General features: G+C 72.4%; 90 protein-coding genes and 1 tRNA gene (1 of these 91 running past the window's edge). 33 read left to right on the forward strand and 58 right to left on the reverse strand.

Translation table 11 applies throughout. From position 1 onward, the window contains the following. A partial coding sequence (locus tag K329_RS29665; protein WP_157571745.1) for a cupin domain-containing protein occupies positions 1-378 on the forward strand: 378 nt, incomplete at its 5' end. 24 nt (positions 379-402) lie between these two features. Here the strand turns inward: K329_RS29665 and K329_RS0114545 are convergent. Next, positions 403-1,893 carry an MFS transporter gene (locus K329_RS0114545; protein WP_028473622.1) on the reverse strand — a complete coding sequence of 497 codons (1,491 nt, stop codon included), beginning with the start codon at positions 1,891-1,893 and terminating at the stop codon, positions 403-405. Positions 1,894-2,041: 148 nt separating this feature from the next. On the opposite strand from K329_RS0114545, the gene K329_RS26990 reads away from it, so the two are divergent. Next, entirely contained in the window at positions 2,042-2,704 is a 663-nt protein-coding gene (locus tag K329_RS26990; protein WP_052336926.1) for a TetR/AcrR family transcriptional regulator, read from the forward strand. On the opposite strand, the gene K329_RS0114555 is transcribed toward K329_RS26990, so the two are convergent. The 14 genes from K329_RS0114555 to K329_RS0114610 all read right to left on the reverse strand — a co-directional run bounded on the left by K329_RS0114555 (position 2,698) and on the right by K329_RS0114610 (position 18,813). Next, on the reverse strand, positions 2,698-3,168 hold the full coding sequence (locus K329_RS0114555) for a hypothetical protein (protein WP_028473623.1): 471 nt from the start codon (positions 3,166-3,168) through the stop codon (positions 2,698-2,700). The genes K329_RS26990 and K329_RS0114555 overlap by 7 nt on opposite strands. Before the next feature lie 91 nt (positions 3,169-3,259). Then, positions 3,260-3,544, reverse strand: coding sequence for a DUF2218 domain-containing protein (locus K329_RS0114560; RefSeq protein ID WP_028473624.1), 285 nt, complete (start codon positions 3,542-3,544; stop codon positions 3,260-3,262). A gap of 60 nt (positions 3,545-3,604) precedes the next feature. Next, positions 3,605-4,777: an alpha/beta hydrolase family protein gene (locus K329_RS0114565; protein ID WP_028473625.1), complete on the reverse strand. Its 1,173-nt coding sequence runs from the start codon at positions 4,775-4,777 to the stop codon at positions 3,605-3,607. A gap of 2,131 nt (positions 4,778-6,908) precedes the next feature. Next, entirely contained in the window at positions 6,909-8,078 is a 1,170-nt protein-coding gene (locus K329_RS32105) for an N-6 DNA methylase (protein ID WP_084541312.1), read from the reverse strand. A gap of 936 nt (positions 8,079-9,014) precedes the next feature. Further along, entirely contained in the window at positions 9,015-10,901 is a 1,887-nt protein-coding gene (locus K329_RS30950; protein WP_157571746.1) for an ORC-CDC6 family AAA ATPase, read from the reverse strand. Beyond that, positions 10,898-11,788 (reverse strand): phosphoribosyltransferase-like protein, encoded by an 891-nt coding sequence (locus K329_RS30955; RefSeq protein WP_157571747.1) that lies wholly within the window; start codon positions 11,786-11,788, stop codon positions 10,898-10,900. Before K329_RS30955 ends, K329_RS30950 begins: the two co-directional genes overlap by 4 nt. A 263-nt stretch (positions 11,789-12,051) precedes the next feature. After that, positions 12,052-12,957, reverse strand: a complete 906-nt coding sequence (locus tag K329_RS26995) for a fumarylacetoacetate hydrolase family protein (protein WP_043643741.1) — start codon at positions 12,955-12,957, stop codon at positions 12,052-12,054. Beyond that, positions 12,954-13,751, reverse strand: coding sequence for an SDR family NAD(P)-dependent oxidoreductase (locus K329_RS0114580; protein WP_043643742.1), 798 nt, complete (start codon positions 13,749-13,751; stop codon positions 12,954-12,956). The genes K329_RS26995 and K329_RS0114580 overlap by 4 nt, the downstream gene beginning before the upstream one ends. Positions 13,752-13,839: 88 nt before the next feature. Then, positions 13,840-14,784 carry a VOC family protein gene (locus tag K329_RS0114585; RefSeq protein WP_043643744.1) on the reverse strand — a complete coding sequence of 315 codons (945 nt, stop codon included), beginning with the start codon at positions 14,782-14,784 and terminating at the stop codon, positions 13,840-13,842. A gap of 86 nt (positions 14,785-14,870) precedes the next feature. Then, positions 14,871-15,644, reverse strand: a complete 774-nt coding sequence (locus tag K329_RS0114590) for an SDR family NAD(P)-dependent oxidoreductase (protein ID WP_028473628.1) — start codon at positions 15,642-15,644, stop codon at positions 14,871-14,873. Beyond that, positions 15,641-16,129 (reverse strand): VOC family protein, encoded by a 489-nt coding sequence (locus K329_RS27000; protein ID WP_245596566.1) that lies wholly within the window; start codon positions 16,127-16,129, stop codon positions 15,641-15,643. Before K329_RS27000 ends, K329_RS0114590 begins: the two co-directional genes overlap by 4 nt. Beyond that, positions 16,126-17,508, reverse strand: a complete 1,383-nt coding sequence (locus tag K329_RS0114600) for an NAD-dependent succinate-semialdehyde dehydrogenase (protein WP_028473629.1) — start codon at positions 17,506-17,508, stop codon at positions 16,126-16,128. Before K329_RS0114600 ends, K329_RS27000 begins: the two co-directional genes overlap by 4 nt. After that, entirely contained in the window at positions 17,509-18,516 is a 1,008-nt protein-coding gene (locus tag K329_RS0114605) for a fumarylacetoacetate hydrolase family protein (protein ID WP_245596567.1), read from the reverse strand. Between the two features lie 6 nt (positions 18,517-18,522). Then, a complete protein-coding gene (locus K329_RS0114610) occupies positions 18,523-18,813 on the reverse strand; it encodes a putative quinol monooxygenase (protein WP_028473631.1) in 291 nt (96 codons plus the stop codon). A gap of 212 nt (positions 18,814-19,025) precedes the next feature. Between K329_RS0114610 and K329_RS0114615 the strand changes: the two genes are divergently transcribed. Both K329_RS0114615 and K329_RS0114620 read left to right on the forward strand, forming a co-directional pair. Further along, positions 19,026-20,180, forward strand: a complete 1,155-nt coding sequence (locus K329_RS0114615) for an FAD-dependent monooxygenase (protein ID WP_028473632.1) — start codon at positions 19,026-19,028, stop codon at positions 20,178-20,180. After that, positions 20,177-21,535, forward strand: a complete 1,359-nt coding sequence (locus tag K329_RS0114620) for an FAD-binding oxidoreductase (RefSeq protein WP_028473633.1) — start codon at positions 20,177-20,179, stop codon at positions 21,533-21,535. The genes K329_RS0114615 and K329_RS0114620 overlap by 4 nt, the downstream gene beginning before the upstream one ends. A gap of 101 nt (positions 21,536-21,636) precedes the next feature. On the opposite strand, the gene K329_RS27005 is transcribed toward K329_RS0114620, so the two are convergent. After that, entirely contained in the window at positions 21,637-22,578 is a 942-nt protein-coding gene (locus tag K329_RS27005; RefSeq protein ID WP_052336927.1) for a LysR family transcriptional regulator, read from the reverse strand. A gap of 100 nt (positions 22,579-22,678) precedes the next feature. On the opposite strand from K329_RS27005, the gene K329_RS27010 reads away from it, so the two are divergent. Next, positions 22,679-23,614 (forward strand): LysR family transcriptional regulator, encoded by a 936-nt coding sequence (locus tag K329_RS27010; RefSeq protein ID WP_052336928.1) that lies wholly within the window; start codon positions 22,679-22,681, stop codon positions 23,612-23,614. Here the strand turns inward: K329_RS27010 and K329_RS27015 are convergent. From K329_RS27015 to K329_RS0114645, 3 genes are read right to left on the reverse strand one after another with little or no spacing between them, the layout of a single operon-like run. Further along, positions 23,611-24,705 carry an ABC transporter permease gene (locus K329_RS27015; RefSeq protein WP_052336929.1) on the reverse strand — a complete coding sequence of 365 codons (1,095 nt, stop codon included), beginning with the start codon at positions 24,703-24,705 and terminating at the stop codon, positions 23,611-23,613. The two genes, K329_RS27010 and K329_RS27015, sit on opposite strands and share 4 nt — an antisense overlap. After that, a complete protein-coding gene (locus tag K329_RS0114640) occupies positions 24,702-26,270 on the reverse strand; it encodes a sugar ABC transporter ATP-binding protein (protein ID WP_028473634.1) in 1,569 nt (522 codons plus the stop codon). The genes K329_RS27015 and K329_RS0114640 overlap by 4 nt, the downstream gene beginning before the upstream one ends. A 1-nt stretch (position 26,271) precedes the next feature. After that, a complete protein-coding gene (locus K329_RS0114645) occupies positions 26,272-27,429 on the reverse strand; it encodes a sugar ABC transporter substrate-binding protein (RefSeq protein WP_028473635.1) in 1,158 nt (385 codons plus the stop codon). Positions 27,430-27,664: 235 nt separating this feature from the next. Between K329_RS0114645 and K329_RS0114650 the strand changes: the two genes are divergently transcribed. Continuing rightward, positions 27,665-28,591 (forward strand): MBL fold metallo-hydrolase, encoded by a 927-nt coding sequence (locus K329_RS0114650; RefSeq protein WP_028473636.1) that lies wholly within the window; start codon positions 27,665-27,667, stop codon positions 28,589-28,591. Between the two features lie 21 nt (positions 28,592-28,612). On the opposite strand, the gene K329_RS0114655 is transcribed toward K329_RS0114650, so the two are convergent. The 3 genes from K329_RS0114655 to K329_RS0114665 form a co-directional block, all read right to left on the reverse strand. Next, positions 28,613-29,725 carry a catalase family protein gene (locus K329_RS0114655; RefSeq protein ID WP_028473637.1) on the reverse strand — a complete coding sequence of 371 codons (1,113 nt, stop codon included), beginning with the start codon at positions 29,723-29,725 and terminating at the stop codon, positions 28,613-28,615. Between the two features lie 11 nt (positions 29,726-29,736). Beyond that, entirely contained in the window at positions 29,737-30,804 is a 1,068-nt protein-coding gene (locus K329_RS0114660; RefSeq protein ID WP_028473638.1) for an NAD(P)-dependent alcohol dehydrogenase, read from the reverse strand. Positions 30,805-30,870: 66 nt separating this feature from the next. Further along, the gene (locus K329_RS0114665; RefSeq protein WP_052336931.1) at positions 30,871-31,308 is read right to left on the reverse strand and encodes a VOC family protein; all 438 of its coding nucleotides are present in this window, start codon (positions 31,306-31,308) and stop codon (positions 30,871-30,873) included. 157 nt (positions 31,309-31,465) lie between these two features. Here K329_RS0114665 and K329_RS27020 point away from each other — a divergent pair, with 157 nt between their 5' ends. After that, a complete protein-coding gene (locus tag K329_RS27020; RefSeq protein WP_043643747.1) occupies positions 31,466-32,455 on the forward strand; it encodes a GlxA family transcriptional regulator in 990 nt (329 codons plus the stop codon). Between the two features lie 57 nt (positions 32,456-32,512). Here the strand turns inward: K329_RS27020 and K329_RS0114675 are convergent, their stop codons facing one another. Both K329_RS0114675 and K329_RS0114680 read right to left on the reverse strand, forming a co-directional pair. After that, positions 32,513-32,785 (reverse strand): hypothetical protein, encoded by a 273-nt coding sequence (locus K329_RS0114675; protein ID WP_028473640.1) that lies wholly within the window; start codon positions 32,783-32,785, stop codon positions 32,513-32,515. Between the two features lie 279 nt (positions 32,786-33,064). Further along, complete coding sequence (locus K329_RS0114680) at positions 33,065-34,567, reverse strand: fibronectin type III domain-containing protein (protein ID WP_169721597.1); 1,503 nt, start codon at positions 34,565-34,567, stop codon at positions 33,065-33,067. 136 nt (positions 34,568-34,703) lie between these two features. Between K329_RS0114680 and K329_RS0114685 the strand changes: the two genes are divergently transcribed. From K329_RS0114685 to K329_RS29670, 3 genes are all read left to right on the forward strand, one after another. Beyond that, the gene (locus K329_RS0114685) at positions 34,704-35,039 is read left to right on the forward strand and encodes a hypothetical protein (RefSeq protein WP_028473642.1); all 336 of its coding nucleotides are present in this window, start codon (positions 34,704-34,706) and stop codon (positions 35,037-35,039) included. A 39-nt stretch (positions 35,040-35,078) separates the two neighbouring features. Next, complete coding sequence (locus tag K329_RS0114690; RefSeq protein ID WP_028473643.1) at positions 35,079-35,693, forward strand: NAD(P)H-dependent oxidoreductase; 615 nt, start codon at positions 35,079-35,081, stop codon at positions 35,691-35,693. Between the two features lie 426 nt (positions 35,694-36,119). Beyond that, on the forward strand, positions 36,120-39,884 hold the full coding sequence (locus tag K329_RS29670) for a family 78 glycoside hydrolase catalytic domain (RefSeq protein ID WP_157571749.1): 3,765 nt from the start codon (positions 36,120-36,122) through the stop codon (positions 39,882-39,884). 184 nt (positions 39,885-40,068) lie between these two features. Here K329_RS29670 and K329_RS27030 read toward each other — a convergent pair whose 3' ends face one another. Beyond that, complete coding sequence (locus K329_RS27030; protein WP_169721598.1) at positions 40,069-41,121, reverse strand: phosphatase PAP2 family protein; 1,053 nt, start codon at positions 41,119-41,121, stop codon at positions 40,069-40,071. A 179-nt stretch (positions 41,122-41,300) separates the two neighbouring features. On the opposite strand from K329_RS27030, the gene K329_RS0114705 reads away from it, so the two are divergent. After that, a complete protein-coding gene (locus tag K329_RS0114705) occupies positions 41,301-43,031 on the forward strand; it encodes a CocE/NonD family hydrolase (RefSeq protein ID WP_028473644.1) in 1,731 nt (576 codons plus the stop codon). Between the two features lie 523 nt (positions 43,032-43,554). On the opposite strand, the gene K329_RS0114710 is transcribed toward K329_RS0114705, so the two are convergent. The 8 genes from K329_RS0114710 to K329_RS0114745 form a co-directional block, all read right to left on the reverse strand. Continuing rightward, positions 43,555-44,409, reverse strand: coding sequence for an ABC transporter ATP-binding protein (locus K329_RS0114710; protein ID WP_084541316.1), 855 nt, complete (start codon positions 44,407-44,409; stop codon positions 43,555-43,557). Position 44,410: 1 nt separating this feature from the next. Then, positions 44,411-45,199, reverse strand: a complete 789-nt coding sequence (locus K329_RS0114715) for an ABC transporter permease (protein ID WP_028473646.1) — start codon at positions 45,197-45,199, stop codon at positions 44,411-44,413. Next, complete coding sequence (locus K329_RS0114720) at positions 45,196-46,053, reverse strand: ABC transporter permease (RefSeq protein WP_084541317.1); 858 nt, start codon at positions 46,051-46,053, stop codon at positions 45,196-45,198. Before K329_RS0114720 ends, K329_RS0114715 begins: the two co-directional genes overlap by 4 nt. Beyond that, on the reverse strand, positions 46,053-47,003 hold the full coding sequence (locus tag K329_RS0114725; protein WP_028473648.1) for an ABC transporter substrate-binding protein: 951 nt from the start codon (positions 47,001-47,003) through the stop codon (positions 46,053-46,055). Before K329_RS0114725 ends, K329_RS0114720 begins: the two co-directional genes overlap by 1 nt. Before the next feature lie 48 nt (positions 47,004-47,051). Next, complete coding sequence (locus K329_RS0114730; protein ID WP_052336933.1) at positions 47,052-48,749, reverse strand: thiamine pyrophosphate-binding protein; 1,698 nt, start codon at positions 48,747-48,749, stop codon at positions 47,052-47,054. Further along, positions 48,746-49,984 carry a cytochrome P450 gene (locus K329_RS0114735; protein ID WP_084541318.1) on the reverse strand — a complete coding sequence of 413 codons (1,239 nt, stop codon included), beginning with the start codon at positions 49,982-49,984 and terminating at the stop codon, positions 48,746-48,748. The genes K329_RS0114730 and K329_RS0114735 overlap by 4 nt, the downstream gene beginning before the upstream one ends. A 16-nt stretch (positions 49,985-50,000) precedes the next feature. Then, positions 50,001-50,990 carry a PDR/VanB family oxidoreductase gene (locus K329_RS0114740; protein ID WP_084541319.1) on the reverse strand — a complete coding sequence of 330 codons (990 nt, stop codon included), beginning with the start codon at positions 50,988-50,990 and terminating at the stop codon, positions 50,001-50,003. A gap of 103 nt (positions 50,991-51,093) precedes the next feature. Then, positions 51,094-51,858 carry an IclR family transcriptional regulator gene (locus K329_RS0114745; protein ID WP_028473652.1) on the reverse strand — a complete coding sequence of 255 codons (765 nt, stop codon included), beginning with the start codon at positions 51,856-51,858 and terminating at the stop codon, positions 51,094-51,096. Between the two features lie 327 nt (positions 51,859-52,185). Here K329_RS0114745 and kdpA point away from each other — a divergent pair, with 327 nt between their 5' ends. The 5 genes from kdpA to K329_RS0114775 all read left to right on the forward strand — a co-directional run bounded on the left by kdpA (position 52,186) and on the right by K329_RS0114775 (position 59,894). Beyond that, positions 52,186-53,850, forward strand: coding sequence for a potassium-transporting ATPase subunit KdpA (gene kdpA, locus K329_RS0114755; RefSeq protein ID WP_028473653.1), 1,665 nt, complete (start codon positions 52,186-52,188; stop codon positions 53,848-53,850). Between the two features lie 119 nt (positions 53,851-53,969). Continuing rightward, the gene (gene kdpB, locus K329_RS0114760) at positions 53,970-56,003 is read left to right on the forward strand and encodes a potassium-transporting ATPase subunit KdpB (RefSeq protein WP_425411481.1); all 2,034 of its coding nucleotides are present in this window, start codon (positions 53,970-53,972) and stop codon (positions 56,001-56,003) included. 23 nt (positions 56,004-56,026) lie between these two features. Then, positions 56,027-56,644 carry a potassium-transporting ATPase subunit KdpC gene (gene kdpC / locus K329_RS0114765; protein WP_028473655.1) on the forward strand — a complete coding sequence of 206 codons (618 nt, stop codon included), beginning with the start codon at positions 56,027-56,029 and terminating at the stop codon, positions 56,642-56,644. Positions 56,645-56,676: 32 nt separating this feature from the next. Further along, positions 56,677-59,223, forward strand: coding sequence for a DUF4118 domain-containing protein (locus tag K329_RS0114770; protein ID WP_052336934.1), 2,547 nt, complete (start codon positions 56,677-56,679; stop codon positions 59,221-59,223). Beyond that, complete coding sequence (locus tag K329_RS0114775) at positions 59,220-59,894, forward strand: response regulator (protein ID WP_211225873.1); 675 nt, start codon at positions 59,220-59,222, stop codon at positions 59,892-59,894. The genes K329_RS0114770 and K329_RS0114775 overlap by 4 nt, the downstream gene beginning before the upstream one ends. Positions 59,895-59,924: 30 nt before the next feature. Here the strand turns inward: K329_RS0114775 and K329_RS0114780 are convergent, their stop codons facing one another. Beyond that, positions 59,925-60,941, reverse strand: coding sequence for a magnesium and cobalt transport protein CorA (locus K329_RS0114780; RefSeq protein WP_028473658.1), 1,017 nt, complete (start codon positions 60,939-60,941; stop codon positions 59,925-59,927). 65 nt (positions 60,942-61,006) lie between these two features. Here K329_RS0114780 and K329_RS27035 point away from each other — a divergent pair, with 65 nt between their 5' ends. Further along, on the forward strand, positions 61,007-62,563 hold the full coding sequence (locus K329_RS27035; protein ID WP_052336935.1) for a hypothetical protein: 1,557 nt from the start codon (positions 61,007-61,009) through the stop codon (positions 62,561-62,563). A 12-nt stretch (positions 62,564-62,575) separates the two neighbouring features. Here the strand turns inward: K329_RS27035 and K329_RS0114790 are convergent, their stop codons facing one another. Continuing rightward, positions 62,576-63,286: an SDR family oxidoreductase gene (locus K329_RS0114790; RefSeq protein ID WP_211225874.1), complete on the reverse strand. Its 711-nt coding sequence runs from the start codon at positions 63,284-63,286 to the stop codon at positions 62,576-62,578. 91 nt (positions 63,287-63,377) lie between these two features. On the opposite strand from K329_RS0114790, the gene K329_RS0114795 reads away from it, so the two are divergent. Next, positions 63,378-64,235 (forward strand): LysR family transcriptional regulator, encoded by an 858-nt coding sequence (locus tag K329_RS0114795; protein ID WP_028473660.1) that lies wholly within the window; start codon positions 63,378-63,380, stop codon positions 64,233-64,235. Positions 64,236-64,245: 10 nt separating this feature from the next. Here K329_RS0114795 and K329_RS0114800 read toward each other — a convergent pair whose 3' ends face one another. After that, a complete protein-coding gene (locus tag K329_RS0114800) occupies positions 64,246-64,812 on the reverse strand; it encodes an HhH-GPD-type base excision DNA repair protein (protein WP_028473661.1) in 567 nt (188 codons plus the stop codon). A 257-nt stretch (positions 64,813-65,069) separates the two neighbouring features. Further along, positions 65,070-65,447 carry a universal stress protein gene (locus K329_RS0114805; RefSeq protein WP_028473662.1) on the reverse strand — a complete coding sequence of 126 codons (378 nt, stop codon included), beginning with the start codon at positions 65,445-65,447 and terminating at the stop codon, positions 65,070-65,072. A 156-nt stretch (positions 65,448-65,603) separates the two neighbouring features. Here K329_RS0114805 and K329_RS27040 point away from each other — a divergent pair, with 156 nt between their 5' ends. Next, positions 65,604-66,071, forward strand: coding sequence for a hypothetical protein (locus K329_RS27040; RefSeq protein WP_157571750.1), 468 nt, complete (start codon positions 65,604-65,606; stop codon positions 66,069-66,071). A gap of 23 nt (positions 66,072-66,094) precedes the next feature. On the opposite strand, the gene K329_RS0114820 is transcribed toward K329_RS27040, so the two are convergent. Both K329_RS0114820 and K329_RS0114825 read right to left on the reverse strand, forming a co-directional pair. Beyond that, positions 66,095-67,585 carry a glutamate-cysteine ligase family protein gene (locus K329_RS0114820; RefSeq protein WP_028473663.1) on the reverse strand — a complete coding sequence of 497 codons (1,491 nt, stop codon included), beginning with the start codon at positions 67,583-67,585 and terminating at the stop codon, positions 66,095-66,097. A 60-nt stretch (positions 67,586-67,645) separates the two neighbouring features. Further along, positions 67,646-68,761, reverse strand: coding sequence for a DUF4192 domain-containing protein (locus tag K329_RS0114825; protein ID WP_028473664.1), 1,116 nt, complete (start codon positions 68,759-68,761; stop codon positions 67,646-67,648). 127 nt (positions 68,762-68,888) lie between these two features. Between K329_RS0114825 and K329_RS27045 the strand changes: the two genes are divergently transcribed. The 3 genes from K329_RS27045 (at position 68,889) to K329_RS0114840 (ending at position 73,823) form a co-directional block, all read left to right on the forward strand. Then, complete coding sequence (locus K329_RS27045; RefSeq protein WP_245596568.1) at positions 68,889-70,448, forward strand: DNA polymerase IV; 1,560 nt, start codon at positions 68,889-68,891, stop codon at positions 70,446-70,448. A gap of 10 nt (positions 70,449-70,458) precedes the next feature. After that, a complete protein-coding gene (locus K329_RS0114835) occupies positions 70,459-72,657 on the forward strand; it encodes a S9 family peptidase (protein ID WP_043643792.1) in 2,199 nt (732 codons plus the stop codon). Positions 72,658-72,851: 194 nt separating this feature from the next. Beyond that, complete coding sequence (locus K329_RS0114840) at positions 72,852-73,823, forward strand: sigma-70 family RNA polymerase sigma factor (RefSeq protein WP_052336937.1); 972 nt, start codon at positions 72,852-72,854, stop codon at positions 73,821-73,823. 23 nt (positions 73,824-73,846) lie between these two features. Here the strand turns inward: K329_RS0114840 and coaE are convergent, their stop codons facing one another. The 3 genes from coaE to K329_RS0114855 are packed head-to-tail and all read right to left on the reverse strand — an operon-like array spanning position 73,847 to position 76,141. Continuing rightward, entirely contained in the window at positions 73,847-74,443 is a 597-nt protein-coding gene (coaE, locus tag K329_RS0114845) for a dephospho-CoA kinase (RefSeq protein ID WP_028473667.1), read from the reverse strand. Further along, the gene (locus K329_RS27050; protein WP_052336938.1) at positions 74,440-75,141 is read right to left on the reverse strand and encodes an SIMPL domain-containing protein; all 702 of its coding nucleotides are present in this window, start codon (positions 75,139-75,141) and stop codon (positions 74,440-74,442) included. Before K329_RS27050 ends, coaE begins: the two co-directional genes overlap by 4 nt. A gap of 40 nt (positions 75,142-75,181) precedes the next feature. Continuing rightward, on the reverse strand, positions 75,182-76,141 hold the full coding sequence (locus K329_RS0114855; protein WP_028473668.1) for a GlxA family transcriptional regulator: 960 nt from the start codon (positions 76,139-76,141) through the stop codon (positions 75,182-75,184). 93 nt (positions 76,142-76,234) lie between these two features. On the opposite strand from K329_RS0114855, the gene K329_RS30960 reads away from it, so the two are divergent. Further along, positions 76,235-76,378 carry a hypothetical protein gene (locus K329_RS30960; RefSeq protein WP_157571751.1) on the forward strand — a complete coding sequence of 48 codons (144 nt, stop codon included), beginning with the start codon at positions 76,235-76,237 and terminating at the stop codon, positions 76,376-76,378. 130 nt (positions 76,379-76,508) lie between these two features. On the opposite strand, the gene rpsA is transcribed toward K329_RS30960, so the two are convergent. Continuing rightward, the gene (gene rpsA / locus K329_RS0114865) at positions 76,509-78,020 is read right to left on the reverse strand and encodes a 30S ribosomal protein S1 (RefSeq protein WP_028473669.1); all 1,512 of its coding nucleotides are present in this window, start codon (positions 78,018-78,020) and stop codon (positions 76,509-76,511) included. 367 nt (positions 78,021-78,387) lie between these two features. Here rpsA and K329_RS0114870 point away from each other — a divergent pair, with 367 nt between their 5' ends. Continuing rightward, entirely contained in the window at positions 78,388-81,216 is a 2,829-nt protein-coding gene (locus K329_RS0114870; RefSeq protein WP_028473670.1) for an Ig-like domain-containing protein, read from the forward strand. Between the two features lie 89 nt (positions 81,217-81,305). Then, entirely contained in the window at positions 81,306-82,172 is an 867-nt protein-coding gene (locus K329_RS0114875) for a class I SAM-dependent methyltransferase (protein WP_052336956.1), read from the forward strand. 89 nt (positions 82,173-82,261) lie between these two features. Here the strand turns inward: K329_RS0114875 and pgfA are convergent, their stop codons facing one another. Continuing rightward, positions 82,262-83,179: a cell envelope lipid trafficking protein PgfA gene (pgfA, locus tag K329_RS0114880; RefSeq protein ID WP_157571752.1), complete on the reverse strand. Its 918-nt coding sequence runs from the start codon at positions 83,177-83,179 to the stop codon at positions 82,262-82,264. A gap of 185 nt (positions 83,180-83,364) precedes the next feature. Here pgfA and K329_RS0114885 point away from each other — a divergent pair, with 185 nt between their 5' ends. Then, positions 83,365-85,278: a UbiA prenyltransferase family protein gene (locus K329_RS0114885; protein ID WP_028473673.1), complete on the forward strand. Its 1,914-nt coding sequence runs from the start codon at positions 83,365-83,367 to the stop codon at positions 85,276-85,278. Beyond that, complete coding sequence (locus tag K329_RS27055) at positions 85,275-86,489, forward strand: acyltransferase family protein (protein WP_052336939.1); 1,215 nt, start codon at positions 85,275-85,277, stop codon at positions 86,487-86,489. The genes K329_RS0114885 and K329_RS27055 overlap by 4 nt, the downstream gene beginning before the upstream one ends. Here K329_RS27055 and K329_RS0114895 read toward each other — a convergent pair. Together K329_RS0114895 and K329_RS0114900 are read right to left on the reverse strand one after the other, a co-directional pair. Beyond that, positions 86,405-90,748: an alpha-(1->3)-arabinofuranosyltransferase domain-containing protein gene (locus tag K329_RS0114895; RefSeq protein ID WP_028473674.1), complete on the reverse strand. Its 4,344-nt coding sequence runs from the start codon at positions 90,746-90,748 to the stop codon at positions 86,405-86,407. The genes K329_RS27055 and K329_RS0114895 overlap by 85 nt on opposite strands. Further along, the gene (locus K329_RS0114900) at positions 90,715-91,518 is read right to left on the reverse strand and encodes a class I SAM-dependent methyltransferase (RefSeq protein ID WP_084541323.1); all 804 of its coding nucleotides are present in this window, start codon (positions 91,516-91,518) and stop codon (positions 90,715-90,717) included. Before K329_RS0114900 ends, K329_RS0114895 begins: the two co-directional genes overlap by 34 nt. A gap of 100 nt (positions 91,519-91,618) precedes the next feature. Between K329_RS0114900 and K329_RS27060 the strand changes: the two genes are divergently transcribed. After that, the gene (locus K329_RS27060; protein WP_245596569.1) at positions 91,619-92,749 is read left to right on the forward strand and encodes a glycosyltransferase family 4 protein; all 1,131 of its coding nucleotides are present in this window, start codon (positions 91,619-91,621) and stop codon (positions 92,747-92,749) included. Positions 92,750-92,819: 70 nt separating this feature from the next. Here the strand turns inward: K329_RS27060 and K329_RS30965 are convergent, their stop codons facing one another. Both K329_RS30965 and K329_RS27065 read right to left on the reverse strand, forming a co-directional pair. Then, positions 92,820-92,984 (reverse strand): hypothetical protein, encoded by a 165-nt coding sequence (locus tag K329_RS30965; protein WP_157571753.1) that lies wholly within the window; start codon positions 92,982-92,984, stop codon positions 92,820-92,822. Between the two features lie 85 nt (positions 92,985-93,069). Then, on the reverse strand, positions 93,070-94,902 hold the full coding sequence (locus tag K329_RS27065) for an MmpA family trehalose lipid delivery protein (RefSeq protein ID WP_157571754.1): 1,833 nt from the start codon (positions 94,900-94,902) through the stop codon (positions 93,070-93,072). A gap of 109 nt (positions 94,903-95,011) precedes the next feature. Here K329_RS27065 and K329_RS27070 point away from each other — a divergent pair, with 109 nt between their 5' ends. Next, a complete protein-coding gene (locus tag K329_RS27070; protein ID WP_043643751.1) occupies positions 95,012-96,280 on the forward strand; it encodes a lipopolysaccharide biosynthesis protein in 1,269 nt (422 codons plus the stop codon). Here the strand turns inward: K329_RS27070 and polA are convergent. After that, a complete protein-coding gene (gene polA / locus K329_RS0114925; RefSeq protein ID WP_043643801.1) occupies positions 96,182-98,872 on the reverse strand; it encodes a DNA polymerase I in 2,691 nt (896 codons plus the stop codon). The genes K329_RS27070 and polA overlap by 99 nt on opposite strands. Before the next feature lie 159 nt (positions 98,873-99,031). Here polA and K329_RS0114930 point away from each other — a divergent pair, with 159 nt between their 5' ends. Then, positions 99,032-99,481 carry a hotdog fold thioesterase gene (locus K329_RS0114930; protein ID WP_043643753.1) on the forward strand — a complete coding sequence of 150 codons (450 nt, stop codon included), beginning with the start codon at positions 99,032-99,034 and terminating at the stop codon, positions 99,479-99,481. 30 nt (positions 99,482-99,511) lie between these two features. Here the strand turns inward: K329_RS0114930 and K329_RS27075 are convergent, their stop codons facing one another. Next, the gene (locus tag K329_RS27075; RefSeq protein ID WP_043643755.1) at positions 99,512-100,075 is read right to left on the reverse strand and encodes a GNAT family N-acetyltransferase; all 564 of its coding nucleotides are present in this window, start codon (positions 100,073-100,075) and stop codon (positions 99,512-99,514) included. A gap of 217 nt (positions 100,076-100,292) precedes the next feature. On the opposite strand from K329_RS27075, the gene K329_RS0114940 reads away from it, so the two are divergent. Further along, positions 100,293-101,051: a DUF554 domain-containing protein gene (locus K329_RS0114940; protein WP_028473678.1), complete on the forward strand. Its 759-nt coding sequence runs from the start codon at positions 100,293-100,295 to the stop codon at positions 101,049-101,051. Between the two features lie 210 nt (positions 101,052-101,261). Beyond that, a complete protein-coding gene (locus K329_RS0114945) occupies positions 101,262-102,611 on the forward strand; it encodes an ABC transporter substrate-binding protein (protein WP_028473679.1) in 1,350 nt (449 codons plus the stop codon). A 935-nt stretch (positions 102,612-103,546) separates the two neighbouring features. Here K329_RS0114945 and K329_RS0114950 read toward each other — a convergent pair. The 5 genes from K329_RS0114950 to K329_RS0114970 form a co-directional block, all read right to left on the reverse strand. After that, positions 103,547-104,314 (reverse strand): ABC transporter ATP-binding protein, encoded by a 768-nt coding sequence (locus tag K329_RS0114950; RefSeq protein ID WP_028473680.1) that lies wholly within the window; start codon positions 104,312-104,314, stop codon positions 103,547-103,549. Beyond that, a complete protein-coding gene (locus tag K329_RS0114955; RefSeq protein WP_028473681.1) occupies positions 104,311-105,309 on the reverse strand; it encodes an ABC transporter ATP-binding protein in 999 nt (332 codons plus the stop codon). The genes K329_RS0114950 and K329_RS0114955 overlap by 4 nt, the downstream gene beginning before the upstream one ends. Further along, positions 105,302-106,534: a branched-chain amino acid ABC transporter permease gene (locus K329_RS29675; RefSeq protein WP_052336942.1), complete on the reverse strand. Its 1,233-nt coding sequence runs from the start codon at positions 106,532-106,534 to the stop codon at positions 105,302-105,304. Before K329_RS29675 ends, K329_RS0114955 begins: the two co-directional genes overlap by 8 nt. 13 nt (positions 106,535-106,547) lie before the next feature. Then, complete coding sequence (locus K329_RS0114965) at positions 106,548-107,741, reverse strand: branched-chain amino acid ABC transporter permease (RefSeq protein ID WP_211225875.1); 1,194 nt, start codon at positions 107,739-107,741, stop codon at positions 106,548-106,550. 366 nt (positions 107,742-108,107) lie between these two features. Further along, the gene (locus tag K329_RS0114970; RefSeq protein WP_157571760.1) at positions 108,108-108,653 is read right to left on the reverse strand and encodes an ANTAR domain-containing response regulator; all 546 of its coding nucleotides are present in this window, start codon (positions 108,651-108,653) and stop codon (positions 108,108-108,110) included. Positions 108,654-108,802: 149 nt separating this feature from the next. Between K329_RS0114970 and K329_RS0114975 the strand changes: the two genes are divergently transcribed. After that, positions 108,803-108,875, forward strand: a tRNA-Leu gene (locus K329_RS0114975). 125 nt (positions 108,876-109,000) lie between these two features. On the opposite strand, the gene pyk is transcribed toward K329_RS0114975, so the two are convergent. The 3 genes from pyk to gltB form a co-directional block, all read right to left on the reverse strand. Then, positions 109,001-110,446 carry a pyruvate kinase gene (pyk, locus tag K329_RS0114980; protein ID WP_028473684.1) on the reverse strand — a complete coding sequence of 482 codons (1,446 nt, stop codon included), beginning with the start codon at positions 110,444-110,446 and terminating at the stop codon, positions 109,001-109,003. 181 nt (positions 110,447-110,627) lie between these two features. Beyond that, positions 110,628-112,094, reverse strand: a complete 1,467-nt coding sequence (locus tag K329_RS0114985; protein WP_028473685.1) for a glutamate synthase subunit beta — start codon at positions 112,092-112,094, stop codon at positions 110,628-110,630. Then, positions 112,087-115,343 carry the 3' portion of a glutamate synthase large subunit gene (gene gltB, locus K329_RS0114990; protein ID WP_028473686.1) on the reverse strand. Its footprint extends 1,291 nt past the window's final position, so the window shows 3,257 of its 4,548 coding nt (coding positions 1,292-4,548); its start codon lies beyond the right edge, outside the window; its stop codon occupies positions 112,087-112,089. Before gltB ends, K329_RS0114985 begins: the two co-directional genes overlap by 8 nt.

Raw genomic sequence — 115,343 nt, forward strand, 5'->3', positions numbered from 1 at the left:
CGGGAGGCGATCGACCCCACCGAGCGCGACCTCACCGTGCCGCCGCCGAAGCTGGGCACGAAGATCCGCGTCAACGAGTTCGCCCCCGGCCACCTCGACGAGCGCGGCCTCCAGTCCCCCGTGCACCGCACCGCCACGATCGACTACGGCATCGTGCTCGAGGGCGAGATCACGCTCGTGCTCGACGACTCCGAGGTCACGCTGCAGGCAGGCGACGTCGTGGTGCAGCGCGGCACCGACCACGCCTGGGCGAACCGCGGCGACGTCACCGCCCGCGTCGTCTTCGTGCTGGTCGACGGCGTGTACGACGACCAGCTCACCGCCTCGCTGCCCGCCGGGGCGCTCGACGGCTTGATGCACGGGGGCCCGAGGGACTGACCTGCGGGCGCCGACCGCACTACCTCAGTGCATCGCGCGAGGCGCATCCCCGTCGGTCTCGATCGCGCCGTGGCGCAGGAGCGCGCCGCAGACGACCGCGGCGGCGACGAACATGGCGCCGGTCCACCAGAACGCGGTGGTGTAGCTCTCGACGGCGGCGAGCGCCGCGTTCACGCCCGACGGGTCACGCCCGACGAGGAAGTCCGTCGCGGCCGACGACGCCAGCGCGCTCAGCACGGCGATGCCGATGGAGCCGCCGATCTGCTGGGCCGTGTTGACCATCGCCGAGGCGACGCCGGCGTCGTCGGGGTCGACGCCGTACGTCGCGGCGCTGAAGCCCGGCGCGACGACGAACCCGAACCCGACGCCGACCACGATGAACGCGGGCAGCACGTGGATGACGTAGCCGCTGTCGAGGCCCAGGCGCGAGAGCACGAACATGCCGACGGCGGCCAGCACGAACCCGGACGCGATCGGCAGCTTGGGGCCGATCCTGCCGACCAGCGGGCTCGAGACGCCCGCGGCGACCGTGACGCCCGCGATGAGGGGCAGGAACGCGAGGCCGGTCTTGAGCGGACCGAAGCCCGCGACGGTGCTGAGGTAGAAGGTCATGAAGAGGAAGACCGAGAAGAACCCGATGCCCACGACGCCGACGGCGACGAACGAGCCGCCGCGGGTGCGGTCGCGCACGACGCGCAGGGGCAGCAGCGGGTGCGCGACGCGCGTCTCGATCGCGACGAAGACGGCGAGCAGCACGACGCCGAGGGCGATGAAGCCGAGCGTGGTCGCGCTCCCCCAGCCCTTCACCTCGGCCTCGGCGAGGCCGTAGACCAGCGCCACGAGGCCGGCCACGACGACGATCGTGCCCGGGGCGTCGATGCGGCCGCCGCGCTCGGCGCGGGGCTCCTTCTTCAGCAGCGCGAGCGCGCCGAGCAGGGCGACGACGGCGATCGGCACGTTGACGTACATGCACCAGCGCCACGAGAGGTACTCGGTGAGCGCCCCGCCGAGGATGACGCCGACGGCGCCGCCCGCGCCCGAGACGGCGGCGAACACGGCGAACGCCGTGGCCCGCTCCTTGGCGTCGACGAAGATCACGGTCAGCAGCGAGAGCGCGGCTGGCGCGAGCAGCGCGGCCGAGACGCCCTGGGCGCCCCGGGCTGCGACGAGCAGCTCGAAGCTGGTCGCCGCGCCGCCGAGGGCCGAGGCGACCGCGAACCCGAGCAGGCCGGCGATGAACATGGGCTTGCGGCCGACGACGTCGCTGAGCCGACCGCCGAGCAGCAGGAGCGAGCCGAAGCCGAGGGCGTAGGCGGTGACGATCCACTGGCGGCTCTCGTCGCCGAACGACAGGTCGCTCTGCGCGTTCGGCAGCGCGATGTTCACGATCGACGAGTCGAGCACGACCATCAGCTGCGCGAGCGCGATGACGCCGAGGATCAGCCAGCGGGCGGCGTGGTGCGGGTGGGGTACGGCGGCGGTGGCCGCGGCGGGAGGGGTCTGGACGGAGGACACGAAGGATCTCGTCTCTGGGTCACGGAACGCGCGGAGAGGCCCGGGGCACTGGTCAGCCGGCCGGGACGAAGAGCGGAGCGCTCGACCACATTCGGTGACGAACTGTATTCCAGAAGACGGACCGTCACCATCCGTAGGATGGGAGACGATGGCCACACGTAAGTACGAGCAGGGCCTCCGCGCCGAGGCGGCGGAGCAGACCCGTCGCCGCATCCTCGACGCGGTCGACGCCCGGCTGCGCGCCGCGCCCGCCGAGCCGGTCAACCTCGACAGGATCGCGCGGGAGGCCCGCGTGGCCCGGCCGACCATCTACGCCGTCTTCGGCTCCCGCGCGGGTCTGTTCAGCGCGCTGGCCCACGACCTGTTCACGCGGGGCGGGTTCGACTGCGTGCGGGCGTCGATCCTGCACCCGGACCCGGCGCAGGGGCTGCGCGACGGCTTCACCGCCGTCACCGCGCTCTACGCCACCCACCGCGACGTGCTGCGGTCGCTGTTCTCGATGGCCGCCCTCGACACCGAGGCCGTCGGCGGCGCGGTGGCGACGCTCGAGGAGGACCGCGCCGGGGGCATGGTCGAGCTGGTCCGGCTGCTGCACGCGGCGGGCCTCCTGCGCCCCGACGTCACCCCCGAGGCGGCCGTCGACACCCTGTGGGTGCTCACGAGCTTCGACAGCTTCGACCTGCTCCACACCGGGCGCGGGCTCACCGCCGCCGAGGTCGCGCGGCGGCTCGTCGAGACCGCCGAGCGCAGCCTGTACGACGTCGCGCGCCCCGGCTCAGCCGCCGGCGAGACCCGCGGCCGCGATCAGTAGAGGATCTCGAGCGGCACGGTCGTGTCGGTGTAGCCGGCCGCGACCACGCTCAGGGCGGCGGTCGGCGCGGGCGACCGGGTGCGGTTGATGAGCAGCGACAGTCCCTCGGTCTCCGCCCCCGCGGCGAGCTCCGAGGTGTAGGTGAAGGTGGTGACCTCGTTGAGGGCGTCGTACCCGTGGCTCCACTGCAGCCCGCTGTAGCCGGAGAAGCTGTAGGCCTGGCTGTCGGGGAGGAAGGCGACCAGCCCGCCGGCCGGGATCGGGCCGCTGCCGGTGTTGGTGGCGTAGATGCCGAAGAAGAAGGTGCCGCCGCTGTCGGGATCCTGCTCGGACCCGTCCGAGCGGGCGCTCAGCGCGGGGGCCCCGCTGGCCGCGAACGCCGGGGCGGCGGCCACGATCGAGACGGCCGGGACGGCCCAGACGGAGGCACGGATCACGCTGCGGCGGGTCGGGAGGGAGGTCACGGTGCTGACCGTCCCACGCGACGGTCAGGGCGCGTGGCCGAACCCGGACTTTGCCGAACGACGTCCGGCGCCCGGGACGTGAGCGCCGACCTCAGCCGGCCCACACCACCGTGAGCTCGTCGCGCTGCCCGAACCGCTCGAGGTGCCGGGCGACGACGCCGGCGAACTGCTGCGCGTCCTCCCCCTCGGCGACGGAGACCTCGACGGCGAGGTGGTCGCCGGCGGGGCGCAGCACGATGACCTGGCCGCCCTCCCAGCGCTGCACGAGCGCGCCGTCCTCCTCGGTGACCGGGCCGCGCGCCGACCAGTGGCTGGTGAGCTGCTTGGCGTAGCGCTCCGGGCGGTCCGTCGCCATCGTGCCGGTGATCGTGCTCATGGGGTCCTCCGGAGGGGTCGAGGGAACGCAGCGGGTGGGTCTCGGGTGCCAGCGCGACGCTCACGCGCGGGCGGCTGCCTCGTCGAGCTCGCGGAACGTGTCCTCGATCCAGTCGGCGGTGAACGCGCCGACGTGGGGCAGGTGGTCGAGGCCCACGTGCTCGGTGGCGCCCTCCTCGGGCGTGAAGACGCGCAGGTCGCGCTTGGTGGCGTTGACGGCCTGCTCGTAGGAGCGGTGCGCGTAGGCCACGGGGATCTGGCGGTCGTTCTCGCCGTGGGTGATGAGGAAGGCGCAGGTGATCTGCTCGACGACGCCGTCGAGCTGCACGCGGGCGGCCTTCTCGACGAAGGTGTCGACGTCGGTCTCGCCCCACACCCAGAGCACGTGCTCCCAGTAGTGCGGCACCGGGTTCTCGCCCTCGCGCTCGAGGCGGCGGCGCTGCACCTCGCCCCAGTTGTGGTTCGCGCCCCAGGCGACGACGAGCTTGAGACGCTTCTCGTACGCCGCCGCACGCGGCGCGTAGTAGCCGCCGAGCGACCAGCCGACGAGCCCGAGCCGGTCGGCGTCGACGTCGTCGCGGGTCTCGAGGTAGTCGACGCAGGCCTTCGCCCAGTCCTCGCTCTCGACGCGGCTCGTGAGGCCCGCGAAGCGGAGCGCCTCGCCGCTGCCGGGGCAGTCGACCATCAGCGTGGAGATGCCGCGGGCGGCGAGCTCCTGGGGCCACTCGGAGCAGTACATGTGCTCCTTCGTGGAGTCGAGCCCGTTCCACATGATCATCACCGGCGCCGGGGAGCCGTTGGCGCGGTGCGCCTTCATGAAGTACGCCGGCAGCTCGCCCCCCTCGAACGGCACGGCCACGCGGGTGGTCGCCGGGTCGATGAGGTCGAACGAGCGCTGCAGGGCGTCGAGCCCCTGCTGGTAGAAGGGGATCCGCTCGGGGTCCTTGGAGCTGAGCATCCGCTCGGCCTGGCACACGTACGCCGCCGACCGGAACCACTTCTGCCCCGCCGTGCGCAGGTGCCCGGCCTTCTCGGCCTCCTCCGCCTGCTCGGCGACCTGGTCGGCCACGCGCTTCCACGCCAGCATCAGGTCGCGGGTACCGGCATCGCCCTTGCCCGCCGCCTCGCGGATCGGACGACACGCCCGATCGACCTCGTCGATCATCCCGCCGCTGTTGAGCGTCGCCGCGACGCCCAGGCTCCAGATGTAGTTCTCGGGGAAGTACTCGAACACGGCGCCGTCCTCACGGGCAGGGGGTGGGTCGAGGACGACTGTGCCGCCGGTCATGCCGGGGCGGAACCAGTACGTCGTGATGGGGGGCATCGGGGAGGGCGATGGGCACACCGAGTGTTTCGGCCTACCCCGGACAGTTGAGCACCGCCGCCTTCTTCTCGATCAGACTACGGTTGTTTGGCGCAGCACGAACTGTGTTCTGGACTGCCCCGCGGAACGATGAGAGCAAGCGAGTAAAGCTGTGCCAGGCACGAGCACTAAGCACTGTGCATCGACAGCACCTCTAGGCGCACTGCGGCGAGACACTGCCTGCATCACCGGTCGAGGCTCGGCGCCAGGCCAACTTACAAATTGCCACCGATCTCTCCTATTCGACGGCGGGCGACGATAAAATCACCAACTGCACTGTTGGAATTTCCACCGTCCACCATCTGACGAGTCGGGAAAGCGCTAATCAACGCAGCGGCCATCTGACTGGCACACCCCCGACAACGAAACCTCTCCTCGGTCCAAACACGAGTGACAGCGACATACGGTCCGGGCCCCAAGCCATAGTCTAAAGAGCCCGCCTTGTCTCCGAGATACTCCGCAACAACCGTTCCTTGCCTGCGCCGGCGGATCTCTTCCGCACTCTCGTCAGGCAAGTGCACTGTGATCTGAAAAACATACTTCTCGATGCCCTCCGGACACCCGCCCGAAAACACCTCGACAACTTCATCAGTCACGTCTTCTGCCCTCCCTTTGTCATCCATCAACCATGGCATAAGTGGCTAACAGTCTCAACATCCCCGTTCGACGTCGTGATGGCTGCCACTAATCACTCAGGGCCGTGGGATCAAGTTTCAAACTCCTATACGAATACCACCGTTAATGAGGACGACAGGCTTTCATTAACAGTCTCGAATAACCTAGCAACGAAATCTAGGCGATCATCGCCAGCCTATACCTCTGGCGATTCCTGCAACAGAACACCATTGCCTAGACGATCCGCAGCGCTAATGTCGTCGAAATTCAATGAGTTAATTGGCAAAGTAATTCCGCTCTGGTCAAATGCCGTTGGCATGGGCCCTCTCCAAGCATTCGCTATGCCATACTCCCACGGCCAAGAACTTGCCACCGGCACCCTGCTGCTCCCTGTCGCTTTGGTTGGATCAACGACGGGGATGGGGGCAGCCATTATGCCCCGACCGGACGCCATCCTGTCAGGGTTCCCTCCAGAACCGGACATCATGTCCCAGTAATAGACAGCGCCAAGACGAGGCGGCGCCTCCGACTTTGCCGCGTCCTTCCACCACTGCGACCGTGAGGGAGAGACAGTCCCGGGGACGACGCGAAGTTGTCGCTGGTAGAGCGCAAGATAGCCTCGAAACGAATGCACACGTCCATTCCAACTGAATAGCCCGCCGTTTAGCAACGAGGCTTGAGCGTGAGTCACTGCAGATTTTAAGACATACTCGTCAGTGGCCGCGTCAATAGATTCGACAATCTTGGATTGGTACACATGTATAACATTGCTGGCGTCGACGATGGCCAGATCGCCGCCTAGGACCGTGGCTTCAGCTTGGGATGTGATCGCGTAAGTCGCGTCCTGAGGACTATGACACCATAACGTGGACATCACAGCGTCGGTGACGCCGACCTCATTCAATGCGGTTGAACTCGCAGTCACCGTTGTCGCACCGGCGCCAACCTTCTTGAGTACTGTGGCCGGCCGAGTTGTGGCATAGGCGTAGGACCGCAGGGCGGATCGCGCACGCCAAGAAGCGATCCCCATCGCGCCGGCCAAAATCTGAACGTGACCCATGAGCCCTATTGTGGGCGACCCATAGCCCCACCGCTATGACATTCCTCAAACCGTACTAACGGGTCGAACATCCGTCGAGTCCCCCCAGCCCATAGCAGAGTCCTATGACCAACCTGAAGAAGGGCGCCGTTCAGAAGGGCGTTCAACCGTCGAAACGGCGCGAGGTGGACTGGCAACTGCGCAGTAGTACCGCGATCCCGCCCCGTGTCAACCTGCAACTCTCGGGCTCATCAAATGAGCGGAAGCGGACTCAACGGCTAGCCTCGCATCCCGACCGCTCAACCTACAGTCCGTCATTGTTCCACAGAGAGAACCTAGCTCACGTCCTCAGATCCCCAACCGCTCGTGAACTTGCGACATGTCCGATTCACAACTCGAGGTGCGCGCAAGCGCAGAGCTACCTGATGCAGGCACGTGGTGACAACAATATCCACGCTGAGCAAGAAAGTGCTTCAGTCGGCGGATTGTCAAGTACGGTGCGCATCCACCCACATACTCACGCTGGAGCTCGAGTAGACCCTCAAGTAGTACCGTTTGAATTACCTCAAGACTTGCTATGTTTTCGGTCCGAAGAGCGAACACGCAGTCGCTCAAGACTAGGGACTTTGGCGTGCGAACTAGCCTGATATGTTCTCCACGCACGCGTCCAACTCGCGGGAGCGTAACAAAAGGACCAACCGTCGCCAGCGACGAAGCGGCCTGAGGCAATGGTGGAACTCTGTCAGCCAAACCAGCCAGGTCCCGCGTGTGTAGAAACGGTGCCGACTCAGTGATCGGCGAAAACTTCGCAAGCGAATGTACGGGTACTCGACCGCGAACTAGTTCCACGCACGAGTGCGCACGCAAAGGCAGATCAACAACCGCCGCCGGTCGGGGTGAAATCGAAGGTCGAATCGCGATCAGCACCGACCGCGTTCGCGTACCTTTGAACGCTGTCGACGAGAACTCCGCAACAGTTTCGACCGTTCGGTGCGTGGCGACAGCAGACCAGAAGTCGGCGTCCCGCTCGAGCGAAAGTATGCCAGCGGGGAGCACAGCCAACACTTCCCCGGAGGGAGCAAGTCGCGTCATGGATTGAGCAACGAATGTGGACGCCGGCGTTAGCGCGTAATCGGACCCGTCATAACTCACGCGTTTTGACTGCCCACCGCGATACGAGAACGGCGGATTTAAAACTACGAGGTCGATGTTGGCACCGGTCGATTTCCACGTAGCACTAGCCGCTCGTGATCTCTCAGAGAACATGTCTACTTGCTCAAGCGTCCAATCCGGGTACCTGGTTCGCGTGCGCGCAATCTGGCCCAGATCGATATCTAATCCATAGACGCGGACGTCTGGCCAGGTCGACATTGCCGCGCGAAGTAGGGAGCCGTCCCCAACCGCGGGGTCCATTACGGAACTCGGCCGAATTGTTGCCGCAGTTAGCACCTTCTGTGCCAGCACATCGGGCGTGTAGAAAGCATCGCGCAACCGGTCCATTCGATCCAATCTAGGCATAGTCGCCTACACCTCTGAAAAGATCCGACTCGGCGAACTGGGACACCTCGTAGAGGCAAACTCGTGACTGGCCAGATGTGCGCCGACTTTTCCGAATGGGGTGGTCGTACACAATCTCAGCCCGGCCTGGACGAGCGATGGCATATAGAACAGCCCCAAGACCATGCGGTTTTGTGCCCACAGGTGCAACGCGCAGAAACGCATTATCAAAGTGCATTTGAATCTTCACAAGTTCATGAAATAGATCGAAAGGGCAGTTCGCTTTGGCGAACTGAATTCGGGAATAGTGACCGTCCTGCTCTAGAGTGAGTCGCCCACTTAACAGCGCCTGGGTTGTGTACTCGGGTCGGAAGCCTGGGGCACCAACCACTGGGACCACTCGCTCGCTCGCGGGTTCGGCGCTTTCGAGAACATGCGCGAGACGCGCACCCTCGAACCCTAGAAGCGGGACGAAAACGCTGTCGGCCGGAGCTCGCAGGCGGAGATTAGCCAGTCCTGGAAGAGGTGCAATTCCAGCAATGCTCTCCGACAGGTCGTAGATCATTCCCCGGGTGGGGTTTGCGCTTCTCCTGTAGTCGAGAGGTTCGCGGTATATAACTCGAGTCACGCCACCTAGTTCCAAGGACGCCTGAAGTAGAGGAGCCCAAGTCGAATAGGTCATCCCGGTTATATCAATATATACCACCGGCCTACCATCGAGGGCCGATTTCAACCCCCCTCGGTCGCGGAGGGAGATGGAGATTCCAGCGAGCTCAATGGCTTCCTCACCCGCCTCGAAAATCTGCACGAAATGCGTGTCGATTTGCAAGGCAACCCATGAATCTTGAAGGAGGCTACGCTCCTCTGGGCCGTGACTGTGAAGGTAAAGTGAGTCAGGAGGGCAAATAAGGTCCTCAGGCGCTAACTCGGTTGTGAGGAGGGGCTCGTTCAAAAGCCTCATCCGAAGTACTCCTGAAAAAGCGACATCTGTTCTGGAAGTTCCTCGGGCATCGCCCTACTGCTGCGCTCCAATACTCCTAAGATCGCTGGTCGCGGCGTTCGAACTAGTGAGTAAACGTCCTTTGACGAGATCTCCATACGCCGTTTACTGCGGTAACTGAAGACAAAGAAGGGTGCGAAAATGGGGTGCAACTGATAGTTATAATCTTTCGTCTCGCCCGAAGAGGCTGCCATCTTGTCGCCAGGAAACCTACGAACAGCGAGATGCATAACCGCCGCATTAAGCACATCCTCCGCGAAACTATCGTAAGGCTCTCCCTGACCTGCCTGCACTCGGAACTGGGAAACCTCAGGAGTATGCCCCTCGGGGTCGGCAGCCATCACTTGGAATACGCGACCTAGACTTAAAACAAGCCGCGTAAGATCCGCACCCTGCGCGGAGAGCCCTTGAAGTTGCTCGACCAAGCGCCGCCCCACGGCCTGGGCGGCACCCGTTTGTGTCTGAACCGTCACGGGAGTATTGAGGGATCGCTTATCGGTCAAGTGTTCCTGCAATGCTTCGTTTATCAGCTGAAGCAGGAAGCGAATGTTGCCGTCAGCTAGTAACACGTACGTACTCCAACCGGCGTAGTATTTACTAATCCCGCGGCGCCCCCGTCGGAGCGTATAGAGAGCAGCGTGCTGGTAGTTATTCATACGGTTTGCCCACTGCGCTGGCTCAGCTACCGCCGAACGAAGTACGGTGAGCTCATCGGAGCGCTGTGAGCGGGCCCAGTACTCGACCATGTAGGCCGAAAGAGGCGACATCCGATCGAGCGCGTTCAACTCAGCATCCACTGCGCCCGCGTCGGACAGACGTCCACGCAATGCAAGTTGTTTACTTGAAGCTCCCAACAATTCTGCTTCCGCTTCTTCCGACAAAGAGGGCAGGAGCGCCTCCATGCTTTGGATCTCACCCAGGTCATCTGCAATCCGGGCCAAGCGCCCAGTGCAGACTGCCTTCGCAAACTCGGCGAAATCTTCGTCTTTGAGGCGTTCTGCAATGTCGATCAGCGCATAATCGGCCGGTTCAACTAGGACTTCGTCGGGATTAGTGGTAGTGCGTTCGCGATGACCAGTCGCTTTCATTCCGATTTTGAACGTGTACCCTTCATCGCCAGCATGTTTGATAAGAGTATTGAATACTCGTTGCTGGTAGTCTTCGAAATTTTCGTATTCGTCAACAAGATAGAAAACCGGCTTTCCAATTAGGCGAGAGTCGGCGTTTAAGGACCTTGTCAAGTAAGTGACGGGGCGCGCAAGGATGCTGACCTTGGGCTTCTCCGAGGAGCCGATGTTGTTTATAGCAGCTTCGAAGTCGATTAAGGCATCATCTAGACTGGCCGCCAAAAGTCTGAGATCTCCGGAGACTGGCTTGATTAGCAAGGCACGGCAACAGCGATCGAGTTCGACTGTGTCCAATTTTATCGACTCTTGGTTCGATTCGTCGACCCAAATGAGAAATTCGACAACCAACTGAACCAAGACGATGTTGAGGTAGTGGGCGAAGTATCTTGACCATTCCTCCTCGGTCATGGTGGCGCCTCGAAAGGCGCGTACGGTATTTGTATCGATCCGCCAGTAGACCCCGACGTGGGTCCAGTCGGACATGCTGGCGTCAGACAGGCGGCTGAGTCCCTCGTAGGACAGTCCACGCAGCGCCGTCGTCTTTCCGGTTCCCCGCCCCCCGACCAACAAACACGGACGCCGCGTCAACAATTCTGGCCAATAGGTGGGCTTCGCAAACAACTCGTAGATGTCTGCGCGAAAGTACTCTGCGCGCATGCCGCCGAACACTTCATTGAGTCGCTGCGCCCGCACTGCAGCACTTCCGTCGGTCTTCATGACCGCCTCAGAAGTGAATTCCAGGTGGGCGTATCCGCCCATAGAATGGGCAAGGTGGCATCAGGGACGGAGTGCTCAAATGCGATAGCCAGGGCCAAATCATGCCACCCGAGTTCCATTGTCGGATTGATACTTGCTTGCGTGCTGCACCGAGCCACGAAGTCTCGAGCCCCAGCCTGAAGTTCATCGGGAAAAACAACCGTATCGGGGTGAACGGCCGAGTAATTGTCCGCCAGGAGGTGCGCAGTTCGAAGATGGGCCAAAGTGCAGTGAGCCTCGATTCGAGTAAAAGCGTACGCGGTGGCAACGGCCGGAATATAGAAGGCCTCGACTGGCGAAATCTTAGCAATCTCTTCGAAGGATGTATGGGAGCCGTCCGGCATTGAATAGAACCGTGTCCAGGTTTTTATGAACTGGTCACCCGATCCTGCAAAATCGTCGACCATTACAATCGGTCGGCGCTCACCTCGGTACAGCCGCTCCAAGACCTCTTCGGGGTACATGAACCGAACTTCGTCGATTCCGAGTTCCTGCCGCGCCAGGCGAGCAAAAGTGTGACCAGAGTCGGTCGGGTTTGGTCTCTCGCCAGTCGGGAAAGTCACAAGGCAGTCTGCGACGAATGCGCTCCACACCGATTTCCGCTCCGCGTAAGTGGACAGGCCAGCAGCTACCTCGCTCGAGAGAGAGTGAAAAAGCGAGGTGCACAACTTTGTGGTCTGCTCCATGCTGAAGTAGACCAAAGACTCGAGCAGCGACGCCGCGTGATCGACGTCTTCGGCGTTAAAGCCGTTCAGCCAGCGCTCTGGGTTGGCGCGTGCAGGAATCTTGGGCCAATGGCCAATCGCGCTGAGGTACTGCTTACTAGCGAGCACTTCGTCCTTCGTCATCCCACTCCTCTGCAGAACTCGTAGCAGGACCCTACTTGGTTGCGTGGTTCTTGAGCCTGGCAAATCTGCGTTTCGAGGTCGTGGACAACGCAGGCGGAGCTGTGACTCGCACCGAGGACCGCGCAGGGTCAAACTAGGTCGACGATCCGATCCCCGCTAGACGGACCGGCCCGCGTCCCAGCGGCCTGGATTGACAGCGACATCCCCAGCGAACCCAATCACCGAATCCAGAGCCCATCCCTGACCCGCCCCGCCTCCGCGTCTCAATCAGATGAGGGAGCGCTCAACTCCCCCAGCCCCTCAACCATCATCACCACCCGGTCACCCACCTCCACCGGCGCCGGCACCTGCTCCCCGCGCCTCCCCCACAGCTCCGCCAAGCACCCGCCGCCGCCCGTCGTGCCGGAGGCAAGCAGGTCGCCCGCCAGCACCACGGAGTCCCTCGAGGCGTAGGCGATCATCTGCGCGAAGGTCCAGTGCATGTTGCTGAGGCGGTCGTGGCCGATGAGCTCGTCGTTGACGTAGGCGCGGCAGTCGAGGTCGAGGAAGCCGCCAGCGTCGTGGAAGGGCTCCAGCTCGTCGGCCGTCACGATCCACGGGCCGATCGAGGTCGCGAAGTCCTTCCCCTTGGCCGGGCCCAGCCCGATGGTCATCTCTCGGGCCTGCAGGTCGCGCGCCGACCAGTCGTTGACGATCGTGTAGCCGAAGATCGCGTCCTTCGCCTCGACCTCGGTGAGGTCCGAGCCCGTGCGGCCGAGCACGGCGCCGACCTCCAGCTCGAAGTCCAGGGCGCGCGAGGAGCGGGGGGCGCGGATCGGCTCCCCCGGTCCGTAGAGCGCGTGCGGGTTCGTGAAGTAGAAGTGGGGGTTGTCGTACCAGGCCTCCGGCACGCCCTCCTTGCCGTCGACGCTCTTGCGCACCCCCTCCACGTGGCTCTCGAACGTCACGAAGTCGCGGACGCTCGGCGGCCGGTAGGGCAGCGTCAGGGTCACCGACGCGAGCGGGACGCCGGGGCCGCGGAGCGCCGTACGCCCCGTCTCGAGCGCACGGTCGAGACCACCCGCCACGACCTCGCCGACCGAGAGGCCGTCGGGCAGGGCGAAGACGGTGTCGCCGTCGACCACGACGCCGCGCACGGCGTCGCCGTCGCGGACGGAGGCGAGCTTCATCGGGGTCCTTCGGGGGTGGTGGGGCGGGTCGCGTCCGCGATGCCCTTGTGGGAGACGTGGGCGGTGAGCCCGCCGTCGATGACGAGCTCGGCGCCGTTGTAGTAGGCGCTGTCGTCGGAGAGCAGGAAGACGATCGTCGGCGCGATGTCGGCGGGCAGGCCGATGCGGCCCAGGGGGATCTCCGCCAGCGCCGCGTCATGAAACGCCGGCGAGGCCGACGCCATGAGCGGGGTGTCGACGAGCCCGGGCATCACCGCGTTGACGCGGATGCCGCGTGCGCCGAGCTCGAGCGACGCCGTCCGCGTCAGGCCCCGCAGGGCCCACTTGCTCGAGGTGTACGCCGCCGCCGCGTGCCCCGCCATCGCCGCGACCGAGCAGATGTTGACGATCGAAGCGCCCGGGCCCATCAGCGGCACCAGCGCCTGGATGCCCAGCATCGGGCCGGTGACGTTGATGGCGAACGTCCGCTCCCAGGCGTCCAGCGACACGTGGGGCAGGCGCTCGCGCGCCGCGACGCCGGCGTTGTTGACCAGGCCGTGCACCGCGCCGTACCGCTCCCCCAGCTCGGCCGCCAGCGCCTCCCAGCCGGGGGCGGAGCGTACGTCGAGCGAGCGGTAGGCGACGTCGAGACCGTCGGCGGTGAGCGTCTTGGCGAGGGTGGTGCCGTCCTCGTCGAGCACGTCGGTCGCGACCACCGTCGCTCCCTCGCGGGCCAGGGCCTCGACCTCCGCCGCGCCCTGGCCCCGCGCCGCACCGGTGACGACGACGACCTTGTTGTCGAGCTTCATCTGCATCGCTTTCGTGAGCGGGGGGTGTGGTTTCGAGACGGTTGCTGCGCAACCTCCTCAACCACCGGGGATGCGCGCCTCAACCACCGACCAGTCAGACCGGGGGCGCGACGAAGACGCCGCGGTCGGGGTCGTTGAAGGAGTCGCGGGCGATGATCTCGCTCATCGGGTCGGAGGTGCCCCACTGGTCCTGCGTCATCGGGTCGGCGATGTCGTAGACGCTGGGGTGCCACTGGTCGGTCTCGATCTTCTCGAGCTCGGTCGTGTACTCCATCGTGTTGCCGCTCGGGTCGAGGAAGTAGCTGAAGGTGTTGTTGCCGGCGTTGTGGCGACCCGGGCCCCAGATCTTCTTCACGCCCGCGCGCATGACGCGGCCGGTGCCCCGCATGTACTCGTCCAGGCCGCGCATCTCGAACGACACGTGGTGCACCGACGTGTGCGGGCCGCGGGCGATCGCCAGGCTGTGGTGCCAGTCGTTGCACCGCATGAAGTGCATCATCTCGCCCATGTGCTCGCCCCAGAGCGTGTCCGAGAGCTTGAAGCCGAGCACGTTCGAGTAGAAGTCGCGGGTGCGGTTCGGGTCGTTCGAGTTCATCACCGCGTGCGAGATGCGCACCGGGATGGCCTCGCCCTCCTCGATCGCGCGGTGCTGGCGGGTCTCGACGTCGCTGGAGATCTCGATCGTGCGGCCGTCGATGTCGAAGAAGCGGAAGCCGTAGCCGCCGCCCGCCGTCTGCAGCGCGCCCGGCTCCGTGACCAGCTGGACGCCCTGGGTGCCCAGCTTCTGCGCCAGCGCGTCGACCGCGGCGGCGTCGGTGGCGCCGAAGGAGATGAGGTCGAGGCGCTTGTCGCCCTCGCGCAGCCGGATGACGTACTGCTCCGGCGAGCCCTCGGTGCCGAGGTAGGAGACGTTGCCGTCCTTGCCCGTCTCGGTGAGGCCCCAGGTGTCCTTGTAGAAGGTGCGCTGGGTCTCGAAGTCGGGCACCGCCAGGTCGACGTGCCGCAGGTGCGTGATGCCGTGCTCGTTCAGGTGGCTCATGACGGGGTTCTCTCTGTGGGAGTTCTGGAATGGGGCGGTGGGTTTCGAGACGGTCGCTGCGCGACCTCCTCGACCACCGAGACGGATCAGCCGAGCACCGACGCGCCGCCGTCGACGACGAGGTTCGCGCCGCTGATCCAGCTCGACTCGTCGGAGGCGAGGAAGAGGGCGGCGGAGACGACGTCGGCGGCCTGGCCGTGGCGGCCGAGCGGGATGCGGTCGAGCACGACCCGGCGCATCCGCTCCGGCGGGTCGGCCAGGAGCGGCGCGGTGTTGGGGGTCTCGGTCATGCCGGGGCTGACCACGTTGGCGCGGATGCCGTGCGGCCCGCCCTCCACGACCAGCTGCAGCGTCAGCGCGATCACGCCGCCCTTCGCGGCGCTGTGGGCGTTCTGCGGCATGAACTCGACGCCCCGCATGCCGGCGATGGAGCCGACGTTGACGATCGAGCCCCCGCCGTACGCCTTCAGGTGCGGCCACGCCGCCCGCACCGTGTAGAAGACGAGGTCGAGCTCGTTGCGCATCGTGAAGTCCCAGCCCTCGACGCCCAGCTCCTCGATCGAGCCGAACCGCTGCGTCGAGGCGTTGTTGTAGAGCACGTCGATGCCGTCGTACGTCGCGACCGCGGCGTCCACCCAGGCGCGGGCAGCCTCGGGGTCACCGAGGTCGACACCGCCCATGACGGTGATCTCGCCGCCTGCGGCGCGCACCGCCTTCTCGGTGAGGGCCGCGCGCTCGGCGTCGAGGTCGCAGCCGACGACCCTCGCGCCCTCGGCCGCGAACCGGTGCGCCGCCGCGACGCCCATGCCGCCGCCGACGCCCGTGATGAGGGCGATCTTGCCGGCGAGACGCCCGGTCATGCCCGGACCTCCGAGCGTGGTTTCGAGACAGGCGCTGGCGCGCCTTCCTCAACCACCGAGGACGATGTGCGGTCGAGCAGCTCCACGAGGTTGCCCTCGGGGTCGGCGACGAAGGCCATCCGTACGCCGGGCTCGGGCGAGGGGCGCGGCGACATCCGGTCGGTCGCGCCGGCGGCGAGCAGCGCGTCGTACGTGGTGTCGACGTCCGGCACGTCGAAGGCGACGTGGCCGAAGCCGCGGGTGAGCGCGGCCTCGGCGGCGCTGCCGGGCTGGAGGCCCGGGGTGGAGCCGGCGCGGGCGAGCAGCTCGATGCGGAAGCCCTCGGGGCTGCGCAGCATCGTGCCGCTCAGGCCGACCTCGGCCACCGTGAACTCGAGGTCGACCGCCAGCCCGAACGCCGCGGCGTACCAGGCGCTCATGGCCGGCAGGTCGCCGACGCTGAGCCCGACGTGGTCGAGCACGGGCGCGGTGAGCACGGGCGTCACGACGCGCCCCCGACGAAGACGGTGCGCTGGTTGGTGAACTCGCGCGTGCCCTCGCCGGCCAGCTCGCGGCCGTAGCCGCTGCGCCCGATGCCGCCGAACGGCAGCCGTGGGTCGGAGGCGACCATCGCGTTGACGAACAGCGCACCCGAGCGGATCCGGCGACCGACCGCGAGGCCGCGCTCGGAGCGGCTCCAGACCGCTGCGCCGAGGCCGTACTCCGTGTCGTTCGCCAGCTCGACCGCGTGGTCGTCGTCGCGGGCGCGCACGACCGAGGCGACGGGGCCGAAGGTCTCCTGGTCGAAGCTGGTCATGCCGGGCCGCACGTGGTCGAGCACGGTGGGCGCGTAGTAGGTGGGCTCGATCGGCTCGCCACCGGTGACGAGCACGGCGCCCTCGGCGATCGACGCCTCGACCTGGCGGTGCAGGCCGTCGCGCAGGTCGGCGCGGGCCATCGGACCCACCGTCGTGCCGGGAGCGGTGGGGTCGCCGACCTGCAGCAGGCCGACCCGCTCGACGAGCAGCGCGACGAAGTCGTCGGCCACCGCGTCGGCGACGATGAAGCGCTTGGCCGCGATGCAGCTCTGCCCGCCGTTGCCGAAGCGCGACTTCACGGCCGCGTCGGCGGCTGCCACCAGGTCGGCGTCGTCGAGCACCACGAACGGGTCGGAGCCGCCGAGCTCGAGCACGCTCTTCTTCAAGAAACGTCCGGCGAGCGCACCGACCGCCTCCCCCGCCCGCTCGCTACCGGTCAGCGTGACGGCGGCGACGCGAGGGTCGCCGATCACGCGCGGCATGGTGTCGGCGAGCGACGCCTCGGCCAGCACGAGCGTCACGAACAGGCCCGCGGGGGCGCCGGCGTCGGCGAAGAGCTGCTCGATCGCCAGCGCGGAGCCGGTCACGTTCGGCGAGTGCTTGAGCACCGCGCCGTTGCCCGCCACCAGCGCGGCGCACGCGAACCGCAGCACCTGCCAGAACGGGTAGTTCCACGGCATCACCGCGAACACGAGGCCCAGCGGCTCCGAGGAGACCCACGACCGCTGCGCCGCGCTCTCCATCTCGCGGTCGGCCAGCCAGCCGGGGGCGGCGTCGGCGACGACCGTGCAGTTCCAGGCGCACTTGTCGATCTCGGCCAGCGCCTCCTTCAGCGGCTTGCCCATCTCGGCGGTGACCAGCGCGGCGTACTCCTCACGCCGCTCCGTCAGCAGCTTCCCGACGTCGCGCAGCAGGCCGGTGCGCTCCTCGACGGTCCGCTGCGACCACTCGCCGTACGCCGCGTGCGCCGCCGCGAGCCGGGTCTCGATGCCGGTCTCGTCGTGCACGCCGTACGTCGCCAGCTCGGCCCCGGTGGCCGGGTTGCGGGTCGTGATCTGCTCGGTCACTCAGACCGCCTCCCTCTCGCGTCGACGTGCCGCCGGGATCGGGGGCACGCTCTCGGTGCCGGCGACGACCCGGTTGCGGATCACGCCGACACCCTCGATCTGCATCTCCACCACGTCGCCGACCTGCAGGGGCGGCGGCGTCAGCTCGCCGCGGCGGCCCCACGCCTCGGCGAGCGCGCCGGTGCCGCACGTGCCCGACGCCAGCACCTCGCCGGCGCGCACCCAGGAGGCGCGCGAGGCGTAGGAGACGAGCTGCTCGAAGCTCCAGCCCATGTGGCCGGAGCGGTCGGCGCCCACCTCGACGCCGTTCACGCGCACCGTCATCGCCAGGTCGAGGAAGCCGTCGGCGTCGCGGTGCTCGACGAGCTCGTCCGGCGTGACGACCCAGGGGCCGATGGTGGTGGCGAAGTCCTTGCCCTTCGACGGGCCCAGGCCCAGGCGCATCTCGCGGCCCTGCACGTCGCGCGCCGACCAGTCGTTCATCACGCAGTAGCCGCCGATCGCAGCCCGTGCCTGCTCCGGCGTCGCGTTGCGCACGTCGCGGCAGATCACCGCCGCCAGCTCGAGCTCGAAGTCGAGCCGCTCGGTGTCCGGCTGGGTGACCACGTCGTCGTACGCACCGTGCACCGCGTGCGGGGCCATGAAGAGGAACGAGGGTGCGGCGTACCACTCGTCGGGCACGGCCGCGTCGCCCTGCATGCCCTTGCCGATGCCCTCGACGTGGGACTCGAAGGTGAGGAAGTCGCGCATGGCGACCGGGTGCACGGGCGGGGCGAGCACGACCTCGTCGAGGGTGAGCCCGTCGGAGGCGGCGGCCCGCTCGGCGACCGCGTCACGGACGGTGCGCTCGGCCGCCAGCAGCGCGACCAGGCTGACGCCCGGCTCGACCGGGTGGAGGCGCAGGTGCTCCCCCGCGCCCAGCACGAGCGCGACCTCGGTCGGCGCGGCCGGCACCCAGGAGGCGGGCGGGCCGGGCGGCGCCGTACGGCGGAAGGCGGCGAGACGCACGGCCGGTCAGTCGATCGTGGTGTAGAAGGCGCGCTCACGCTTCGCGAGCACGGGGATCGCGAGGCCGTGGCCGTACTCCGTGAAGTGGTCGGAGGCGCCGTGCGCCAGGTAGGCCGCCTCGTCCTCGTAGACCTCGAAGAGGTGGAAGACCGACGGCTCCGACGGGTCCTGGTAGGCCTGGTAGTAGAGGTTGCCCGCCTCCGCCCGCGAGGCCGGCGTGAGCTTGCGGATGGCCTCGAGCACGACGGCCTCCTGGCCGGGCTCGGAGGTCCAGGTGGCGGCGACGACGTACGACATGGGGCTCTCGCTTCTGCACTCGCGGCGGGTCGGTCCCGCCGGACGCCGTGGACGCTACGGACGCCGCCGAGGGTCGGGAACCAGCCAGCGCGGATGCCAACCATCGTCAGGTGTTGGTTCCGCCGCCTGTGACCTGCGACATACCTTCCGACCGTCCGGCGGGTCCGCCCGCCCCCACAGCCGTGAGGCAAAGATTGGAAGGTGCGCCCGCCATGGACGTCTCCCCAGCGGTCAACCGCGTGCTCGTCGTCGGCGGCGGCATCACCGGATCGGTGCTCTCGCTCGCCCTCGCGCAGAAGGGCGTCGAGGTCGTGCTCGTCGAGCTGCGCGAGACGTGGACCGGCATGGGCCACGGCATCACGCTCCAGGGCAACGCCCTCAAGGCGTTCCGCGACGTCGGCATCCTCGACGAGCTGATGACCCGCGGCGTGCCGTTCGACCACCTGCGCCTCAAGGCCGCGCACGACGGCTCCGTCATCGCCGAGCTGCCGACGCCCCACACCGGCGGCGACGACCTGCCCTCCACCATGGGCGCGCTGCGCTCCGACCTCGCCGACATCCTCACCGCGGCGGTGCACGCGGCGGGTGTCGACGTGCGCCTCGGCACGACGGTGACGGCGATCGACGACACGGTGGTCGAGGGCCGCGCCGGCGTCACCGTCACGCTCGCCGACGGCACCACCGAGCGCGTCGACCTCGTCGTCGGCGCCGACGGCATCCGCTCGCAGACCCGCGCGATGATCGGCATCGAGCAGGGCCCGCGGCCCGTCGGCATGGGCATCTGGCGCGTCGTCGCCAAGCGCCCGGCCGCGATGGACTGCGCCGAGGTCTACTACGGCGGCCCCAAGTTCAAGGCCGGCTACAGCCCGATCTCCGACGACCTCTGCTACGCCTACCTGCTCGAGGAGAACCTCGACCGCAGCTTCGTCGGCGAGGGGCCGAAGGGCGGCCTGCTCAAGGAGCGGTCGGCCGGGTACGGCGGCATCTGGGGCGAGATCCGCGAGAGCCTCACCGACGACACCCTCGTCAACTACCAGTGGATCGAGGCGATCATGCTCGACGAGCCCTGGTTCCGCGGCCGCACCATCGTCGTCGGCGACGCCGCCCACGCCTGCCCGCCGCTCATCGCCCAGGGCGCCGCCATGTGCGCCGAGGACGCCGTCGTGCTCGCCGAGATGCTCACCGCCCCCGGCGCCGACGTCGAGACCGTGCTGCCGGCGTTCATGGAGCGCCGTCTCCCCCGCGTGACGATGGTCCTGGGCAACAGCCTGCAGCTCGCGGAGTGGGAGATGCACCCGGACTCCCCCGACGCCGACCCCGGCCGGATCATGGGCCAGACCCTGAACGCCCTGTGCGCCCCGGCGTGACCGACCTCGACGGCGAGCTCCTGCTGCGCGACGACGCCGGCTTCGAGGCCGCACGGGTCGACCGCATCTTCAACCGCCGCCTCACCTCCCGTACGCCGGCCGCGGTGCTGCGCGTGGGCAGCGAGGCCGACGTCGTCCGCGGCGTGCGGCTCGCCCGGGAGCGCGGCTGGCAGGTCGCCGTGCGCTCCGGCGGGCACAGCTGGGCCCAGTGGTCGGTGCGCGACGACGTGCTCGTGCTCGACCTCGCGGCGCTGCAGGAGCTGTCGTACGACGCCTCGACCGGCGTCGCGACCGCCTCCCCCGCGGTGCAGGGCGGCGCGACCCTCGACCCGTTCCTCGCCGAGCACGGCCGGTTCTTCCCCGGCGGGCACTGCCCCACCGTCGGCATCGGGGGCTTCCTGCTGCAGGGCGGCCAGGGCTGGAACGCCCGCGGCTGGGGCTGGGCGGCCGAGCACGTCGTCGGCCTCGACGTCGTCACCGCCGCCGGCGAGCTCGTGCACGCCAGCGCCGAGGTGAACGCGGACCTCTACTGGGCCGCCCGCGGCTCCGGCCCCGGCTTCCCCGGCGTCGTCACCCGCTTCCACCTCGCCACGCGCCCGCGGTTCGCGCACGTGGTGCAGACCGTGCAGGCCTACCGCCTCGCCGACTTCGACGAGGTCATGACGTGGCTCCACGACGCCCACCACGGGGTCGCGGACTGCGTCGAGATCGTCGCCCTCACCAAGACCGACGACGACCTCGGACCCGTCCTGCTCGTCACCGCTGTCGCGTTCGTCGACGACCTGGAGACGGGCCGGGAGGCGCTCGCGCCGTTCCGCGCCAACCCGGCCCTCGACCGGGCGCTGCTGCACGTCGACGCCCAGCCGACGACGCTCGCCGAGCAGCGACTGCGCCAGCTGCACGACAACCCGGAGGGCCACCGCTGGGCCGTCGACAACGCCTGGCTCACCGGCGACGCCGCGGCCGTCGTACCCGCGATGCGGCGCTCGTTCACGACGCTGCCGAACGCGCAGGCGTTCACCATCTGGTTCTCGATGGCGCCGCTGCGGGCCCTGCCCGACATGGCGTTCTCGATGCAGTCGGAGATCTACCTGGCGTCGTACGTCGTGTGGCCCGACGCCGCCGACGACGACGCGAACGTCGCCTGGCTCGCCGACGTGATGCGCGACCTCGAGCCGGTGACGGCCGGCCAGTACCTCGGCGACGGCGACCTCGAGCGCCGCCAGGTCCGGTTCATGGACGACGCGCACTGGGCCCGTTTCTGCGCGATCCGCGACGCCCGCGACCCCGACCGGCTGTTCGTCGGCTACCTCGCCGGCGCGTCCGGCGCGGCGAACCGCAACCACTGGGAGTGAGGCGCGGAGGCGGACGTCATCCGGACCGAGCCCCCGGGGCCACGATCGGGATGACGTCCCGGTGGGCGCCGTACCCCCGGCGGACTCCCACGACGACGACCTCAGCCGACCCCCGCCGGCGCGCGCTCCTCGAGCACGTGGGCGACCTCGTCGAGGCGGTCGAAGAACCAGCGGTACGCCGGCTCCGCGAGGCGGCTGGGCGCGAAGTAGTAGCCCTCGGCCAGCGTGATGTGGCCGAACGGCGGCTCCACCAGCACGAGCGGCCCGCCCGGCTGCGCGTGGAGGCGCGCCAGGCGCTCGGGCACGATCGCGATCATGTCGGTGCGCTCGATGACGAAGGGCAGCGGCAGCCAGCCCTCCACGGTCACCTGCACGTGCCGGTCGACGCCGAGCTCGCCGAGGGTGCGGTCGACGGGCGTCAGGTTGCGCCGCGAGAGCCCGAACTCGGCGACCGCGTGCGGCAGCGCGGCGACGTCCTCCAGCGTGAGCGCCCCGTCGCGCAGCCGCGGGTTGCCGGGGTCGACCAGGCAGACCATCCGGTCGCGCCACAGCGGCCGGGACTCCCCCGGGAAGCCGTAGCCGAGCGGTCCGACGAGCACGTCGTGGTCGACGATCACGCGGTCGGACTCCCGGATGTCGGGCGGCATGCCCGCCACCGCGAGCCGCACGTGCGGGGCCTGCGCCGTCATCGCGCCGAGGAGCGGGTCGTGCAGCACGCTCATCGCGTAGTCGCTCATCATCAGGCGGAAGACGCGGTCGCTCGTGGCCGGGTCGAAGCCCTCGTCGACGCGCAGCGCCTCGCTCATCAGCCGCACCGCCTCCTGCACCTCCGGCAGCAGCTCGGAGGCGAACGGGGTCAGCTCGAAGTCGCGGCCGTTGCGCACCAGCAGCTCGTCGTCGAACTTGCGGCGCAGGCGCCCGAGCGCCCCGCTCATCGCCGGCTGGCTCAGCCCGAGACGCCGGCCGGCGCGCGTCACGTTGGCCTCCTCGAGGATGGCCCGGAGGGCCACGAGCAGGTTGAGGTCGGTGCCTCCGAGCGTCATGCGGGCTGCCTTTCCACCGTGGGGCGTACGTCGTGTCGCGCCCCCGCCTGCGCATCATCCATCATGGTGACTGCCATCACACCCCCGAGGAGAGCCCATCGTGCGTGAGTCCGTGCGCGACGTCGACGCCAACCTGCTGGTCGCGCTGCACGCGCTGCTCGAGGAGCGCAACATCACCCACGCCGGCGCCCGGCTGATGGTGAGCCAGCCGGCCATGAGCGGGTCGCTCGGCCGGCTGCGGCGGCACTTCGACGACGAGCTGCTCGTGCGCCAGGGCCGCGAGTTCGTGCTCACGCCGCTGGCCCAGCAGCTGCTGCCGGTGGTGACCCGGGCGGTCGAGGCGGCCGAGGCGCTGCTCGGCGCGGAGCGGGCGTTCGACCCGGTCCACAGCTCGAAGCGGTTCGTGGTGAGCCTCTCGGAGTACGCGATGACCGTGCTCGCCGAGCCCCTCAACCGGGCGGTGCTCCGGGAGGCGCCGGGCTGCTCGGTCGCGTTCGACTCCCTGCCGCCCGACCCCGACGCCATCGAGCGCCAGCTGCTCAACCGCGACCTCGTCGTCGGCCCCCTCGGGTTCGGGCTGCCGGGCCGCACCCAGCCGCTGTTCACCGACCGGCTCGTCTGCCTCGTGGCCCGGGGCAACCCCCGGCTGCGCGACGGCGGGCTCACGATCGACGACCTCCTCGACATGCCCCACGCGTTGGCGGAGTTCTACGCCGGCGGCGACCACAAGCGCCCCCTCGAGGTCGTGGCGGAGCGGGCCGGGATCGGCGAGCGCACCGTGCTGGTCACCGTCTCGAGCCTCCTGACCCTCCCGTACGCCGTCGCCGGCACCGACCTCTGCGCCTTCGTGCCCTCGCGGCTCGCGGAGCGCTGCCTCGACATCCTCGACCTCGAGGTGGCCCGCACCCCGCTCGACACCGTCGAGATCACCGAGGCCGCGCACTGGCACCCCCGGCGCTCCGAGGAGCCCGCCAGCATCTGGTTGCGCGGGCTCCTCTACGACGTCGCCATCGCCCTCGAGGACGAGCGCGGCTAGCTCGCCCGTCCGCGCGCGCGACCGAGGTACGTCGAGAGGCCCACCGCCGCGAGCAGCGCGGCGCCGTTGAACACCGGGCTGACCCAGGCGGCCGCGCTCGCGACCGTGAGGCCGCTGACGGTGATCGACACGAACAGCACGCCGATGAGCGTGCCGACGACGTTGAAGAACCCGGGCCGCACGGCGGTCGCGCCGAGGAAGGCCGCCGCCAGTGCCGGGAAGAGCAGGCTGTTGCCGGAGTCGGCGGTGGCGCTGCCGGTGCGGGCGAGCTGCAGGATCCCGACGAGGGCGGCCACCGCGCCGGCCAGCACGAACGACGCGGTGACGTAGCGGTCGGTGCGGATGCCCACGAGCTTCGCCGCCCGGGGGTTGGCGCCGATGGCGTAGAGCGAGCGCCCGTACGGCGTGTGGGTCAGCACGTACCAGAGCACCAGCGCGACGAGCAGCACGACGTACACGACCGCGGGCACGCCGTAGACGTTGATCGATCCGAAGTCGACCAGCGCCGGGGAGATGCCGACGAGGATCGTCTGGCCGCCCGTGTACCACTGGATCAGGCCGCCGAGCAGCGTCGCGACACCGAGCGTGGTGACGAACGAGTTGAGCCCGAACCGCGTGACCAGCACGCCGTTGAAGAGGCCGACGAGGCTGCCGAAGACGAGGCACACGACGCAGGCCACGGCGAGCGACATGTCCTCCTTCGACATCAGCCCGGCGGCGAGCACGCCCGAGGCCGCCGCGTTGGCGCCGAGGGAGAAGTCGAAGTAGCCGCTCACCAGCGGCAGCACCACCGCGAGCGCCAGGAGCGCCACGGTCGCCTGCGTGCCGAGGATGACGGCGAGGTTCTCCGAGGTCGCGAACCGCTCGCTGCTGGCGGGCAGCACGGAGAAGAAGACGACCACGCCGAGCAGCAGCACGAGCAGGGCGTTCTTCTCGGCGAGGCCGCGCAGGTCGTGGCCGCGGCGCGGGCGCCCGGCCTTCCCGGCCCTGCCGCCCGTGGTCGGGGCGGTGCCGGGGCTCTCGGGGGTGCCGGAGCCGGCGGCGGCGCCCGCCGTACCCGCCCCTCGGCTGCTGGTGACGGACGTGCTCATCGGGCATCTCCTGCGGTGAGGACGGACGACTGCGTCGCCGCGGTCAGGTGGTCGGGGGTGAGCTCGTCACCGGTCAGCTCGCTGTCGACGACGCCGTCGCGCAGCACGACGACGCGGTCGCAGAGAGTGGAGAGCTCGAAGAAGTCGGAGGAGGCCACCAGCACGGTGCAGCCGTCGGCCGCGGCAGCGCGCACGGTGGCGTAGATGTCGACGCGCGACATCACGTCGACGCCCTGGGTTGGCTCGTCGAGGAGGAGCAGCCGGGGCGCACGGCGCAGCCAGCGCCCCACCACCGCCTTCTGCTGGTTGCCGCCCGAGAGGGTCGCGAAGTCGTGGTCGACCGAGCCCGCCTTGACGGCGTGGCTGACGACGAGCTCCTCCGCGGAGCGGCGCTCGGCGGTGGTCGCCATGCCCCGCCAGCCCCAGAACGAGCGCAGCACCGAGGCCGAGAGGTTCTCGCGCAGGCTGAGGTTGGCGAAGGCCGACTCCCCCACCCGGTCCTCGGAGACGTAGGCGACCCCCTGGCGCATCCGGGCCTTCACGTCCTCGCGTCCGGTCTGCTCGCGACCGAGCACCCGCAGCACCCCGCCCGACGGGCGGTGCACCCCGAAGATCGTGGTGAGCAGCGCCGAGCGACCGCTGCCGACGAGGCCGGCGACCCCGACGATCTCGCCGGGCCACGCCGACAGCGACACCCCACGGAGCGGTCCGCCGTGCAGGTCGTCGACGACGAGCGCCGCCTCACCGGCCTGCTGGGGTACGGCGACCCGCTCCCGGCCCGCCTCGCCGTCGAAGGCCCGGCCCGTCATGTGGGCGACCAGCTCGGCCTCCGTCGGGGCGGCCACGTCGGTGCCGCCCACGAGGTGCGCGACCGACCGACCGTCGAGGAAGACGGTGAAGTCGTCCGCGACGGCCAGCACCTCCTGCATGCGGTGGCTGACCATCATCACGGTCTGCCCGAGGTCGGCGCGTCGCCGGATCGCGGCGAGCAACGCCTCCGACTCGTGGGCCGGCAGCGTCGCCGTCGGCTCGTCGAGCACCAGCACGGCCTCGCCGTCGTCGCGGTCCTGCAGCGCCCGGGCGATCGCCACCATCGTGCGCTGGGCCGGGCGCAGGCTCCCGACGGGCTGCTCGGGCCGCGCGTCGATCTCGAAGCGCTCGAGCAGCTCGGCGACGTGCGCCCGCAGCTCCTTCCACCGCACGGAGCGCCCCACGCGGGTCGGGTAGCCGGCGGCGAGCGCCACGTTCTCCGCGATGCTCAGCTGCTCGAAGAGCCCGAGGTCCTGGTGCACGAAGCGCAGCCCGGCCTCGGCCGCGTCGGCCGCCGACCAGCCGGCGACGTCGGCCTCTCGGCCGTTGACGACCAGGTGGCCGGCGTCGCCGGGGTGGACCCCCGCGAGCACCTTGATGGCGGTCGACTTGCCCGAGCCGTTGCCGCCCAGCAGGGCGTGGACGGTGCCGCGCCGCAGCGTCAGCCCGGCCCCGTCCAGCGCCCTGGTGGGTCCGAACGACTTGGTCATCCCGGTGACGACGACGGCCAGGTCCGCGGAGGTGGAGGTGCTCATGTCAGCTGACGCCCCACAGCGCCTCGTAGGCGGCCTTGTAGTCGACGTCGGGCTCGTAGTCGCCCTCCGCCGGGAGGTTGTTGTCGGCGTCGACCATCTGGAAGCCGTCGCCCTGCACCTGCGGCTCCTCGCCGTTCAGCACGCGGATGGCGGTGTCGATCGAGCCGTAGGAGCCCCACTCGGTGGCGTAGCCCAGCACGCCCAGGTCGAACCCGGCGGAGCGCACGAGGTCCATCGTCGAGGCGTCGCCGAAGCCGGCGGAGACCGCGAGGTCTCCTCCCCTGCCGGAGGCCTGGACAGCCTGGGCGAGGCCGGCGCTCAGCCATCCGCCGACGGGCACCGAGACGGCGTTGACGTCGGGGGCGGCCACGAGGGCGCTGGAGAACTTCTGCGCCGCGGTGTTGCCGGCGATGTCGGAGTTGGCCAGGTCGAGCGTGGAGACGATCTCGCACTCCTCGCACTCGGCGATGCGGTCGGTGAACCCGGCCGTGATCCAGGGGCCCCAGACGGGGTCGGTGAAGTTGATGAGCAGCACCTTCGCGGCGCCGTCGGACTTCCCGATCAGCCAGTCGGCCTGCAGCTGGCCGTTGAGGCGCCAGTAGTCCTCGATGGAGGTGTCCGGCAGCTGGAGGCGCTCGCTGGCGAGCAACGAGTCACCGCCGACCGCGGTGCAGTCGGAGCCGCCGCCGCCGACGATCTCGACGCCCGCGTCGACCGCCTCGCGCATCGGGGCCTCGACCGAGACGCAGTCGATGCCGACCGGGATGACGACGTCGGCGCCGGCGCTGGTGGCCTGGCGCAGGCAGGTGCCCCAGCCGCCGGGGTTGAGCTGGCCGTCGCACACGGTGACGTTCCAGCCGATCAGCTCACCGGCCTCCTTCATGCCGGCGACCGGCGTGGAGCACGACGGCACCTGCTCTCCGCAGGAGACGACCCAGAGGTTCACGTCGGCCGGCGGGCTGGTCTCCACGGTGGGCGGCTCGCCCGTCTCCCCGGTGTACGCGGCCTCGAGCGCAGCCGTGGCCTCCTCGCCGGTCGGCCCGGAGGCCGAGCCGCCGTCGTCGTCGTTCGACGACGAGATGGCTCCCGAGCACGCGCTCAGGACGAGGGGGGCGACGGCGAGCGCGAACCACGGCGCCGCCCTTCTGATGGGGTTCATCGATGCTCCTACGAGTCGGGCAACAAGCCAGCCAGGCAGCCCGGGAACTGCCGCCACCGGTCGGTGGTGCTCGGAGTGAAGCAGCGGCGCGACATGTAACTGAAGTCACAGTCGGGCATGGCTGTGATCGGCGACACCGATGTCTGGCGCTCTGGCCGGGGCCCCGGCCATGTGGCTGACTCGACCCCGACGACACGCACGCCCCCGTGCCCGGGGGCCGACGAAGGGTGAGGGCATGGACTGGCGCGACCGACCGCCGTACGTCGAGGAGGTCGCGCCCGGCGTCTTCGCCTACGTGCAGCCCGACGGCTCCTGGATGATCAACAACCTGGGGTTCCTCGTCGGCGAGAGCGGCCGCAGCCTCCTGGTCGACGCCTCCTCCACCGAGACCCGCACGCGCCGGTTCCTGGCCGAGGTCGACACCCGGTCGACGGCCGCGCCGATGGCGCTGGTCAACACCCACCACCACCCGGACCACGTCTACGGCAACTACCTCGCGCCCTCGACGACGCCGGTGATCGCCCACACGGCGTGCCGGGAGGAGATGCTCACCGCCGGCCTCGAGGCCACCCGCGTGATCACCGAGCCCGACTACGGCGACCTCCGGATCCGCACCCCCGACATCACCTTCGACGACCGGCTGACGCTGCACCTCGACGAGGTGGTCGTCGAGCTCATCCACGTCGGCCCGGCCCACACCACCAACGACGTGGTCGTCTGGCTGCCCGAGCAGCGCGTGCTCTTCACCGGCGACGTCGCCTTCGCGGGCGGCCAGCCGTTCCTGCTCGAGGGCTCCGTGCCCGGCTTCGCCCGCGCGCTCGAGCGGCTGCGCGCGCTGTCACCCGAGGTGGTCGTGCCCGGTCACGGCCCCGTCTGCCGCGGCGACGACGTGCCCGTGCTGCTCGACGACCTGAGCGCTTACGTCGCGTACGTCGACCAGGTCGCAGCCGTCGCGGAGGCCGAGGGCATGACGGCGCTGCAGGCCGCGGAGAAGCACCGGGACAACCCGTACGCCGGGTGGGCCGAGACGGAGCGCTTCGTCGGCAACCTGCACCGGGCCCTCACCGAACGGGCGCAGGGGCCGGGCGTGCGGTTGCGCGTGCCCGACGCCTGGCCCGACATGGTCGCCTTCCACGGCGGACCGATCGGGTGCCACGCCTGACGGTGCGGCACCCGATCGTCCTCAGTCCGGCAGGTCGTCGATGCTCTCCGGCTCGCCGATCGGGCGGTCGTTGAGGCCGTGGCGGTCGCGCGACGAGTCGTCGTACACGGGTCGGCGCACCCGCTGGATGGAGCCCAGCGGCTGGTGCTCGACCAGGCAGTGCCACGGGTTGAACGACAGGTCGTCGTCGACGTAGACGCGGCGGGCCGGCGAGTAGGAGTCCTGCGCCTCGACGGTGATCGTGGCGACCGTCCGGTAGGGGGTGACCTCCTCGGGCCACTCGACGGAGGCATCCTCGACGGGGGTGGTCTCGAGGTCGACGGCCAGCTGGACGCGCACCTCCCAGGTGCCCTGCTGGTCGGCGAAGAACTCCGAGGTCAGGTCGCGCAGCGCGGAGGGCTCGCCCACCGGGACCCGCCGGCCGGTCAGCTCGGTCAGGTTCTCCGACACCGGCACCGCGGAGACCTTGGCGACGTGCTCGCCGAAGCGCAGCACTCCCTGCGACCAGTAGGTCTCGCCCAGGAGGTGGGTGTGGGGCATGGCCTGGCCGGCCGGTCCCCCGGTCCTGTCGACGCCCACCGCGCGGGCGGCGCCGGCCGCGGCGCGCAGCACGACCCCGGTGGCCACCTGGGCCGGCTCGGGCGCCCTCGCCGCCTTCGCGAGGAGGGCCTGGTCGCGGCGGTAGGTGTGGACGTCACCCGACGAGATGGTCGGGTGGTTGACGAGCAGGAAGTCCTGGGTGCGGGCGTCCGGGGCCTCCGGGAGCGCCTTCTCGCCGTCGACCTCGAGCACCTTGACCGCCATCCCCCGCGCCGTACCGACCCCGTCGGGCACGATGTCGCCCGGCGCCGTCGAGAAGCGGATGATCACCGGCCGCTCCACCGGCTCGGCGAAGAGCCCCTGGCGCAGCTCGGCCGGGAGGTCGTCGTGCACGCGCAGGGTGCCGCGGACGACGCCGTGGCTCTTGGCGTGCGCGTCCCGCAGGCCGTGGCGGTGCTTCTCGAAGGCGAAGGCGCGCAGGTCGGCGAAGATCTCGCGCAGCGCGGCGACGTCCTCGGCCTCGTGCGGCTGCTCCTGCTCGACCTCCGGCCCGTAGCGCAGGTAGGAGCGGGGCGTGTCGGTGTGCGGGCCCACGGTCGGCCTCCTCAGCTGGGGTCCGGCAGGGTCGAGCTGTCGATCACGAACCGGAACCGCACGTCGCCCTCGACGAGCCGGTCAAAGGCCTCGTTGATGCGGTCGGCCGCGATCAGCTCGATGTCGGCGGTGATGCCGTGCTCGGCACAGAGGTCCAGGACCTCCTGGGTCTGCTGCAGGTTGCCGATGAGCGACCCGCCGATGGTGAGGCGCTTGAGGGAGACGACACCGAAGTCGATGGCGCCCTCCCCGATCGGCTCGAGCAGCCCGACCGTCGCCAGCACGCCGTTCGCGGCGAGCAGCGAGAGGTACGGGTTCATGTCGAACGCCGTCGGGATCGTCGAGAGCACCAGGTCCAGCGAGTCCGCCGCATCCGTCACGGCGTCCTCGTCGGTCATCACCACGACGTCGTCGGCGCCCGACGCCCGCGCACCGTCCGCCTTGTCGGCGCTGGTAGTGAGGGCGACGACGCGGCTCGCGCCGAGGGCCTTGGCCAGCTTGAGGCCGAGGTGCCCCAGACCGCCGAGGCCCGCCACCCCCACGACCTTGTCCTGCACGCCCCACCGGGTCAGCGGCGCGTACGTCGTCACCCCGGCGCACAGCAGGGGCGCCGCGGCGGCCAGGTCGAGGGCGTCGGGGATCGACAGCACGAAGTGCTCGTGCACGACGATCTCGTCGGAGTAGCCACCGAAGGTCACCTCGCCGGTGTCGGGGTCCGGGGCGTTGTAGGTGAAGACCGCCGGCGGCTGCTGGTACTGCTCGTCCTCGACCCCGCGCTGCGACTCGTCGCCCCAGTAGACGAGGCAGCCGACGCCCACCCGGTCACCGACGGCGTGCCGGGTGACGTCGGCGCCGACCTCGGCGACGGTGCCGACGATCTCGTGGCCGGGCATGCACGGGAAGTTCGTGGCCAGGGCTCCGCCCATCTCGGCACGGGCCTGGTGGACGTCGGAGTGGCACACCCCGCAGTACGCGATGTCGATGCGCACGTCCTCACGCCCGACCGCCGGCCGGTCGAAGGGCCAGGGGCGGAGCGGGGAGGAAGCGTCGTCGGTGGCGTAGCCGATGTTCGTGGGCACGGGGGGCTCCTGGGGGTTCGGGGGCCGCGCGGGGGCGCGGGGGCTTCGGGGTGGGGGCGCCGGGGCTCAGGGCATGTGCACGAGCTCGATGTTGATGTCGTCCGGGTCCTGGATCGAGAGGATGACCATGCCCGTGTCGAGGTGGGTGACCTCGCCGTGCTCGATGCCGGCCTCGTCGAGGCGGCCGGCCGCGGCGTGCAGCTCGTCCTCCGAGCCCACCAGCAGGCTGAGGTGGTCGAGGCCGACGCGGGTCGAGTCGAAGGTGCCACCGGTCGGGCCGACCGGGCGCAGGCCCAGCAGCTGGTCGCCGACGGGGAAGCCAGCGCCGCCGAAGAGCTGGGCCGGGTCGTCGCGCACGCCGGGCTCGTCGACGCGGTCGCTGAAGTCGAAGGCGGTCTCGACGCCGAGCAGGTGCTGGTAGAAGGCCTTCGAGCGGTGGATGTCGGTCACGGTGAGGCGCACGTGGTGCAGCGCGGTCGTGTGGGCCATCGGGGTGGAGGTCATGGTGGGTCCTTCCGGGTCGGGTCGCGGCCGGGATGCCGCCGCGCGGGTGGTACCCGCCCGGGCGGGCTCGAGGGCCTGCGACGTCGGACTCCACCCTTCCGGTGCACCCCGCCGTACGACCAGTGGCCGTTGCGACGTCCCTCCTAGCATTCGCGACATGCGCATCGTGATCGTCGCCGTGGACGGCGTGGCCGACTCCGGCCTGGGCCTCGTGCTCGACGTCTTCACCGCCGCCAACCTGCTGCGGGGGCGTGTCGACCCCCACCTCGCGGCTTTCGAGGTGTCCGTCCGCTCCACCCGGGCGCAGGTGCGCACCTTCTACGGGGCCGCGTTCACGACCGAGCCGCTCGCCGCCGTCCTCGACGACCCGCCCGACCACCTCGTCGTACCCGGCCTCGGGGTCACCACCGCCGAGGCCGTCCTCGACGTGGTCACGGGCACCGACACCGTCCCGGCCCTGCGCACGCTGCACGACCACGGCGTGCCGACCTCGGCCGCCTGCAGCGGCACGTTCCTGATCGCCGAGGCGGGGGTGCTCGACGGGCGGGCGGCCACCACGAGCTGGTGGCTCGGGCCGGCCTTCCGCGCCCGCTACCCGGCCGTGACCCTCGACGAGTCCGAGGCGCTCGTCGTCGCCGGCGACGTCGTCACCGCGGGCGCCGCGCTCGCGCACCTGGACCTGGCCCTCTCGCTCGTACGGCGGGTCAGCCCCGGCCTCGCCGAGGCGGTCGGCGACTACCTCGCCGTGGGCGACCGGCCCCGCCAGGGCGACGTCGTGCGCCCGAGCCTGCTCGCTCCCACCGACCCCGTGCTCGCGGCCTTCGACCGCGCCGTCCGCGACCGCATCGGCGAGTCGCTCGACCTCGGCGAGGTCGCGTCGGACCTCGGCGTCAGCCGACGCACCCTCCAGCGGCTGACGTCGACCACCCTGGGCATGACCCCCATCCGGTACGTCCAGCACGTGCGCCTCGAGCGCGCCGTCGACCTGCTCCGCACCACCGACGAGAGCGTGGCCGCGATCGCCCGGGCCGTCGGCTACCAGGACGCCACCACGCTCGCCACCCTCATCCGCCGGCGCCGCGGCACCACGCCCGAGCAGATCCGGGCCCGGCGGCTCGCGACGGCGTCGGCGTGGGAGTCGGCGTAGGAGAGGCCGGCGCGCCGAGCGGTGAGGTCCCCGCGGGCGGGCGGGCGGGTCGGGAGGTCAGCCCTCGTCGGTACGGCGGGTCGCCGCGCGCCGCAGCTTCGCCTCGCGGTGGTCCCGCAGCTCCTCGAAGGGCGTGCGCGGGCGGAGGAAGCGGCGGCGCTCCCAGGCGGGATAGGTCAGGTACATGGCCCAGCTCGCGATCACCCACGCCGGGACCGCCCCGACCACGGCCGGCCAGACGCCGGTGTCGTTCACGTAGTACAGCCAGAGCGTGAGCACCAGGGTCCACCCGGCACCGATGGTGACGGCGTACCTCGTCCGTGCGCTCATCGCTCCCCCTCGCCCCAGCAGGGCTGCACGCCCCGCGTCGTACGCCCATCCTGGCCCAGTGCCGGACGGTCGGTGCGGTCTCCAGCGATTCGGGCCGGCACCCGCGAGCCTCGGCCGAGTGTGGCGGACGCGCTCAGGTCGGCCGGGCCTGGCGGTGCATCCGTCCGCCACACATCAACCGGCTCGGCTGAGCGTGGCGGACGCCCGCAGCCCGACCTCGTCCGGAGGTGCGTCCGTCCGCCACACTCGGTGCCGGTCCCGGCCCGACCGCGACCCCGCTCAGCGCACCGCCACCGTCCGCACCGGCGACCCGGCCGAGTTACCCAGCGCGTTGGTGGCGTAGACCCGGAAGTGGTGCGTGCCGGCCGGCAGCCCCCGGAAGTTGAGCGAGCGACTCGTGGCCGGGAGGGCCCAGTAGAGGTTGCCGCGCTGCACGACATACCCGGTCACGGGCAGGCCGCCGGTGACGCGCGGCGGTGACCACGAGAGGGTCACGTCGCGTCCGCGGACATTCGCCGCCGGCTGAGCGGGTGCGCCCGGGCGGCTGGTGACCGTCGCCGAGCGGTCCGGGCTGGCCGGCGAGTTGCCCCACCGGTTCGACGCGTAGACCCGGAAGGTCGCCGTGCCGCCGGGCTGGTTGCGCAGGGTCAGCCGGGTCTGGTCCGCCGGCACCTCGCGCCACTGGGAGCCGGCCGGGCCGGTCTGGTGCACGACGTACCCCGTCACCGGCGACCCGCCGTCGGCCGTCACCGCCGGCCACGCGACCGTGATCGTGCTGCCGTCGACCCGGGTCGAGGGCCGGCCGGGGGCGGACGGTCGGGTGGCGGCCGGGCTGCCGTCGCACACCGTGGCGGAGCCGAAGTAGGTGCGGAGGTAGGTGCCGTCCGCCTCGGGCACGAGCGCGTACTCGCCCCAGTAGACGCGCAGGTCGCGCCGGCCGACGCTGCCGAAGTCGTAGGAGATGGGCGCGACGGCGTCGCCCAGCGTGTCGTCCTCGATGCCGTCGACCCTCTGCCAGCCGTCGGCGTCGCGGTAGAAGAGCTGGCCGATGGTCACCTCGAGCGGGCCCACCTGGCCGAACGAGAGCTCGCAGCCGGCGGTGCGCACCCGCGTGCGCTGCGTGCCGCGACCGAGCCCGCAGTCGAACGTGTCGACGTGGTCGCCCGTGCGCCAGCTGGTGTCGTCGGCATACTGCGCCCGCACCAGCACCGCGGGCCACTCGGTGGCCCGGATCTCGACCGACTCCCCCGGCTGGAGCAGCCCGACGTGCTCGCCCTCCTCGGTGCCGTCCCCGACCGTGCTGACGACGGAGTCGAAGTCGAACGTCTCGTAGATCTCGTAGTCGACGGCGACCCGCCGGTCGTTACGGACCACCACGTCGCAGCCGCTCCGCTCGACCGTCAGCAGGTCGGTGCCCTGCTGCGTCGAGAACGACTCGTAGGCCTGGCCGTAGTGGAACTCCTCCCAGCCGTTCGGCCCCGAGAGCACGTAGCCCGACGTGGGCTCGGCGCCGATGCGCACCTCGCGGAACCCGTTCTCGTCGGCGGCCGGCACCTCGACCCGACCGGACAGCGTCCGCCCCTCGTCGTCGGTGTAGCGCACGCCCCGCACCTGCGGCACCTGCAGCGTGTCGACGTCGACGTACGTCGGCCGCGGCGCCCGCACCACGGTGGCCGCCTCGGCGCCCGGGGCACCCAGCACGACCAGCCCGGCGACGGCGACCAGTCCCGCCGACGCCCGCGCGACACTCCGCCGCGCCCCGCTCCTGAACCTGGACCCCACGACCACGACCTGCCCCCTCGTCCGGCCCCACCGCGGTGCCCGGGCGACATTGAACCCGTCGCCCGGCCCCGCCGTCCGCCGAACGGTGCGACCCGTGCCGTCAGGACGTGTCCCTCGGGGCCGCTAGGGTCCCGGCGTGCCGAGAACCCCGTCGTACGACGCCCGTCCCCGCCCCCGCCTCGGCCCCGTCGGCCGGGTGCTGGTCGTCGTGACTGGCCTCCTCCTGGCCGCCTTCAACGTCTACCTGGCCGCGGTCTGGTGGGAGTCCGACCTCGGGCCGGGCGGCACCACGGACCTGGGCTGGGGCGTCGGCCTCAGCGCCTGCCTCGTCGTCCTGCCGGCCGCGCTCGGCGTCACGACCCGGTGGCGGGGCGGCAGCTGGGCCTCGACGTACGCCGCGACCGTTCTCGGGCTGCTCGTCCTCTTCGTGTGGGTGAGCTACCTGTCGCTGTGGGCGCCGTACATCGGCTGACCCCGCGCTCGGTGGGGTGCCCTCGGTAGACATGGCCGCATGAGCACGCTGATCGTCACCGCGCACCCCGACCCGGACTCGCTCACCCACCAGGCGGCGCAGCGCCTGCAGGAGGCGCTCGGCGGCGCGGCCACCGTGGCCCACCTCGCCCAGGAGGGATTCGACCCGCGCTTCACCCCGGACGACCGCCGGACCTACCTCGGCCAGCAGCACCCCGACCCCGCCGTCGTCGCCGAGCAGGAACGCATCGACGCCCACACGGACCTCGTGCTCGTCTTCCCGGTCTACTGGTGGTCGGTGCCGGGCCTGCTCAAGGGCTGGATCGACCGGGTGTTCATCACCGGGTGGGCCTTCGACCTCGGCGACGACGACCGCATCGCGCCGCGGCTCGGGCACCTCACGGCCCACCTGCTGCCGATCAGCGGCACGTCACGCGCGTCCTTCGCCCGGCACGGCTACGCGCAGTCGTTCGACACCCAGATCGGGCACGGGATCCTCGACTACTGCGGCCTTCAGCGCGGGGCCACCGCGTTCCTCCATGACTCCGAGTCGACCGAGCCGGGCGTCGTCGCCCGTGAGCTGGAGACCGCCGTGACCGCGGTCGTGACTGCCGTCGGTACGGCGCCGACGAGGCCCGGCGAGCCGCCCGCCTGACCGCCCGTCGAGCCGCCCGCCGAGCCGCCAGCCGAGCCGCCAGCCGAGCCGCCCGTCGAGCCGCCCGTCGAGCCGCCCGCCTGAGTGTGGCGGACGCCCGCAGCTCGAGCCGGCCTCGGCCTGCATCCGTCCGCCACACACTCCGGGGCCTCACGGAGTGTGGCGGACGGACGCAGCCCGGCCCCGCTCTGCGGCGCATCCGTCCGCCACACTCCCCCGAGCCATCCACTCCGGCCGCCCCTCCACCGCCGCTCGAGCCGCCCCCCAACGGCCCGCCCGCGCCACCGCACCCCCTCGCCATGCGTAGCACTCCCCACTACTGACCAGTGCATGGACGGATTAAAACGTTTCATTGCCACCCGTTGAATCGTTTTATACGTTCCGCACGTGTCGCGGGTCACAGAAGCCCCGCTCGGGAGGAGAACGATGTCGACATCGAGAAGAGTCCAACGGGCGGGGGTCGCGGTCGCCTCCGCGTCGCTGCTCGCCACCGGATTGGTGGCCACGGCCGGCCCGGCCGCCACCGCGACCGCCACCGCCACCGCCACCGCCACCGCACCCATCACGAGCGCCCCCTCGCTCAGCGCCGCCGCCACTGGCACGACGGCCCCGACCGCGCCGGCCGCCCCCACCGTCAACGACGCCGCCCGTCCGCTCAACGTCGAGGGCGCGCCGCGCTTCGGCTGGCTGCCGCAGGACGCCGACGCCAACGAGGTCCAGACGGCCTACCAGCTGCAGGTCCGCGACGACGCCGGGGCGCTCGTGTGGGACAGCGGCACGCAGGCCTCGAGCGAGCAGAGCAACGTCGACTACGGCGGACCCGCGCTGGCGCCGGGCGCGTCGTACACCTGGCAGGTGCGCACCTGGGACCGCACCGACCGGGTCTCGCCCTGGTCGGAGCCCGCGACGTTCGACACCGGCATCGGCGACGCCGACTGGGACGGCGCGTCGTGGATCAAGCGCACGCCCGGTGCCGCCACCACCCACAGCGTCACGCCCGAGGAGCGGCTGCGGATCGCCGGCAACGGCGGCGCTGCGGCCAACGAGCTCACCCTCGCCCGCGAGGGCGCGGAGTGGACCGACTACGAGCTGTCGATGAAGGTGACCCCGGTCAGCCGCGGCGCCGGCATCGTGTTCCGCGCGCCCACCACCGCGAGCGGCTACATGTGGCAGCTCAGCCCCGACGGCCTCAAGACCCACCGTCGCACGGCGGGCGCCTACCCGCAGGACGCGCGCCGTACGGTCGCGATCACTCCCGCCATCGTGCTGGGCACGACGTACGACGTGCGCATCCGCGTCGAGGGCCAGCGGTTCCAGACCTTCCTCGACGGTGCCCTGGTCGACGACTGGACCGACCCGTCCGACACCGGCTCCACCGCCGGCACGGTCGGCTTCCGCCAGGTCTCCAGCTCGAGCGGCACCGACACGGCCGAGTTCGACGACGTGCGCGTCACCTCCCTCGACGGCGAGACCGAGCTGCTCGCCGACGACTTCTCCGACGGCCTCGGCCAGTGGGCCGTGCCCACCGGCAGCGTCCAGGAGCCCGACGACTGGACCCTGCTGCGCACCGACGTGCAGCTGGAGGACAAGGAGGTCGTGCGCGCCCGCAGCTACGTCGCGGGCAGCCACACCTACGAGCTACTCATCGACGGCGAGCGCGCCGACCGCGGCCAGTCCTTCTCCTACCCGGGCGAGGGCTACTACCAGGCCGCCGACGTCACCGAGCTCGTCCAGGGCCGCACCGAGATCGGTGTCGGCGCGATCCTGCACTGGTACGGCAGCGGCCAGGGCCGACCCGCCGGGGTCCCGGGCCTGCTCGCCCGCATCGTCGTCGAGTACGCCGACGGCACCGAGCAGGTCATCACCTCCGACGACTCCTGGAGCGCCCGCCGCGGGCCCTACCTCTCCGCCGGCAGCCGCAACGGCGAGGGCGACTTCGTCGAGCACTACGACGCGACCGCCGCGGCCGCGATCGGCGACTGGACCTCCTTCGGGTACGACGACAGCACCTGGGCCGTCGCGGAGGAGATCGGTGCCCACCCGGTCGCCCCGTTCACCTCCCTGACGGGTCAGGAGTCCCGGATCACCGAGACCGTCGTGCAGCCCGAGCGGATCCTCGTCGCCGACGACGGCACGGCCGTGGCCGACTTCGGCGTCGTGATCCCCGCCCGCCCGTCGGTCGAGTTCACCGACGGCGTGGCCGGCCGCGTCCTGCCCCTTCGCGCCAGCTACGGCCTCACGGAGGACGGGCGCGTCGCCACCAGTGGCGTCGGCGCCCAGGGCACGAACATGTCGTTCCCCTACACCCAGGTGGCGGGCGCGCAGACCTTCGACGCCTTCACCCACCTCGCGTTCCGCTACCTCGAGATCCCCGGCGCGGGCGAGGAGATCACGGTCGACGACGTGAGCGCGACGATCGTGCACACCGAGGTGCCCGAGGGCGGTCAGGCCGAGTTCACCAGCTCGGACGACACGCTCAACGAGGTCTGGGACCTCATGTCGCGCTCGGCGCTCTACTCCGTGCAGGAGCAGTTCGTCGACACCCCGACGCGCGAGAAGGGCCAGTTCCTCCACGACAGCGTCAACATCTCCGAGGCCACGATGCTCGGCTTCAACGAGCGGGTGCACAGCCGCCAGGCGATCCGGGAGTTCCTCGCCTCGCAGGAGCGCTACTGGACCACGGGCGACGACGCCGGCCGCTTCAACGCCGTCTACCCCAACGGCGACGGCAAGCGCGACATCCCCGACTTCAGCCTCACCATGGCGGGCTGGGTCTGGGACTACTACCAGCAGAGCGGCGACGAGGCGATGGTGGCCGAGGCGTACGACGCGCTGCGCGCCAACGCCGACTACGTGCTGCGCCACGTCGCCACCGAGGGTCCGACCGCCGGTCTGGTCACCCAGCTCAGCGGGGGCAGCGGCGCCTACCAGTACGGCATCGTCGACTGGCCCGAGCACGGCCGCTTCGGCTACGACATGACGGCGGCGGCCCGCACCACGGTCAACGCTCTCTCCGTCGACGTGCTCACCCGCGTCGCCGACATGGGCGAGCTGCTCGGCGAGCCCGCCGACGACGTCGCGGGCCTGCGCTCGGCCCGCGACGACCTCGCGGCCACGATGAACGCCGAGCTGCGCCGCGAGGACGGCCTGTACGTCGACGGCCTGCTCGCCGACGGCAGCCAGAGCCCGCACGCCGGCCAGCACTCCACGTCGTACGCGATCGCGTTCGACATCGCTCCCGAGGAGGACCGGCCGGAGCTGGCCGCCGCCGTCGGGTCGATGGGCATGCGCCAGGGCCCGATGACGGTGCACTGGCTCGCGGAGGCGCTCCGCGAGGGCGGCCAGGGCGACGCCCTCGTCGCGCTGCTGACGAACCCGGACGACTTCGGCTGGGCGCAGTCCCTGGAGCAGGGCCTGACGTTCACGCCCGAGTCGTGGGTGCAGAGCGGCTCGGCGAACAGCCAGTCGCACGGCTGGAGCGCCAACTCGATGACCGACGTGGTCGAGGAGATCGTCGGCGTCCGGATCGCCGAGGCCGGGGCCCGGTCGTTCGAGGTGGTCGTGCCCGAGCTCGAGCTCGAGTCCGCCGGCGGCACCACGCACACCCAGCGCGGCCCCGTCAGCGTGGAGTGGGACCGCAGCAGCGGCCTCACCGAGGCCACCGTCGCGGTGCCGGTCAACACCACGTCGACCGTGTCGGTGCCCGTCGCCGACGGCAACGTCGTGACGGGCCTCGACGGCAGCACCGAGGCCGAGCTGGTGGCCGTCGAGGACGGGCGCGCGCTGTTCGAGGTCGGGTCCGGCACGTGGACCTTCGCCGAGACCGTCGCCCCCGAGCCGGAGCCCGAGCCGCAGCCCGGCCAGTACGGCGTCGGCTCGCGCCTCACCCCGCAGGCCCCGTGGTCGTTCGGCCGGCTCGGCAGCGCCAAGCCGATCACCGTCTACTACGAGGGCGAGGACGGCAGCGCCGTCACCGGCACCGTCTACGTGACGATCCGTCGCGCGGGCACGGCCCAGCTGATCGCGACCGCCCACCGGTACGACGGGCGCCAGCGCCAGGTGGCGACCCCGGTCATCCCGGGTGTGAAGAGCAGCTACCAGGTCGGCGTCACGTTCGTCCCGGACGACGAGGTCTACCGGCCCACCCAGCGCCACTTCTGGATCTGGGCGACCCCGAGCGGGAGGCCGTGACGGCCCACGGCTGAACCACCTTCACGACAGCCCGGCGCCGGTCGGGGACCTCGGTCCCCGACCGGCGGCGGTCGTCGTACGTGCGTGGGGGTGTCAGCCGTGCTGGGGAGTGTGGCGGACGCACGCAAGTACGACCCAGCCACATCGGCATCGGTCCGCCACACTCGGCCCCGGGCGGCTCCGCTCAGCTCGCTCGGTCGGCTGCGACCTCGGCGGGTACGACGGCCGCCGCGTCCGCCGTACGCGCGGCGCGCCTGCGTTCCCACCACGTGAAGCCGACGTGCACGGCGACCGCGAGCACCCAACCGGCGACGAGGTCGATCACGTAGTGCTCGCCGTAGTAGACGAGCGCGAAGCCCATGGCCAGCGGGTAGACGGCGAGCAGCCAGCGCCAGGGCCGGTCGCTCAGCCGGCTGATGGCGTAGATGGTCACGAGCATCGCGATGCCCGCGTGCAGCGACGGCATGGCGGCCACCGGGTTGCCGACGCGGGCGAGGTCGCTGTGGAACCCGCCGAGGCCGATGTCGCGCCAGCCGCGGCCCGTGAGCCGCGCGATCTCCCCGAGGTAGCCCTCGTCGGACGCCAGCCACGGCGGCGCCATCGGGTAGAAGACGTAGATCACGAGACCGGCGAGGTTCATCGCGACGTAGCGGCCGAGCCAGCTGAACCACTCGAGGCGGTTCCGCAGGTAGAGCACCAGCGCCAGGCCGAGGCCGACGACGAAGTGGGTGTTGTAGACGGTCGTCAGGAGCAGGTCGTACCAGCGCGGCTCGCTGCTCACCAGGCACGGGTCGCCGCACAGCCAGGTCTGCAGGTACTCCGTGGGCAGCTCGTTGCCGCCCGTCATCCAGCGGTCGACGTCGATCGGCATCGTCCAGTGCACCGGCATGCCGATGAGCTCGTCGGAGAGTCCGCGGCTGTACATGTAGAGCACCAGCAGGGCGAACGCCGGCCACCAGTCGCGGAAGAAGTGGACGTGCTGGCGCCACGGGTAGCCCGCGTACCAGGCGAACGTGGCGAGCCAGAGCCACACGAAGACGCTGATCTGGTCCTTCGGCAGGCCGATGGTCACGATCCAGGTGGTGAGCGCGACGGCGTAGAGGGCCAACGCCGCCCAGCGCCACCACCGGGGGACGACGGGTCCGTCGTGCTCCCGCTCCGGCGACGCGTCGGCCCGGCCCTCGTCACGAGCGCGGCCCGCTCCGACCTGGCCGTGCTCCTCCCCCTGCAACACCACGAGACGCTCCTTCTGGGTGACCGGCCGGTGGACGCCTACCGACATCCCAGGACCACCCCCGTTCGGGCAATGATCGTCTCCCAGTCACCTCGTGTCTGCCCCGGGGCGCGCCGGAGGGGCACGCCGCCGTACGGCGGGGACGCCGCCGGGCGCCGCGGCGGGCGGGCACAATGCCGCTCGTGAACCACGTCTTCGAGCGCGACGTCCCGATGACCATGCGTGACGGGGTGACCCTGCGCGCGGACGTGTGGCGACCCGCCGAGGGCACGGCCCCCACGCTGCTGCTGCGCACGCCGTACGGCAAGCAGGCCACCCTGTTCGGCGGCGGCCCGAACAACCCCATCCCGTCGCTGCTGTCGTTCCTGCACGCGGGCTACGCCGTCGTCTTCCAGGACGTCCGTGGGGCCTTCGCGTCGGAGGGTGACTTCGTCCCCAAGCGCGACGACATCGACGACGGGCGGGACACGGCGGCCTGGATCCTCGAGCAGGAGTGGAGCGACGGCACCTTCGGCACGTACGGCGCGTCCTACACGGGGATGCCGCAGTGGGCGCTCGCCACGACCAGCACCCCGGGCCTCAAGGCCATCGCACCGAGCGTCGCCGCGGCCAACTGGCACTCCGGCCTCTGGTACTCCGAGGGCGGCGCGCTCAGCCTGAGCCTGCTCACCTCGTGGACCGCCACGATGTACGCCGTCGCGGAGCAGCGCGCCCTGGAGCGGGGCGAGACGTCCGACACCGCGGCCCTGCAACGCCTGGTCGCGGTGGCCGTCGCCCAGCGGGAGGCCAACGAGGCCACCCCCGTGGCCGACCTGGCGCTGCGCGGGCGGGGCCGCTGGGCCGACGACTGGCTGGCCCACCCCGACCTCGACGACTACTGGCGCGCCCAGGACTGGTCGCGCTCGATGTCGTCGGTCCTGGTGCCGGCGCTCTCCAGCACGGGTTGGTACGACGTCAAGGTGCACGCCCAGGTCGCCGACTTCGTCCGGCTCCGCACCCACGGTGGCTCCCCGGAGGCCCGGGAGCAGTCCCGCCTGGTCATCGGCCCGTGGGACCACGTCAACCTCACCGGCTCCTACCCCGACCGCTACTTCGGCCCGTTCCTCACCGCCGACCTCAGCGTGTCGCACGTCGAGTTCTTCGACCAGCACCTCCGGGGCAGGACGCCGCCGGCCCCGGCCCCGCGCGTGCGGATCTTCGTCATGGGCATCGACCAGTGGCGCGACGAGACCGACTGGCCCCTGCCCGACACCCGCTACACCGACTACCACCTCACCAGCGGCGGCGCGGCGAACACCCGCGACGGCGACGGCTCCCTCCAGCTCGACCCGCCGGCCACCGAGGGCAGCGACGGGTTCCGCTACGACCCCCGCGACCCCGTGCCCACCGCCGGCGGCTCGCTGCTCCCGGCCCTGCCCGGACTGGTCGGGCCGGTGGACCAGAAGGTGGTCGACGGCCGGGACGACGTCCTCTGCTTCACGGGCCCGGTGCTGACCGAGCCGGTGGAGGTGACGGGCTTCGTCGAGCTGAAGGTCTTCGTCTCGGCGTCCACCGTCGACACCGACCTCACCGCCAAGCTCGTCGACGTCTTCCCCGACGGCCGCGCCATCAACCTCTGCGATGGCGTCCTGCGCCTGCGCTACCGCAACAGCCTCGCCGAGCCAGAGCTGATGACCCCCGGCGAGGTCTACGAGGTCACCGTGAAGATGTCGGTCACCTCCAACGTGTTCCTCCCCGGGCACCGCATCCGCCTCGACGTCTCCGGCAGCAACTTCCCCCGCTACGACCGCAACTCCAACACCGGCGGCGTCATCTCGTCGGAGGCCCTCGACGACATGGTCGCGGTCGACACGACGGTCCACCACGGTGGCGCTCGCCCCAGCCGGCTCGTGCTGCCGGTGGTCGAGCGCTGATCGGCCCCCCGCTCCGGCTCCGCTCGGGCACCGCACCCGGAGGCCGACCCGGGCGCGAACGTCATACGAACCGAGCCCCCTGGGCCACCATCCGGATGACGTCCTGCTCGGTCCTCCCGCACCACCGACGGGCGCGGACTGTGGCCCGCACCTTCCGACGGCGCCAGTCCGCACCCGCCGCCCCGGCCGGCCCGACCCGGCCCGACCCGGCCCACGCGAAGGCGCGGACGTCATACGAACCGAGCCCCCTGGGCCACCATCCGGATGACGTCCCGCTCGGTCCTCCCGCACCACCGACGGGTGCGGACTGTGGCCCGCGCCTTCCGACGGCACCAGTCCGCACCCGCCGCCCCGGCCGGCCCGCCCCGGCCCACGCGAAGGCGCGAACGTCATACGAACCGAGCCCCCTGGGCCACCATCCGGATGACGTCCTGCTGGGTCATCCCGCACCACCGAAGGCGCGGACTGTGGCCCGCACCTTCTGCTGGCGCCAGTCCGCACCCGCCGACCCGACCCGCCTCCGTCAGCCGGCCGCGGCCGGGCGGTGCCCGCGCTTCGCCTCCTGGATCCGCTCGTAGACGTGGGTCCGCAGCTCGGCGAACCGCGCCTCCGACCGGGTGGTGAGCTGGTCGCGGTCGTCGGGCAGGTCGATGACGACGTCCTCCAGCACGACGGTCGGCGAGCTGGAGAGGATGATGACGCGCTCCCCCAGGTAGACCGACTCGTCGATGTCGTGGGTGACGAACAGGACGGTGACGCCGAGCCGGTGCCACAGCGAGCGCACGAGGTCCTCGAGGTCGGCGCGGGTCTGGGCGTCGACCGCGGCGAACGGCTCGTCCATCAGCAGCACCTTCGGCTCGTAGGCCACCGCCCGGGCGATCGCCACCCGCTGCTGCATGCCGCCGGAGAGCTGCCAGGGGTACTGCTCGCCCGCGTGGGCCAGCCCGACCGCCTCGAGCGCCTCGGCGACGAGCTCGCGCCGCCGGGCCTTGCCGATCCCCTTCTTGTCCTTCAGGGGCAGCTCGACGTTCTGGCTGACCGTGAGCCACGGGAAGAGGCTGCGCCCGTACTCCTGGAACACCACGGCCATGCCCTCGGGCGGGCCGTCGACCCGGCGTCCCTCCAGCACGACCTCGCCGACGGTCGGGCTCATCAGGCCGGCGATGCACCGCAGGAGGGTGGTCTTGCCGCACCCGGACGGTCCGACGATGCAGACGAGCTCCCCGGGGCGTACGGCGAACGTGAGGTCGCGGACCGCCTCGACGGCCGCGCCGCTGCCGGCGTACGTCTTGCCCATGCCGACGACGTCGAGGGCGACGGGGCCCGGGCCGCCGGACGCCCCGGCGGCGGACTTCTCGATGGTGCTGTGCACGGTCATGTCATGCCTTCCGCTGGGCCGCGCGCAGGCCGTGGTACCAGCCCAGGACGCGACGTTCGACGAGCTTGAAGAGGAGGGAGAGCGCGACGCCGATGAGCCCGAGCAGGATGACCCCGCTCCACATCTGGGGGATCGCGAAGCTGCGCTGGAACTGGACGATCGTGAAGCCCAGCCCGTTGGTCGCGGCGAACATCTCGCTGATCACCATGAGGATCACGCCAATCGCGAGGGCCTGCCGGGCGCCCGCCATGATCTGCGGGCTGGCGGCCCGGAGCAGCAGGACCCGCACGCGGCGGGCGCCGCCGAGCCGGTAGCTGCGGGCGGTCTCGCGCAGCACGGGGTCGACCCCGCGCACGCCCTCGACCGTGTTGAGCAGCACCGGCCACACGCAGCCGGACGCGATGACGGCCACCTTCATGCCGTCGCCGATGCCGGCGAACAGCATGATGACCGGCACCAGCACCGGCGGCGGGATCGCCCGGAGCAGCTCCATCGGCGGCTCGAGCACCGCCCGCAGCACCCGCGACGACCCGATGAGCAGGCCGCCGGCGACGCCGAGGACGATCGCGATCGCCAGGCCCGTCGTGAGGCGCACCAAGCTCGGCAGCACGTCGGCGGCGATGCGCTCCCCCGTCCAGGTCTCGGTGAACGCCGTCGCGATGTCCGCCAGCGGCGGCCAGTAGAAGCTGGTCGAGCCCGCGGTGGCGAACCACCAGGTCGCGACGAGCACGACCGGCAGCGTCAGAGCGAGCAGCGCACGCCGTACGACGTCGGTCGCCGCCCCGGTCACGACGCCGCTCCCCGGATCGAGGGGTGCCAGTGCAGCGCCCGTCGCTCGACGGCCCGGGCCAGCAGGTTGACCGCCACGCCGATGAGGCCGGTGACGAGCACCAGGGCGTACATGTTCTCCACCGCGCCGGCGGACTGTGCCAGCGCGATGATCCGGCCGAGGCCGGGCGAGCCGATGATCAGCTCGCCCGTGATCTCGAGGATGAGTGCGACGGCGGCGGCCAGGCGGAACCCGGTCATCGCGTACGGCATCACCGTCGGCCACACGACCGTCCGGATCCGGCGCCACGTGCTCAGCCGGTAGGACCGGGCGGTCTCGTGGGCGACGGGGTCGATGTCCTGCACGCCGTACACGACCTGCACCAGCACCTGCCAGAAGCTCGCGTACACCACGAGCAGCAGGGTCGAGGTCATGCTGCTGCCGAAGAGCAGCACCACGACGGGGATGAGGGCGACCGACGGGATCGGGCGCAGGAACTCGACCGTCGTCGCGGTGGCCTCCCGGAGGAACGTGGAGCTGCCGAGCACCACGCCGACGACAACGCCCGCGGCGAGGGCGATCGCGAGCCCGAGGGCCCATCCCCGCAGGGTGGCGGAGAGCGCCTCCCAGAACACGGCGTCCCCGGCCTGCGTCACGAGCGCGCGCACCATCTCGCTGAACGGCGGCAGGTAGGCGGGGTTCACGATGCCCAGCCGCGGCACCAGCTCGAGCAGCAGCAGGAAGCCGAGGAGCCCCGCGGTGCCGAGCACCGCGTTCGGCACGGGGCGCCGGGTCCGCCGCACCGGCGGCGCGGGCGGGCTCGACGACCGGGGCGGCGCCGTGGCCGCCTCGAGGGTGGGGGTGGACGCGGACATCACGGCATCATCGACGCGACGTCGAAGGAGTCGTCGATGATGCCGTACTCGAGCATCAGGTCGGCGGTGCGCTGCAGCGCCTCCTCGTCGAGCTCGGCGTCCCAGCTGGGCAGCTCGACCTGCTCGACCACCTCGGCCGGCACCTGCGTGTAGGTGGGCACGAGCTCGACGAGGCGCTCGCGGTCGCCGTCGAGCTGCTCGGCGGAGTCGGCCAGCGCCGTCCGGATGTCGTCGATCGCGTCGGCGTTCTCCTGGGCGAACTGCTTCGTGGTGATCCAGCCCGCGACGGGCATGCCCTCGACGGGGCCGGAGAAGAGGTCGTCGACCTTGCGCAGCCCGGCGGCGGTGGCGCTGGCCTGGAAGGGCTCGACCTGCCAGATCGCGTCGACGTCGCCGCGGTCGAGGGCGGCCTGCATGTCGGGGTAGGGCATCTCCACCAGCGAGACCGCGTCGGCGTCGAGGCCGGCGTCCTCGAGCTGGGCCTTGATGGCGACGGTGCCGATGTTCTGGAGGTTGTTCACCGCGAAGGTGGCCCCGTCGAGGTCGGCGACCTCCTGGATCGGCGAGTCCGCCGCGACGAAGATGCCGTGGTCGGAGGCGCCGACGTCGTTGCCCGCCACGAAGACGATCGGGAGTCCCTGCTGGGCGGCCAGGATGGCGGACGTGTAGTTGGCGTAGGTGACGTCGTAGTCACCGGCCATCAGCCCGGGGATCGCCTGGGCGCCGCCCGCGGTGGCGACGAGCTCGACGTCGAGCCCGGCGTCCTCGAACAGTCCCGCCTCGTCGGCCTCGACGGCGGTGGCGGTGTGGACGAGCGGGAAGTAGCCGATCTGGACCGTCTCGGCGGCGGCGTCACCGTCGCCGTCACCCCCGCCGCAGGCGGAGAGGAGGAGGGTGAGCGCGATCGTCGCTGCGGCGGCGGTGCCGGTACGGCGGGGGCGGAGCGTCATGCGAGGTTCCTTTCTGCGACCGGCGGCTGCCGGTCGGGGTGGGATGCATCAGTCCTGGCCGGCCTCGCCCGCGAAGGCGTGGGCGAGCATCCAGGACGGAGTGGGCGTGATGAGGGCATGGACGACGAGGGGGCCGGCGGCCTCCCCGGCGAGCCGGTCGGCGACCTCGGCGAGGTCGTCGACGTGGCGCACCGTCCGTGCTGCGGCGCCCATCCCCCGAGCGATGGCCGCGATGTCGGCCGGCGGGAAGGTGACGGCGCCCAGGTCGACGCCGCCCTCCCCGGTGACGTGGTCGTCCGCGAAGTGGTGCACCTCCGCGCCGTACGCGTGGTCGTCGTAGACCACGACGACGATCCGCAGACCGAGGCGCACGGCGGTCTCGAGCTCGGCGAGGCCCATGTGGAACCCGCCGTCGCCGACGCCGCAGACGACCGTGCGGTCCGGCTGCGCGACGGCGAGGCCGACGGCCGCGGCGAGCCCGAGGCCGACGCACTGGAAAGCGAGCGGCAGGCAGTAGCCGGCCGGGTCGGGCACCGTGAGGAACATGGCGGGCCAGCCCGAGAAGTTGCCGACGTCGGTGACCACGGCGCGCTCGACCGGCAGCAGGTCGTCGAGGGCGAAGGTGAGGGTGCGCGGGTCCACCGTCGTGGCGGTGCCGTTGTCGTCGTACCCCACGTCGCGCCAGCGACCCTCGACCTTGAGGCGCCGGGCCACCTCCTCGGTGCGGTAGCCCTGACGCTCGACGCCGGCGAGCTCGCGCAGGAGCGCGGTGGCGACCTCGGCGACGTCGGCGACCACGCCCACGTCGACCGCGCGGTGCAGGCCCACGGCCGCGGCGTCGTCGTCCACGTGCACCACCGTGGAGGCGTGGGCGAGCAGGTCGCCGTCCAGCGTCGTCCAGCGGTTGAGGCTCGCGCCCCAGGCCACCACGAGGTCGGCGTCCCGCAGGAGCTGCTGGCTCAGCGGGGTGCCGAACCCGCCCATGACCCCGGCGTGCCACGCCTCGTCCTCGAGCAGCCCACGGGCCACGGCGCTGGTGACGAGCAGGGCGCCCGTACGGCGGGCGAGCTCGCGCAGCTCGGGGCCGGCGTGGCGCGCACCGCGTCCGCAGACGAAGACCGGACGCTCGGCCACCAGCAGCAACGACCGCAGGTCGTCGACCGCCGCGACCGACGGGCCGGGGCGGCGCAGCACGGTCGCCCGGGCGGGCCGGTCGTCGTCGTGCGCCGGGGCCGCCTGCACGTCGAGCGGCATGCTCAGCACCACGGTGCGCCGCTCGTCGCGCGCCCGCCGGTAGGCCGCGACCGCGTCGGCGGCCGCCGTGCGCGACGACGAGAGCCGCACGAAGTCGGCCCCGACCGCGCGGGCCAGCGCCTCCTGGTCGACGGCGAAGTTCGCGAGGGGCTGGCTCGCGGGGGTCTCGGCGGTGAGCACGAGGAGCGGCGTGTGGCTCTTCGCGGCCTCGGCGATGCCCGTGACCGCGTTGCTGTAGCCGCACCCCTGGTGCAGGGAGACGGCGGCGACCTCGCCCGTGGTGCGGGCGTGCACGTCGGCCATCACCGTGGCGCCGGTCTCGTGGCGGGCGGCGACGTACGACGCCCCGTGGGCGCGCAGGGCGTTCGTGACCGCGAAGTTGCCGCTCCCGACGACGCCGAAGACCTGGCTCAGCCCCTCCTGCGCCAGCGCCCGTCCGACGCGCTCGGCGACGGTCTCGGTCCGGCTCCCGGCCGCGACCGACGCGCTCACGCGGCCACCAGCCGGACGGGCATGGAGGCCCAGGCCCGCATGGTGTTGTTGAGGTGGCGGCGCGGCTCTCCGGCCGGCTCGATGCGCTCCACCCGGCGGGCGAGCGCGTGCAGCAGGCTCTCCGCCTCGAGGCGGGCGACGTGCTGGCCGACGCACTGGTGGATGCCCATGCCGAACCCGACGTGGCCCGAGGGGTCGCGGTCGAGGTCGAACCGGTCGGGGTCGTGCCAGCGGCGGGGGTCGTGGTTGGCGGAGCCGAGGAACATCAGGATCTTCTCGCCCTCGGGCACGACGCCGCCCGCGACCGCGATGTCGCGCGTGGCCGTGCGGAAGAACGTCTGCACGGGCGACTCCCAGCGGATGGCCTCGTCGAACGCGACCCGGGCCCGGGAGGGCTGCGCGCGCAGGACCTGCCACTGGTCGGGGAAGCGGAGGAAGCCCTGGAGCACGCCGCCGAGCGCGTGCACCGTGGTGTCGACGCCCGCCGAGAGCAGCGACCGCACGATCGTGGGTGCCTGCGCGTGGGTGATGTCGCCGCGGTCGGCGGCGGCCCAGATCTGGGCGCCGAACCCGTCCGGGGAGAGCACGTCGCGCCGGCACTGGGCGTCGACCGACGCGGCGATCGCGCCGATGCGGGCCTTGCCCTTCTCGACCAGGTGGTTGTCGGGCCCGAAGGCGTTGAAGAGGTGGTCGCCGTAGGGCAGCAGGTGCTGGCGGCCCTCCTGCGGCAGGCCCACGGCGTCGGGGAACACCCGCAGCGGGAAGGTCTCGGCGATGTCGCGCACGGCGTCGACCTCCTCGCGCTCCAGCAGCTCGTCGACGAACGTCTCGGCGGCCGCCGCCCACCGCTCGCGCAGGCGGCGCAGCGAGCGGGGCGCCAGGATCGGCTCGAGCACGTGGCGGGGGGCGTCGTGGTGCGGCGGGTCGGTCTCGAGCAGCAGGCTCGGCGGACGCCACGGCGTCTCGCGGCGGAAGTTGCTGAGCCCGACGCCGGCCGCCGACTGGAAGCCCTGCCAGTCGACGAGCGCGGCGTGCACCTCCTCGTAGCGGCCCATGCCGTAGATGCCGTAGCGCTCGAGCAGCACGAGCGGCCCGGTCTCGCGCAGCGCCTCGTGGAACGGCAGGGGGTCGACGAGGACCTCGTCGGAGAAGGGGTCGACGTCCATCGTGGGGACGTCGGACGTCGTCGGTGCGGTCGCCGCGAGGGGCGGGACCGGCGGTGCGTGCATGCTCATGGGGGGCTCCTGGTGGTCAGAGGTCGAGGACGAGGCGGTCGGAGGCCGACCGGGAGACGCAGGGGTAGAAGCAGTCGCCCCGGCGACGCTCGTCGTCGTCGAGCAGGGAGTCGCGGTGGTCCGGCACGCCGGCGAGCACGGTGGTCTCGCAGGTGCCGCAGACGCCCTGGCGGCACGAGGCGAGCACCGGCACCCCGGCCTCGCTGAGCGCGTCGAGCACGCTGGTGCCGGGCGCCACGTCGAGCACCCGGCCGCTGGTGGCCAGCTCGATCTCGTACGGCGTGGTGCGCGCCGGCGGGCCCTGCTCCCGGGCGGTGAACCGCTCGAGCCGCAGGTGCCCCGCGGGCAGGTCGACGCAGGCCGCCTCGACGGCGGCGAGCAGCGGCGCCGGGCCGCAGCAGTAGACCTTGGTGCCGGCGGGCTGGGCGGCGACGGCGCCGGCGACGTCGAGCAGGCCGTGGGTCTCCTGCGGGCGTACGACGACGTGGTCGCCCCAGCGGGCCAGCCGGTCGAGGAAGGCCATCGAGGCGGAGGTGCGCCCGCCGTACAGGAGCGTCCACGGGGTGCCGAGCATCGCGGCCTGCTCCAGCATCGGCAGCAGGGGCGTGATGCCGATGCCGCCGGCGACGAAGAGGTAGCGGTCGGCGGGCACGAGGGCGAAGTTGTTGCGTGGGCCGCCCACCTCGACGGCGTCGCCCTCGGCGAGCACGTCGTGCACGTACGCCGAGCCGCCCCGCCCGTCGGGCTCGCGGAGCACCGCGACCTCGTAGGCGTAGGGGTCCCAGCGGTCGCCGCACAGCGAGTACTGGCGGGTCGTGCCGTCGGCGAGACCGAGGTCGATGTGGGCGCCCGGGGCCCAGTCGGGCACCCGTCGTCCGGCCGGGTCGGCGAGGCGGAGGCGGCACACGCCGTCGGCCTCGACGGTCTTCGCGACGACGGCGAGGGTGACCTGGCCGGACGGCGTGGCCGGGAGGGTGGCGCTCGGGGAGATCGTGCTGCTGGACATGCCGGGAGGATGCAGAACGAGTGACCCCGGTCACGACCGCAATCCCGTTCAATGGGCCGACGGCGGTGATCGGGGTCACCTCGTCGGCTCCCCGCCCGGGCGCCTACTCCCCCAGCACCGGTCCCCGCAGCGCCCGTTCGAGCCCGCGCCCGGCGGCCCGGAGCGCCCCGAGGTTGGCGGTGACGTGGTCGCCCTCGCTCGGCACGACGATGGCCAGCCCGGCGATCACCCGCCCCCGCGGATCGCGGACGGGCACGGCCACCCCGGTGGCGGCCGGGTCGATGAACCCCGGGCACACGGCGTACCCCACGCGCCGTACCTCGGCCAGCATGCGCCGCAGCTCGACGGGGTCGCGCACGGTGCGGTCGGTGTAGGTGCGCAGGGGCGCCCGCAGCACCTCCTCCTGCAGGGCCCGCGAGGCGTGGGCCAGCAGCACGACCCCGCTCGAGGAGGCGTGCAGCGGCAGGCGCCCGGCGATCTTGGTGATGTTGATGACCGCGTTGCGGGCCGAGAGCCGCTCGAGGAACAGCACCTCGCGCTGGTCGAGCACGCCGAGCTGGGTGTGGTGGCCGACGATCGCGAGCAGGTCCTCCATGAACGGCATCGCCACCTGGCGGAGCGCGAGCGTGGGCGACGCGCGGGACGCCAGCTCCCACATCCGGATGCCGACCCGCACCCGGCGCTGGTCGTCGCGGCGCAGCAGCCCGTGCGAGACCATCTGGTCGACCAGCCGCGACGTCGTCGAGGTCGTCAGGTCGGCGCGCTCGGCGAGGGCGCCGATGGTGAGCGCCGGCATCTCGGGGTCGAACGCCTCCAGGATCCGCACGACCCGCTCGACCACCGACTCACCCGAGTCGGACCTCGCCACGAGCACCTCCCTGGCACCGGGCCGGCCCCGTGGTCGGGCCGGCGTGGCCGCCAGGCTAGGTGGGCGCGCCCGGCGGCGGGAAGCGGGTGGGCGTACGACGCCCGCGCCGGCCCCGACAGTCGCCCGTAAGGATTGCGTCAAGACCGCGCCGGGCGCCGTACGGAGAGCGTCAAGGACGCGCGAGGCCCCCGCCGCGCGGGTCTAGGAATCTCTTGTGACCGACCTTCTCTACCTGCTCCTGACGCTGGGCGTGTTCGCCGCCCTGGCCGTCCTCACCGGGCTCGTCGCCCGCCGTACCGACGACGAGCGGCCCGCCGGAGGTGAGCGGTGAGCGAGCTCCTCCCCGCCCTCGGGCAGGTCGCCGTCCTCGTCCTGCTCCTGGCGCTGACCGTCCCCCTGCTGGGGCGCCACCTCGCACGCACCTACACCTCCGAGTCGCACACGCGGCTCGAGCGCGGCGCCTACCGCGCCCTGCGCCTCGACCCGGACGCCGACCAGCACTGGCGCACCTACGCCCTCTCGGTCCTGGGCTTCTCGCTCGTCGGCCTCCTCGTGCTCTACGCCCTCGGCCGGCTGCAGCACCTGCTCCCGCTCTCCCTCGGCTTCGACGGGCTGCCGGCCGACGGCGCCTGGAACACCGCGGTCAGCTTCGTCACCAACACGAACTGGCAGTGGTACTCCGGTGAGGCCGCCCTCGGCCACCTCGTGCAGATGACCGGCCTGACCGTGCAGAACTTCGTCTCCGCCGCCGTCGGCATGGCCGTCGCGGCCGCCTTCGCGCGCGGTCTCGCCCGCACCCACGGCGCGGGCCGGGTCGGCAACTTCTGGGTCGACGTCGTCCGCGGCGTCCTGCGCGTCCTGCTGCCCATCGCGGTGGTCGGCGCCGTGGTCCTGGTGCTGCTCGGCGTCGTCCAGAACCTCGCCGCCCCCCGGCTGCTCGAGACGCTCAGCGGCGGCTCCCAGTCGCTCACCGGCGGACCCGTCGCGAGCCAGGAGGTGATCAAGCAGCTCGGCACCAACGGCGGCGGCTTCTACAACGCCAACTCCGCCCACCCGTTCGAGAACCCCACGCCGCTCACCAACATCCTCGCGATCTTCCTCATGCTGCTGGTCCCGTTCGCGATGGCCTGGGCGTTCGGCCACATCGTGAAGGACCGCCGCCAGGGCGTCGCCGTCCTGAGCGTCATGGCGATCCTGCTGGTCGTCAGCGTCACGCTCCTGACCTGGGCCGAGATGGCCGGGCCGGGCTCGGCCCCCGCCCTGGCGGGCGGCGCGCTGGAGGGCAAGGAGACCCGGTTCGGCACGGCGGGCTCGGCGCTGTTCGGCGCGGCGACCACCGGCACCTCGACGGGCGCCGTGAACTCCACGCACGACTCGTTCACCGCCCCCGGCGGGGGCGTGGCCCTGTTCAACATGATGCTCGGCGAGATCGCACCGGGCGGGGTCGGCTCCGGCCTCTACGGGATGCTGATGCTCGCCGTCCTCACCGTGTTCCTCTCCGGCCTCATGGTGGGGCGCACGCCCGAGTACCTCGGCAAGAAGATCGGCCAGCGCGAGATCGTGCTCGTCGCGGCGTACGTGCTCGCGACGCCCGTCGTCCTGCTCACCGCGCTCGCCGTGGCCGTCACCGCGCCGGCCGGCGTGGCCGGCCTCCAGGAGTCGGGACCCCACGGGTTCTCCGAGGCGCTCTACGCCGTCACCTCGGCGTCGAACAACAACGGCTCCGCCTTCGGCGGCCTCACCTCGGGCACCCCGTTCTGGAACACCCTGCTCGGGCTCTGCATGCTGCTCGGCCGGTTCGTCCCGATCATCGCGGTGCTGGCCCTCGCCGGCCGCTTCTCGAGCCAGCGCCCGCTGCCCCCCGGCCCCGGGACGCTCTCGACCCACCGTCCGCTGTTCGTCGTCCTCCTCACGGGTGTCGCGCTGGTCGTCGTCGGACTGACCTACGTCCCCGTCCTCACCCTCGGCCCGATCGTGGAGTCCCTCTCGTGAACCAGACCGTCGAACCGCCCGCCACCGCACGCGACGCCGCCCCCGACGACGCGTCCCCGCCCACCCGCACCACCGGCGTCCTCACCGCCGGCCAGCTCGCCGAGGCACTGCCCGGCGCCCTGCGCAAGCTCGACCCCCGCGCCCTGCTCGCCACGCCCGTGATGCTCGTGGTCGAGGTCGGCGCGGCGGCCACCACCGTGCTCACCGCGCTCGACCCCAGCCTGATGGGCTGGCTCGTCACCGTCTGGCTCTGGCTCACCGTCGTGTTCGGCACCCTCGCCGAGTCGGTGGCCGAGGGCCGCGGCAAGGCCCAGGCGGCCAGCCTGCGCGCCCTGCAGACCGAGACCACGGCGCGCCGGGTGCGGGGCGGCAACCAGGCCCGCAACGCCGGCAGCCTCGGCGACCTGCCCACCGACGAGGTGCCCAGCACCGAGCTGCGGGCCGGCGACGTCGTCGTCGTGGTCGCGGGCGAGCGCATCCCCGGGGACGGCGACGTCGTCGAGGGCGTGGCGTCCGTCGACGAGTCGGCGGTGACGGGCGAGTCGGCGCCGGTGATCCGCGAGTCCGGTGGCGACCGCAGCGCCGTCACGGGCGGCACCGTCGTGCTGTCGGACCGCATCGTCGTGCGCATCACCTCCGACCCCGGCCAGTCGTTCGTCGACCGGATGATCGCCCTGGTCGAGGGCTCGGAGCGCCAGCGGACCCCCAACGAGATCGCCCTGAACGTGCTGCTGAGCACCCTGACGATCGTCTTCGCGACGGTGTGCGCCTCGCTGTGGTTCGTCGCCGACTTCAGCGGCGCCCGGCAGTCGGTGCTCGTGCTCACCGCCCTGCTGGTCTGCCTCATCCCCACCACGATCGGCGCCCTGCTCTCCGCGATCGGCATCGCCGGCATGGACCGCCTCGTGCGCCGCAACGTGCTCGCCATGTCGGGTCGCGCCGTCGAGGCCGCGGGCGACGTCGACGTGCTGCTGCTCGACAAGACCGGCACCATCACCCACGGCAACCGGCAGGCGTCCGCCCTGCTGCCGCTGGCCGGCGTACCGGAGACCGACCTCGCGGCCGCTGCACTGCTGGCGTCGCTGGCCGACGAGACGCCGGAGGGCCGCAGCATCGTCACGCTCGTACGGCGCGAGGCCGCCGAAGCGGGCCGCCCCGCGGAGGTCGACGGCGAGGCGGAGGCCGCGTCCGGCACGCTCGTCGAGTTCTCGGCCTCCACCCGGATGAGCGGTCTCGACGTCGGTGACCGGGTGATCCGCAAGGGGGCCGCCTCCGCCGTGGCGGCGTGGGTCTCGGGCACGGGAGCGCCGACGACGAGCGACGCGACCGCCGAGCTGGGGGCCATCGTCGACCGCGTCAGCTCGTCGGGCGGCACGCCGCTCGTCGTGGCGGAGCGGATCGGCGACGCACCCGCCCGGGTGCTCGGCGTCGTCCACCTGAAGGACGTCGTGAAGGACGGCATGCGCGAGCGGTTCGCCGAGCTGCGTGCCATGGGCATCCGCACCGTGATGATCACGGGCGACAACGCCGTCACCGCGAGGGCCATCGCCGCCGAGGCCGGTGTCGACGACGTGCTCGCCGAGGCCACGCCGGAGGACAAGCTGGCCCTGATCCGCGAGGAGCAGGCCGGCGGCCGGATGGTCGCCATGTGCGGCGACGGCACCAACGACGCCCCGGCGCTCGCGCAGGCCGACGTCGGCGTCGCCATGAACACGGGCACGACGGCCGCCAAGGAGGCCGGCAACATGGTCGACCTCGACTCCGACCCGACGAAGCTCATCGACGTCGTCGAGATCGGCAAGCAGCTGCTCATCACGCGCGGCGCCCTCACGACCTTCTCGGTCGCCAACGACGTCGCGAAGTACTTCGCGATCCTGCCCGCGATGTTCGTCGTCGCGTTCCCGCAGCTCGACGTCCTCAACGTCATGCGTCTGTCCAGCCCGGAGTCGGCCATCCTCTCGGCGGTCGTCTTCAACGCCCTCGTGATCGTCGCGCTCATCCCGCTGGCGCTGCGCGGCGTCTCCTACCGGCCGGCCGCCGCGGACGCCCTCCTGCGTCGCAACCTGCTGCTGTACGGCGTCGGCGGCTTCATCGCCCCGTTCGTCGGCATCAAGCTCATCGACCTCGTCGTCTCCCTGCTCCCCGGCCTCTGACGCCGAGAACGGACACCCCCACCATGAAGGACCTCCACGACCTGTTCCGCCAGAGCCTCGCCGGGCTGCGGGTGCTCGTCGTCGCCACGCTCCTGCTCGGCCTCGCCTACCCCCTGGCGGTCACCGGGTTCGCCGCGGTCGCCGCCCCCTGGCGGTCCGAGGGCTCGCTCGTCACCGCCGACGGGTCGCGCACGACCGACCCCGACCAGGCCGTCGGCTCCGAGCTGCTCGGCCAGAGCGTCACCGACGAGACCCTCTTCCAGCCCCGCCCCTCGGCGGCGGGCGACGGCTACGACCCGCTGTCGTCGTACGGCTCGAACCTCGGCCCCGAGAGCCCCGAGCTGCTCGCCGCGATCACCGAGCGCCAGGCCGTCGTGGCCGAGCGCGAGGGCGTCGAGGTGGCCGACGTGCCCCCCGACGCGGTCACCGCGTCGGGCTCCGGGCTCGACCCCGACATCTCGGTGGCGTACGCCGAGCTGCAGGCGCCGCGGGTCGCCGCGGCGAACGACCTGCCCGAGGACGAGGTCGACGCGCTCGTCGTCGCGCACACTGAGGGCCGCACCCTGGGCGTGCTCGGCGAGCCGCGGGTGAACGTCCTGCTGCTGAACGTCGCGGTGCGCGAGGCTGCTGGACGCGGGTGAACGGAGCCGGGAACGGGCGAGGGAGCGGACGGATGGAGCAGGGGCGGGTCGACCTGGAGCGGGCGGGCCAGGAGCGGCGGCGGGGCCGGCTGACGGTCTACCTCGGTGGCGCACCGGGCGTGGGCAAGACCTACGCCATGCTCGGCGAGGCCCGGCGACGCTGCGCCCGCGGCACCGACGTGGTCGTGGGCTACGTCGAGACCCACGGCCGCCGCCACACCGAGGAGCAGCTCGGCGACCTGGAGGTCGTGCCGCGGCGCCGGGTGGAGCACAAGGGCGCGAGCTTCACCGAGCTCGACGTCGACGCGGTGCTCGCCCGGCGGCCCGCCGTCGTCTGCGTCGACGAGCTCGCCCACACCAACGTGCCGGGCAGCGCGCGGGAGAAGCGGGCGGAGGACGTCGAGGTGATCCGGGCCGCCGGCATCGACGTCATCACCACCGTCAACATCCAGCACCTGGAGTCGCTCAACGACGAGGTCGAGCGCATCACCGGCGTCCGGCAGCGCGAGACGGTGCCCGACGAGGTCGTGCGGACCGCCGACCAGATCGAGCTCGTCGACATGTCGCCGGAGGCCCTGCGCCGCCGCATGGCGCACGGCAACATCTACAAGGCCGAGAACGCCCACGCGTCGCTCACGTCGTACTTCCGCGTCGGCAACCTCACCGCCCTGCGCGAGCTGGCGCTGCTGTGGCTGGCCGACCGGGTCGACGACGCGCTCGGCGACTACCGGCGGGCCCACCGCATCGAGCACTCCTGGCCCACGAAGGAGCGCATCGTCGTGGCCGTCACGGGCGGCCCGGAGAGCGAGACGCTGATCCGCCGGGGCGCGCGTCTGGCCCAGCGCGCGTCGGGCTCCGACCTGCTCGCCGTGCACGTCATCGCCACCGACGGCCTCCGCACTCCCGACACCGGCCGGATCGGCCGCGCCCAGCAGCTGGTGGCCTCCCTCGACGGCACCTTCCACTCCGTGTCGGGCGAGGACGTCTCGCAGGCCGTGGTCGACTTCGCGGCCGCGGCCAACGCGACGATGATCGTCGTCGGCGTCTCGCGCCACGGCCGGCTCCGCCGCCTCTTCACGGGTACGACGGGCGACCGCATCGCCTCGCTGGCCGGCGCGGTCGACGTGCACCTCGTGACCCACGACGAGGTCTCCCGGAGCACCGGCTGGCGCCGCCCCGCGCTCTCCCCGTTGAGCCGGGTGCGCCAGGCGCTCGGCTGGGTCGCCGCCGTGCTGCTCCCGGTGCTGCTCACCGCGGGCCTCCAGGCGTTCGACGAGACCGACCAGCTGCCGCTCGCCGAGATGCTCCTGCTCGCCGGGGCCGTGGTCGTCGCGCTCGTCGGCGGTCTGCTGCCCGCGCTGGCGGCGGCCGTCATCAGCTTCTTCGTCCTCAACTACTTCTTCACGCAGCCGACCGGGGTGCTGACGGTGGCCGAGCCGGCCAACCTGCTCTCGCTGCTGGTGTACGTCGCGGTCGCCGTCGGGGTCGCCACCGTCGTCGACCGGGCGTCGCGCCGCGCGGCGGACGCCGTACGCGCCCGCACGGAGGCCGCCACGATGAGCGGCCTCGCGCGCTCGGTGCTGACCGGCCAGGACACCGCGGAGGCGATCACCACCCGGCTCAAGGAGACGTTCGGGCAGGACGCGGTGGCGCTGCTGCGGCGCGGCGCCGCGGGGTGGAGCGTCGTCGCGGCGGCCGGCAGCCCCTGCGCCCGGACGCCCGAGGAGGGCGACACCCGCGTCGAGGTCGACGAGCAGCACCTGCTCGTGCTGTGCGGCGAGCCGCTGCGCGCCACCGACCGCCGGGTGCTCGAGGCGTTCGCGCTGCAGACGTCGCTGGTGCTGGAGTACCGGCGGCTGCGCGCCCGCGACGAGCACGCCGCCACGCTGGAGTCGGCCGAGGCCACCTCGACCGCCCTGCTGCGGGCCGTCTCCCACGACCTGCGCACCCCGCTCGCCACCATGCGCGCCTCCGTGGACGGCCTCACCTCCGGCGCCGAGCTGGCCACCGGCGACCGCGACGCCCTGCTCGGCTCGCTCGGGTCGTCGACCGAGCAGCTGGAGCGCCTCATCGACAACCTGCTCGACCTCTCCCGCGTGCAGGCCGGGCTGGTGCGGCCCACCCTGCTCCCCCGCTCGCTCGACGAGATCCTGCCGCTGGCCGTCGGCGCCCACTCGGCCGACGGCACCGTCGAGCTCGTGCTCGACGAGGGAGCCCCCCTGGTGCTCACCGACGCCGGTCTGCTCGAGCGGGTCGTCGCCAACCTCGTCGGCAACGCCGTGCGGGTCTCGAACGGCGTCCGGGTCCGGGTGCTCGCCCACGTGCTGCCCGACACCGTCGACATCCTCGTCGTCGACCGCGGCCCCGGCGTGCCGCCCGCGCTGCGCGAGCGCATGTTCGAGCCCTTCCAGCGCCTCGACGACACCTCCCCCGGCGGCCTCGGGCTGGGCCTCGCGGTGGCGCGCGGCCTCAGCGAGGCGATCGGCGTGGCCCTCAGCGCCGAGGACACCCCGGGCGGCGGCCTCACCATGGTGCTGTCGGTGCCGCGGCACCCGGGTCCGGTCGGGGCGTCGGCGTGAAGGTGCTCGTCGTCGACGACGAGCCCGACCTCACCCGGGCCCTCGCCATCAACCTGCGTGCCCACGGCTGGGAGGTGGTGACCGCCGGCGACGGTCGCAGCGCCCTGGCCGCGGCGGCCACGCACCACCCCGACGTCGTCCTGCTGGACCTGGGGCTGCCCGACCTCGACGGCACCGAGGTGATCTCCGGCCTCCGTGGCTGGACCACCGTGCCGATCGTCGTGCTGTCGGCCCGCCACCACGGCGAGGACAAGGTGGAGGCGCTCGACCTCGGCGCCGACGACTACGTCACCAAGCCGTTCGCGATGAACGAGCTGCTCGCGCGCCTGCGCGCGGCCGTCCGACGCGGCGCGTCGGCGGAGACGGAGGTGTCGCTCGTCGAGGCGGGCGACCTGACCATCGACCTCGCCCGCAAGAAGGTGCACCGCGACGGGGCCGAGGTGCGCCTGACCCCCACCGAGTGGGCGTTCCTCGAGCTCCTCGCGCGCCACCTCGGCAGGCTCGTGCCCCGCGCGACCATCCTCCGCGAGGTCTGGGGGCCGGCCTACGACCAGCAGACGCACTACCTGCGGGTGTACGCCGCGCAGCTGCGCCGCAAGATCGAGCGCGACCCCGCCCACCCCCGCCACCTCGTCACGACGAGCGGACTGGGCTACACCCTCGAGCCGTGACGCTCCGACCGGTGGGCGGGGCGTCCGGAGTCACAGCCAGCCGCGTCGGCGGAAGAGCAGGTGGAGGAGCCCGAACATGGCGACCATGAGCAGCAGGGCCATCGGGTAGCCGAAGGTCCACGTGAGCTCGGGCATGTGGGTGAAGTTCATCCCGTAGACCGTGGGCACCAGGGTCGGGGCGAAGAGGATCGCGGCCCACGACGAGATCCGCTTCACCTGCTCGCTCTGGCGGTACGTCGCCTCGGCCAGCTCCTGGATCTGGCGGTTCTGCCGCTGGGCCACGAGCGTCGCGTCCACCGTGAGGATGTTCTGGAGGCGGGTGCGCAGGCGCTCGATCCGATCGACGACGCGCTGCACGTGGTCGTCGACGTCGCGCATCAGGCGGGCCAGCTCCTGGTCGACGTCGTGGTCCGCGAACCACTGCGAGAGCGCCGCCACCATGTCCGGCAGCGGACGGGTCGCGAGGTCCAGGTCGTTGAGCTGCAGCGAGAGGTCGTAGATCCGGCGGGAGATGTCCTCCTCCCCCGCGAACACGCCCGCCTCCACCACGTCGACCGCGGTCTCGACTCCCGTGACCACGGGTGCGTACTCGTCGACGACCTGGTCGAAGACGGCGTACAGGACGGCGGACGGCCCCCTGGCCAGGAGCTCGGGCTGGTGCTCGAGCCGACGTCGGACCGCGCCGATGTCGGGCGACTCGGCGTGCCGGATCGTGACGACGAAGTCGGGGCCGGCGAACACGTGCACCTCGCCGATCTCCACCCGGGCGTCGTCGCCGACGAGCCGGGCGGGCCGGAGCACGGTGAAGAGCACGGGCCCGTACTGCTCGAGCTTCGGCCGCTGGTGGGCGGTGACGGCGTCCTCCACGGCGAGGTGGTGCAGCTCGAACTCCTCGGCGACGGCCGAGATCTCGTCGGCCGTCGGCCGGTAGAGCCCGATCCATCCCATGCCGTGCCGCTCGCGCACCAGCTCGAAGGTGACGACCAGCGACTCCGGCTCCAGCTTCGAGCCGTCGGGGCAGTAGACGGCGTTCTGAACGGTCACCATGCCCGCACGATGGCAGCCGGGCCGACCCTTGACGGAATCTTTACGCCGCCCCGGCAGGGCGCAGAATGGTGGCCCTGCTCCCCGACCCCGAGGACGTGTTCGCCATCAGCACCGCCCGCCGCACCACCCCGGCCGACGACGACGTCGCCGGCGTCCGCTTCCCCACCACCGACGGGTCGCGCAGCACGACCCGCACCGGCATCGCCGTCGTGGCCGACTCCCTCACCGGGGTCGACGACGCGCTCGCGCAGCGGGTCCGGGCGTCCGCGTCCTGGCGGAAGGACTACCTCGGGCACCTCGCGGCCTCCACCGCGGCGGCCGCCGCGGCGCCGGCGGCCCGACGCATCGCCGAGCAGGGGCTCGCGTCGGCCCGCGAGCGCTTCGTCTGGGTCGGAGCCGACGGCGACGAGACCCCGGTGGCGCAGCGCTTCGGTGACCACCGCCCGGCCGACGACGCCCGTCGGAGCACGGTGACGCCCGAGGTGGTGCGGGGCGGGCGCGACCGCCTGACGCGCGTCGAGGTGCCCTACCGCGGCGAGACGCTGCACGGCCCGCGGCTGGTGGAGCAGCTCGACCGCTGGGTCGAGGCCGGCGTCGTGGAGCCCGGGTTCGCCGCCGCGGTCACCACCGTCGTCGACGACCCGTCCTCCCTCTCCCTGCCCGGCCACGAGGTCGTCCTGCTCGGCGCGGGCGCGGCGATGGGGCCGCTGGCGACCCTGATGCGCTGGGGCGCCCACGTGGTCGCCCTCGACGTGCCGACCCCGCGCGTCCAGGACCGGGTGCGCGGCCTCGTCGCCGCCGGGGCGGGCGAGGCCGTGCTCGTCGGTGCCGACCTGGCGAGCGACCTCGACGCCGTACGCCCCTGGCTGCGGCAGCGCCGCGAGGCCGAGGCCGTCCCGGTGCTCGGCACCCACGTGTACGCCGACGGCGGCCGCCACGTCGAGGTCACGGTCGCCGCCGACGTGCTCGCCCGCGACACCCTCGAGGAGCGTCCAGAGGCGCTGCTCGCCTACCTCAACACGCCCACCGACACGTTCCTCGTGCCGCCGGACGCGGTCCGCCAGGCGCGGGAGCGGGCGGGCCAGGCGGGCTGGAACGGACGCCCCCACCGCCTGGCCCACCGGGTGAGCGGTCGCCGGCTGTTCCGACCGACGTACGTCGAGGACCTGCACGGCGACGACGGCGAGGTGTGGGGCCTCATCGACACCCTCGTCGACGTCCAGGGCCCGAACTACGCCCTCGCGAAGCGGATCCAGCGCTGGCGCGCGACCACGGCCCACCAGACGGGCCACCGGGTCTCGACCACCGTCGCCCCCGCCTCCTGGACCCGGTCGGTCACCAAGAACCCGGTGCTCGCCGCGGCGTACGCCGGCGCCGGCCGCTTCGGCGTCGAGATCTTCGAGCCCGCCACGGTCGCGCCCCTGCTGGCCGCCAAGCTCGTGGCCGACACGCTCGCCCCGGCCGGCGACCCGACGAGCCACCCGGAGGCGCTCTTCTCCGACACCGCCGCCCACGGCGGCCTGTGGCGCCAGCCGTTCGAGCCCCGCAGCGCGCTCGGCGTCGCGGCGCTCCTGGGCCTGCCGCGCACGACGCTCCGCAGGGTCACGGCGCGACGGGGCTGAGGGGCGGGCCGGTCACCAGGCGATCGGGCCCTCGTCGTCGAAGAAGCCCCCGCGGGGGCCGTCGTCGGGCACGGTCGCGAGGCGGACCGCGATCGCTGCTCCCTGCGCGGCCGTGCGCGGTGCGGCGAACCCGGTGAAGTCGGTCGCGACGTAGCCGGGGCAGACCGCGTTGACGATCACGGGGGTGTCGGCGAGCCGGCGGGCGTACTGCACCGTGAGGGCGTTGAGCAGCGTCTTCGACGGCGCGTACGCCGCCATCACCGGCCCCGTCCGCAGCTCCAACGACCCCATGTTGCTGGAGACGTTCACGATGCGCGGCGACCCCGACCGCTCGAGCAGCGGCAGCATCGCGTTCGTCACCCGGACGACCCCGACCACGTTCGTGTCGAGCACCGTGCGCAGCACGTCGAGGTCGAGCGTCGTCGGGTCCTGCGCGCCGCCGTCGGTGCGCCCTGCGATGCCCGCGTTGTTGACGAGCACGTCGAGGCCGCCCGCCGCGTCGAGGGCACGGGCCGCGTCGGCGACGCTCTCGTCGGACGTCACGTCGAGCGCCACGCCGAAGGCGTCGATGCCGGCCGCCCGCAACCGCTCGACCGCCTCCTCCCGACGTACGTCGTCGCGCGCGCCCACCGCCACCCGGTGGCCGAGCGCACCCAGCCCCTCGGCGATGGCGAGACCGATCCCCTTGTTCGCGCCGGTGACCAGCGCGGTCTTCGTCGTCATGCCGTCCATGCTCCCGAGGGCCGACCCGGTCGTCCACGACCGATCGGGTCGACCGTGATACCCGCGGGGTAACAGCCGGTAGGTTCGGCCCGTGGACCTCGTCGAGACCCGCGAGCTGCGCTACTTCGTGGCCGTCGCGGAGGAGCTGCACTTCGGACGCGCCGCCGAACGGCTCGAGATCGCCCAGCCGCCCCTCTCCCGGGCGATCCGTCAGCTCGAGCGCCGGCTCGGCGTCGACCTGCTCCGTCGCGACCGTCGCGGCACCGAGCTCACCGAGGCCGGCGAGGTGCTCCTGCGCGAGGCCCGCACCGCGCTCGACGCCGTGGCGGCCGCGGTACGACGTACGCGACGGGCGGCCCGACCCGACCGCTCCCTCGTGCTCGCGACGAAGGCCGGCGCGTCCCACGCGGTGCTGCAGCGGCTCCTCGACGCGTGGGCCGCCGACCCCCGCGTGCCCGCGGTCGAGGTGCTGCTGTGCGAGGTCGGCGAGCAGGCGGAGCTGCTGCGCGACGGGCGGGCCGACGTGGCCCTCATGCACCGGCCCGTCGACGACCTCGCCGGCTGCGACACCGAGGACCTCCACACCGAACCGCAGGTGGCGATCGTTCCGGGCACCCATCCGCTGGCGGAGCGGGAGCGCGTGACGATGGCGGACGTCCGTGCCGTGCCCGACCTCCCCATGGCCCGCTGGCCCCGCCTCGACGGCACCTACCCGGAGGGCCCGGGGCCGGAGATCCGCACCCAGTCCGCGCTCGCCCAGCTCGTCGCGCTCGGCCGCGCGCTGCTCGTCATCCCGGCCTCGAGCCGTGCCTGGCAGTGGCCCGAGCACGTGGCGGTGCCGGTCGACGACGCCCCGCTCATCACGACCGTCCTCGCGTGGCCGGCGACGAGCACGTCACCGGAGGTGGCGGCCGTCGTCCGCGCGGCGGCGGACCTGCCGGGGGCGTAGGACCCCGGCGTCAGGCCTGGGCCTTGGCCGCGGCCTTCACCTGCTTCTTGTGGTCGCGCACCTTCTGCAGCGACTCCGGGTCGACCACGTCGGCCACGGAGCGGAACCCGGGTTCGGCGTAGTCCCCGACGACCTGCTCCCAACCCTCGGGGCGTACGTCGAGCTGCTTCGCGAGCAGCGCGACGAAGATCTGGGCCTTCTGCTTGCCGAACCCCGGCAGCGCCATGACCCGCTTGAGCAGCTCCTTGCCCGTCGGCACGTCGCGCCACAGCGCGGCCGCGTCGCCGCCGTACTCCTCGACCACGATGCGCGCCACCTCCTGCAGCCGGGCGGCCATCGAGCCGGGGAACCGGTGGATCGCCGGGGTCGTCGCGCACATCGCGGCGAACTCCTCGGGGTCGGCCTCGGCGATGCGGACCGGGTCGAACGTGCCGAAGCGGTCGAGCACCTTGGCGGGGCCGCGGAAGGCGTGCTCCATCGGGTACTGCTGGTCGAGCATCATGCCGATGAGCAGCGCGAACGGGTCGGAGTCGAGCACCGCGTCGGCAGCGGCGTCACCGGTGATCTGGATGGCCATGGGGTCATCCTGCCGCACGCCGGCAGCGGTGGCCGAGCGCCTCAGACCCAGAGGTGCGCTCCGGTGCCGCCTGGTGGCACCGGAGCACGCCCGGCGTATCGGGCGGCGCGGGGTTCGCCCCCCACTCCACGCGTCACTCCACCACCACTGGGCGGGCGAATCCGGGACTGGGCGGGCAATGCACAGGCCGCCCAGTCCCGGATTCCCCGGCCGACCGGGGAAACCAGGGGAATCGTGAGAGCCGGCCGACGAACGCCTCAGGGCACCTTGACCGCGAGCACGGGGGCCTGGGCGTCGAGGAGGATCCGCTGGGCGTTGCTGCCGAGCAGCAGCTTGCCGACGGGCGTACGGCGACGCAGGCCGATCACGATGAGGCCCGCGCCGAGCTCCTCGGCCACGGCCAGGAGGTCCTCGGCCGGCTCGAACGACCCGGTCGTCACGCGCACCTCGTGCTCGATGCCGGAGGCGGCGAGCGTCTCGCGGGCGCCGACCAGCTCGGCCTCCCCGTCGCCCGCGCTGCGCTGGGCGCTCACGAGCACCAGCCGGCCACCCCGCAGCGTGGCCTCCTCGAGCGCCTTCTGCAGGGCCGCCTCGCCCTCGGGCTTGGCGACGTACCCCACCACGATCGTCGTCACGACTGGCTCCTCGCTGCGCTGGTCCGACGTGCAGACCGACGCTCTCGGCGCCGGGCCCACCGACGCGGTCGTCGGCTGCTGGGCACGCTAGCGGATCCGCGGCCCCCTGTGGAGGAGCGCTGGCCGCCGACGCCGCCGCCGGGCAGGGTCGTGGCCGTGAGCACGCACCCCACCGAGGCCCCCGCCGGCACCACGCCGGCCGAGCTGCGGGAGGCGGTGCGCCAGCTCGTGGCGTCCGGTCGGCGGCGCGTCTTCCCCGCCGCCGTCCACGTCGGACGCCCCGCGGGCGCGAGCCGCTCCATGCCCGCCGCCGGTCTCGACGACCACGCGCTGCGCGCCGACGCCCTCACGGTCCTGGTCGACGGGCTCCTCCTGCGCGAGTCCAGAGGCGCCGTCCGCCACCTGCGTGTCGCGCCGGCCGCTCCCCCGTCGTACCTCGTCTGGCTCACCCGGCCCGGCGACGTCGACGTCCAGGACGCCGACCTCGCGTGGGTGGCCGCGACGCGTACGGCGAGCGCCGAGCTCGGCGTCGACCTCGTGCCGGTCGTGGTCACCCGCCACGGGTGGTGGGACCCGGTCGGCGACGGCCGCCGCACCTGGCGGCGGATGCGCGCCACCCGCTGACGGCCCGGTACCGGGCGGGACCCTCAGTCCCAGGTGTGCACGGGCTCGTTGGTGTGCATCCGCGTGCGGTAGTCCCGCAGCGCCGCCCGGAGCGCGGCGTGCCGCTCCCGGTCGCCCTCCGCCTTCACCCGGCGCACGAACCACTCCGCGCCGTTCGTGCCGAGCAGGCAGCGCTGCTCGATGATGCCGAGCAGCCGGTCGATCTCCGCGGTCGTCGAGCCCCAGCTCTCCAGTCCCTGCCGGGCCAGCGGCAGGAGCCGCCGGAGCACGAGCTCGGTGGCCGCCACCTGGCCGACGTTCGGCCAGTAGAGCTGCGCGTCGATGCCCTGGCGCGCCGCGACGTGGAAGTTCTCCTCGGCGGCGCTGAACGACATGCGCGACCACAGCGGCCGCTCGTCGGTGGCCAGCGCCCGCACGAGGCCGAAGTAGAAGGCGGCGTTCGCCATCATGTCGACGACCGTCGGGCCCGCCGCGAGCAGACGGTTCTCCACCCGCAGGTGCGGCCGGCCGTCGGCGATGTCGTAGACGGGCCGGTTCCAGCGGTAGACCGTGCCGTTGTGCAGGCGCAGCTCGGTGAGCTGCGGCGTGCCGCCCGCCTCGAGCACGGCCAGCGGGTCCTCGTCCTCCGTCACCGGGAGCAGGGCCGGGAAGTAGCGCACGTTCTCCTCGAAGAGGTCGAACACCGACGTGATCCAGCGCTCGCCGAACCACACCCGGGGCCGCACGCCCTGCACCTTGAGCTCCTCGCTGCGGGTGTCCGTGGCCTGCTCGAAGAGCGGGATCCGGGTCTCGCGCCACGTCTCCTTGCCGAACAGGTACGGCGCGTTGGCGCCGAGCGCCACCTGCACGCCGGCGATCGCCTGCGAGGCGTTCCAGTACGCCGCGAACTCCTCCGGCTTCGTCTGCACGTGGATCTGCATGCTCGTGCAGGCCGCCTCGGGCACGATCGAGTCGGTGGTCGTCTCGACCCGCTCGACGCCGGTGACGTCGATGGCGATGTCCTCCCCGCGGGCGTCGAGGATCTGCTCGCTGAGCAGCGCGTAGCGGGGGTTGGGGCTGAGCGTCGCGCGGCTCATGTGCCCCTGCTCGAGGGTCGGCAGGATCCCGATCATCACGAGGTGGGCGCCGACCTCGGTGCTCGCGCGCTCGGCGTCGTTGAGGCTGCGCCGCAGGTTCTCCTCGAAGACCGTGAGGCCTCCCCCGTCGGCCGGGTCGGCGTCGTCGGGCACCCGCAGCCGCGCAGGCGGCACGTTGATCTCGACGTTGAACTGGCCGAGCTCCGTCTGGAAGTCCGGGTCGGCGATCGCCGCGAGCACCTCCGCGTTCTTCAGCGCCGGGTCCTCGTCGGCGTCGACCAGGTTGAGCTCGACCTCGAGCCCCGTCATCGGGTCGTCGGCCTCGAACGCGTTCTCCCGCAGCATCCGCGCCAGCACGTCGAGCGAGCGACGCACCTTCTCGCGGTGCTTGGTGCGGTCCGCACGCGAGAACTCCTGCAGCTCGACCTCGTCACCCATGGCGGCAGCGTAGTGCGCCCCACGTCACACGCCGCCGCCGCGGACTCCCCCGTGGACGGCTCAGGCAGGGCTGCGGCGCACCTCGGCCGTCTGGTCCCACCACGACGGGGGCGTCGCGGCCGCCAGCAGGTCACCGACGAGCCGGCCGAGCCCGTGCTGCGGCACCTCCGCCAGGCAGCGGTCGACGGCACACCAGGCGAGGGCCCCGTTGCCGTGGAGCCACGCCGCCAGGCCGGTGAGCGCGGCCGGCGCCGCCCGCACGCCCGCCGGCGAGCGCCGCAGCAGGTCGCTCCACAGCGCGAGGTGGGCCGCGGAGGTCTCGCGCGTCAGGTGCACCCAGCTCGCGTCGCGGTGCTGGCCGATCTCGAGGGCGAGCAGCATGCGTCCGGCCTCGTCGTCGGTGAGCACGCCGGGCCCGTCCGGGCCGTCGGTCACGGCCGTCACCCGCTCCACCGTCGTCGTCACCCAGGCGGACTCGGCCGGACCCGTCCGGGGCAGCTGGCGGTAGCGCTCCATCGCGACCGCCCGCTCCACCCCGGCCCGCCGGGGCCGGGGCAGCGGGTCGAGCAGCGCCGCCAGGTCGGCGCGGCTCGCGTGCACCACCCGACCGCGCACGACGGCCTCCGTGCGCGCCGGGTGGGAGCCCGCGTCGTACGGCGTGCCCTGCGGGTCGCCCGCGCCCGGGTCGACCCCGCCCCCGGCCGCCAGCGCGAACCAGTGGCTGCCGTCGGCGCGCACGAGGTCGACGACGCGGATGCCGGCCTCGTCGAACGCCTCCGCGAGCCCGTCGGCGGTCGCCTCGGCGAGGGCGTGGTCGTCGCTGTAGACGACCGCGGCGACGATCGCGACGCCGTACCGACGGCAGGGCGCGACGACCTCCTCGACGACGAGGGGCAGGTCGGCGGGGTCGGCCGGCAGGTCGATGCGCAGGTGCAGCCCGGGCCCGTCCTCGGGGTCACGGGGCGCGCCGGACCCGCTGCGCTCCGGCGACGAGACGCCGTTCGCCCCGAACGTCAGCACGACGAGGGAGTCGGACGGCGTGAAGCCGAGCACGAGCGGTACGGCGGCGAGCAGGTCGTCGGGTCCGCGGAGGCGGAGGCGCTGGGGATCGCGGTCCGTGGCGCGAGCGGGGTCGGTGGGGTGGGCGGGGACTGAGGTCTCTCGGTGGTCGGTCATGCCTGCAGGCCTCCCCGGGCCGATCGTCCGCCAGCCCGCGCGTCCGTTCCCTGGGGACGACCAGCCCCGATCCGCGCCCTGGGGACGAAAAGCGGTCCGTCACCGGAGGCGACTAGCGTGGTGCACCGTGCCCCTGCCTCTCGGTCGACGGACCCACGCGTCCGTCCTCCACCTCGACCTCGACGCCTTCTTCGCGTCGGTCGAGCAGCGCGACAAGCCGTCGCTGCGGGGCAAGCCGGTGATCGTCGGCGGCACCGCCGGCCGCGGGGTCGTCGCCACCGCGTCCTACGAGGCCCGGGTGTACGGCGTGCGCTCGGCCATGTCGACCCGCGAGGCCCGCGCGCGGTGCCCGCACGCCGCCTACCTCCGGGGCCGCTTCGACGCCTACCGCGAGGCGAGCGGGATCGTGATGCGCCTGCTGCGCGAGGTCTCGCCGCTGGTGGAACCCCTCTCGCTCGACGAGGCCTTCGTCGACCTCGCCGCGGCCGACGACCCCCTGCTGCCCGACCTCGAGACCGAGACCGTCCGCGCGTTCGCCCAGGTGCTCCGCGACCGGGTGCACGAGGCGACCGGCGGGCTCACCGCCTCCGTCGGTCTCGCCACCTCCAAGTTCGTCGCCAAGGTGGCCAGCGACCTCGACAAGCCCGACGGCCTCCGCGTCGTCCCCCCGGGCACGGAGCAGGAGCTGCTGCGCCCCATGGCGGTCACCGTCATCCCCGGGGTGGGCCCCGCGACCGCCGAGCGGCTCCGGCGCGCCGGCGTGCGTACCGTCGCCGACCTCGAGGGCCTCGGCCTCGACGAGCTCGTGAGCCAGGTCGGCAAGGCCCACGGCGCGGTGCTCCACTCCCTGGCCCGGGCGCGCGACGAGCGACCGGTGGTGGCCGAGCGGGAGACCAAGTCGGTCAGTGCGGAGGGCACCTACGAGACCGACATCGTCGACGTCGGGCTGATGGCCGGGCTGCTCGCGCGGCAGGCGGGCGGCGTGGCCGAGCGCCTGCGCTCGGCGGGTCTCTCGGGCCGCACCATCACCATCAAGGTCCGTCTCGCCGACTTCACCACCGTCAACCGCTCGGCCACCCTGCCGGCCCCGGTCGACGACGGCGCCACCGTCGCGCGGGTGGCCAAGGCCCTGCTCACCGAGCTCGCGACCACGGCCGACCTCGGCGGCGGCGTCCGGCTCCTGGGGGTCGGGGTCTCGGGCCTGGCCGACTGGGTGCAGGAGGACCTCTTCAGCATGCTCGAGCCCGACCCCCAGGGGCCGGACGCCCAGCCGGCCCCGGTCGTGCCCGCCGGCCTCGGCGAGACCGTCGAGGTCACCACGGACGACGGGCACCCCGCCGACCCCACCGCCGACCCGACCGCCGACTCCACAGCCGACCCGGTCACCGCTCCGACCGGCTCCGAGGCCGACCCCCTCGACGAGCCCCTCGCCCGCTTCGCCGACCAGTGGCCGGCGGGCGCCGACGTCGAGCACGACGAGCACGGTCGCGGCTGGGTGTGGGGCTCCGGCCGGGGAGTGGTGACGGTGCGGTTCGAGACGGCGAGCACCCCGCCGGGCCCGGTGCGCTCGTTCAAGGCCGACGACCCCGCGCTGCATCCCTGGCGCCGTAGCCCCGCCGCCGAGCCCCCCGCAGCCGAGCCGGCGGCCGGGCCCGCCGCCCCCGGGGGGTCTCCGGACGGCCGATAGTGTCGTGAGCATGGAGTCCACCGCCGCTGCTCAGCCGCCCGTCGCCGCGTCCCGACCCGTCACCGCCGTCCACCACGGCCAGGAGCGCGTCGACGCCTACGACTGGCTGAGGGCGAAGGAGGACCCCGAGGTCATCGGCTACCTCGAGGCCGAGAACGCCTGGACCGAGTCCCGGACGGAGCACCTCGCGGGCCTCCGCGAGCAGATCTTCACCGAGATCCGCAACCGCACCCAGGAGACCGACCTCTCCGTGCCGGTGCGCAACCGCGGGTTCTGGTACTACTCCCGCTCCTTCGAGGGCCGCGAGTACGGCGCGAGCTGCCGCGTGCCGGTCACCGACGAGGCCGACTGGACGCCGCCCGAGCCCGCCGCGGACTCCTCCCCCGACGAGCCCGCCCTGCCCGGCGAGCAGCTGCTGCTCGACCTCAACGAGCTGGCCGAGGGGCACGAGTTCTTCTCCCTGGGCGGCTCCTCGATCAGCCCGACCACGGCGCTGCTCGCCTACGCCACCGACACGGTCGGCGACGAGCGCTACACCGTGCGCATCAAGGACCTCGCCACCGGCGCGCTGCTCGACGACGAGCTGACGGGCGTCATGGGCGGCGTGACCTGGGACCGCGACTCCGCCTCGGTCTTCTACACGACCGTCGACGACACCTGGCGCCCCGACAAGGTCTGGCGCCACGTGCTCGGTACGGCGCAGGCCGACGACGAGCTCGTCTTCCACGAGCCCGACGCCCGCTACTGGACGGGCGTGGGCCGCTCCCGCAGCGACCGGTTCCTCATGATCGTCACCGGCTCGAAGACGACCACCGAGTTCCGCTACCTCGACGCCGACGACCCCGAGGCCGGCTTCCAGCTCTTCGCCGAGCGCGTCGACGGGCTGGAGTACAGCCTCGAGCACGCCGTCCTGGGCGGCGAGGACGTGTTCCTCGTGCTCCACAACGCCACCGGCCCCGACTTCGCGCTCGGGGTCGCCCCCGTGGCCCCGACCCCCGCCGACGCCTGGGCCGACCTGGTGCCGCACGACCCCGCCGTACGCCTCGAGGCCGTCGACGCGTTCGCCGGCCACCTCGTCGTGCACCAGCGCAGCGAGGGCCTCACCCAGCTGCGCATCATCGAGCTCGACGGCACGGGTACCGGCGAGCGGTCGCGGGGCCTGGGTGACGACTACCTGGTCTCGTTCGACGACGAGCTCTACACGATCGAGTCGGGCGGCAACCCCGCGTTCGACCAGCCGACGGTCCGCATCGGCTACACGACCCTGGCGGTGCCCGCCTCGGTCTACGACTACGACGTGCGCACCCGCGACCTGCGCCTGCTGCGCCGTACCCCCGTGCTCGGCGGCTTCGACCCGGGCGCGTACGTCGAGCGCCGCCTGTGGGCCACCGCTCCCGACGGCGAGCGCGTGCCGATCTCGCTGGTCGCCCGGCGCGAGGTGGCCGACGCCGTCGAGGCCGGCACCCCCGCTCCGCTCCACCTCTACGGCTACGGGTCCTACGAGGCCTCGATGGACCCGTACTTCTCCATCGCCCGGCTCTCGATCCTCGACCGGGGGGCGGCGTTCGCCATCGCCCACGTGCGGGGCGGCGGCGAGATGGGCCGCCGGTGGTACGACCAGGGGAAGATGGAGCACAAGCAGAACACCTTCTCCGACTTCATCGCCTGCGGCCGGCACCTGGTCGCCGAGGGCTGGACGACCCCGGAGCGGATGGTCGCCGAGGGCGGCAGCGCCGGCGGCCTGCTCATGGGCGCCGTCGTCAACCAGGCCCCCGAGCTGTGGGGCGGCATCGTCGCGGCGGTGCCGTTCGTCGACGCGCTCACCTCGATGCTCGACGCGAGCCTGCCGCTCACCGTCGGGGAGTACGAGGAGTGGGGCAACCCCGAGGGCGACCCCGAGGTCTACGCCCGGATGCTCGCCTACGCGCCCTACGACAACGTGGCCGCCGTCGACTACCCCCCGATCCTGGCCGAGACCTCCCTCAACGACACGCGGGTCCTGTACGTCGAGCCGGCCAAGTGGGTGGCGCGCCTGCGGGCCACGGCGGTCGGCCGCCGGGACTTCCTGCTCCGCACCGAGATGGCCGCCGGGCACGGTGGTGTCTCGGGCCGCTACCAGGCCTGGAAGGACCGCGCGTTCAGCCTCGCGTGGATCCTCGACCGCATGGGTCTCGCGCAGGAGACGCCCCAGGTCACCCCTCTGGACTGAGAGGAGCCCGTCGGGACTGAGAAGTCCCTGAGATTCGGTGAATCCGGCAACTCTGGGAACCGGTCACTCGTCTGGACTGAAGAGAGCGCACGACGAACCTCCCGAGCACCCATCGGGAATCTGTACGGCGTCGAACCAGTTACACCAACGTACGTCGCCACCCGCACGCGGCGTACCGACGAGGAGGGCGTCCCATGTCCACACGCACCGCAAGGACCACGACCCGCACGACGGTGAACCGCGACATCGAAGGTCGCGACAGCGTCGGCCTCTACCTGGACGAGATCGCCCGGACGCCCCTGCTGGACGCCGTCACCGAGGTCGAGCTGGCCAAGACGATCGAGGCCGGCCTCTTCGCCGAGCAGCTGCTCGCCGAGGGTCGCGTGGGCCGCCGCAACGGCGGTGCGCCCAAGTCCGCGAACCGCGAGGAGCTCGAGTGGCTCGCCGAGGAGGGTCGTCGCGCGATCGACACCTTCATCCAGGCGAACCTGCGGCTCGTCGTCTCCATCGCCCGCAAGTACGGCCGGTCGCAGATGCCGATGCTCGACCTGATCCAGGAGGGCAACACCGGCCTCATCCGGGCGGTCGAGAAGTTCGACTACTCGAAGGGCTTCAAGTTCTCGACGTACGCCACCTGGTGGGTGCGTCAGGCCATCACCCGCGGCATCGCCCAGCAGGCCCGCGTCGTCCGCCTCCCCGTGCACGTCGTGGAGGAGCTCAACCAGGTCAGCGGCGCCCGTCGCACGCTCGAGCGCCAGCTCGGCCGCGACCCGGAGCCGGAGGAGATCGCCGTCGAGCTCGACATGACCGTCGAGCGCGTCACCGACCTCATGTCGTGGGGCCGTGAGCACGTCAGCCTCGACTCCCCCGTCGACGAGGACGGCGACACCTCCCTCGGCGACCTGATGGCCCAGGAGACCGCTCCGGGCCCGGACCTCACCGTGCTCGACACCGAGTCCCGCGACCGCCTCAGCAACCTGGTCTCGCTGCTCGACGAGCGCTCCGCCGACATCATCCGCTCGCGCTACGGCCTCAGCGACGGTCGCCAGCACAAGCTGGCCGACATCGGCACCAAGCACGGCATCTCCGCCGAGCGTGTGCGCCAGCTGGAGCGGGAGGCCCTGCAGAAGCTGCGCGGCTTCGCCGACCCGGACCTCGCCGCCTGACCGACCACCCTGCGGCCCGCGCCTCACGCGGGTGACGCGCGCCGCAGCTCCTCGACGACCTCCGCCACCCTCCGGCGGAGGTCGTCGTGCGTCCCGGTGTTGTCGACGACGTACGTCGCAGCCGCGAGCCGCTGCTCGCGCGTGGCCTGGGCGTCGATGCGGGCCCGGGCGTCGGCCTCCGTCATCCCGCGGTCGCCCACCATGCGCGCCACCTGGGTCTCCACCGGCACGTCGACCACCACGACGGCGTCGAACGCCGCCGGCTGGCCGGTCTCGACCAGCAGCGGGACGTCGTGGACCACGAGCGCGCCCGGGGCGGCCGCCGCCTCCAGCTCGGTCCCGCGGGCCCGCACCCGGGGGTGGATGATCGCCTCCAGCACGCGCCGCTTCGCCTCGTCGGCGAACACGATGGCGCCCACGGCCGGACGGTCCATCTCGCCCGTGGCCGTCAGCACCGCGGGCCCGAAGGCCGCGACGACCTCCGCGAGGCCCTCGGTGCCGGGCGCCACGACCTCGCGGGCCAGGAGGTCGGCGTCGACGACGACCGCGCCCAGCTCCGCCAGCATCCGCGAGACGGTGCTCTTGCCGGCGGCCACGCCGCCCGTCAGCCCGACCCTCATGCCCGCGCGCTCCCGTCCGGGGTGCCCGTGGTGAACCGGGCGTCGACGGCCACCACGACCTCGATGTCCCGCGGCGACATCTCGAGGTGCGCGTCGCCCCCGCCGGAGGCTGCCGCCATGGCTACGAACGGGCCGCGGTCGCGCAGGAGGTGGTGGCCCGGCTCGCCGCCGCCCAGCATCCCGGCGTCGGCGATCGCGACGTACGTCGGCACGCCCAGCCCGGCGGCGGTGGCGTAGTCCTCGGCCGCGCCCCGGGCGTCCTGCACGGCCTCGGCCCGCAACCGACGGACCAGGCGCGCGCGGTGCTCGGGCAGGAGCGTCCACTCGACGCCCTGCACCTGGAGGCCCTCGACGCCCGCGACCTCGCTCAGCCACCGGCCCAGCGCCACGGCGTCGTCGAACTCCACCCGCACGCCCGCGACGGCGTGGTGCACGAGCGGCCCGCGCTCGCCGTCGTGACGCCAGGGACGCTCGGCGCCCAGCTGCACGTCGTCCACGTGCACGGTGCGCACGGGCCCGGTGTCCGTGTCGTGGAGGCCCTCGAGCGAGCCGCGCACGGCAGCCACGCCCGCCACGACGACGTCGTAGGCGTCGGCGCTCACGGGTGCGTCGGCCCGCACCTGGGCGTGGACGGTGCCGCGGTCGGGCGGGGCGCTGGCCGAGGCGCGGCCCCGGACGGTGATGTCGGTGGTCGTCACGCCCGGAACCCTACGTGGCCGCGGGTTCCCGCCGGCCTGGTCAGCCGGCCTCGGCGGCGCACGCGAACGTGCGCCGGTACTCCTGCGGGCTGACGCCGCGCACGCGCAGGAAGTGGTGGCGCAGCGTGGCGGCGTTGCCAAACCCGACCTCCCGGGCGATCCACTCCACGGACGCGCTGCTGCGCTCGAGCAGCTCCTCCGCGGCCAGCACGCGCTGCCGGGTCACCCAGGCGTGCGGCGTCGTGCCGGTCTCCGCGCGGAAGCGGCGGGCGAACGTGCGCGCCGACATCAGGCTGCGCCGCGCCAGGGACTCCACGCTGTGGTCCTCGGCGAGGTTGCCGGCGATCCAGCCGAGCAGCGGGCCGAGGGTCTCGGCATCGCAGTCGGGGACGGCCCGCTCGATGAACTGGGCCTGCCCCCCGGAGCGCTGCGGCGGCACGACCATCCGGCGGGCGACCGTGCTGGCGGCGGCAGCGCCGTACTCCTGCCGCCAGATGTGCAGGCTCGCGTCGATGCCCGCGGCCGAGCCCGCGCTCGTCACGACCTGCCCGGCGTCGACGTACAGCACCTCGGGCACGACCGTCGCGGCCGGGAAGCGTCGGGCGAGCTCGTCGGTGTAGCGCCAGTGCGTGGTGCACTCGCGGCCGTCGAGCAGGCCGGCGTCGCCCAGCGTGAACGCCCCCGAGCAGACCGAGAGGATGCGGGCGCCGCGGTCGTGGGCCGCGAGCAGCGCGTCGAGGAACGGGCCGGGCGGCTCCTCCCCGCTCGACATGGCCGGCACGGCCACGAGGTCGGCCTCGGCGGCCCGCGCGAGGTCGGCGCTCGGGGCGATGGAGAAGCCCATCGAGGTCGGCACGGGTCGGGCGCCGTCGGAGCAGACCGCGAAGTCGAGCACGGGCAGCCCGTCGTCGGAGCGGTCGATGCCGAAGGCCTCGCACAGCACGCCGAGCTCGAACGGCGCGACCCCCTCGAAGGCCAGCACGGCCACGTTCGTCAGCATCCCGCCATCGTGCCACGTCGATGGCAGCAAATCGATGCACCCCGGCATCTCCGCCACTGGTGGCGGTAATCCCATGGGCGCAGCATTACTGCCATGACCTTCTTCGCGATCCTCCTCGCCGTCCTCTTCGTCACCTCCGTCCTCATGACCACCGACGCGCTGCGCCACGACCGGGGCGCGCCTCCCCGCTCCCACCACGAGGACCTGCTGCCGCCCCACCGGCACCACCTCGCGTGAGCCCACCTCCACCACCACCACCGCCCGGAAACGCGACGAGCGCCCACCCCCTCGCGGGGGTGGGCGCTCGTCGTACGTGCTGCTACACCGACGTCAGCCGGTGGTGCGAGCCGGTCGCTGGGCGACCTGCTCAGGCACCGCCGCCGGTCAGCTTCTCGCGGAGCGCCTGCAGCGCCTCGTCGGAGGCGAGCGACCCGCCGCCGCCACCGCTGGTGCTGCTGCCGCTGTCGTTGCCACCGCTGGCCGCGACCTCGTCGTTGCCACCGCTCGAGTACGACGTGGCCTCGCCGGCCTCGGCGTCGGCCACCTTGGCCTCGGCCTGCTGCTTGACGTGGGCCTCCCAGCGAGCGTGCGCCTTGGCGTACTGCTCCTCCCAGGCGGCGCGCTGCTCGTCGAAGCCCTCGAGCCAGTCGTTGGCCTCGACGTCGAAGCCCTCGGGGTAGATGTAGTTGCCCTCGGCGTCGTACGACGCGGTCATGCCGTAGAGCGTCGGGTCGAAGTCCTCGGCGTCGGCCGCGGCAGCCGTCTCGTTCGCCTGCTTCAGCGAGAGCGAGATGCGGCGACGCTCGAGGTCGATGTCGATGATCTTGACCATGACGTCGTCGTTGACCTGGACGACCTGCTCCGGGATCTCCACGTGGCGCTCGGCCAGCTCGGAGATGTGCACGAGGCCCTCGATGCCCTCCTCGACGCGGACGAACGAACCGAAGGGCACCAGCTTGGTGACCTTGCCCGGCACGATCTGGCCGATCTGGTGGGTGCGGGCGAAGTGCTGCCACGGGTCTTCCTGCGTCGCCTTGAGCGACAGCGAGACGCGCTCGCGGTCCATGTCGACGTCGAGCACCTCCACCGTGACCTCGTCGCCCACCGTGACGACCTCGGACGGGTGGTCGATGTGCTTCCACGACAGCTCGGAGACGTGCACGAGGCCGTCGACGCCGCCGAGGTCCACGAACGCACCGAAGTTGACGATCGAGGAGACGACGCCCTTGCGGATCTGGCCCTTCTGCAGCTGCGTCAGGAAGCCCTGGCGGACCTCCGACTGCGTCTGCTCGAGCCACGCACGACGCGACAGCACGACGTTGTTGCGGTTCTTGTCGAGCTCGATGATCTTCGCCTCGAGCGTCTGGCCGACGTAGGGCTGCAGGTCACGCACACGACGCATCTCGACGAGCGACGCGGGCAGGAAGCCGCGCAGGCCGATGTCGAGGATGAGGCCGCCCTTGACGACCTCGATGACGGTGCCCTCGACGACGCCGTCCTCCTCCTTGACCTTCTCGATCGTGCCCCAGGCGCGCTCGTACTGTGCGCGCTTCTTGGAGAGGATCAGCCGGCCTTCCTTGTCCTCCTTCTGGAGGACGAGGGCCTCGACCTTGTCGCCGACCTCGACGACCTCGGAGGGGTCGATGTCGTGCTTGATCGACAGCTCGCGCGAGGGGATGACGCCCTCGGTCTTGTAGCCGATGTCCAGGAGGACCTCGTCGCGGTCGACCTTGACGATGGTGCCCTCGACGATGTCGCCGTCGTTGAAGTACTTGATCGTCGCGTCGATGGCGGCAAGGAAGTCCTCTTCCGAGCCGATGTCGTTCACGGCGACCTGAGGCGCGTCGTAGTCCGGAAGAGTGGAGATGGTGCTCGTCATGTAGAGGGGGAACCTTTGCGGTGGACAGTTGGAGTCGTGCGGCGGCGCTCAGAGGCCCTCGTCACCACCGGTGGGGACTGCCCGAGGCCGCGTGGAACGACGGCTGCAGGGCGGGTGGTGAGCACGGGTCCGCTCCGTCCGGGACGCAGGCAGACCTCTGGCGCATCTAGAAGGGTACGCCGGGGCGCAGCGCCGCGTCCAACCGCCCTGCGCGGCGGCCCCGCGGGGTCCGGCGCGACCCACCTGCCTACCACCACGGGACCACCCCCGCCACCGGTCGTCTAGACCGCTCGCCGACCTGCCGTGATGTCGGTGACGTTACGTCGAGCACCCCGTTGGGCCCGGCACGTCCCAGAGGGGGGTCACCATGCGCTTCCGTTCCGTCACCGCTGCCGTCAGCGGCCTCGCCGTTGCCCTGACCGGCGTCGCCACGCTCGGTCCCGTCAGCCCGGCCGCCGCCGAGCCCGTCGTCCCGCCCGCGGTCGCCGCGGCGCCCCGGGCGGAGGTGCTCGGGATCGACGCCGTCAACGTCGGGGGGCTCGTCTCCGTGGCCGACGTCGCCGTCGGCGTCTCCCGCACGACCGTCGCGGGCGCCGCGTCGAACGCCTACGCCAGCAACCTGGAGACGTCGCTGCTCGGCACCGACCTGCCCAGCATCCTGGCCCGCGTCGACCAGAGCGCGCCCCCGGACAACGCCACGCCGATGGTGGCCGGCGGCCGCAGCGGCGCGCTGGCCCCGCTGCTCACGCTCGGGGTCTCGGAGTCCGCGGCCCACGCCCGCAGCGCCCCCACCGGCCTCTCGTGCGTCGCCCCCGGCACGCCGGTCGCCGGCTCGTCCGTCGCCACCGCGAACGTGCGGCTCCTCGACGTGCCGCTCGTCGGTGCGCTCCTCGAGCTGCCCGGCACCGCGTCGACGACCTCGACCACGGAGCTGGTGCCCAACGCGGCGACCGACGTCGACGGGCGCGACGTGGTCGCCACGGCGGCCGGCTCGACCGCGGTCGTGAAGCTGCTGGGCGGCAACGTCGAGATCAGCGTCAACGACGCGCCCTCGCTCGTCGCCACCGCGACCGGTCGCCCCGGCGGGGCCGAGGTCGCGTACGACGCCCCCCTGGTCACCGTGAAGGTCGGCAGCCGCACCGTGCGGCTGGACGCCGACGGCTCCCCCACCGACATCTCGCTCCCCGCGCCCCTGTCGACGCTCGTCGACCTGGACATCTCGCTCGGCCAGCTCGAGGACGTCGTGGAGTCCGCCGACGGCACCACCGCCTCCGCGAGCGCCGCGGTGCTGCACGTCGACGCGACGCTGCTGGCGGGCGCCGTACGCCTGCTCGACCTCGACCTCTTCCCCCTCACCGCGTCGGCGGAGGCCCCCGTCGGCGGCGCCGAGTGCCCGGGCATCGACCGCCCGGCCGTGACCCGGCCGACCGACGGCGCCGTCACCAACGACGCCACGCCGGAGGTGAGCGGCACCGGCGAGCCGGGCCAGACCGTCACGGTCGTCATCGACGGCACCGTGCGCGGCACCGCCCCCGTGGGCGGCGACGGCCGCTGGACGTTCACCCCCGGCGCCCCGCTCGCCGAGGGCCCGCACACCGTGACCGGCGCGTACGGCGGCCTCACCTCCCCCGAGGTCGACTTCACCGTCGACGTCACGGCCGACGCCGCACCGGTGATCCTCACGCCGCCGGACGGCTCGGTCACGACGGACACGACCCCGGACGTCACGGGCACCGGCGTGCCCGGCAGCGAGGTCGAGGTGTCCGTCGACGGCGTCCCGGTCGGCACGACGACCGTCGGGGACGACGGCCGCTGGACGGTGCCGGTCACCTCGCCGCTCGGCGACGGCACCCACACGGTGGAGGCCACCCAGACCGACCCCGCCGGCAACACCTCCCCCGCCGACGCCGTCGACGTCACGGTCGACACCGCCACGCCGGGCGCCCCGGTGGTCACCGCGCCGACCGACGGGTCGGCCGTCCGCGACACCACGCCCGACGTGACCGGCACCGGCGAGCCCGGGGCCACCGTCACCGTCGAGATCGACGGCACCGTGGTCGGCACCGACGTCGTCGGCACCGACGGCACCTGGAGCGTCACCCCCGGCACCCCGCTCGGCGAGGGCCCCCACACCGTGGAGGCCACCCAGACCGACCCCGCCGGCAACACCTCGCCCGCCGACGCCGTCGACTTCACCGTCGACACCACCGCGCCGGACGCCCCGGTCATCACGGCCCCGACCGACGGCGCGACGCTCGAGACCTCGCCTCCGGCCGTCACCGGCACGGGCGAGGCCGGCGCCACGGTCACGGTGACCGTCGACGGCCGACCGGTCGGCTCCACGCAGGTCGGCACCGACGGCCGCTGGTCGCTGGCGCCGCGCACGCCGCTCGCCCCCGGGCGGCGCGTCGTCGCCGCGACCCAGGCCGACCGCGCCGGCAACGTCTCGGCGGCCGACAGCGTCACGGTCACGGTGCGCGAGAACCCCGACATCGACGGCGACGGGCTGCCCAACGACGAGGAGACCCGCATCGGCACCGACCCCCGCAACCCGGACACCGACGGTGACGGGCTCACGGACGGCGCCGAGGTCCTGCGCCACGGCACCGACCCGCTCGACCGCGACAGCGACGACGACCGGCTCACGGACGGCCAGGAGGTCCTGACCCACCGGACCAACCCGCTCAACCCCGACACCGACCGCGACGGCCTCGGCGACGGCCACGAGGTGCGCGAGACCGGCACCCGACCGCAGTTCGCCGACACCGACAACGACGGGCTGGGCGACGGCGCCGAGCTCATCGGGTTCCGGATGAACCAGGGTGTCGTCTACCGGCCGAACCGCGCCTACCGCCTCGACCTGGTGCGCACGAACCCGCTGCGCAAGGACACCGACGGCGACGGCCTGCAGGACCGGACCGAGGTCTACGGCGTCACCATCAACCAGAACGTCCGCCTGGTGCGGGGCTCGTACGTGATCGGCCTGAGGAAGTCCGACCCGAACCACCCCGACACCGACCGCGACGGCCTGACCGACGCCCAGGAGGTCACCGGGTCGGCGAACGCACGGTTCGGACGCCGCAAGACCGACCCGACGCATTTCGACACCGACCGGGGCGGGCGCATGGACGGCGAGGAGGTGCAGGGCCGCTTCGACCCGAGCGACGCCTACAGCGGACCCAACAGCGGCCGCTGACGCCGTACGACGCCGCCGCGCGGCCCGCGCGCACCGACGGCCCCGACCGAGCAACGGTCGGGGCCGTCGGCGTCCGTAGGCTGGTGGCCGTGAGCACGGACTCCCCCACTCCACTCCCGCCCGCCCGACCCGCCGAACCAGCCCAGCCCGACCAGCCGGCCGTGTCGTCCGTCCGTCGCAGCGCCAGCGAGGCCGAGTCGCGCCGCGCGAACCGCGCCGACTGGGACCGCTACGCCGACGAGTACCAGGCCACCCACGGCGACTTCCTCGGCGACATCGGCTTCCTCTGGGGACCGGAGGGCCACACCGAGGACACGCTCGCCCTGCTCGGCCAGGTGGCCGGGCGCGACGTGCTCGAGGTCGGGTCCGGCGCCGGGCAGTGCTCCCGCTGGGTGCGGGCACGGGGCGGACGCCCGGTGGGCCTCGACCTCTCCTTCCGCCAGCTGCAGCACGCGCGGCGCATCGACGTCGAGACGGGCGTCGAGGTGCCGTCGGTGCAGGGCACCGCCACCCACCTGCCGTTCGCCGACGCGTCCTTCGACGTGGTGTTCTCGTCGTTCGGCGCGCTGCAGTTCGTGCGCGACATCGACCAGGCGGTCGCCGACGTGGCCCGCGTGCTGCGGCGACCGGGCCGGTTCGCCTTCTCCATCACCCACCCGACGCGCTGGATGTTCCCGGACGACCCGGGCGAGGGCGGGCTGGTCGCCGAGCAGTCCTACTGGGACGCGACGCCGTACGTCGAGGTCGACCCCGAGACCGGGGACACCCTCTACGTCGAGCACCACCGCACCATCGGTGACTGGGTGCGCCTGCTGCACCGCCACGGCTTCACCCTCGTCGACATCGCCGAGCCCCAGTGGCCCAGCGACCACGACCGCGTGTGGGGCGGATGGTCGCGCACGCGCGGCATGCTCACGCCCGGCACGGCGATCTACGTCGCCGACCGGCTGGCCTGAGCGAGGGCAGCCGAGAACGGGACCGGCCCCGGGGCACCGCCGCGAGGGCGGGCCACCGGGGCCGGGTCGTGGTGGTGCGGTCGAGCAGGTCAGACGGTCGCGTCCTTGTCCTGCACCCGACGGCCGCCCCGGTTGCCGGTGGCGGCGAGGAACAGGCCGCCCAGCAGGAAGAGCACGCCGAGGATGCCGCCGAACAGCGGGATCCAGGTGCTGATCAGCTTGAGCGTCGCGTTGTTGTCCTTCGCGGCGTCGACGTTGTTCTGCACCGTGTCGTCGGTGTAGGCGAGCTCGAGGTCGAGGGCGACGTTGCCGTTCTCCAGCTCGCGCAGCTCGTCCTGCGTCTGCTTGATGATCGAGCCGGTGCCCGGGTCGATCCAGTAGACCTTGGTCTGGCTGTAGGTGCCGGGGGTGTCGGCGGCGACGTCGGTGGAGACGTTGTCGACCGAGTACTCGAACTTGTAGGTCTCGAGGCCGTCGATGTCCTCCGTGCCGGTGTACTCCGCCGTCACGGTCTCACCGAGCACGTCGTCCCAGACGTCGTAGTCCTCCTGCTGCACGTCGAAGGGCCACTTGTTGACGAGGCCCTCCTTCTGCTCCGTGCCCGAGGGGACGTAGTCGCCGTTCTCGACCGCGACCGCGGACGTGCGGTCGGTCGCGAACGCCTCGGCCGAGATCGTGACGACGCGCAGGTCGTCGTCCGGCAGGCAGTAGGTGTCGGCGTCGAGGTCCTCGTCGACGACGAGGCAGGTGCCGGCGGCGAAGACGACGACGTCACCGTCGGACGCGTCCGAGTCGGCCTTGGTGATGTTCTGCGCCTTGACCGGCTGCGGCTCGCCGTCGCCGACCTGCACGACGGCGCCGCTGGCCTCGCCCGAGAGACGTGTGTCCGAGTCCGTGTCGAGTGGTGTCTTCTGCGCGGCGGGGTAGCCCCAGACGCGGGCGACGAGCGCCGCGACGAGCAGGAACGAGCCCACGAAGAGCAGCGCCCACATTCCGAACTTACGCACGGTTTTCCCTCCCAGGAATGCTGATGGTCGCCAGACAGTAGCAGCAAGTTACGCACGCGTAACCCGTTTCGGACGAGCAGATCCGACCTCCGTGGCCCGGAGGGAGGAGCCGCTCGTCAACCCCTGCCCGCGTGGCTCTGCTCACGCGCGGCGGCGGGGGCTGTGGGACACTCGCCGACGTGCCCGTGACCACCAGGGACGGCCGCTCCGCGCCCCCGCCGCACGACGAGGTCGCGCCGACCGCCCGCCGCGGCCCCGACTACCTCACCGAGCTGCGGCGTCCGCGCCGCGTCGTGCAGGTGGGCGTGCTGCTCGTGCTGGCGCACCTGGCCCTGCGGGCGTGGGCGCTCTACGGCTCGTGGTTCTACACCGACGACTACCGGCTCCTCACCGACGCGCGACGCTCGGACGGCTGGACGGCCGACCTGCTGCGGCCCTTCGACAGCCAGTTCATGCCGCTGGGGCGGCTCGCCGCCGAGGTCGTGGCCGGCACGTCCCCGGTGAGCTGGCCCCTCGCGGCGTCGTTGGTGCTCGGGGCGCAGCTGGTGGCCTCGCTCGCGTGCCTCGTGATGCTCCTGGTGCTCTTCGGGCGCCGCCCCGCCGTCCTCCCCCTCCTCGCGCTCTACCTCACCTCCGCGATCACGTGGTCCGCCACGATGTGGTGGGCGGCCGCGCTCAACCAGGTGCCGTTCCAGGCCGTGCTGTTCGCCAGCGTGACCACGTGGGTGCTCTACCTCCGCGGCCGGGGCCGCCGGTGGCTCGTGGCGACGCTGGCGCTGGTCGTGCTCGGCCTGGCCTGCTACATCAAGGCCCTGCTCCTGCTCCCCCTCCTCGCCGGCATCGCCGTCGCCTTCTTCGCCCGCGGCGGCCCGCGTGCCCGTGTCGTCCACCTGGTGCGCCGCCACCCGGGTGCGGTGGTCGCGGGCGTCGTCCTGGGCGCCGCGGCGGCCGCGGCGTACGTCGTGCTCGTGCCCCAGGCGTTCTCGGAGGGCCAGCAGCCGCTGGGGCCAGGGGTCGTCCGCGACCTCGTGCGCACGATGCTGCTCGAGTCCTACGTGCCGGGCATGTGGGGCGGACCGTGGCGCTGGGACGAGTCGATCCCGCCGACGTCGTACGCCGACGCCCCCGTCGCCGCGGTCGTCCTGGCCCTGCTGGCGACCGTGCTCCTGGTCGGCGTCACCTTCCTCGTACGACGCCGCGCGGGCCGCGCGTGGGTCCTCCTGCTCGTCTGGCTCGCGGCCGACTTCGTGCTCCTGCTGCTCACCCGGGTGCCCGTCGCAGGCCCCTCGATCGGTCGGGAGTACCGCTACCTCACCGACGCCGCCCCCGTCACCGTCCTGGTGCTGGGTCTCGTGCTGCTCCCCCTGGCCGGTGCGCCGGAGAGCAGCACCGCCCGTCGCCCGTCGGGCCGGCTGGCCGCCGCGGTGGCGCGACCTGCGGCCCGGCCGGCCCTCCGGGCGGTGGCCGTGGTCGCCGTCGTGGGCGTGCTCGCCGGCGGCCTGCTCAGCGGACGCACGTACGTCGGGGCCTGGCACGACCGCAACCCGGGGGCCGCCTACGTGCAGGCCGCCCAGGCCGACGCGAGCAGCCGGGGCGTCGTCGACCTCGCCGACACGGTCGTGCCGCCGTACGTCATGCCCGGGGTGACCCAGCCGTTCAACACGACGCGAACCCTGCTCGACCTCACCACCGTGAACGTCCGCTTCCCCGACACCACCGAGCACCTCGGCGTGCTCGGCGACGACGGGCTGCTGCGGCAGGCGGTCGTCGGTGGCGTGTCCTCGCTGCCCGGGCCCGACGCCGGCTGCGGGTGGGGCGTCGACGGGCGCACCGTGATCCCCCTCGAGCGGGCCGCCTTCGAGTTCGACTGGTGGCTGCAGGTCGGCTACCTCAGCGCGAGCAACCAGAGCGTCGTGGTGCGGGCCGGTGACAGCGAGGTCGAGGTGCTGTTGCGCGCCGGGGTCCACAATGTCTACGTGCGGGTGAGCGGCGAGGTGGACGACGTGGTCGTCCGGCGGTCCTCCGGCTCCGACCCCTCCAACGCCATCTGCGTCGACTCCGTCGTCGTCGGCCTGCCATCCCCCGGAGGACTCCTGTGACCGTCGTCGAGCCCGTGCGTGCCCCGGGCACCACCGCGCGCACCACCTGGTTCCCCCTGCTCGACACGCTGCGCGCCGTCGGGGCGGTGGCCGTGCTCACGACGCACACCGCCTTCTGGGCCGGCACCTACACCGGCCACGGCTGGTTCGGCTCGCTGCTCGCCCGGCTCGACGTCGGGGTCGCCCTCTTCTTCGTGCTCTCCGGCTTCCTGCTCGCCCGCCCCCACCTGCTGGCGGCGACGGAGGGCCGGTCCCGGCCGAGCACCGCGACGTACCTCTCCCGGCGCTTCTGGCGGATCACGCCGCTCGCGGTCCTCGCCGTCGGCATCGCGCTGGTGCTCCTGCACGACAACCGCGACCTCACGGCCGGGGAGCGGATCGCCGCCCTCACGCTGACCAGCAGCTACGTCGGCGGGGTCTACCCGGCCGGCATCACCCACCTGTGGAGCCTGGGCGTCGAGGTCGCGTTCTACGTCGTGCTGCCCCTGCTCATGCTCGTCGGCCTCGGACGCTCCCGGACCGGGACGGGCCTCGCCACGCCGCGGGGCCGCCGCCGGGTCGGCCTCCTGCTCGCCGTCATGGCGGGCGCCTCGGTCGCCTGGTACCTCGTCGGCGTCGAGCGGGTCTCGGCCGGCTCGCCGACGGAGTGGTTGCCCGGCTTCCTCAGCTGGTTCGCCGTCGGCATCGGGCTCGCGTTCCTCAGCGTGCTCGACGCGACGGACCGGGGCGGCCGCGTCACCGCCGCCGCCCGGAGCCTCGCCCGCCAGCCCGGCGCGTGCTGGACCATCGCCGCCGGTCTGCTCCTCGTCGGCGCGACGCCGCTGGCCGGGCCGACCATGCTGGCGCCGCTCTCACCGACCGAGCACGTCGTGAAGAACCTGCTGTACGCCGTCGTCGCCGGCCTCGTCGTGCTGACCGGCGTCTTCCCCAGCACCCCGGGCTACGCCCGCCTGCTGGGCAACCGGTTCGCCCGTCGGGTCGGGGTCGTCTCGTACGGCATCTTCTGCCTGCACCTCCCGATCCTCCACGGCGTCATGTTCGTGACCGGCTGGGAGCTGTTCGGCGGTCACCTGCTGGGCATCTGGGCGTTGACGCTGGTGCTCTCGTACGGCGCCGCCGAGCTCGCCTACCGCTGGGTGGAGGCGCCGGCCCAGCGCTTCGCGCGCCGCTCCTCCCCGACGGTGCCGTCCCCGCCGGTGTCGGTGACCTGAGCCCCCGCCGGGTCCGCGGCCTCGGGCGGACCCGGGAGCAGCACCCCCCGGAGCACGATCGCGGCGAGGGTGGCGACGGCGAGGTACTGCGGCCACGCCGCCGTGCCGGCCCACCCGTTGGCCGACCCCCAGGGCTGCAGGGCGTACGCCGCCGCCGCGACGAACAGCGGGAGCGCGAAGAGCCAGGGCACGACGTCCTCGGCGCTGCCGGGCCAGCGTCGGCCGACGAGCACGACGAGGCCACCGGCGACGAGGGCGACGAGCAGACCGGTCGTCCCGGAGACCACCCCGAGGCCGACGAGCACGCCCACGCCCACGACCGCGGCGGGCGGTCGGCCGTCGCCGACGGCGGGCAGGTCCTCGGACGCGGCGGCAGGCCGACGCCGCACCCGCCGTACGACGCCCGCACCGACGGTCGCGGCGAGCAGGAGCAGCACGGCGCCCAGGCCCACGAGCAGTCCGGCGCGGTAGGTGCCGGCGGGGGCGAACGCGACGTCGACGGGTCCGGTGGCGTCACCGTCGAGCAGCCAGCCCTGCTGCCAGCCGTCGAGCACGACCGGCTCCAGGGACGACCCGTCCTGGGTCGCCCGCCAGCCGGGGTTGGCGTTCTCCCGCACGACGGCGACGGCGTCGTCGGGACCGACCGGCACCGAGCGCGTCGACGTGGCGGGGTCCAGGGCGCCGGCGGGGGTGGGCGCGGCGCCGGAGACCTCCTGGCCGTCCACCCGGGTCAGCACCAGCGCGTCGAGGGCAAAGGCCGGGTTGTCGGTCACGGTGACGTCGGTGTCACCGCGCTCGAGCCGGAGGAACGGCGCGTCGGGGTCGTCCGAGTCGCCGGAGGAGACGTTGCCGAACGGGCACGGCAGGGCCTGCAGCGTGCCGCCGTCCAGCACGGCACCCTCGATCCGCACCGCCGTCGGGACCGCCACGTCGCCCACCTGCAGCAACGGGCCGCTGCCGCACGCCAGCACGGTGCCGTTGAGCCGGTCGCGGAAGCGGTCCGGGGCGCCGGTGAGGCGCAGCTCGGAGATCCCGACGGACGCCTCGTCCTCGCCCGCGCCCGGTGCGGCGACGTCGGTCTCCGCCCGGTCGACCTCGATCGCGAGCTGGTCGGTGACGATCGCCCCGTCGAGGTCGGCGCGGCCGTCCTCGAGGTCGACCGTGCGACGGCCTCCGGGCCACACGAGCGTGACGCGGGTCGGGGCCCGGGCGGCGGCACCCTCGTCGAGCTCCACCTCGACGGCCGTCAGGGTGCGCTCCCCCAGCCACGTGAGGTCGAGGGTGGGCCGCGGGTCGTCGGGGTCCGCCGTCCAGGTCGTGCCGGGGCGCCCGTCGACCGCCGCCGGGGCGGACGCCCTCGGGTCGCTGACGGCGAGGGACGAGGCCCGCGGCGTGATCTGCGAGCCGTCGTCGAGCAGACCCGAGAGCGCGTCACCGCCCCGCGGCCGCACGGTCACCGCCATGCCGTAGTCGGCCTGCTCGGGCAGTCCGAACGTCCGACGGACCTCGGTCGCCTCCTCGTCGGGCACCTCGAGCGTGGCGGCGCAGCGCACCGCGAGACCGACCTCCGCGCACCCGTCGCGCGCGTCGCGGTCGGCCCGCAGCACGACGGCGTCGGGGGCGCCCCAGCCCTCGGGCAGCCGCGGCAGGTCGAGCCAGCGCTCGACCTCGACGCCGGGCACCTCGACCTCGGCCAGGGAGATGTCCTGCTCGCCGGCCGGTGAGGCGTCCTCGACCTGGAGCCAGCGGACCTCCTCGTCCTGGCGGGGCACGTCGACCTCGACGGACTCCCCCGGTCCGAGGGCGAGCTCCTCGCTCCGTCCGCCGGCCCAGACGAGCCGGACCACCTGCTCCTCGGCGGCCCGGTCGCCGCCGACGAGGGTGACCTGGCGCGGCAGCCGGAGCGGCTCGTCGAGATCGAGGCGCCACGAGGCGCGGCCCGAGCCGGCCGCGCCGGCCGTCCACGAGGTGTCGGGCGAGCCGTCGAGCGCGGCGTACGGCTGCTCCCCGCGACGCGAGCCCCCGAAGGCACCGGCGTCGGAGGCCGACGAGCTGGCGGAGACGTCGGCGGCCCCGACGTACCGCGCCGTCGTGGACCAGCGGTCGTCGGTGTCGAGGAGGTAGTCGCGCGCGGGGTTGCCGGTACGGCGCGGCTCGTCACCCGTCAGCACGGGGCTCGTGGCGTCGTGGATGCGGGCGAAGGCGCGCTCCCGGGCCCGCAGCCCGTCGGAGAGCACGACCCGGGCGTCCTCGAACGAGCCCGCCAGGTCCTCGTCCGGCACGTCGACGCCGAGCACGGTCGGGCGGTCGTCGACCACGCCGAGGTCGAGGAGGTCGACCAGGTCCTCGGGGCCGCCGACGACCACGTCGGGCGTGCCCGCGGCCACCTGGGTCGCGACGTCCTGCACCTCGTAGACCTCGACGGCGTCGTACGCGTCGCGCCACCCGCCCTCGAGCACCAGCCGGCGCCCGTCGTCCTCGACGAACGCCTCGCCGCCGGTGCGGGGCCCGAACGTGGCGACGCGCTCGATGCCGGGCGAGCCGTCGAGGGCCTGGTGCACCAGGGCGGCCGACGGCAGGTCGCCGTCCGGCACCAGGTCGTTGCGCACGACGAGGTGCCGCACGCCCGCCCGCTGGAGGTACGCCGTGAGGCCCGCGCCGCCCAGGCCCTGGGCGAGCCGCTGCTCCGCGCCGTCGAGCATGCGGATCGTGGCGGGCGGGGTGAGCGGGATGACGTTGCGGACGGCCCAGCGGGAGTCGGCCTCGAACTGCAGCGGCTCGTCGCGGGTGCTGCCCCACTGGTAGTCCGCGAACCCCGACCCGGGGGCCAGGAGGGCGACGCCGCCCCCGTCGCCCCCGCCCCCGTCGCCTCCGCCTCCGTCGTCCGGGCCGTCGGCGGCCGCGCCGTCCTCGGCGGCGAGGAAGCGGGCGGTCTCCTGCCAGTACGTCGGCACGGCCAGCGTCTCGTCGGCGGGCGCCAGCCGGCCCAGGAGCGCCGGGGTCGCGGCGCCCGCGACCACGGCGACCGTGGTCACGAGCAGGACCCCACGCTCGAGGAACAGCCCGGACCGTTCCGCCGAGGCGCGCGCGCCGACCGCGTGGTCGAGGAGGAAGGCCAGACCCACGACGAGGGGCAGGCGCACGACCGGGTCGAACTTGTGCACGTTGCGCAGGGGCGCCAGCGCGCCGTCGAGGGCGGCGGCGACGTCGCCGCTGAGCCAGCCGGAGACCGCGCCGAGGTGACCGGCGGCGACCATGAGCACGCCCAGCAGCAGGCCGAGGGCGAGGAAGGGGCGGTGCGGGGTGCGCCGGTGCAGCAGCCCGGCGGCGCCGAGCAGCAGCACGACGCCGCTGTTGAGCGCCAGGTAGGAGGTGACGACGAGGTCGTTGCCGGCGCGCGAGCGCGCGTCGACGTACGGCACCCAGTTGGAGGTGCCGCGCAGCGTGTCGAAGACCGTGGCGGGGAACGTCGTCACCGAGCTGGTCTCGATGAAGTCGAGGAACGGCGGGCTGTAGGCGCCCATGAGGAACAGCGGAACGAGCCACCAGAGCGTGCCCAGCAGCGTGAAGACGGGCCACCAGACGAGGAGGGCCGTGCGGCGGGGCCCGCGCTCGCGCGTCAGGAGCCACACCGCACCCAGCGGAATGACGGCGAACGTGGCGGCCGCGTTGACGCCGCCGACCATCGCGACCCCGAGGCCGGCCCAGGCGGCGGCCCGCCGGGGCGAGCCCCGGCGGCTCCCGACGACGAGGGCGAGCAGCACCCACGGGGCCAGCGCGGACGGCCACACCTCGATGGAGCTGGGACCGATGACCGTCAGCATCCGCGGCGACAGGGCGAACGCCGCACCGCCGACGAGGGCCGCGAGGTCGGAGCGCACGCCGAGGGCGCGCAGCAGCAGCGCGGTGCCGACGAACGCGGTGCAGAGCACGAGCACCCACCACAGCCGCTGCACCGTCCAGCCCGGCAGGCCGAGCGCGTCGCCGAGCCAGAAGAAGGGCCCCATCGGCCAGAGGTAGCCGTAGGCCTGGTTCTGCACCTGGCCGAAGGTGCCCTCGGGGTCCCACAGCGAGAGCGCCCGGCCGAGGAAGCCTCCCGGGTCGGCCACGAGATCGAACTTCGTGTCGGAGACCAGCAAGCCGGGCGACTGGACGAACGCGAGCCCGGCGAGCAGGACGCAGGCGGCGAGGAGGCGGAGGCGGAAGGTCGCCCGGCCCTCGTCGGTCAGCGTCGCTCCAGCACGATCACGAGGTTCCACGTCACCACCTCACGCACGAGCGGCACCCGCAGCAGCCACCAGGACCACCAGGGGTTGTACCGCGGCAGCACGGCGACGACCTCGCCGGCCTCCTGCGTGCGGGCCCAGCGCAGGCCCTGGGCGACGGTCGCGGCGTAGAGCGACTCGCCGTACTTGTTCTTCGGCTCGTGGCCGTGCGTGCGGGTGTAGCGACGGCGCGCGTAGCGACCGCCGAGGTAGTGCCACGGCGCCGTCTCGTGGCCGCCCCAGGGGCCGAACCAGACGGTCCAGGAGAGGAACACGAGGCCGCCGGGCCGGGTCACACGCAGCATCTCGTCGGCCATCAGCCAGGGCGACGGCACGTGCTCGAGCACGTTGGAGGAGTAGCAGACGTCGACGGAGGCGTCCGCGAACGGCAGGGCCATGCCGCTGCCCATGACGGTGCGAGGGTGCACGTCGCCCGCGCCGGCCAGCTCACCCGCGTCGGCGTCGAGGGCGACGTACGTCGCGCCCGCCCCCTCGAAGGCGCGTCGGAAGTAGCCGGGCCCGCCGCCCACGTCGAGGAGGGTGGCGCCGTCGAGGTCGGCGTACCGGCCCAGCTGCGCCACCGAGTCCTGCGCCAGGGCCGTGTAGAACCGCGCCGGATCGGGCTGCTCGTAGCCGAACTCGCGGAAGAGGTGGACGGCACGTCGCAGGGTCGCCGACCGACGGGCCGCCCGGGCGGCGCGGGCTGCTGCTCGGGGTCGCGGCGGGCCGGTGGGGGCGCGACGCGCATCGGTCGGTGGACGCACCCGGGGGACACTACCCGGCAGTAGGGGTGCGCACCGGCAGGTGGGATAGCCTCGCGCGGTCGACCGCCCGGTCGGCCGGCAGGTGGAGGGTGGATCGCAGGTGCAGGGTCGTCACGTCGTGTTCCTGAGCTGGCGCGACACCGCCAACCCCGAGGGCGGCGGAGCGGAGCGCTACCTGGAGCGGATGGCCGCCGGCCTGGTCGCCCGGGGGGCCCGCGTGACCGTCTTCTGCGCCGCCCACGAGGCCGCCCCCGCCCGGGAGACCCGCGACGGCATCCGGTTCGTGCGGGCCGGGTCGAAGACCACCGTCTACCTCTGGGGCCTCTGGCTCCTGCTCACCGGCCGGCTCGGACGTCCCGACCTCGTGGTCGACGTGCAGAACGGCCTGCCGTTCCTCTCGCGGCTCGTCACCCGCGCCCCGGTCGTCGTGCTCGTGCACCACGTGCACCGCGAGCAGTGGCCCGTGGTCTACCCCGGGCTGATGGGCCACGTCGGCTGGTGGGTGGAGCGCACCCTCGCCCCGCGCGTCTACCGGCGCTCCCGGTACGTCGCGGTGTCGTCCGCGACCCGGGAGGAGCTGGTCGAGCTCGGTGTCGACCGCGAGCGGATCGACGTCGTGCACAACGGCACCGACCCGGCGCTGCCGAGCAGCGTCGAGCGCGCGGCGACCCCGACCGTGTGCGTCGTGGGCCGCCTCGTGCCCCACAAGCAGGTCGAGCACGCCATCGACGCGGTCGCCCGGCTGCGCGACGACGTGCCGGGCGTCCGCCTCCACGTCGTCGGGTCGGGGTGGTGGGCCGACGAGCTGGCCGACCACGCCGACGCCGCCGGGGCCGGGGACCTCGTCACCTTCCACGGCCAGGTCGACGAGCAGGCCAAGCACGACGTCTACGCGCTCAGCTGGGTGATGGCGACGCCGTCGCTCAAGGAGGGGTGGGGCCTCGTCATCGGCGAGGCCGGCTCGCACGGCGTGCCGACGGTCGCCTACGCCTCGGCCGGGGGAACGCGAGAGTCGATCGAGGCGGGCCGCTCGGGGATCCTGGTCGACACCTTCGACGAGCTGGTGGACGCGCTGCGCCAGCTGCTGACCGACACCGGCCTGCGCGAGCGGCTGGGCAAGGACGCCCGCGCCGTGAGCCACCGCTTCACCTGGGAGCACGCGCAGGAGCGGTTCGCCCAGACGCTCGACGTCGTGCTGGACCCGACCGGTGGGTCGCACGTCCTGAAATGAGAGAACCGGCGTGGCGCCGAGGCGCCACGCCGGTGAGTCTCACGGCCGACCGATGGTCGGCGAGGGTGGGTCAGTTGTCGCCGTACTGGATGACCGACGCGGCCGGCTCCGACGAGTTGCCGGGCGACTCGCTCGGAGCGCCCGTCTGCGAGCTCACGACACCGACGACAGTGACTGCGGCGACCGATCCGCCGACGATGAGCGACACCAGCGTGCCGATGATTCCCGTGCCCATGATGGACCTCCCTCTTCCTAACGGCGGAGCATACCAGCGAGTACGACGCGCGGGGCATCTTCGCGAGGTCGGGTGTCGTGGCCCGTCACGACCGCGGCGATCCGTCCTCCGGGCCGCGCCCCGGAGCACCCGTGCGGCGCAGCACGACGGCTCCCGCCGGCGCCACCAGCAGCCCGCCGTAGAGCACCCACGCGACCGTCACCGCGCCCACCCTCGCCGCCCCGGAAGGGGCCGGTGCCGTGACGTCGGCCGGGCCGTCGGCGCCCTCGAGGCGCTGGACGTCGAGGCGCTCGTCGCGCAGGAGCGCCGTGCCGGCCAGGTCGGGTGCCAGGCTCTCGGGCGCCGCGTCGACGTCGGGGCCGCGGGCGTGGACGACGTACGCGACGCCCGCCTCCCGCAGCGCCGCCGACCGCTCCTCCGGCGTGTCGAGGGCGAGGGCGGCCCGGACGACCGGACCCCGGGGGTCCTCCCCCGCGACCACGCGGTCGGCGACGACCAGCTCGTCCGAGACGAGCGCCGGGCCGCCGAGCAGGCGGGGCACCGGGTCGAGCACCGGACGGCCCCCGTTCCAGTCGGGGGCGCGGTAGGACGCGAACGGCAGCACCAGCACCGGGCGGTCGGCCAGGTCGCGCGCGGCGGCGTCGGCGCGCAGGGCGTCGCGTGCCTCGCCGTACGCGCCGGGGATCGCGACGGCCTCCAGCCGCCCGGCCGCTCCCCCGGCGAGGTCGGGCAGCAGGAGCACCGGCAGGAGCGCCGCGACGACGGACGCGGCCACGACGGGGGGCCCCCGCAGCGCCCGGGTCGCCGCGGTGACCAGTGCGGCGAGGCCGAGCACGACGGCCGGCACCGCCAGGCCGACGAGGCGCGAGCCGTCCCGCAGGACGCCGCCGCCCGGCACCGCGGTCGCGACGGCGGCCAGGAGGCCCGGCGCGGCCCACGACAGGAGCGCGAGGCCGAGTCCCACCGCTGCGGCCGCTCCCACCGCGGCGGACTCGCGGCGGGGAGGGCCACTGCGCAGCGCCAGGCCGACGAGGGCCGCCACCACCAGCACCGCCCAGGCCCACGCCCGCGGACCGGTGAGGGAGTCGGGCACGGTGGCGGTGTTCCACACCCCGCCGAGACCGAGCACCGCGACCGGGGCCGGGAGGTCGCCCGGGCCGCGGGCCGCGAAGACCTCGGCCGCCACCCGGGCGGCGCCGGCGTCCGGGCGCGTCACGGCACCGGCGGCCAGCCCGGCCACCACCCAGGGCGCGTTCGCCGCGACGGCCACGAGCCCGAGCGCTCCCCACGTACGGCGGGTCGCTCCCCCGACGACGCCTACCAGGAGCACGAGCGCCACGGTGGTGGTGAGGCCGGCCGACGCGCTCAGCGCGCCGACGGCCGCGAGCGGCGCGACCACGAGCGGCAGACCGGCGCCGCCCCGCTCGCGCAGGGCGCGGCCGGCCAGCAGCAGCCACGGGAGCGCGGCGTACGCCAGCAGCACGGGCCAGTGACCGAGCAGGAGGCGCTCGGCGACGAAGGGGTTCCACAGCGCCACCGCCGCGGCCGCGAGCCGTACGGCCGGCGGCGACGTGCGCACGAGCCGGTGCGCCCCGCAGCCGGCGCCGACGAGCGCGCCCAGCAGGACCACCTTCTGGAGCAGCATCCCCGGGACGACCTCGTCGAGCAGGGCGACCACCTGGTCGGAGGGCACCGCCCGGGGGACGCCGTCGCCCAGCCCCCAGCCGGCCGTGGTCACCGCGAGGTCACGCACCCACACGAGGTCGTAGGAGAGCACGTAGCCCGGCAGCAGCGCGGGGCCGAGCAGCAGCAGCGCCAGCCCCACCACGAGCAGGTCGGGCAGCGCGTGCGGGAGACGGAGCAGGAATCGTCCTGACGGCCGGGCTGCAGGCGTCGAGGGCTGTCCCGCACCACCCACCTGCTGCTCCTCCTCGTCGGTCCGTGCGCCACCGCACCTTCGGGCCGCACGCCTGGAGGCGTGATCTAGGCTCCGCCGGGTGACGGGATCGAGGGGAACGCTACGGGAGATGCTCCGTGGCGGTGCGGGCGTGGCGGTCGCCATGGCCGTGATGAACGTGGGCACGTACGGCTTCACCCTCGTGGCGGCCCGCATGCTCGGCCCGCGGGAATACAGCGCCGTCGCGGCCCTCATGGGTCTCCTCATGATCGTCAACGTGCTCTCGCTCGGGCTGCAGGCCACGGGGGCGCGCCAGGTGGCGTCGGCCCCGGGCGACCGCGCCGAGATCGAGAACCGGATCCTCGTCACCGCCGACCGGGCCGCCTGGGTGCTGGGAGCGGTCTGCCTGCTGCTGAGCCCCCTGGTCACCCACCTGTTCTCGTTGGACTCCTGGTGGCCGGCCGCGCTCGTGGCGCTGACCGCCGTGCCGCTCACGAAGATGGGCGGCCAGGCCGGCATCTTCCAGGGCGAGAAGGAGTGGCGGCCGCTCGCCGGCATCTACCTCGCCATGGGCCTCGGCCGTCTCGCGTGCGGCGGGGTCGGCCTGCTGATCGCCCCCAACGCCACCGGCGCCATGGCCGGCGTGCTCGTCGGCGCGGTGCTGCCGATCATCGTCGGCGGGACGGCCCTGCGACGCCGGCGCGGCGAGAGCGCCGCGGCCCCCGAGGTGCGGTCGGTGCTGCGGGAGGTCTCGCACAACTCCCACGCGCTGCTGGCCTTCTTCGCCCTCACCAACGCCGACGTCGTGCTGGCCCGCATCCTGCTCGACGCTCACGACGCCGGGCTCTACGCCGGCGGGCTCATCCTCACCAAGGCCGTGCTCTTCCTGCCCCAGTTCGTCGTCGTCATCGTCTTCCCGTCGATGGCCGCCGACAACGGCGACGGCGGCTCGCAGCGGATGTACCTGCGCGGCCTCGCCCTGGTCGGCGGCATCGGGATCGTGGCGACCGCGGGGGCCTTCGTGCTCGACGACCTCGCCGTCGTCTTCGTCGGCGGTGCCGAGTACGCCGAGATCCGCTCCGAGGTCTGGGCCTTCGCGGTGCTCGGCACCGTGCTCGCCATGACCCAGGTGATGGTCTACGAGGTCGTCGCCCGCCAGCACCGCCGCGCCGTGTACGCCGTCTGGGCCGGGCTGGCGGTCATGCTCGCCGTGGCGCCCCTGCTGGCGAGCGAGACGGCGCTGCTCGCCACCGTGGTGGCGATCAACGCCGTCGTGCTCGTCGGGCTGGTGCTGTTCGCGTCAGTGAGCGGCCGCGTGCCAGCTGACGCCCGTGCCGACGGAGACGTCGAGCGGCACGGTGAGGTCGGCAGCGCCGGCCATCTGCGTCCGGACGAGTGACTCCAGCGCCTCCTCCTCGCCGGGCACGACCTCGAGCACCAGCTCGTCGTGCACCTGCAGCAGCAGCCGTGACGCCAGGCCCTCCTGCTCGAGGGCCTGCTGCACGTCGAGCATCGCGACCTTGATCAGGTCGGCGGCCGAGCCCTGGATGGGCGCGTTGAGCGCCATCCGCTCCGCCATCTCGCGACGCTGGCGGTTGTCGCTCGTGAGGTCGGGCAGGTAGCGGCGACGACCCAGGATCGTCTCGGTGAACCCGCTGCGCCGGGCCTCGTCGACGATGCCGCCGAGGTAGTCGCGCACCCCGCCGAACGTCTCGAAGTACTCGTCCATCAGCACCTGCGCCTCGCCGGGCTTGATGCGCAGCTGCTGGCCGAGCCCGTACGCCGACAGCCCGTAGGCCAGGCCGTAGTTCATCGCCTTGATCTTCGCCCGCTCCTCGACGCCGACCGCGTCGACGGGCACGTCGAAGACGCGCGCCGCGGTGATGGAGTGGAAGTCCTGGCCCGACCGGAACGCCTCCGTCAGGCCCTCGTCGAGCGACAGATGGGCCATGATGCGCATCTCGATCTGGCTGTAGTCGGCCGTCATCAGCGTGGCGTAGCCGTCGCCGACGACGAACGCCTCACGGATCCGCCGGCCCTCCTCGGTGCGCACCGGGATGTTCTGCAGGTTCGGGTCGGTGCTGGAGAGCCGGCCCGTCGCCGCGATCAGCTGGTTGAAGGTCGTGTGGATGCGCCCGTCGGGCTGCACCGTCTTCATCAATCCCTCGACGGTCTGGCGCAGCCGCGCCACGTCCCGGTGGCGCAGCAGGGCGGCCAGGAACGGGTGCTCCGTCTTCTCGAACAGCGTCTTCAGCGCGTCGGCGTCGGTCGTGTACCCGGTCTTCGTGCGCTTGGTCTTCGGCATGTCGAGCTCGTCGAACAGCACCACCTGCAGCTGCTTCGGCGAGCCGAGGTTGATCTCCTTGCCGATGGCGTCGAACGCCTCCTGGGCCGCGGTGCGCACCGAGTCGGCGAACTCCGACTCCAGCTCCTCGAGCTTCGGCACGTCGACGGCGACGCCCGTCTGCTCCATGAGCGTCAGCAGGCGCACGAGCGGCAGCTCGACGCCGGAGAGCAGCGCCGTACCCCCGTGCTCCTCGACCTCGACGTCGAGCGCCTCGGCCAGGTCGAGCACGGCCCGGGCGTGCAGCATCGCGGTCGTCGCGACACCGGAGTCCTCGTCGAACAGCAGGCCCTGGTCACCCGCCTCCTCGCCCGTGCTCAGCTCGCGCTTGAGGTAGCGCACCGTGAGGTCGGCCAGGTCGTAGGACCGCTGGTCGGGGCGCACGAGGTAGGCCGCGAGCGCGGTGTCGCTCGCGACGCCCTCGAGGCGCCAGCCCTGGGCGGCGATCGCCAGCGCCGGGCCCTTCGCGTCGTGGAGCACCTTCGGACGGGTCGCGTCGGCGAGCCAGTCGGCCAGCGCGACGTCGTCGGCCTGGCTCATCGTCTCGACGTCGACGTACGCCGCCCGGCCGTCGGCCACCGCGAGGCCGAGACCGTCGACGCGGCCCGTGCCGGCGCCCCAGCTGCCGCGCACGTGGACCCCCACCCGCTCGGTGCCGAGCGTGCCGATCCAGTCGGCGACGGCGTCGGCGGCCAGCTGCGCCCCGTCGAGGTCGAAGCCGCCCTCCGTGATCTCCTCCTCCGACTCCAGCGTCTCGAAGAGCCGCTCGCGCAGCACCCGGAACTCGAGGCCGTCGAAGAGCGTGTGCACCTCCTGGCGGTCCCACGGCTGGCGCAGCAGCTCGGTCGGCCGGGCCGGGAGGGAGAGGTCGGTGACGAGCCGGTTGAGGTGGCGGTTGCGGATCACGTCACCGAGGTGGGCACGCAGGTTCTCGCCCGCCTTGCCCTTGATCTGGTCGGCGCGCGCGATCACGTTGTCGAGCCCGTCGTACGTCGTGATCCACTTCGCGGCCGTCTTCGGGCCCACGCCCGGCACGCCGGGGAGGTTGTCGGAGTCCTCGCCCACGAGCGCGGCGAGCTCGGGGTAGCGGTGGGGCGGCAGCCCGTAGCGCTCCTCCACCGCGGCCGGGGTCATGCGGGCCAGCTCGCTGACGCCGCGCATGGGGTAGAGCACCGTGGTCGTGTCGTTGACCAGCTGGAGCGAGTCGCGGTCGCCCGTGAGGATCAGGACCTCGAACCCGTCGGCCACGGCCTGCGTGGCGAGGGTCGCGATGATGTCGTCGGCCTCGAAGCCGTCGGAGTCCATGTGCCGGATGCGCAGCGCGTCCAGGACCTCCTTGATCAGCGGCAGCTGGCTCGAGAACTCGCCCGGGGTCTTGGCGCGCTTCGCCTTGTACTCCGAGTACTCCTCCAGCCGGAACGTCTGCCGCGACTTGTCGAACGCCACCGCGAGGTGGGTGGGCGTCTCGTCGCGCAGCACGTTGATGAGCATCGAGGTGAAGCCGTAGACCGCGTTGGTGAACTGCCCCGTCGTCGTGGAGAAGTTCTCGACCGGCAGCGCGAAGAACGCGCGGTAGGCCAGCGAGTGGCCGTCGAGCAGCAGGAGCCGGGGGCGCTCCCCCTCCGGCGCGGCGGGCTCGACGGGCAGGCCGTCGGGGTCGACCTCGGGGCTGGCGTCGGGGCTGGCGGCGGGGGTGGAGTCGGGCACCACGCGACTCTATCGCCGGGCACCGACGGTCCACCCGTTCGCCCGCCGCGCGACGACCCCCGCGCCGCACGGACGCCTCGGCGACGCACAATGACACCCATGAGCGACTCCGCAGACGCCCCGGCCACGCCGTCCCTCGAGGACTTCATCGCGGCGATGCCGCAGGGCATGGGTGCCCTCAACGACAAGATGGGCATCGAGCTCGTCGAGGTCGGACCGGACCGCCTCGTCGCGACGATGCCGGTCGAGGGCAACACCCAGCCCTACGGTCTCCTCCACGGCGGCGCGTCGGTGGTGCTGGCCGAGAGCCTGGGGTCAATGGGCTCGGCACTGCACGCCTACCCGGACCGCGCACCCGTCGGCGTCGACATCAACGCCACCCACCACCGGGCGGCCACCTCGGGCGTCGTGACCGGGACGGCGACGCCCCTGCACCTGGGCCGCACCATGGCGTCGTTCGAGGTCGTCGTCACCGACGAGCGCGACCGCCGCATCTGCACGGCGCGCATCACCTGCGCGCTGATCCCGACCGACCGCGTCCCGCGCTGACGAGGGGACCCGGCCCGGACGGGCGCCGGGTCAGCCGACGCGCGGGCTCGTGCGCCGCATGGAGCGGCGGGCCGCGAGCACGTGCGTGAGCTGCTGGCGGCCCTGGGCACGCGCCATCGTCGGTCGCATGGCGGTGATCCGGGCGCGCACGGCCGACGTCGGGGCGATGCGCAGCGACGCCCGCGTGGCCAGGCCGAGGCGGGCCATGAAGCGGTTCGCGTCGCGCGACGTGCTGAGGGAGGCCGTCGACACCTGCGGCACGTCGTGCTCCTCGGCGAAGGCCACGCCGGCCTCGACGAGGGCCCGCCCCACGCCGCGACGTCGGTGGTCGACGAGCACGGTCGGCGACACGATGTGCACGACCGGCGTCAGGTTGAGCGGGGAGACCGTGGCGACCTGGAGCAGCACGGCACCGGCGAACTCGCCGCCGTACTCGGCGACCACGATGCGCATCTCGAGGTCGCCCTGACCCTTGTCGATGAGGTGGACGACGTCGAGGTCGCAGTCCTCTGAGCGCAGCGAGTGCCGCCAGAGGTCGGCGAGGTCGGGGGCGTCCTCAGGGACGGCGTCGCGTAGAACGAGGGGGGACGCCATCACCGCACCACTGCCGTCATCGTGTGTGCCTTCCACTGCCCAGGGAGACGTCTGACCGAGCCGGTCAGGGCCGTGCATCTGCTCAACCGGCGACCGCCCCCACCCCGGGCGCCGCCGACCACCCTACGCTCGCTCCCGCCGGCTTCACAGCGGAGTCGGGCAAGCCGGTGGACGACCGGGGATCCACCCGGGCGCCGACCCGGAGAGGAGTGCGGAAGTGTTCACCGGAAGCGGCACCGTCGTCAACGTCGCGACCGTCCTGGTCGGCTCGGGCATCGGGGTGGCCCTCGGCCACCGGCTCCCCGAACGCGTACGACGGGTGGTCACCGACGGCCTCGGCCTCGTGACCCTCCTGGTGGCCGGGACGTCCGCCGTGGCCGTGCTCGACCCCTCCCTCGCCGCCGCCGTCGGGAGCGGCGTGCCCATGCTGGTCGTGCTCGGCGCCGTGCTGGTCGGAGGGATCGTCGGCGCGGCGCTCGACCTCGACGGCCGGCTGGTCGCGCTCGGGGGCTGGGTGCAGCGGCGCCTGAGCCGCGGCGGTGACCCGGCGGCGCCGACCGCGTCGTCCGAGCGCTTCGTCGCGGGGTTCGTCGCCGCGTCGCTCGTCTTCTGCACCGGACCCCTCACCGTGCTCGGGTCCCTCACCGACGGACTCGGGGGCGGCGCCGAGCAGCTGTACCTCAAGGCCACCCTCGACGGCTTCGCCGCGATCGCCTTCGCCGCCACCTTCGGCTGGGGCGTGGCGGCCAGCGCCCTGACGATCGTGGTGGTGCAGGGCGGGCTCACGGTCGTCGGGCTGCTGCTGGGCGACGTGCTGCCCGACGCCCACGTCGCCGCGCTCAGCGCGGTGGGCGGGGTGCTGCTCGTCGGGGTCGCGCTCCGGCTGCTCGACGTGAAGCAGGTGGCCGTCGCCTCCCTCCTGCCGGCGCTCGTGGTCGCCCCCGTGCTGGTGGAGGTGCTCGTGCGCGTGCGGTGAGCCACGTTGCTCAACTGCGGCACAAGCGCACCACAAGGACTCACCCGCGCAGGCGCGCGTTCGTCGCCCTCACGGCGCCGGATGGTCACGAAACGGCCACAAATCACCGTGTCTTCCCGAGTCGGCCCCGCAGGCGGTGCCAGGCGACTAGTTTCCCACCAGACGCCGCCGGCTCCCGCCGCGGCGATCCCGAGATTCAACGGAGGATTGATGAAGAGCAGGTCCACCACCTTCCGTCTGGCCGCGATCGCGACGGCCGGCGTGCTCGCGCTCAGCGCCTGTGGCGGCGGCGACGAGGCCGACGACGAGTCCTCGTCGTCCGACGGCTCCTCCAGCACCGCGGCGGAGACGTCCGAGGACTTCACGAACGACGTCTGCGAGGGTGGCACCACCAGCGCCGACACCTTCAAGGCCGGCGGCATCCTGCCGATCACCGGCAACCTGGCCTTCCTCGGCCCGCCGGAGATCGCGGGCGTCGGCCTCGCCGTCAACGACATCAACGCCGCGGGCGGCGTCGGCGGAGCCGACGCATGCCACCAGATCGAGGACTCCGGTGACGCCACCGACCTCTCGATCGCCCAGGCCTCCGCCGGCAACCTGGTCTCGTCCGACGTCTCGGTCGTCGTCGGTGCCGCCTCGTCCAGCGTCACGGAGGGCGTCGTCCAGACGTTCACCGACGCCGGCGTCGTGCAGATCTCCCCCGCCAACACGGCGGTCAGCCTCAGCGGCGTCTCGCCGTTCTACTTCCGCACCGCTCCCCCGGACACGATCCAGGGCAACGCGCTCGGCAACCTGATCGCGTCGGACGGCTACTCCCGCGTCGCCTTCATCACCTTCTCGGACACCTACGGCACCGGTCTGCGTGACGTCGTCCAGGAGACGATCGAGGCCAGCGGCGGCGAGTGCACCTACGGCTGCACGGGCGACGGCGACGAGTTCCCCCCCGGTGAGACCCAGCTCGGCACCACGGTCCAGGCCGCCGTCGACTCGAACCCGGACGCCATCGTCGTCCTCGCGTTCGACGAGACCAAGGCCATCGTCCCGGCGCTCGACGCGACGGGCTTCGACATGTCGAAGACCTACTACACCGACGGCAACACCGCGTCGTACGAGGAGGACTTCGAGCCCGGTGTCATGGAGGGTGCCCAGGGCACCATCCCCGGCGCCGACGCCTCGGAGGAGTTCAAGGCCCGCGCGTCCGGCTGGGCCGAGGTCGGCGGCGACGGTCCGCTGAGCGACTACTCGTACACGGCTGAGTCCTACGACGCCACCATCCTCGCCGCGCTCGCCGCGGTGAAGGGCGGCTCCACCGACCCGCAGACGATCCGCGACAACCTCGTCGCCGTCTCGGGTGGCACCGACGGTGAGGAGTGCACCACCTACGCCGACTGCGTCGAGCTCCTCGACGGCGGCTCGGAGATCTCCTACACCGGCCCGTCGGGCATCGGTCCTCTGAACGAGGACGGCGACCCGACGTCGGCGTTCATCGGGATCTACAGCTTCGACGAGAACAACGTGAACGTCTTCCAGAGCACCGTCGAGGGCGCGCTCGCGGAGTGACCATCCACACCTGCTCCACCTGATCCACCTGCTCCACCGCGAAGGCCCCGGACCTCCTGGTCCGGGGCCTTTCGCATGCCCGGGGGCCTCCGCGTGCCCGGGGGCCTCCGCGTGCCCGGGAGCACGGCCGGGGGTGCGGTAGTCCCTGACGTAGTGGTCGCCGGCTCGCCCGCCGGACGACCACTACGTCAGGGACTACTCGACCCGGTCGGGGCGGTGACCCAAGGTCGTGGCACCACCGGAGGTCATCCGCACCGAGCCCCCGGGGCCACCATCCGGATGACGTCCGCCCACCGCCCTGCACCGCCGCGATCGCCGTACCCCCGGCAGACACCGGAGGTCATCCGCACCGAACCCCCGGGGCCACCATCCGCATGACGTCCGCCCCCGGGGTCGGGTAGTCCGTGACGACCTGCCGGGCTCCCACGGCGTGTCGAGCGGCAGAACGTCACGGACCACCCGACGCGGCAGAGGCACCACCACCTCATGGACGACGTCGTACGACGGCCCGCCCACCGCCCTGCGCCGCCGCGATCGCCGTACCCCGGAGAACAGCGGACGTCATCCGCACCGAGCCCCCGGGGCCACCACCCGCATGACGTCCGCCCCCGGGGCCGGGTAGTCCGTGACGACCTGCCGGGCTCCCCCGGCGTGTCGAGCGGCAGAACGTCACGGACTACCCGACCCGGCAGAGGCACCACCCCGTGGACGACGTCGTACGACGGCCCGCCCACCGCCCTCGCCGCCGCGATCGCCGTACCCCGGAGAACGCCGAAAGCCGGACGTCATCCGCACCGAGCCCCCGGGGCCACCACCCGGATGACGTCCGCACCCGGGTCCCGTACGACGCCCCCTCGGCCCCGGGACGCAGAACGGCCCCGGGACCAGCTGGTCCCGGGGCCGTCCTACGACGGAGGTGCTCCGTCGGTGGTGCGTCAGTGCTTCTGGAGGTCCGACCGCTGCGAGTCGACGTCCTCGGCGAGCGTGCCGAGGTACAGCTCGATCACCTTCGGGTCGTTGGCCAGCTCGCGGCCCGTGCCCGTGTAGGCGTCGCGCCCCTGGTCGAGCACGTAGCCGCGGTCGCAGATCTGCAGGCAGCGGCGGGCGTTCTGCTCCACCATCACCACGCAGACACCGGTCTTGTTGATGCGGCGGGTGCGCAGGAAGGTCTCGTCCTGGCGCACCGGCGACAGACCGGCGGACGGCTCGTCGAGCAGCAGGACCGACGGCTCCATCATGAGCGCCCGGGCCATGGCGAGCGACTGGCGCTCACCACCCGACAGCGCGCCGGCGCTGCGGTCCTTGCGCTCGTGCAGGACCGGGAAGAGGTCCCACATCGCGCCGAGGCGCTCCTGCAGCTTCTTCGGCCGCAGGAAGAGCCCCATCCGCAGGTTCTCCTCGATGCTGAGCGAGGGGAACACGTTGTTCGTCTGCGGGACGAAGCCGACGCCCATCTGCACGAGCTTGTCGGCGCGGGCGTTCGTGATGTCCTTGTCGCCGAGCACGACCGTGCCGGAGTGGACCTTGACGAGGCCGAACATCGCCTTGAGCAGCGTCGACTTGCCGGCGCCGTTCGGGCCGATGATGCCGATCATCTCGCCGGGGTTCGCGACGAGGCTGCACCCGTTGAGGATGTTGACCCCGGGCAGGTAGCCGGCGACGACGTCCTTGACCTCGATGACGGGCTGGACTGCGGTGCTCACGACGTGCCCTCCTTCTTCGCGGACTCGGTCTGCTCTCGGTCGGCCTCCTCGGCGGCGACCTCCTCGGCGAGCTGGTCGGCGACCTCCTCGTTGAGGAGCGCGTCGTCACCGAGGTCGGTGTCGTGGTGCGCGCCGAGGTAGGCGTCGACGACGGCCGGGTTCGACATCACGGTGTCGGCCGGGCCCTCGGCCACCACGCTGCCCTCCGCCATCACCACGACCCAGTCGGAGATGTGGCGGACGACGTGCATGTCGTGCTCGACGAAGAGCACGGTGGTGCCCTCGTCGCGCAGCGACTGGATGTGGCCGAGCAGCGACTGGGTCAGCGCGGGGTTCACGCCGGCCATCGGCTCGTCGAGCATGATCATCTTCGGGTCGCTCATCAGGGCCCGGGCCATCTCGAGCAGCTTGCGCTGACCGCCGGAGAGGCTGCCCGCGTAGTCGTTGCGCTTCTCGAGCAGCTTGAAGCGCTCCAGCAGCGACTCCGCCTTCGCGATGATCTCCCGCTCCTTGGCGGCCCACAGCGGACGGAACGGCGCGATCAGCAGGTTCTCGCCGCGCTGGTCCTGGGAGCCGAGCAGCATGTTGTCCATGACCGTCATGCGGCTCAGGGCCTTGGTCAGCTGGAAGGTGCGCACCATGCCGGCCCGCGCCACGCTGGCCGCGGACGTCTTGTTGAGGCGGCGCCCGTCGAACGACCACGCCGCGCCGCCCTTGCCGGCGGACGACGGCTTGTCGAAGCCGGTGATGAGGTTGAAGAAGGTCGTCTTGCCGGCACCGTTCGGCCCGATCAGCGACGTGATGATGCCGCGCTGGACCTCGAGGTGGTCGACGTTGACCGCGGTCATGCCGCCGAAGGAGCGGACGATCGTGTCGACCTTGAGGATCGGGTCGGGCTTCGCCGAGCCGGGCTCCGACGACACTCCGGCCATGAGGGCCTTGCGCGCCGCCGGGTCGGCCAGGCCGCCCGGCTTCGTGGTCGTGGCCTCAGACATTGAATCTCAGCTCCCTCTTGTTCCCGAGGATCCCTTGTGGCCGGAATATCACGAGGAGCATCAGCACGACGCCGACCACGATGAACGAGAACTGGTCGGTCTGCGAGCTCGACATGATGCTGTCGGGGATGTAGGCGTCGGCCACCTCTCGGATGAGGATGCGGCCCGGGTAGAAGATCAGCGTCCCGAGCAGCGGGCCGAGGATCGTGGCCGCGCCGCCCAGCAGGAGCGCCGTGTAGATGAAGAACGTCATCGAGCGGCCCATGTTGTCGGGCTGCACCGTGCTCGGCAGCACGTAGACCATGCCGCCGATCGCGGCGAACGCGCCACCGATGATGAGCGCCTGCATCTTGAGGGCGAACACGTTCTTGCCGAGCGAGCGCACGGCGTCCTCGTCCTCACGGATGCCGCGCAGCAGGCGGCCCCAGGGGCTGCGGACCAGCAGCATGGCGACGAGGAGCGAGATGCCCACCATCGACCAGGCGACGAGCCGCACCCACCAGCCGTTGCTCTTCGTCTGGTCGAGCGTCAGCGGCAGGATGTAGAAGACCGCGATGACGGCGACGAAGATGAGGCCCGAGACCGCGAGGCCCGTGCGCAGGCGCTGGGCGAACGGCAGGTCGCTGCCGGGCTTGAGCTCCTTCTGGCGGTTGCGCTGGCCCTTGATCAGGAAGATGGCGCCGGCGACGGCCGCGACGAGCACGACGAGACCGAGGATCCGGCCTCCCGTCTCCCCCGCCCACATCGACGACGGCAGCCAGCTGTAGAGGCCCTCCGGCGGCAGGGTCCACCGCCCGTCCTCGGAGAGGAACGAGAGGTTGATGAACGGCTCCTGGTAGCGCGCACCGCGCAGGCCCTGCGAGCCGCCCGTGTACTCGCTCAGGTTCGAGAGGCGTCCGACGTACCGGATGATCTCCGCCGCCGAGATGGTGACGATCGCGAGGTAGTCGCCCCGCAGCTTGAGTGTCGGTGCTCCGAGCAGGACCGCGAACAGCACGGCGGCCAGCAGGCCGACGAGGATCGCGACCGGGAACGGCAGTCCCTGGTCGAGGGAGATGGCGAACCCGTAGGCGCCGAGGAGCATGAAGCCGGCCTGGCCCATGTTGAGGAGGCCGGTGAAACCGAAGTGGATGTTGAGTCCGATGACGGCGATGACGACGCCGGCCGTGGCCGGGTTGACCGCCGTGCGGAGCATCGCCTCGAGGATTCCGATGATGGTGTCCATGGTGGTTGTCCTCTCAGCCGATCCGCTCCGGGCGCCCGAGCAGGCCTTGCGGCCGGAACAGGAGCAGGACGATCAGGATCAGCAGGGCGACGGCGTACTTGAGGTCGCCGGGGGCGCCGAGCGGGCCCGACAGCTCGACGACCACGCCGATGATGAGCGAGCCGAGCATGGCGCCGAAGGCGGTCCCGAGACCGCCGAGCGTCACGGCCGCGAACAGGAGCAGCAGGATCTGCATGCCCGTGTCCCAGCGGATGCCGTTGCTGATGGTCAGCGCGTAGAGCACGCCCGCGAGACCGGCGAGCGCACCCGCGGAGGTCCACACGATGCGGATGATCTTGTCGACGTCGATGCCCGACGCCGAGGCGAGGGCCGGGTTGTCGGAGACGGCGCGCGTGGCCTGGCCGATGCGGGTCTTCACCAGCACCAGGCCGACGCCGATGATGAGCACCAGCGCGATCAGCATGGCGATGACGTCCATGTAGGACAGGCGCACCGGACCGACCGTGAAGCTGTCGAACGTGCGCACCACGACCTTCTGCGTGCTGGCGCCGACGAAGTACTGGAACGCGTACTGCGCGGCGAGCGCGAGGCCGATCGTCACGATCATCATCTGGGTCAGGCCCAGGCCCCGCCGTCGTAGCGGTTGCCAGAGCACCCTGTCCTGCGTGTAGCCCACGAGTCCGCAGATCACGGTCGTCAGCACGATGCCGAGCCAGAGGTTGAGCCCGCCGAGGTTGACGAGACCGTAGGCGACCATGCCGCCCAGGGTCACGAGCTCGGCGTGGGCGAAGTTGGAGAGGCCGGTCGTGCCGTAGATCAGCGACAGGCCGAGCGACGCCAGGGCGAGCAGCAGACCGAGGCGCAGGCCGTTGACGCCGGCCTGCAGCAGCTGGTCGGTCTTGCTCGTGCCGCTGGAGTCGTAGTCGACCGAGCGCACCGTCAGGGCGGGCACGTACTGGCGGCCGAGGGCGTCGACGTTCACCATGACGGTGCCGTCGGGGCCGGCGAACTGCGCCTCCGGCGGGATCTGCTCGAGGCCCTCGGGCAGGCCGTCGAGGCTCAGCAGGTACTCCCCGACCACGGGGGCCTCGAAGCTGAAGCGACCGTTGTCCCCGGTCGTCACGGTCTCCTCGGTGCCGTCCGGCCGCGTCAGGGTCACGTCGGCGTCGCCCACGGGCTCCGCGCGCGATCCGACGGTGCCGTTCACGCAGCTCAGCTCACCAGCGGTCGGCTGGCACAACGTCAGCGTGTTCGCTCCGGCGCTCGGTGTACCGAGCGCCATCAGGAACGCGACGAACGGGAGCACCAGGACCAGACGGGAGAGCTGTGTCGCTCTCGTCGTCCGCACCTCCGGCGGCTCCGTTGCTCGCGACTTCACAATCGTCCTCCGATCATGCCCTCGGGTCAGGGCAACCGGAAGCATAGGTCCGACCTTGCCGATCGATGGGTTATTCGCGTGGGTCAGTGCGAAGCGACACCAAAAGGTGACCTGCCACGACGGCCTCTCCGGCGTACGACGAGACCCGCGCCGAGCCGGGGCTCAAGCGCGGGTCAAGGAGGGGTCAAGCGGGACTCAGGACGCGTCGGTCCCGACGCCCGGACCGTGGGTGATGACGCCCTCGGCGACCTGGCGCATCGAGAGCCGCAGGTCCATCGCCGTCTTCTGGATCCAGCGGAACGCCTCGGGCTCGGTCAGGCCGAGGTCCTGCTGCAGCACGCCCTTGGCCCGGTCGACGAGCTTGCGGGTCTCGAGACGCTCGGTGAGGTCGGCGACCTCGCGCTCGACCGCCGACAGCTCCGCGAACCGGCTCACCGCCATCTCGATCGCGGGCACGAGGTCGGTCGCCGAGAACGGCTTGACGAGGTAGGCCATCGCGCCGGCGTCGCGGGCGCGCTCGACGAGCTCGCGCTGGGAGAAGGCGGTGAGGATCACGACGGGGGCGATGCGCTGGGCCGCGATGCGCTCGGCCGCGGCGATCCCGTCGAGCACGGGCATCTTCACGTCGAGGATCACCAGGTCGGGTCGCAGCTCCTCCGCGAGCTCGACCGCCCGCTGGCCGTCGCCGGCCTGGCCGACGACCTCGAAGCCCTCGTCGTCGAGCATCTCGGCGAGGTCCATCCGGATCAGCGCCTCGTCCTCGGCGATGACGACGCGACGGCGGGCACCCTGGGCTGGTTCGGTCACGGGACGAGGCTATCGCCCGCAGCGGCCCCCGGCTGCCGCGCCCGGTGTGATGCCCGCGATCCGGTACGGTGTCCGGCGGCCGGGCCCCGGTACTCCAACGGCAGAGAGAGTGGTCTCAAACACCATCCAGTGTGGGTTCGAATCCCACCCGGGGCACCCCGCCGTACGGCGCGCGGCACCGCGACCGACGGCTCCGCACGCACCACCGCCCGCCTCCGCGGGCCCGCGACCCGAGGGTCGGAGCCGCCGAGGCGGGCGGTGAGGTCGTGCGTCGGGCGTGCTCAGTCGCGGCGGTAGGCCGGCGCGACCTCCTTGATGGCGTCACCCATCTTGTGCACGCGCAGCGCGTTGGTCGAGCCCGGGATGCCCGGAGGGGCGCCGGCGATGATGACGACGAGGTCGCCCTCGGACACGCGCTCGAGGTAGAGCAGCGCCTCGTCGACCTGGCGCACCATCTCGTCGGTGTGCTCGACCTGGGCGGTCTTGAAGGTCTCGACGCCCCACGTCACCGCGAGCTGCGACCGGGTCGAGGCCAGGGGCGTGAACGCGAGGATGGGGATGGGGCCGCGGTAGCGCGAGAGCCGGCGCGCGGAGTCGCCGCTCTGGGTGAACGCGACCAGGTACTTGGCGCCCACCCGCTCGGCGACCTGGGCCGCCGCGAGGGCGATGATGCCGCCCTTGGTGTGGGGGTCCCAGTCGATGCTGCGGATGCTGGCCGCGGCGTGCCGGTCGGTGGCCTCGATGATGCGGGCCATCGTCTCGACGGCGGTGACGGCGTACTCCCCCACGCTCGTCTCGCCCGACAGCATGACCGCGTCGGCACCGTCGAGCACCGCGTTGGCGACGTCGGAGGCCTCGGCGCGGGTCGGGGCGGGGTTGCCGATCATCGACTCGAGCATCTGGGTCGCCACGATCACCGGCTTCGCGAAGCGGCGCGCGAGCTCGATGATGCGCTTCTGGTGGAACGGGACGTCCTCCAGCGGGCACTCCACGCCGAGGTCGCCGCGGGCCACCATGAACGCGTCGAACGCGTCGATGATCTCCTCGAGGTTCTCGATGGCCTGGGGCTTCTCGATCTTCGCGATGATCGGGACGGTGCGCCCCTCCTCCGCCATGATCGCGCGCACGTCCGCGGCGTCGGCGGCGGAGCGCACGAAGCTCAGCGCGATGAAGTCGACGCCGATCCGCAGCGCCCAGCGCAGGTCGGCGATGTCCTTCTCCGACAGCGCGGGCACCGACACGGCGACGCCCGGCAGGTTGATGCCCTTGTGGTTGGAGACCTTGCCCCCGATGAGGACCTCGGTCTCGACGTCGGTGTCGGTGACGTCGACGACGCGCAGGCGCACCTTGCCGTCGTCGATGAGGAGGGCGTCGCCCACCCCGACGTCACCGGGAAGGCCCTTGTAGGTGGTGCCGCAGATCGACGCGTCACCCTCCACGTCGCGGGTCGTGATCGTCCACCGCTGACCCCGGCGCAGCAGCACCGGCCCGTCGGCGAAGGTCTCGAGCCGGATCTTGGGCCCCTGCAGGTCCGCGAGGATGCCGACGCCGTGGCCGCTGGCGTCGGACGCCTGCCGCACGTGCTGGTAGGCGGTCTCGTGGTCCTCGTGGCTGCCGTGGCTCATGTTGAGCCGGGCGACGTCCATGCCGGCGTAGACCAGCTCCTGGATCCGGCGGGCACTGGCCGTTGCCGGCCCCAACGTACAAACGATCTTGGCTCTGCGCACGGGACGAGACTACGGGGTCCTCACCCACCGAGGTGAAGCGGGACTGGAACGTTCCAAAAGATTTCCTCAACGGTCACCGGGCAGCCCTGCACGCACGACCGGCGCGCCCCCAGGTGGGGACGCGCCGGTCGGTACGACGGTGCTGCCGGGTGCTACCGGTGCTGCCTGTCAGCGGTGGGACTCAGACGACGAGCGGGCGCTCGGTCGACTTGATCGGCACGGGCAGCGTGGTCGAGCCCGTGAGGTACTCGTCCACCGCGGCTGCGGCCGCCCGGCCCTCGGCGATCGCCCACACGATGAGCGACTGCCCGCGACCGGCGTCGCCGGCGGCGAACACGCCCTCCTGCGAGGTGCGGTAGGTCTCGTCGCGCTTGACGTTGTTGCGCTCGTCCAGCTCGAGCTCGAGCTGGTGGACGACCGAGTCGGTCTCCGGGCCCGTGAAGCCCATCGCGAAGAGCACGAGCTCGGCCGGGAGGTCGCGCTCGGTGCCCTCGACCTCGACGACCTTGCCACCCTCGAACGTCACGTCCACCAGGCGCAGCGCACGGACGTTGCCGTCCTCGTCGCCCAGGAACTCCTTGGTGGAGACGCCGTACACGCGGTCGCCGCCCTCCTCGTGGGCCGAGGAGACGCGGAACAGCATGGGGTACGTCGGCCAGGGCTGCGCCGCGGGACGCGCCTCGCCGGGCTGCGGCATGATCTCGAGCTGCGTGATGGACGCGGCGCCCTGGCGGATCGACGTACCGAGGCAGTCGGCCCCCGTGTCGCCGCCACCGATGATGACGACGTTCTTGCCGTCCGCCCGGATCTGGCCCTCCACGCTCTCGCCCACCGCGACGCGGTTGGCCTGCGGAAGGAAGTCCATCGCCTGGTGGATGCCGCCGAGCTCGCGCCCGGTGGCCGCCAGGTCGCGCGGGATGGTCGACCCGGTGGCGATGACCACGGCGTCGTACCGCGCCCGCAGCTGGTCGCCCGTGATGTCGGTGCCGACGTTCACGCCCGTGCGGAACACCGTGCCCTCGCGCCGCATCTGGTCGAGGCGGCGGTCGACGTGCTGCTTCTCCATCTTGAACTCGGGGATGCCGTAGCGCAGCAGGCCGCCGATGCGGTCGGAGCGCTCGTACACGGCGACCGTGTGGCCGGCGCGCGTCAGCTGCTGGGCCGCGGCGAGGCCCGCCGGGCCGGAGCCGATGACGGCGACGGTCTTGCCCGAGAGCCACTCCGGGGGCTGCGGCTTCACGAAGCCGGACTCCCAGGCGCGGTCGATGATCGAGACCTCGACGTTCTTGATGGTCACCGGGTCCTGGTTGATGCCCAGGACGCAGGCCGTCTCGCACGGCGCCGGGCAGAGCCGGCCCGTGAACTCCGGGAAGTTGTTGGTCGCGTGGAGCCGCTCGATCGCCGCCTCCCAGTCGTCGCGCCAGACCAGGTCGTTCCACTCGGGGATGATGTTGCCGAGCGGGCAGCCCTGGTGGCAGAACGGGATGCCGCAGTCCATGCAGCGCCCGGCCTGGGGCGTGATGATCGGGAGCAGCGCGCGGCCGATCCCGTTCGGGTAGACCTCGTTCCAGTCGTTCACGCGCTCCTCGACGGGGCGTCGGGACGCGACCTGGCGGCTCTCCTTGAGGAAGCCCTTCGGGTCAGCCATGCAGCACCTCCATGATCCGGGCGTCCGTCTGCTCCTGGTCGAGACCGTCGGCCGCCGCCTGGGCGCGGGCGTCCAGCACCCGCTTGTAGTCGCGAGGCATGACCTCGGTGAAGCGGGCCACCGAGGCCGGCCAGTCGGCGAGCAGCTGCTCGGCGACCTCGGACCCGGTCTCCTCGAAGAAGGCCCGCACGTGGTCGTGCAGCTCCTCGACGGCGTCGCCCTCGACGGGGCGGAGGTCGACGAGCTCGGCGTTGACGCGCCACGGCTTCAGGTCGAGCACCCAGGCGATGCCGCCCGACATGCCCGCCGCGAAGTTGCGGCCCGTCTTGCCGAGCACGATCACCCGACCGCCGGTCATGTACTCGCAGGCGTGGTCGCCCACGCCCTCGGTCACCACGACCGCACCGGAGTTGCGCACGCAGCACCGCTCCCCCACGCCGCCACGGATGTGGACGGTGCCGGAGGTCGCGCCGTACGCGATCGTGTTGCCCGCGATGATCTGCTCGTCGGAGCGGAACGTCGCCGCGCGGTCCGGGCGGATGACGACCCGGCCGCCCGAGAGGCCCTTGCCGACGTAGTCGTTGCCGTCGCCCTCGAGCCGCAGCGTGACGCCCTTCGGCAGGAACGCGCCGAAGGACTGGCCCGCGGAGCCCGTGAACGTGATGTCGATCGTGCCCTCGGGCAGGCCCTCGCCGCGGTAGCGCTTCGTCACCTCGTGGCCGAGCATCGTGCCGACCGTGCGGTTCACGTTGCGGATCTTGACCTGGGCCCGCACGGGCTCGCCGTTCTCGAGCGCCGGGCGCGCGATCTCGATGAGCTCGTTGTCGAGCGCCTTGTCGAGGCCGTGGTCCTGGGTGCCGACGCAGCGCAGCGCCTGGTCGGGGAAGGCCGACGTGTCGGGCACGTGGAGGATCGGCGTCAGGTCGAGGCCCGCCGCCTTCCAGTGGCCGACCGCACGCTCGACGTCGAGCGTGCCGACCTGGCCCACGGCCTCCTCGATGCTGCGGAAGCCCAGCTGCGCCAGGTACTCCCGCACCTCCTCGGCGATGTAGGTGAAGTAGTTGACGACGTACTCCGCCTTGCCGCTGAAGCGCTCGCGCAGGACCGGGTTCTGCGTCGCGACGCCCACGGGGCAGGTGTCGAGGTGGCAGACCCGCATCATGATGCAGCCCGAGACGACGAGCGGCGCGGTCGCGAAGCCGAACTCCTCGGCGCCCAGGAGGGCGGCGATGACGACGTCGCGGCCGGTCTTCAGCTGACCGTCGGTCTGGACGACGATGCGGTCGCGCAGGCCGTTGAGCAGCAGCGTCTGCTGCGCCTCGGCGAGCCCGAGCTCCCACGGACCGCCGGCGTGCTTGAGCGACGTCAGCGGCGACGCGCCCGTGCCGCCGTCGTGGCCGGAGATCAGCACGACGTCGGCGTGCGCCTTGGAGACGCCCGTCGCGACCGTGCCGACGCCGACCTCGGAGACCAGCTTCACGTGGATGCGGGCGCTCGGGTTGGCGTTCTTGAGGTCGTGGATCAGCTGCGCCAGGTCCTCGATCGAGTAGATGTCGTGGTGCGGCGGCGGCGAGATGAGGCCCACGCCCGGCGTCGAGTGCCGGGTCTTGGCCACCCACGGGTAGACCTTGTGGCCGGGCAGCTGACCGCCCTCGCCGGGCTTCGCGCCTTGCGCCATCTTGATCTGGATGTCGTCGGCGTTCGTCAGGTACTCGCTCGTGACGCCGAAGCGGCCGGAGGCCACCTGCTTGATCGAGCTGCGGCGCTCGGGGTCGTGGAGCCGCTCGGCGTCCTCGCCGCCCTCACCGGTGTTGGACTTGCCGCCCAGCCGGTTCATGGCGATCGCGAGGGTCTCGTGCGCCTCCTGCGAGATGGACCCGTAGGACATGGCGCCGGTGGAGAACCGCTTGACGATCTCCGAGACCGGCTCGACCTCGTCGACCGGGATCGGCTGGCGGCCGGTGGCCTCGCCGTCCTTGAACCGGAAGAGCCCGCGCAGCGTCATGAGGCGCTCGGACTGCTCGTCGACGCGGCTCGTGTACTGCTTGAAGACGTCGTAGCGACCGGCGCGTGTGGCGTGCTGGAGGCGGAAGACGGTCTCGGGGTCGAAGAGGTGCGGCTCGCCCTCGCGACGCCACTGGTACTCGCCGCCGATGGAGAGCTCGCGGTGCGACGGGGCGATGCCGGCCCGCGGGTACGCCGTGGCGTGGCGCCGCGCGACCTCCTCCGCGATGGTGTCGATCTCGATGCCGCCGAGCTTCGACGTCGTGCCCGTGAAGTAGCGGTCGACGACGGCCTGCGAGAGGCCGACGGCCTCGAAGATCTGCGCACCCGTGTACGACGCGACCGTCGACACACCGATCTTGCTCATGACCTTGAGGACGCCCTTGCCCAGCGACTTCACCAGGTTCTTGACGGCCTGCTCGGGCTCGGCCTTGACGTAGTAGCCCGCGCGGGCGAGGTCCTCGACGGACTCCATCGCCAGGTAGGGGTTGACCGCCGCGGCGCCGTACCCGACGAGGAGGGCCACGTGGTGGACCTCGCGGACGTCGCCGGCCTCGACGAGGAGGCCGACCTGGGTGCGGGTCTTCTCGCGCACGAGGTGGTGGTGCACCGCACCCGTCAGCAGCAGCGACGGGATGGGGGCGAGCTCGCGCGTGGAGTGGCGGTCCGAGAGCACGATGATGCGGGCACCCTCGGCGATGGACGCGCTGACCTCGGCGCAGATCTCGTCGATGCGCGCCGCCATGGCGTCGCCGCCGCCCTCGACGTCGTACAGGCCGCGCGCGACGTGCACGCCGAAGCCCGGCATGTCGCCGTCACGGTTGATGTGGCGGATCTTCGCCAGCTCGTCGTTGTCGACGACCGGGAAGGGCAGCACGACCTGGCGGCACGAGTCGGGGCCGGGCGAGAGCAGGTTGCCCTCCGGGCCGATCGACCCGTTGAGCGACGTGACCAGCTCCTCGCGGATCGCGTCGAGCGGCGGGTTCGTGACCTGCGCGAACAGCTGCGAGAAGTAGTCGAACAGCATCCGCGGCTTGTCGCTCAGCGCGGCGATGGGCGTGTCGGTGCCCATCGAGCCGATCGGCTCGGCGCCCGTGTTGGCCATGGGCGTCAGGAGGACGCGCAGCTCCTCCTCGGTGTAGCCGAAGATCTGCTGGCGGCGGGTGACCGAGGCGTGGGTGTGCACGATGTGCTCGCGCTCCGGCACGTCCGCGAGGTGCAGCAGGCCGCCGTCGAGCCACTCGC

It is taken from the genome of Nocardioides alkalitolerans DSM 16699 (assembly GCF_000426525.1).
Lineage (GTDB): Bacteria > Actinomycetota > Actinomycetes > Propionibacteriales > Nocardioidaceae > Nocardioides > Nocardioides alkalitolerans.

Excerpts from the sequence above, each read along its gene's own strand:
- K329_RS26990 (WP_052336926.1), top strand. The coding sequence starts at position 2,042 with ATGGCCACACGTAAGTACGAGCAGGGCCTCCGCGCCGAGGCGGCGGAG.
- K329_RS0114560 (WP_028473624.1), bottom strand. The coding sequence starts at position 3,544 with ATGAGCACGATCACCGGCACGATGGCGACGGACCGCCCGGAGCGCTAC.
- K329_RS32105 (WP_084541312.1), bottom strand. The coding sequence starts at position 8,078 with ATGCCTAGATTGGATCGAATGGACCGGTTGCGCGATGCTTTCTACACG.
- K329_RS30950 (WP_157571746.1), bottom strand. The coding sequence starts at position 10,901 with ATGAAGACCGACGGAAGTGCTGCAGTGCGGGCGCAGCGACTCAATGAA.
- K329_RS30955 (WP_157571747.1), bottom strand. The coding sequence starts at position 11,788 with ATGACGAAGGACGAAGTGCTCGCTAGTAAGCAGTACCTCAGCGCGATT.
- K329_RS26995 (WP_043643741.1), bottom strand. The coding sequence starts at position 12,957 with ATGAAGCTCGCCTCCGTCCGCGACGGCGACGCCGTGCGCGGCGTCGTG.
- K329_RS0114580 (WP_043643742.1), bottom strand. The coding sequence starts at position 13,751 with ATGCAGATGAAGCTCGACAACAAGGTCGTCGTCGTCACCGGTGCGGCG.
- K329_RS0114585 (WP_043643744.1), bottom strand. The coding sequence starts at position 14,784 with ATGAGCCACCTGAACGAGCACGGCATCACGCACCTGCGGCACGTCGAC.
- K329_RS0114590 (WP_028473628.1), bottom strand. The coding sequence starts at position 15,644 with ATGACCGGGCGTCTCGCCGGCAAGATCGCCCTCATCACGGGCGTCGGC.
- K329_RS0114610 (WP_028473631.1), bottom strand. The coding sequence starts at position 18,813 with ATGTCGTACGTCGTCGCCGCCACCTGGACCTCCGAGCCCGGCCAGGAG.
- K329_RS0114615 (WP_028473632.1), top strand. The coding sequence starts at position 19,026 with ATGGACGTCTCCCCAGCGGTCAACCGCGTGCTCGTCGTCGGCGGCGGC.
- K329_RS27005 (WP_052336927.1), bottom strand. The coding sequence starts at position 22,578 with ATGACGCTCGGAGGCACCGACCTCAACCTGCTCGTGGCCCTCCGGGCC.
- K329_RS27015 (WP_052336929.1), bottom strand. The coding sequence starts at position 24,705 with ATGAGCACGTCCGTCACCAGCAGCCGAGGGGCGGGTACGGCGGGCGCC.
- K329_RS0114640 (WP_028473634.1), bottom strand. The coding sequence starts at position 26,270 with ATGAGCACCTCCACCTCCGCGGACCTGGCCGTCGTCGTCACCGGGATG.
- K329_RS0114645 (WP_028473635.1), bottom strand. The coding sequence starts at position 27,429 with ATGAACCCCATCAGAAGGGCGGCGCCGTGGTTCGCGCTCGCCGTCGCC.
- K329_RS0114650 (WP_028473636.1), top strand. The coding sequence starts at position 27,665 with ATGGACTGGCGCGACCGACCGCCGTACGTCGAGGAGGTCGCGCCCGGC.
- K329_RS0114665 (WP_052336931.1), bottom strand. The coding sequence starts at position 31,308 with ATGACCTCCACCCCGATGGCCCACACGACCGCGCTGCACCACGTGCGC.
- K329_RS27020 (WP_043643747.1), top strand. The coding sequence starts at position 31,466 with ATGCGCATCGTGATCGTCGCCGTGGACGGCGTGGCCGACTCCGGCCTG.
- K329_RS0114675 (WP_028473640.1), bottom strand. The coding sequence starts at position 32,785 with ATGAGCGCACGGACGAGGTACGCCGTCACCATCGGTGCCGGGTGGACC.
- K329_RS0114690 (WP_028473643.1), top strand. The coding sequence starts at position 35,079 with ATGAGCACGCTGATCGTCACCGCGCACCCCGACCCGGACTCGCTCACC.
- K329_RS29670 (WP_157571749.1), top strand. The coding sequence starts at position 36,120 with ATGTCGACATCGAGAAGAGTCCAACGGGCGGGGGTCGCGGTCGCCTCC.
- K329_RS0114710 (WP_084541316.1), bottom strand. The coding sequence starts at position 44,409 with ATGACCGTGCACAGCACCATCGAGAAGTCCGCCGCCGGGGCGTCCGGC.
- K329_RS0114720 (WP_084541317.1), bottom strand. The coding sequence starts at position 46,053 with ATGTCCGCGTCCACCCCCACCCTCGAGGCGGCCACGGCGCCGCCCCGG.
- K329_RS0114725 (WP_028473648.1), bottom strand. The coding sequence starts at position 47,003 with ATGACGCTCCGCCCCCGCCGTACCGGCACCGCCGCCGCAGCGACGATC.
- K329_RS0114735 (WP_084541318.1), bottom strand. The coding sequence starts at position 49,984 with ATGAGCATGCACGCACCGCCGGTCCCGCCCCTCGCGGCGACCGCACCG.
- K329_RS0114740 (WP_084541319.1), bottom strand. The coding sequence starts at position 50,990 with ATGTCCAGCAGCACGATCTCCCCGAGCGCCACCCTCCCGGCCACGCCG.
- kdpC (WP_028473655.1), top strand. The coding sequence starts at position 56,027 with ATGAAGGACCTCCACGACCTGTTCCGCCAGAGCCTCGCCGGGCTGCGG.
- K329_RS0114770 (WP_052336934.1), top strand. The coding sequence starts at position 56,677 with ATGGAGCAGGGGCGGGTCGACCTGGAGCGGGCGGGCCAGGAGCGGCGG.
- K329_RS0114780 (WP_028473658.1), bottom strand. The coding sequence starts at position 60,941 with ATGGTGACCGTTCAGAACGCCGTCTACTGCCCCGACGGCTCGAAGCTG.
- K329_RS27035 (WP_052336935.1), top strand. The coding sequence starts at position 61,007 with ATGGTGGCCCTGCTCCCCGACCCCGAGGACGTGTTCGCCATCAGCACC.
- K329_RS0114790 (WP_211225874.1), bottom strand. The coding sequence starts at position 63,286 with ATGACGACGAAGACCGCGCTGGTCACCGGCGCGAACAAGGGGATCGGT.
- K329_RS0114800 (WP_028473661.1), bottom strand. The coding sequence starts at position 64,812 with ATGGCCATCCAGATCACCGGTGACGCCGCTGCCGACGCGGTGCTCGAC.
- K329_RS0114820 (WP_028473663.1), bottom strand. The coding sequence starts at position 67,585 with ATGGGTGACGAGGTCGAGCTGCAGGAGTTCTCGCGTGCGGACCGCACC.
- K329_RS0114825 (WP_028473664.1), bottom strand. The coding sequence starts at position 68,761 with ATGACCGACCACCGAGAGACCTCAGTCCCCGCCCACCCCACCGACCCC.
- K329_RS0114835 (WP_043643792.1), top strand. The coding sequence starts at position 70,459 with ATGGAGTCCACCGCCGCTGCTCAGCCGCCCGTCGCCGCGTCCCGACCC.
- K329_RS0114840 (WP_052336937.1), top strand. The coding sequence starts at position 72,852 with ATGTCCACACGCACCGCAAGGACCACGACCCGCACGACGGTGAACCGC.
- coaE (WP_028473667.1), bottom strand. The coding sequence starts at position 74,443 with ATGAGGGTCGGGCTGACGGGCGGCGTGGCCGCCGGCAAGAGCACCGTC.
- K329_RS0114855 (WP_028473668.1), bottom strand. The coding sequence starts at position 76,141 with ATGCTGACGAACGTGGCCGTGCTGGCCTTCGAGGGGGTCGCGCCGTTC.
- K329_RS30960 (WP_157571751.1), top strand. The coding sequence starts at position 76,235 with ATGACCTTCTTCGCGATCCTCCTCGCCGTCCTCTTCGTCACCTCCGTC.
- rpsA (WP_028473669.1), bottom strand. The coding sequence starts at position 78,020 with ATGACGAGCACCATCTCCACTCTTCCGGACTACGACGCGCCTCAGGTC.
- K329_RS0114870 (WP_028473670.1), top strand. The coding sequence starts at position 78,388 with ATGCGCTTCCGTTCCGTCACCGCTGCCGTCAGCGGCCTCGCCGTTGCC.
- K329_RS30965 (WP_157571753.1), bottom strand. The coding sequence starts at position 92,984 with ATGGGCACGGGAATCATCGGCACGCTGGTGTCGCTCATCGTCGGCGGA.
- K329_RS27070 (WP_043643751.1), top strand. The coding sequence starts at position 95,012 with ATGCTCCGTGGCGGTGCGGGCGTGGCGGTCGCCATGGCCGTGATGAAC.
- K329_RS0114930 (WP_043643753.1), top strand. The coding sequence starts at position 99,032 with ATGAGCGACTCCGCAGACGCCCCGGCCACGCCGTCCCTCGAGGACTTC.
- K329_RS27075 (WP_043643755.1), bottom strand. The coding sequence starts at position 100,075 with ATGGCGTCCCCCCTCGTTCTACGCGACGCCGTCCCTGAGGACGCCCCC.
- K329_RS0114945 (WP_028473679.1), top strand. The coding sequence starts at position 101,262 with ATGAAGAGCAGGTCCACCACCTTCCGTCTGGCCGCGATCGCGACGGCC.
- K329_RS0114955 (WP_028473681.1), bottom strand. The coding sequence starts at position 105,309 with ATGTCTGAGGCCACGACCACGAAGCCGGGCGGCCTGGCCGACCCGGCG.
- K329_RS29675 (WP_052336942.1), bottom strand. The coding sequence starts at position 106,534 with ATGGACACCATCATCGGAATCCTCGAGGCGATGCTCCGCACGGCGGTC.
- K329_RS0114970 (WP_157571760.1), bottom strand. The coding sequence starts at position 108,653 with ATGGACCTCGCCGAGATGCTCGACGACGAGGGCTTCGAGGTCGTCGGC.
- K329_RS0114985 (WP_028473685.1), bottom strand. The coding sequence starts at position 112,094 with ATGGCTGACCCGAAGGGCTTCCTCAAGGAGAGCCGCCAGGTCGCGTCC.